Annotated in this window: 115 protein-coding genes and 2 pseudogenes (1 of these 117 running past the window's edge); 70 read left to right on the forward strand and 47 right to left on the reverse strand. The window is 35.0% G+C overall.

The window, feature by feature from the left end; genetic code table 11:
- A pseudogene (locus ACFTQ7_RS06200) lies at window positions 1–347 on the reverse strand (hypothetical protein); the annotation flags it as partial.
- Window positions 348–420: 73 nt separating this feature from the next.
- On the opposite strand from ACFTQ7_RS06200, the gene ACFTQ7_RS06205 reads away from it, so the two are divergent.
- On the forward strand, window positions 421–1,260 hold the full coding sequence (locus ACFTQ7_RS06205) for a hypothetical protein (protein ID WP_386827758.1): 840 nt from the start codon (window positions 421–423) through the stop codon (window positions 1,258–1,260).
- Window positions 1,261–1,322: 62 nt separating this feature from the next.
- On the opposite strand, the gene ACFTQ7_RS06210 is transcribed toward ACFTQ7_RS06205, so the two are convergent.
- Together ACFTQ7_RS06210 and ACFTQ7_RS06215 are read right to left on the reverse strand one after the other, a co-directional pair.
- Entirely contained in the window at window positions 1,323–2,183 is an 861-nt protein-coding gene (locus ACFTQ7_RS06210) for a YitT family protein (RefSeq protein ID WP_386827759.1), read from the reverse strand.
- A gap of 33 nt (window positions 2,184–2,216) precedes the next feature.
- Window positions 2,217–2,762: a helix-turn-helix domain-containing protein gene (locus ACFTQ7_RS06215; RefSeq protein WP_386827760.1), complete on the reverse strand. Its 546-nt coding sequence runs from the start codon at window positions 2,760–2,762 to the stop codon at window positions 2,217–2,219.
- A 176-nt stretch (window positions 2,763–2,938) separates the two neighbouring features.
- Between ACFTQ7_RS06215 and ACFTQ7_RS06220 the strand changes: the two genes are divergently transcribed.
- The 6 genes from ACFTQ7_RS06220 (at window position 2,939) to ACFTQ7_RS06245 (ending at window position 7,659) form a co-directional block, all read left to right on the forward strand.
- Window positions 2,939–3,190 carry a PLD nuclease N-terminal domain-containing protein gene (locus ACFTQ7_RS06220; RefSeq protein ID WP_349659527.1) on the forward strand — a complete coding sequence of 84 codons (252 nt, stop codon included), beginning with the start codon at window positions 2,939–2,941 and terminating at the stop codon, window positions 3,188–3,190.
- Window positions 3,174–4,076, forward strand: a complete 903-nt coding sequence (locus ACFTQ7_RS06225) for an ABC transporter ATP-binding protein (RefSeq protein WP_386827761.1) — start codon at window positions 3,174–3,176, stop codon at window positions 4,074–4,076. The genes ACFTQ7_RS06220 and ACFTQ7_RS06225 overlap by 17 nt, the downstream gene beginning before the upstream one ends.
- A 4-nt stretch (window positions 4,077–4,080) precedes the next feature.
- Window positions 4,081–4,860 carry an ABC transporter permease gene (locus tag ACFTQ7_RS06230; RefSeq protein ID WP_386827762.1) on the forward strand — a complete coding sequence of 260 codons (780 nt, stop codon included), beginning with the start codon at window positions 4,081–4,083 and terminating at the stop codon, window positions 4,858–4,860.
- Between the two features lie 20 nt (window positions 4,861–4,880).
- The gene (locus ACFTQ7_RS06235; RefSeq protein WP_349659524.1) at window positions 4,881–5,582 is read left to right on the forward strand and encodes an ABC transporter ATP-binding protein; all 702 of its coding nucleotides are present in this window, start codon (window positions 4,881–4,883) and stop codon (window positions 5,580–5,582) included.
- Entirely contained in the window at window positions 5,572–7,158 is a 1,587-nt protein-coding gene (locus ACFTQ7_RS06240) for a hypothetical protein (protein WP_386827763.1), read from the forward strand. Before ACFTQ7_RS06235 ends, ACFTQ7_RS06240 begins: the two co-directional genes overlap by 11 nt.
- Before the next feature lie 162 nt (window positions 7,159–7,320).
- Window positions 7,321–7,659 (forward strand): GntR family transcriptional regulator, encoded by a 339-nt coding sequence (locus ACFTQ7_RS06245; protein ID WP_386827764.1) that lies wholly within the window; start codon window positions 7,321–7,323, stop codon window positions 7,657–7,659.
- A gap of 44 nt (window positions 7,660–7,703) precedes the next feature.
- On the opposite strand, the gene ACFTQ7_RS06250 is transcribed toward ACFTQ7_RS06245, so the two are convergent.
- The 6 genes from ACFTQ7_RS06250 to ACFTQ7_RS06275 all read right to left on the reverse strand — a co-directional run bounded on the left by ACFTQ7_RS06250 (window position 7,704) and on the right by ACFTQ7_RS06275 (window position 14,879).
- Window positions 7,704–8,258, reverse strand: a complete 555-nt coding sequence (locus ACFTQ7_RS06250) for a GNAT family N-acetyltransferase (protein WP_349659521.1) — start codon at window positions 8,256–8,258, stop codon at window positions 7,704–7,706.
- 104 nt (window positions 8,259–8,362) lie between these two features.
- Window positions 8,363–9,760 carry a hypothetical protein gene (locus ACFTQ7_RS06255; RefSeq protein ID WP_386827765.1) on the reverse strand — a complete coding sequence of 466 codons (1,398 nt, stop codon included), beginning with the start codon at window positions 9,758–9,760 and terminating at the stop codon, window positions 8,363–8,365.
- A gap of 520 nt (window positions 9,761–10,280) precedes the next feature.
- A complete protein-coding gene (gene rsiV, locus ACFTQ7_RS06260; RefSeq protein ID WP_386827766.1) occupies window positions 10,281–11,174 on the reverse strand; it encodes an anti-sigma-V factor RsiV in 894 nt (297 codons plus the stop codon).
- Window positions 11,167–11,685, reverse strand: coding sequence for an RNA polymerase sigma factor SigV (locus ACFTQ7_RS06265; protein WP_386827767.1), 519 nt, complete (start codon window positions 11,683–11,685; stop codon window positions 11,167–11,169). The genes rsiV and ACFTQ7_RS06265 overlap by 8 nt, the downstream gene beginning before the upstream one ends.
- Before the next feature lie 742 nt (window positions 11,686–12,427).
- Window positions 12,428–13,351, reverse strand: coding sequence for a peptidylprolyl isomerase (locus ACFTQ7_RS06270; RefSeq protein WP_386827768.1), 924 nt, complete (start codon window positions 13,349–13,351; stop codon window positions 12,428–12,430).
- 373 nt (window positions 13,352–13,724) lie between these two features.
- Window positions 13,725–14,879 carry a hypothetical protein gene (locus ACFTQ7_RS06275; RefSeq protein WP_386827769.1) on the reverse strand — a complete coding sequence of 385 codons (1,155 nt, stop codon included), beginning with the start codon at window positions 14,877–14,879 and terminating at the stop codon, window positions 13,725–13,727.
- 476 nt (window positions 14,880–15,355) lie between these two features.
- Here ACFTQ7_RS06275 and ACFTQ7_RS06280 point away from each other — a divergent pair, with 476 nt between their 5' ends.
- The 5 genes from ACFTQ7_RS06280 (at window position 15,356) to ACFTQ7_RS06300 (ending at window position 20,903) form a co-directional block, all read left to right on the forward strand.
- Entirely contained in the window at window positions 15,356–15,511 is a 156-nt protein-coding gene (locus tag ACFTQ7_RS06280) for a VOC family protein (protein WP_386827770.1), read from the forward strand.
- 285 nt (window positions 15,512–15,796) lie between these two features.
- Entirely contained in the window at window positions 15,797–17,071 is a 1,275-nt protein-coding gene (locus ACFTQ7_RS06285) for a cation:dicarboxylate symporter family transporter (RefSeq protein ID WP_386827771.1), read from the forward strand.
- A 514-nt stretch (window positions 17,072–17,585) separates the two neighbouring features.
- Window positions 17,586–17,711: a hypothetical protein gene (locus ACFTQ7_RS06290; protein ID WP_386827772.1), complete on the forward strand. Its 126-nt coding sequence runs from the start codon at window positions 17,586–17,588 to the stop codon at window positions 17,709–17,711.
- A 27-nt stretch (window positions 17,712–17,738) separates the two neighbouring features.
- Window positions 17,739–19,448, forward strand: coding sequence for a methyl-accepting chemotaxis protein (locus tag ACFTQ7_RS06295; RefSeq protein ID WP_386827773.1), 1,710 nt, complete (start codon window positions 17,739–17,741; stop codon window positions 19,446–19,448).
- Window positions 19,449–19,817: 369 nt separating this feature from the next.
- A complete protein-coding gene (locus ACFTQ7_RS06300) occupies window positions 19,818–20,903 on the forward strand; it encodes an EAL domain-containing protein (protein ID WP_386827774.1) in 1,086 nt (361 codons plus the stop codon).
- A gap of 281 nt (window positions 20,904–21,184) precedes the next feature.
- Here ACFTQ7_RS06300 and ACFTQ7_RS06305 read toward each other — a convergent pair whose 3' ends face one another.
- Together ACFTQ7_RS06305 and ACFTQ7_RS06310 are read right to left on the reverse strand one after the other, a co-directional pair.
- Window positions 21,185–21,724 (reverse strand): PadR family transcriptional regulator, encoded by a 540-nt coding sequence (locus tag ACFTQ7_RS06305; RefSeq protein WP_386827775.1) that lies wholly within the window; start codon window positions 21,722–21,724, stop codon window positions 21,185–21,187.
- Window positions 21,721–22,563: a sialate O-acetylesterase gene (locus ACFTQ7_RS06310; RefSeq protein WP_386827776.1), complete on the reverse strand. Its 843-nt coding sequence runs from the start codon at window positions 22,561–22,563 to the stop codon at window positions 21,721–21,723. The genes ACFTQ7_RS06305 and ACFTQ7_RS06310 overlap by 4 nt, the downstream gene beginning before the upstream one ends.
- A 286-nt stretch (window positions 22,564–22,849) precedes the next feature.
- On the opposite strand from ACFTQ7_RS06310, the gene ACFTQ7_RS06315 reads away from it, so the two are divergent.
- From ACFTQ7_RS06315 to ACFTQ7_RS06350, 8 genes are all read left to right on the forward strand, one after another.
- Window positions 22,850–23,794 (forward strand): DNA/RNA non-specific endonuclease, encoded by a 945-nt coding sequence (locus ACFTQ7_RS06315; RefSeq protein ID WP_386827777.1) that lies wholly within the window; start codon window positions 22,850–22,852, stop codon window positions 23,792–23,794.
- A 1,157-nt stretch (window positions 23,795–24,951) separates the two neighbouring features.
- Window positions 24,952–25,629 carry a response regulator transcription factor gene (locus ACFTQ7_RS06320; protein WP_386827778.1) on the forward strand — a complete coding sequence of 226 codons (678 nt, stop codon included), beginning with the start codon at window positions 24,952–24,954 and terminating at the stop codon, window positions 25,627–25,629.
- 385 nt (window positions 25,630–26,014) lie between these two features.
- Complete coding sequence (locus ACFTQ7_RS06325) at window positions 26,015–27,046, forward strand: siderophore ABC transporter substrate-binding protein (RefSeq protein WP_349662299.1); 1,032 nt, start codon at window positions 26,015–26,017, stop codon at window positions 27,044–27,046.
- A gap of 18 nt (window positions 27,047–27,064) precedes the next feature.
- Entirely contained in the window at window positions 27,065–28,081 is a 1,017-nt protein-coding gene (locus tag ACFTQ7_RS06330) for an ABC transporter permease (RefSeq protein WP_386827779.1), read from the forward strand.
- A complete protein-coding gene (locus ACFTQ7_RS06335) occupies window positions 28,078–29,142 on the forward strand; it encodes an iron chelate uptake ABC transporter family permease subunit (protein ID WP_386827780.1) in 1,065 nt (354 codons plus the stop codon). The genes ACFTQ7_RS06330 and ACFTQ7_RS06335 overlap by 4 nt, the downstream gene beginning before the upstream one ends.
- Window positions 29,139–29,891, forward strand: coding sequence for an iron ABC transporter ATP-binding protein (locus ACFTQ7_RS06340; protein WP_386827781.1), 753 nt, complete (start codon window positions 29,139–29,141; stop codon window positions 29,889–29,891). The genes ACFTQ7_RS06335 and ACFTQ7_RS06340 overlap by 4 nt, the downstream gene beginning before the upstream one ends.
- A gap of 414 nt (window positions 29,892–30,305) precedes the next feature.
- Window positions 30,306–30,659, forward strand: coding sequence for a hypothetical protein (locus tag ACFTQ7_RS06345; protein ID WP_386827782.1), 354 nt, complete (start codon window positions 30,306–30,308; stop codon window positions 30,657–30,659).
- 11 nt (window positions 30,660–30,670) lie between these two features.
- Window positions 30,671–31,006 (forward strand): hypothetical protein, encoded by a 336-nt coding sequence (locus ACFTQ7_RS06350; protein WP_386827783.1) that lies wholly within the window; start codon window positions 30,671–30,673, stop codon window positions 31,004–31,006.
- A gap of 201 nt (window positions 31,007–31,207) precedes the next feature.
- Here the strand turns inward: ACFTQ7_RS06350 and ACFTQ7_RS06355 are convergent, their stop codons facing one another.
- Entirely contained in the window at window positions 31,208–31,402 is a 195-nt protein-coding gene (locus ACFTQ7_RS06355) for a hypothetical protein (RefSeq protein WP_386827784.1), read from the reverse strand.
- 360 nt (window positions 31,403–31,762) lie between these two features.
- On the opposite strand from ACFTQ7_RS06355, the gene ACFTQ7_RS06360 reads away from it, so the two are divergent.
- The 4 genes from ACFTQ7_RS06360 (at window position 31,763) to ACFTQ7_RS06375 (ending at window position 35,647) form a co-directional block, all read left to right on the forward strand.
- Window positions 31,763–32,284 carry a hypothetical protein gene (locus ACFTQ7_RS06360; protein ID WP_386827785.1) on the forward strand — a complete coding sequence of 174 codons (522 nt, stop codon included), beginning with the start codon at window positions 31,763–31,765 and terminating at the stop codon, window positions 32,282–32,284.
- A 160-nt stretch (window positions 32,285–32,444) separates the two neighbouring features.
- Window positions 32,445–33,074, forward strand: coding sequence for a hypothetical protein (locus ACFTQ7_RS06365; RefSeq protein ID WP_386827786.1), 630 nt, complete (start codon window positions 32,445–32,447; stop codon window positions 33,072–33,074).
- Between the two features lie 433 nt (window positions 33,075–33,507).
- Window positions 33,508–34,044 (forward strand): RNA polymerase sigma factor, encoded by a 537-nt coding sequence (locus tag ACFTQ7_RS06370; RefSeq protein WP_386827787.1) that lies wholly within the window; start codon window positions 33,508–33,510, stop codon window positions 34,042–34,044.
- A 1-nt stretch (window position 34,045) separates the two neighbouring features.
- Window positions 34,046–35,647 (forward strand): DUF4179 domain-containing protein, encoded by a 1,602-nt coding sequence (locus ACFTQ7_RS06375; protein ID WP_386828006.1) that lies wholly within the window; start codon window positions 34,046–34,048, stop codon window positions 35,645–35,647.
- A 410-nt stretch (window positions 35,648–36,057) separates the two neighbouring features.
- Here the strand turns inward: ACFTQ7_RS06375 and ACFTQ7_RS06380 are convergent, their stop codons facing one another.
- From ACFTQ7_RS06380 to ACFTQ7_RS06390, 3 genes and pseudogenes are all read right to left on the reverse strand, one after another.
- Window positions 36,058–36,264, reverse strand: a complete 207-nt coding sequence (locus ACFTQ7_RS06380) for a hypothetical protein (RefSeq protein ID WP_386827788.1) — start codon at window positions 36,262–36,264, stop codon at window positions 36,058–36,060.
- A gap of 466 nt (window positions 36,265–36,730) precedes the next feature.
- Window positions 36,731–38,290: pseudogene (locus tag ACFTQ7_RS06385) on the reverse strand (IS1182 family transposase); the annotation flags it as partial.
- 366 nt (window positions 38,291–38,656) lie between these two features.
- The gene (locus ACFTQ7_RS06390) at window positions 38,657–38,965 is read right to left on the reverse strand and encodes a DUF2628 domain-containing protein (RefSeq protein ID WP_386827790.1); all 309 of its coding nucleotides are present in this window, start codon (window positions 38,963–38,965) and stop codon (window positions 38,657–38,659) included.
- A 734-nt stretch (window positions 38,966–39,699) separates the two neighbouring features.
- Here ACFTQ7_RS06390 and ACFTQ7_RS06395 point away from each other — a divergent pair.
- From ACFTQ7_RS06395 to hblA, 5 genes are all read left to right on the forward strand, one after another.
- Window positions 39,700–39,921: a M23 family metallopeptidase gene (locus ACFTQ7_RS06395; RefSeq protein WP_386828007.1), complete on the forward strand. Its 222-nt coding sequence runs from the start codon at window positions 39,700–39,702 to the stop codon at window positions 39,919–39,921.
- A 777-nt stretch (window positions 39,922–40,698) separates the two neighbouring features.
- Window positions 40,699–41,742, forward strand: a complete 1,044-nt coding sequence (locus tag ACFTQ7_RS06400) for a Fic family protein (RefSeq protein ID WP_386827791.1) — start codon at window positions 40,699–40,701, stop codon at window positions 41,740–41,742.
- Between the two features lie 738 nt (window positions 41,743–42,480).
- A complete protein-coding gene (gene hblC, locus ACFTQ7_RS06405) occupies window positions 42,481–43,800 on the forward strand; it encodes a hemolysin BL lytic component L2 (protein ID WP_386827792.1) in 1,320 nt (439 codons plus the stop codon).
- Window positions 43,801–43,831: 31 nt separating this feature from the next.
- A complete protein-coding gene (hblD, locus tag ACFTQ7_RS06410) occupies window positions 43,832–45,064 on the forward strand; it encodes a hemolysin BL lytic component L1 (protein ID WP_386827793.1) in 1,233 nt (410 codons plus the stop codon).
- A 29-nt stretch (window positions 45,065–45,093) separates the two neighbouring features.
- A complete protein-coding gene (gene hblA, locus ACFTQ7_RS06415; protein WP_386827794.1) occupies window positions 45,094–46,206 on the forward strand; it encodes a hemolysin BL binding component B in 1,113 nt (370 codons plus the stop codon).
- 102 nt (window positions 46,207–46,308) lie between these two features.
- On the opposite strand, the gene ACFTQ7_RS06420 is transcribed toward hblA, so the two are convergent.
- A complete protein-coding gene (locus ACFTQ7_RS06420; protein WP_386827795.1) occupies window positions 46,309–47,076 on the reverse strand; it encodes a sulfite exporter TauE/SafE family protein in 768 nt (255 codons plus the stop codon).
- A gap of 104 nt (window positions 47,077–47,180) precedes the next feature.
- Here ACFTQ7_RS06420 and ACFTQ7_RS06425 point away from each other — a divergent pair, with 104 nt between their 5' ends.
- Complete coding sequence (locus ACFTQ7_RS06425; RefSeq protein ID WP_386827796.1) at window positions 47,181–48,065, forward strand: LysR substrate-binding domain-containing protein; 885 nt, start codon at window positions 47,181–47,183, stop codon at window positions 48,063–48,065.
- Window positions 48,066–48,238: 173 nt separating this feature from the next.
- A complete protein-coding gene (locus ACFTQ7_RS06430) occupies window positions 48,239–48,634 on the forward strand; it encodes a VOC family protein (RefSeq protein WP_349661122.1) in 396 nt (131 codons plus the stop codon).
- Between the two features lie 173 nt (window positions 48,635–48,807).
- On the opposite strand, the gene ACFTQ7_RS06435 is transcribed toward ACFTQ7_RS06430, so the two are convergent.
- Window positions 48,808–49,665, reverse strand: coding sequence for a LysR family transcriptional regulator (locus ACFTQ7_RS06435; protein ID WP_386827797.1), 858 nt, complete (start codon window positions 49,663–49,665; stop codon window positions 48,808–48,810).
- Window positions 49,666–49,908: 243 nt separating this feature from the next.
- On the opposite strand from ACFTQ7_RS06435, the gene ACFTQ7_RS06440 reads away from it, so the two are divergent.
- Window positions 49,909–50,880, forward strand: a complete 972-nt coding sequence (locus ACFTQ7_RS06440; protein WP_386827798.1) for a DMT family transporter — start codon at window positions 49,909–49,911, stop codon at window positions 50,878–50,880.
- Window positions 50,881–51,084: 204 nt separating this feature from the next.
- Here ACFTQ7_RS06440 and ACFTQ7_RS06445 read toward each other — a convergent pair whose 3' ends face one another.
- Genes ACFTQ7_RS06445 through ACFTQ7_RS06465 form a run of 5 tightly spaced genes read right to left on the reverse strand, consistent with a single transcriptional unit; the run spans window position 51,085 to window position 55,610 of the window.
- A complete protein-coding gene (locus ACFTQ7_RS06445) occupies window positions 51,085–51,738 on the reverse strand; it encodes an IucA/IucC family C-terminal-domain containing protein (protein WP_386827799.1) in 654 nt (217 codons plus the stop codon).
- Window positions 51,735–52,529 (reverse strand): ABC transporter ATP-binding protein, encoded by a 795-nt coding sequence (locus ACFTQ7_RS06450; protein WP_386827800.1) that lies wholly within the window; start codon window positions 52,527–52,529, stop codon window positions 51,735–51,737. The genes ACFTQ7_RS06445 and ACFTQ7_RS06450 overlap by 4 nt, the downstream gene beginning before the upstream one ends.
- A gap of 11 nt (window positions 52,530–52,540) precedes the next feature.
- Window positions 52,541–53,575 carry a FecCD family ABC transporter permease gene (locus ACFTQ7_RS06455; RefSeq protein ID WP_386827801.1) on the reverse strand — a complete coding sequence of 345 codons (1,035 nt, stop codon included), beginning with the start codon at window positions 53,573–53,575 and terminating at the stop codon, window positions 52,541–52,543.
- A complete protein-coding gene (locus ACFTQ7_RS06460; protein ID WP_386827802.1) occupies window positions 53,572–54,576 on the reverse strand; it encodes a FecCD family ABC transporter permease in 1,005 nt (334 codons plus the stop codon). Before ACFTQ7_RS06460 ends, ACFTQ7_RS06455 begins: the two co-directional genes overlap by 4 nt.
- Before the next feature lie 59 nt (window positions 54,577–54,635).
- Entirely contained in the window at window positions 54,636–55,610 is a 975-nt protein-coding gene (locus tag ACFTQ7_RS06465) for an ABC transporter substrate-binding protein (protein ID WP_386827803.1), read from the reverse strand.
- Window positions 55,611–55,813: 203 nt separating this feature from the next.
- On the opposite strand from ACFTQ7_RS06465, the gene ACFTQ7_RS06470 reads away from it, so the two are divergent.
- The 10 genes from ACFTQ7_RS06470 to ACFTQ7_RS06515 all read left to right on the forward strand — a co-directional run bounded on the left by ACFTQ7_RS06470 (window position 55,814) and on the right by ACFTQ7_RS06515 (window position 64,982).
- Window positions 55,814–57,085, forward strand: coding sequence for an NtaA/DmoA family FMN-dependent monooxygenase (locus ACFTQ7_RS06470; protein WP_386827804.1), 1,272 nt, complete (start codon window positions 55,814–55,816; stop codon window positions 57,083–57,085).
- Between the two features lie 180 nt (window positions 57,086–57,265).
- On the forward strand, window positions 57,266–58,348 hold the full coding sequence (locus ACFTQ7_RS06475) for a sensor histidine kinase (RefSeq protein ID WP_386827805.1): 1,083 nt from the start codon (window positions 57,266–57,268) through the stop codon (window positions 58,346–58,348).
- A 206-nt stretch (window positions 58,349–58,554) separates the two neighbouring features.
- Window positions 58,555–59,916, forward strand: a complete 1,362-nt coding sequence (locus tag ACFTQ7_RS06480) for an ethanolamine ammonia-lyase subunit EutB (protein ID WP_386828008.1) — start codon at window positions 58,555–58,557, stop codon at window positions 59,914–59,916.
- Between the two features lie 15 nt (window positions 59,917–59,931).
- Window positions 59,932–60,798, forward strand: a complete 867-nt coding sequence (gene eutC, locus ACFTQ7_RS06485) for an ethanolamine ammonia-lyase subunit EutC (RefSeq protein WP_386827806.1) — start codon at window positions 59,932–59,934, stop codon at window positions 60,796–60,798.
- A gap of 30 nt (window positions 60,799–60,828) precedes the next feature.
- On the forward strand, window positions 60,829–61,290 hold the full coding sequence (locus ACFTQ7_RS06490) for an ANTAR domain-containing response regulator (protein ID WP_386827807.1): 462 nt from the start codon (window positions 60,829–60,831) through the stop codon (window positions 61,288–61,290).
- 347 nt (window positions 61,291–61,637) lie between these two features.
- The gene (locus tag ACFTQ7_RS06495; protein ID WP_386827808.1) at window positions 61,638–62,099 is read left to right on the forward strand and encodes a hypothetical protein; all 462 of its coding nucleotides are present in this window, start codon (window positions 61,638–61,640) and stop codon (window positions 62,097–62,099) included.
- Between the two features lie 17 nt (window positions 62,100–62,116).
- Window positions 62,117–62,425: a hypothetical protein gene (locus ACFTQ7_RS06500; protein ID WP_386827809.1), complete on the forward strand. Its 309-nt coding sequence runs from the start codon at window positions 62,117–62,119 to the stop codon at window positions 62,423–62,425.
- A gap of 2 nt (window positions 62,426–62,427) precedes the next feature.
- A complete protein-coding gene (locus ACFTQ7_RS06505) occupies window positions 62,428–63,693 on the forward strand; it encodes a glutathionylspermidine synthase family protein (RefSeq protein ID WP_386827810.1) in 1,266 nt (421 codons plus the stop codon).
- Window positions 63,694–63,761: 68 nt separating this feature from the next.
- Window positions 63,762–64,175 carry a DUF350 domain-containing protein gene (locus ACFTQ7_RS06510; protein WP_386827811.1) on the forward strand — a complete coding sequence of 138 codons (414 nt, stop codon included), beginning with the start codon at window positions 63,762–63,764 and terminating at the stop codon, window positions 64,173–64,175.
- Window positions 64,176–64,541: 366 nt separating this feature from the next.
- Complete coding sequence (locus ACFTQ7_RS06515; RefSeq protein WP_386827812.1) at window positions 64,542–64,982, forward strand: GNAT family N-acetyltransferase; 441 nt, start codon at window positions 64,542–64,544, stop codon at window positions 64,980–64,982.
- 529 nt (window positions 64,983–65,511) lie between these two features.
- Here the strand turns inward: ACFTQ7_RS06515 and ACFTQ7_RS06520 are convergent.
- The gene (locus ACFTQ7_RS06520; protein WP_386827813.1) at window positions 65,512–66,453 is read right to left on the reverse strand and encodes a DMT family transporter; all 942 of its coding nucleotides are present in this window, start codon (window positions 66,451–66,453) and stop codon (window positions 65,512–65,514) included.
- 84 nt (window positions 66,454–66,537) lie between these two features.
- Here ACFTQ7_RS06520 and ACFTQ7_RS06525 point away from each other — a divergent pair, with 84 nt between their 5' ends.
- Entirely contained in the window at window positions 66,538–67,110 is a 573-nt protein-coding gene (locus ACFTQ7_RS06525) for a helix-turn-helix domain-containing protein (protein ID WP_386827814.1), read from the forward strand.
- 153 nt (window positions 67,111–67,263) lie between these two features.
- Here ACFTQ7_RS06525 and ACFTQ7_RS06530 read toward each other — a convergent pair whose 3' ends face one another.
- The 6 genes from ACFTQ7_RS06530 to ACFTQ7_RS06555 form a co-directional block, all read right to left on the reverse strand.
- A complete protein-coding gene (locus ACFTQ7_RS06530) occupies window positions 67,264–68,925 on the reverse strand; it encodes a methyl-accepting chemotaxis protein (protein ID WP_349661138.1) in 1,662 nt (553 codons plus the stop codon).
- A complete protein-coding gene (locus tag ACFTQ7_RS06535) occupies window positions 68,922–69,911 on the reverse strand; it encodes a BMP family lipoprotein (protein ID WP_386827815.1) in 990 nt (329 codons plus the stop codon). The genes ACFTQ7_RS06530 and ACFTQ7_RS06535 overlap by 4 nt, the downstream gene beginning before the upstream one ends.
- 324 nt (window positions 69,912–70,235) lie before the next feature.
- Window positions 70,236–71,504, reverse strand: a complete 1,269-nt coding sequence (locus ACFTQ7_RS06540; RefSeq protein WP_386827816.1) for a PTS ascorbate transporter subunit IIC — start codon at window positions 71,502–71,504, stop codon at window positions 70,236–70,238.
- 136 nt (window positions 71,505–71,640) lie between these two features.
- Complete coding sequence (locus tag ACFTQ7_RS06545) at window positions 71,641–71,904, reverse strand: PTS sugar transporter subunit IIB (protein WP_386827817.1); 264 nt, start codon at window positions 71,902–71,904, stop codon at window positions 71,641–71,643.
- Window positions 71,905–71,909: 5 nt separating this feature from the next.
- Window positions 71,910–72,359 carry a PTS sugar transporter subunit IIA gene (locus tag ACFTQ7_RS06550; RefSeq protein ID WP_386827818.1) on the reverse strand — a complete coding sequence of 150 codons (450 nt, stop codon included), beginning with the start codon at window positions 72,357–72,359 and terminating at the stop codon, window positions 71,910–71,912.
- 174 nt (window positions 72,360–72,533) lie between these two features.
- Window positions 72,534–72,722, reverse strand: coding sequence for a hypothetical protein (locus ACFTQ7_RS06555; RefSeq protein ID WP_386827819.1), 189 nt, complete (start codon window positions 72,720–72,722; stop codon window positions 72,534–72,536).
- Between the two features lie 127 nt (window positions 72,723–72,849).
- On the opposite strand from ACFTQ7_RS06555, the gene ACFTQ7_RS06560 reads away from it, so the two are divergent.
- The 3 genes from ACFTQ7_RS06560 (at window position 72,850) to ACFTQ7_RS06570 (ending at window position 75,588) form a co-directional block, all read left to right on the forward strand.
- Complete coding sequence (locus ACFTQ7_RS06560; RefSeq protein WP_386828009.1) at window positions 72,850–74,175, forward strand: M48 family metallopeptidase; 1,326 nt, start codon at window positions 72,850–72,852, stop codon at window positions 74,173–74,175.
- A 96-nt stretch (window positions 74,176–74,271) separates the two neighbouring features.
- A complete protein-coding gene (locus tag ACFTQ7_RS06565) occupies window positions 74,272–75,087 on the forward strand; it encodes a YitT family protein (protein WP_386827820.1) in 816 nt (271 codons plus the stop codon).
- A 132-nt stretch (window positions 75,088–75,219) separates the two neighbouring features.
- On the forward strand, window positions 75,220–75,588 hold the full coding sequence (locus ACFTQ7_RS06570; protein WP_349661147.1) for an MmcQ/YjbR family DNA-binding protein: 369 nt from the start codon (window positions 75,220–75,222) through the stop codon (window positions 75,586–75,588).
- A 220-nt stretch (window positions 75,589–75,808) separates the two neighbouring features.
- Here ACFTQ7_RS06570 and ACFTQ7_RS06575 read toward each other — a convergent pair whose 3' ends face one another.
- The 6 genes from ACFTQ7_RS06575 to ACFTQ7_RS06600 all read right to left on the reverse strand — a co-directional run bounded on the left by ACFTQ7_RS06575 (window position 75,809) and on the right by ACFTQ7_RS06600 (window position 79,702).
- Window positions 75,809–76,150: a GIY-YIG nuclease family protein gene (locus ACFTQ7_RS06575; RefSeq protein WP_386827821.1), complete on the reverse strand. Its 342-nt coding sequence runs from the start codon at window positions 76,148–76,150 to the stop codon at window positions 75,809–75,811.
- 16 nt (window positions 76,151–76,166) lie between these two features.
- Window positions 76,167–76,922, reverse strand: a complete 756-nt coding sequence (locus ACFTQ7_RS06580; RefSeq protein ID WP_386827822.1) for a DUF2087 domain-containing protein — start codon at window positions 76,920–76,922, stop codon at window positions 76,167–76,169.
- Between the two features lie 123 nt (window positions 76,923–77,045).
- On the reverse strand, window positions 77,046–77,921 hold the full coding sequence (locus ACFTQ7_RS06585) for an ABC transporter permease (protein WP_386827823.1): 876 nt from the start codon (window positions 77,919–77,921) through the stop codon (window positions 77,046–77,048).
- Window positions 77,921–78,841, reverse strand: coding sequence for an ABC transporter ATP-binding protein (locus ACFTQ7_RS06590; protein WP_386827824.1), 921 nt, complete (start codon window positions 78,839–78,841; stop codon window positions 77,921–77,923). The genes ACFTQ7_RS06585 and ACFTQ7_RS06590 overlap by 1 nt, the downstream gene beginning before the upstream one ends.
- 5 nt (window positions 78,842–78,846) lie before the next feature.
- Complete coding sequence (locus ACFTQ7_RS06595) at window positions 78,847–79,251, reverse strand: DUF3021 domain-containing protein (protein WP_386827825.1); 405 nt, start codon at window positions 79,249–79,251, stop codon at window positions 78,847–78,849.
- 1 nt (window position 79,252) lies between these two features.
- Window positions 79,253–79,702: a LytTR family DNA-binding domain-containing protein gene (locus tag ACFTQ7_RS06600; RefSeq protein WP_049666943.1), complete on the reverse strand. Its 450-nt coding sequence runs from the start codon at window positions 79,700–79,702 to the stop codon at window positions 79,253–79,255.
- Window positions 79,703–79,926: 224 nt separating this feature from the next.
- On the opposite strand from ACFTQ7_RS06600, the gene ACFTQ7_RS06605 reads away from it, so the two are divergent.
- Both ACFTQ7_RS06605 and ACFTQ7_RS06610 read left to right on the forward strand, forming a co-directional pair.
- Entirely contained in the window at window positions 79,927–80,955 is a 1,029-nt protein-coding gene (locus ACFTQ7_RS06605) for an AbrB family transcriptional regulator (protein ID WP_386827826.1), read from the forward strand.
- Between the two features lie 170 nt (window positions 80,956–81,125).
- Entirely contained in the window at window positions 81,126–81,611 is a 486-nt protein-coding gene (locus ACFTQ7_RS06610) for a YjdJ family protein (RefSeq protein ID WP_386827827.1), read from the forward strand.
- A gap of 910 nt (window positions 81,612–82,521) precedes the next feature.
- Here ACFTQ7_RS06610 and ACFTQ7_RS06615 read toward each other — a convergent pair.
- A complete protein-coding gene (locus ACFTQ7_RS06615) occupies window positions 82,522–82,788 on the reverse strand; it encodes a hypothetical protein (protein ID WP_386827828.1) in 267 nt (88 codons plus the stop codon).
- A 282-nt stretch (window positions 82,789–83,070) separates the two neighbouring features.
- Here ACFTQ7_RS06615 and ACFTQ7_RS06620 point away from each other — a divergent pair, with 282 nt between their 5' ends.
- The 5 genes from ACFTQ7_RS06620 to ACFTQ7_RS06640 all read left to right on the forward strand — a co-directional run bounded on the left by ACFTQ7_RS06620 (window position 83,071) and on the right by ACFTQ7_RS06640 (window position 86,962).
- Window positions 83,071–83,211: an RAxF-45 family protein gene (locus ACFTQ7_RS06620; protein ID WP_166672191.1), complete on the forward strand. Its 141-nt coding sequence runs from the start codon at window positions 83,071–83,073 to the stop codon at window positions 83,209–83,211.
- 103 nt (window positions 83,212–83,314) lie between these two features.
- Complete coding sequence (gene abc-f / locus ACFTQ7_RS06625; RefSeq protein ID WP_386827829.1) at window positions 83,315–85,117, forward strand: ribosomal protection-like ABC-F family protein; 1,803 nt, start codon at window positions 83,315–83,317, stop codon at window positions 85,115–85,117.
- Window positions 85,110–85,901, forward strand: a complete 792-nt coding sequence (locus tag ACFTQ7_RS06630) for a GNAT family N-acetyltransferase (RefSeq protein ID WP_386827830.1) — start codon at window positions 85,110–85,112, stop codon at window positions 85,899–85,901. The genes abc-f and ACFTQ7_RS06630 overlap by 8 nt, the downstream gene beginning before the upstream one ends.
- A gap of 47 nt (window positions 85,902–85,948) precedes the next feature.
- Window positions 85,949–86,194, forward strand: a complete 246-nt coding sequence (locus ACFTQ7_RS06635; RefSeq protein ID WP_386827831.1) for a hypothetical protein — start codon at window positions 85,949–85,951, stop codon at window positions 86,192–86,194.
- Between the two features lie 33 nt (window positions 86,195–86,227).
- Window positions 86,228–86,962 carry a hypothetical protein gene (locus ACFTQ7_RS06640; RefSeq protein WP_386827832.1) on the forward strand — a complete coding sequence of 245 codons (735 nt, stop codon included), beginning with the start codon at window positions 86,228–86,230 and terminating at the stop codon, window positions 86,960–86,962.
- Window positions 86,963–87,471: 509 nt separating this feature from the next.
- On the opposite strand, the gene ACFTQ7_RS06645 is transcribed toward ACFTQ7_RS06640, so the two are convergent.
- Window positions 87,472–88,551, reverse strand: coding sequence for a beta-propeller fold lactonase family protein (locus tag ACFTQ7_RS06645; protein WP_386827833.1), 1,080 nt, complete (start codon window positions 88,549–88,551; stop codon window positions 87,472–87,474).
- Window positions 88,552–89,115: 564 nt separating this feature from the next.
- On the opposite strand from ACFTQ7_RS06645, the gene ACFTQ7_RS06650 reads away from it, so the two are divergent.
- Both ACFTQ7_RS06650 and ACFTQ7_RS06655 read left to right on the forward strand, forming a co-directional pair.
- Window positions 89,116–89,646, forward strand: a complete 531-nt coding sequence (locus tag ACFTQ7_RS06650) for an NfeD family membrane protein (protein WP_079559881.1) — start codon at window positions 89,116–89,118, stop codon at window positions 89,644–89,646.
- Between the two features lie 15 nt (window positions 89,647–89,661).
- On the forward strand, window positions 89,662–91,227 hold the full coding sequence (locus ACFTQ7_RS06655) for a flotillin lipid rafts scaffold protein FloT (protein WP_386827834.1): 1,566 nt from the start codon (window positions 89,662–89,664) through the stop codon (window positions 91,225–91,227).
- 52 nt (window positions 91,228–91,279) lie between these two features.
- Here the strand turns inward: ACFTQ7_RS06655 and ACFTQ7_RS06660 are convergent, their stop codons facing one another.
- Complete coding sequence (locus ACFTQ7_RS06660; RefSeq protein ID WP_386827835.1) at window positions 91,280–91,831, reverse strand: GNAT family N-acetyltransferase; 552 nt, start codon at window positions 91,829–91,831, stop codon at window positions 91,280–91,282.
- 96 nt (window positions 91,832–91,927) lie between these two features.
- Here ACFTQ7_RS06660 and ACFTQ7_RS06665 point away from each other — a divergent pair, with 96 nt between their 5' ends.
- Together ACFTQ7_RS06665 and ACFTQ7_RS06670 are read left to right on the forward strand one after the other, a co-directional pair.
- The gene (locus ACFTQ7_RS06665; RefSeq protein ID WP_386827836.1) at window positions 91,928–92,107 is read left to right on the forward strand and encodes a hypothetical protein; all 180 of its coding nucleotides are present in this window, start codon (window positions 91,928–91,930) and stop codon (window positions 92,105–92,107) included.
- A gap of 1,005 nt (window positions 92,108–93,112) precedes the next feature.
- Window positions 93,113–93,664 carry a hypothetical protein gene (locus ACFTQ7_RS06670; RefSeq protein WP_386827837.1) on the forward strand — a complete coding sequence of 184 codons (552 nt, stop codon included), beginning with the start codon at window positions 93,113–93,115 and terminating at the stop codon, window positions 93,662–93,664.
- Window positions 93,665–93,890: 226 nt separating this feature from the next.
- On the opposite strand, the gene ACFTQ7_RS06675 is transcribed toward ACFTQ7_RS06670, so the two are convergent.
- The 5 genes from ACFTQ7_RS06675 to ACFTQ7_RS06695 all read right to left on the reverse strand — a co-directional run bounded on the left by ACFTQ7_RS06675 (window position 93,891) and on the right by ACFTQ7_RS06695 (window position 100,152).
- Window positions 93,891–94,739 (reverse strand): hypothetical protein, encoded by an 849-nt coding sequence (locus ACFTQ7_RS06675; RefSeq protein WP_386827838.1) that lies wholly within the window; start codon window positions 94,737–94,739, stop codon window positions 93,891–93,893.
- Between the two features lie 391 nt (window positions 94,740–95,130).
- Window positions 95,131–96,255, reverse strand: coding sequence for a Ger(x)C family spore germination protein (locus ACFTQ7_RS06680; protein WP_386827839.1), 1,125 nt, complete (start codon window positions 96,253–96,255; stop codon window positions 95,131–95,133).
- Window positions 96,256–96,280: 25 nt separating this feature from the next.
- Window positions 96,281–97,684 (reverse strand): spore germination protein, encoded by a 1,404-nt coding sequence (locus tag ACFTQ7_RS06685; RefSeq protein WP_386827840.1) that lies wholly within the window; start codon window positions 97,682–97,684, stop codon window positions 96,281–96,283.
- Window positions 97,677–98,747 carry a GerAB/ArcD/ProY family transporter gene (locus ACFTQ7_RS06690; protein ID WP_386827841.1) on the reverse strand — a complete coding sequence of 357 codons (1,071 nt, stop codon included), beginning with the start codon at window positions 98,745–98,747 and terminating at the stop codon, window positions 97,677–97,679. The genes ACFTQ7_RS06685 and ACFTQ7_RS06690 overlap by 8 nt, the downstream gene beginning before the upstream one ends.
- Window positions 98,748–99,132: 385 nt before the next feature.
- Window positions 99,133–100,152: an alpha/beta hydrolase gene (locus ACFTQ7_RS06695; RefSeq protein WP_386827842.1), complete on the reverse strand. Its 1,020-nt coding sequence runs from the start codon at window positions 100,150–100,152 to the stop codon at window positions 99,133–99,135.
- 753 nt (window positions 100,153–100,905) lie between these two features.
- On the opposite strand from ACFTQ7_RS06695, the gene ACFTQ7_RS06700 reads away from it, so the two are divergent.
- Window positions 100,906–102,405, forward strand: a complete 1,500-nt coding sequence (locus tag ACFTQ7_RS06700; protein WP_386827843.1) for a methyl-accepting chemotaxis protein — start codon at window positions 100,906–100,908, stop codon at window positions 102,403–102,405.
- Between the two features lie 133 nt (window positions 102,406–102,538).
- Here the strand turns inward: ACFTQ7_RS06700 and ACFTQ7_RS06705 are convergent, their stop codons facing one another.
- Entirely contained in the window at window positions 102,539–102,895 is a 357-nt protein-coding gene (locus tag ACFTQ7_RS06705) for a hypothetical protein (protein ID WP_386827844.1), read from the reverse strand.
- 286 nt (window positions 102,896–103,181) lie between these two features.
- Here ACFTQ7_RS06705 and ACFTQ7_RS06710 point away from each other — a divergent pair, with 286 nt between their 5' ends.
- On the forward strand, window positions 103,182–104,387 hold the full coding sequence (locus ACFTQ7_RS06710) for an MFS transporter (RefSeq protein WP_386827845.1): 1,206 nt from the start codon (window positions 103,182–103,184) through the stop codon (window positions 104,385–104,387).
- A gap of 130 nt (window positions 104,388–104,517) precedes the next feature.
- Window positions 104,518–105,159, forward strand: coding sequence for a peptidylprolyl isomerase (locus ACFTQ7_RS06715; RefSeq protein ID WP_386827846.1), 642 nt, complete (start codon window positions 104,518–104,520; stop codon window positions 105,157–105,159).
- Window positions 105,160–105,225: 66 nt separating this feature from the next.
- On the opposite strand, the gene ACFTQ7_RS06720 is transcribed toward ACFTQ7_RS06715, so the two are convergent.
- A complete protein-coding gene (locus ACFTQ7_RS06720; protein WP_337991027.1) occupies window positions 105,226–106,008 on the reverse strand; it encodes an enoyl-ACP reductase FabI in 783 nt (260 codons plus the stop codon).
- 524 nt (window positions 106,009–106,532) lie between these two features.
- Window positions 106,533–106,781: a ferredoxin gene (locus tag ACFTQ7_RS06725; RefSeq protein ID WP_053584054.1), complete on the reverse strand. Its 249-nt coding sequence runs from the start codon at window positions 106,779–106,781 to the stop codon at window positions 106,533–106,535.
- A 109-nt stretch (window positions 106,782–106,890) separates the two neighbouring features.
- On the opposite strand from ACFTQ7_RS06725, the gene ACFTQ7_RS06730 reads away from it, so the two are divergent.
- From ACFTQ7_RS06730 to ACFTQ7_RS06770, 9 genes are all read left to right on the forward strand, one after another.
- Entirely contained in the window at window positions 106,891–107,919 is a 1,029-nt protein-coding gene (locus tag ACFTQ7_RS06730) for a YpbB family protein (RefSeq protein ID WP_386827847.1), read from the forward strand.
- Window positions 107,920–109,368, forward strand: coding sequence for a RecQ family ATP-dependent DNA helicase (locus ACFTQ7_RS06735; RefSeq protein WP_386827848.1), 1,449 nt, complete (start codon window positions 107,920–107,922; stop codon window positions 109,366–109,368).
- Between the two features lie 364 nt (window positions 109,369–109,732).
- Window positions 109,733–110,482, forward strand: a complete 750-nt coding sequence (locus ACFTQ7_RS06740) for a LysM peptidoglycan-binding domain-containing protein (protein WP_386827849.1) — start codon at window positions 109,733–109,735, stop codon at window positions 110,480–110,482.
- A 160-nt stretch (window positions 110,483–110,642) separates the two neighbouring features.
- Window positions 110,643–111,398, forward strand: coding sequence for a metallophosphoesterase (locus ACFTQ7_RS06745; RefSeq protein ID WP_386827850.1), 756 nt, complete (start codon window positions 110,643–110,645; stop codon window positions 111,396–111,398).
- A 112-nt stretch (window positions 111,399–111,510) separates the two neighbouring features.
- A complete protein-coding gene (locus tag ACFTQ7_RS06750) occupies window positions 111,511–111,699 on the forward strand; it encodes a hypothetical protein (RefSeq protein WP_386827851.1) in 189 nt (62 codons plus the stop codon).
- A 181-nt stretch (window positions 111,700–111,880) separates the two neighbouring features.
- Entirely contained in the window at window positions 111,881–112,846 is a 966-nt protein-coding gene (locus ACFTQ7_RS06755; protein WP_386827852.1) for a YpdA family putative bacillithiol disulfide reductase, read from the forward strand.
- Between the two features lie 68 nt (window positions 112,847–112,914).
- The gene (locus ACFTQ7_RS06760) at window positions 112,915–113,106 is read left to right on the forward strand and encodes a hypothetical protein (protein ID WP_386827853.1); all 192 of its coding nucleotides are present in this window, start codon (window positions 112,915–112,917) and stop codon (window positions 113,104–113,106) included.
- A 166-nt stretch (window positions 113,107–113,272) separates the two neighbouring features.
- Entirely contained in the window at window positions 113,273–113,515 is a 243-nt protein-coding gene (locus tag ACFTQ7_RS06765; protein ID WP_386827854.1) for a hypothetical protein, read from the forward strand.
- A gap of 186 nt (window positions 113,516–113,701) precedes the next feature.
- Window positions 113,702–113,905: a hypothetical protein gene (locus tag ACFTQ7_RS06770; protein ID WP_386827855.1), complete on the forward strand. Its 204-nt coding sequence runs from the start codon at window positions 113,702–113,704 to the stop codon at window positions 113,903–113,905.
- A gap of 28 nt (window positions 113,906–113,933) precedes the next feature.
- On the opposite strand, the gene ACFTQ7_RS06775 is transcribed toward ACFTQ7_RS06770, so the two are convergent.
- Window positions 113,934–114,902, reverse strand: a complete 969-nt coding sequence (locus ACFTQ7_RS06775; protein ID WP_386827856.1) for an asparaginase — start codon at window positions 114,900–114,902, stop codon at window positions 113,934–113,936.
- Between the two features lie 338 nt (window positions 114,903–115,240).
- Here ACFTQ7_RS06775 and prsW point away from each other — a divergent pair, with 338 nt between their 5' ends.
- Window positions 115,241–115,343, forward strand: partial view of a glutamic-type intramembrane protease PrsW gene (gene prsW / locus ACFTQ7_RS06780; RefSeq protein WP_079559895.1) — the beginning only. Its footprint extends 572 nt past the window's final position; the window shows 103 of its 675 coding nt (coding positions 1–103); the start codon lies at window positions 115,241–115,243; its stop codon lies off the right edge, out of view.

The raw sequence follows: 115,343 nt of genomic DNA on the forward strand, positions 1-115,343 counted from the left end.
TGACGGATAGAATCGTCAAAATGACGGATAGAATCGTCAAAATGACGGATAGAATCGTCAAAATGACGGATAGAATCGTCAAAATGACGGATAGAATCGTCAAAATGACGGATAGAACCGTCAAAATGACGGATAGAATCGTCAAAATGACGGATAGAACCATCAAAATGATGGATAGAATCGTCAAAGTGACGGATAGAATCGTCAAAATGATGGATAGAAGCATCAAAATGATGGATAGAACCGTCAAAATGATGGATAGAGAACCCTTTAAAGACAGATACGTATACATCAATCGTCTTTAGAAAATATTTTAACGCAATTGATTGTACTTCGTCATCTTGCAAGTTTATTGAAGAATTTCTTTTCTAATTACGTCAATACTATATGTTATATTTGGCTGTAAAAGGGGACATTTTGATGAAGAAAATGATAGTATTTACTTTATTGCTACTTTTTGCAGTTTGTTTTACTCCAATATTTGTTCACGCTAAGGAGAACCAGGAAGAAGACTTAGTTAGTAGATTTATGCCATCGAATGCGTCACTTATAAGCCCTGAAAATCCTTTCTCCACACGGCCAATTCAATTTTATGACTTAGACCACGATGGACAGAAAGAAATAATATTCACTTATAACATTAAAGCAAAGGGTTACCCTTTTCAGTTTGGATCAATAGTGCTAAAAAAACACAATACAGATTGGCGAAAGATTTGGGAAACTAAAATGCAAGGAGTCGATTTGGATTTTTCTGGTTTGGTAGATATTACTGGTGATGGCACAAAAGAATATTTATTTGGTGTGACGATTGGGGCGGCAATGGGAAGCAATCTGGAAGTGTTCCAATGGATTAATAACTCATTCAAAAAGATTGCTGAAGTTCCTTATCACAAAATGGACTTTGTAAATAGTGTACAAAAAGTTGGTCTAGCAGTTTGGCAAATGTATATTGGTGATAGTTATTTAGTGGATGTACTAAAATGGAATGGTGAAAAGTTGGTCTATAACGAAGAATTATATTCTAATTACTATCCGATCATCGAAAAGTTTTATAAAGAAAAAATTTTAAATATGGATGCCTGGTTTTATTGGTATTTCCTTGCAGATGCCCAAATCAAAGCAAATAAATTTGAAGAAGCATCGAAATCTATTCAAAAGGGGATTGCATTAGCTAAAAAATTATCAATGGAAGATGTAATCGAAGACTTTAATGATTTAAAAGAAAGACTAGAAAATAAACAAAAGCATTCGCCAAAATAAAAACGCACATTACTAAAATCATTTAGCAATGTGCGTTTTTTTATTTGGATAGTGAGTAGACTTTAATGAATATCACGTTTTTTGAAGTTCCCACCACGTACCTCTGAAACATCAGAAATAACTATGAAGGCACCTTCATCAATATCTTTAATAATCGATACAAGTTTATTTTCTTCCATACGGTTAATAACACAGTTTAATATATCAGTTGGTTCATTGGAAAAACCGCCACGCCCTTTTGTATATGTAACACCACGACCTAAACGAGCTTGAATCGCATCACCAATTTCCTCTGATTTTGCACTGACAACACGAACATCTTTTGATTTTTCTAAACCATCTTGGATAATATCGATAACGTTTTTCGCAATAAAGTATGTTAAAGCTGAGTATAGTGCGCTCTCTAAGCCAAAAATAAAGCTTGCCCCTAAGAAAATAAAGGCATTAATAAATAATATAATATCCCCGACTGAAAACGGAACCTTACGTGAAAGTAACACGGCTAAAATTTCTGAGCCATCCAAAGCGCCACCGTTACGTAAGACAATCCCAATCCCAACACCAAGTAACATACCACCAGATAAAACAATTAATAGTGGATCATTCGGACCTAAAATTGTTTTAACATCATGCATAAGCACTGTGGAAATAGATAGAGCGGCAATCCCAGCAGTACTCATCAATGCAAATGTTTTACCTACTTGTTTGTAGCCAATAAAAATAAACGGAATGTTTAATACAAAGAGCAGTACGCCTAATGGAATACCAAAGAGGGTTGCGCCCATAATACTAAGCCCCGTCACGCCACCATCAATGACATCATTCGGAATTAAAACCGCTTCTAGTCCATATGCCGCGATGATGGCGCCAATTATAATCATGATAAATTTTCTTGTGTTTTCAACTGACTTACTTTTTTTCATAAATCTTCTCCATTTCTTTATGTAAAATACTACTTAAGGTTTTGGAATAATATTTATTGCTATTGTTTTTGTCTCAGAATCAGTCTCTTTACTTGAGTCGGCCATATTATAGTATCTATTAATTAAACCATTTAATTCATTTTCAAATTTATTGAATTGATCATTCGTTAACGTTAAATCAATAAATGAAAAAGTTGCACAATCTGCAAGACTTTCTTCTTCATCAAGTGAATGTAAATAATTTTGATATTGAGATAGTAAAGTTAATTGATAGTAGGAAACATAGTTTAATTTTTGTTTGATCGTTAGTTGTGCCCAATCATCCTCATTAAGTTTTTCTGCTCCTTCATTTACTGCATAAAATTTTTCTGTAACAGAACGTACTTTTCGCTCTTTCACAATTTTTATGATGTTTTCATCCACTAAAATTTGAATGTGCCGATACAAAGTAGCTTGAGGTACATCCTTTATGATAGAAATCATCTCCAAAGTGCTTAAGCCATCTTCTTTCTCGTGCATGAGAGCTTGTAAAATTTTCATTCTCACAGGGTGCATTAATACCTCTGCTTTATTCCGCATAAAACGATCCTCCTATCATATGGAATCAAGGGAAGCAATCAAATGTTATCAATATGAGAACATTACCAAAAAATATACTATAGGTTTTTTAAAAGGATGTACAGTAAAAAGGTAATGAAATTTTTTACATCTTCTGTTATCATTATCGATAATGATAATGAATAGGGGTTTTAGAAATGAAATTACACTATGGTTTTGATGATTTACAGCAAATAGATTGGGCAAGCATACTTCCAATCATTTTGCCATTTATATTCGTAGGATTTGTTCTAATCATTGTTGCTTTATTCGACTTATACCGGCACCGCGATACGAGAGAAAACATACTAATGTGGACCATTATTATTTTGTTCTGTAATTCAATTGGTTCTGTTCTATACTTCATTATTGGTAGAAAGGATGTAAATAAACGTGCGCTTAGAAATTAAAAATATTACGAAAAAGTTTAAACAAAAAACAGCCGTAAATGATTTTTCAATGGTCATTGATGTTAATGAGTGTGTCGGATTAATTGGACCAAATGGAGCGGGGAAATCCACGTTAATTCAAATCATTGCCGATATTCTGAATGCAGACAAAGGAGAAATTCTTCTTGATGGTCAAAAGATTTCATCTATGAGAAATCAAATTGGTTACTTACCTCAGTATCCTAATTTTTTTTCATGGATGACAGCATTTGAAACATTGTCCTTTATGGGGACACTTTCTGGCGTAGCAAAGAATGAATTGAAGAAAGAAATCCCATTGCTTTTAGAAAAGGTCGGCTTAGGGAAGGAAGCACATAGTCATGTCGGGACATTTTCTGGTGGTATGAAGCAACGCCTTGGCATCGCACAAGCATTATTGCATAAGCCAGCTTTAATGATTATGGATGAACCGGTATCAGCGCTAGATCCAATAGGTAGAAGAGAAGTGTTAAATCTATTAAAAGAGATCAAACAAGAAACGACAGTTTTAATATCAACGCACATATTGAGCGACGCAGAGGAAATTTGTGAGCGCTTTGTGATGATTAAAAATGGTTACAAAATAGAAGATGCTACAAAGTCAGAGCTGCTAAAACGCCATCAAGAATCAGCTATCTTTTTAGTGATCAGAAAGGCAGATTTTCAATGGTTAACAATGATTGAACATTTACCATATGTGAAGAAAATCGAAAACTGTGGAGATGGCTTCAAAATACACGTTGAAAATTTGCAAACAGATGCTAATCGACTAATACAGCATGGATTAGATTCAAAAGTGATGTTTACTAAATTTGAAGTAGGTATTCAAGACAATCTAGAAGAAATATTTTTGGAATTGGTGGTGTAATAAAATGAGTGCTTTTATTGCATTAAGCAAAAAAGAAGTACAGCAAATGGCAAGGGAATATAAAATATTTTGGCTCCCAATCGTATTTATTTTACTAGGGCTAACTCAGCCGATTATGATGTATTATTTACCTGTTATTTTACAATCAGCGGGTGGTATTGAGGGTATAATAATTGATCCTACGATGGCAAAGCCTGTGGGACAGGAGGTACTAGCCTCAACATTAAATTCACAGTTTGATCAGCTAGGCATTATTATTTTGGTCGTTGCCACTATGAGCATTATTCAAGGAGAAAAAGCGAATGGCATGATGGCATTTATCTTAACAAGGCCAGTATCGATATCTTCTTATTTAAATAGTAAAATCATCATCCATTATATATTGGCGGTTATATGTATAGCTCTTGGCTATGCAGTGTCCTATGGCTATTCAGCGTATTTATTTACTTCGGTTCCTATGACGCAAGCTATGTGGGCTTTAGCATTTTATTGTGTTTGGCTATTATTCATCATAACGTTTGTTGCAATGATGAGTACATTTTTTAATAGTCCTGCATTTATTGCACTAATAAGTATTGTTAGCCTATTTATTTGTCGTTTTATCGCTGGCCTACATCCATTAATAGATGTTGTGAATCCTGCTAGTAATAGTATGTATGCAACAAATATTTTAATGTCGGGTGATGTGGGATCTTGGGTTGGCATCAATATTGTAGTAACGCTGCTGTTAGTTGTATTGATGATCATTACTATGCAAAGTTTCATTGCGAAAAAGAAATTTTAAATGAAATTAGGTGAAAAAATTTGTTATCGATACAAGATTTACAGAAGTCGTATGGCCAGCAGGAGGTTTTAAAAGGAGTAGAGTTAAAAATAGAAAAGGGAGAAATACTGGCGTTTGTTGGTGGGAATGGTGCAGGTAAAACAACGACATTAAATTGTATTGCTGGATTAGTAGAACAAAATTGCGGGAAAATAATAATTAATAATGTTTCGAAATCGCAATCGCTAGAATATAAAAAGCAATTTTATTTTATACCCGATACGATTCATGTATTTCCAAATATAGCTGCATATGATTGGATACATTTTGTTTTGAAGCTATATGAAAAGACTGATGATGAAAAACTACAAAGCTTTATTAGCATCTTTGGTATGGAAAAAAGTATTTATAAACCTATGGGAACGTATTCTTATGGAATGCTTCATAAGATTGCGTTGATTACTGCTTTTACAATTAGTCCACCTATCCTAATTATGGATGAGCCGTTAAATGGATTAGATCCACTTGCTGTCGTTGCTTTTAAAAATTGTATGAAAGAGTATGTTGAAAAAGGGGGGACCGTGCTCTTTTCAACTCATTTGTTAGATGTTGCTGAGAAAATTTGTCAATCCATTTCGTTTTTAAAAGATGGGAAAATCGTCTTACATGAGCGTGTTGAGAAATTGCTAGTCGATGGGAGCTTAGAGACTATTTTTATGGAGAAACAAGCTAATGAAGGATAATATGCAATTAATCAAATTCTTTTTAACATCCTTTTATGCAAAGCCAAAGCAGCCAGTAATTCAAGCCCTCCTAATTATTGCATTTATTTATGTAGCCATGCAGTATTTTGTAGTTACCTTCATTATCTATTTCATAGCGACCCCAGAGGAGTATTTATTTTACAATGTTCTTCTTTCAAATGGTGTGACATTTTTATTGATTTCGTATTTTGCCATTTCGGTAGTGTTTAGTCAAAGTGATTTTGCTATATTTGCTCATTTACCGATTTCTGCGAAAAAGGTTGTCATGTCGAAAATTATAAGTGGAGTAACTCTACCGATAATGGCGGTAAGTATTTTATCAATACCTACATTTTCCATATTCCTGATAGAGTTTAGTCTAGGTGTTGCTATAAAATCAATAGTATTTTTACTTGTCATGAACGTTTTAATTGTATTAATCCTTCTATTAGTGTTGTCCATTTTGAATCATTTTCGCAGAGTGTTTATTAATGCATCCGTATATCTACTGGTTAGGATGACGCTTATAGTAGGTATTGGTATAAGCCCAATACTGTACTTTCTAATAAAAAATAATTATGCAATCAGCACTGTTTTAGTGAAATTAGATGTTTCAACAATATCATCCTTAAGTGCTTCAATTTCTGATTTTCTAGAAATAGGTTATCGTTTTGCAATGCAACAGTCATTGGTGGAGACGCTTTTGTCATTTAATACGGCAATAAGTTTTATCTTATTATTCGCACTATGTTATGTATTGTTTAAAGCAACTATAAAAATAATAGCGTCTAAGTATTATGAACATGGCTTGCTTGTAAGCAGAATAGAAAAAACGACTAAAGTTTGGGGGAGAGATATTCAAAGCAGCTGGATCAATTATTTGCAGCGTGAATATTGGATTATTCAGTCTGAACCGTATTTTAAAATGCAAGCTATTTTAGGGATGATTTTAATGCCAATTTGTACAATCATTTATTTAATTCTCGGACAGACGACTATTTTAAAGGTTGAATGGATGTTGGACAACGAATCTTTTCTATTTGTCTATATGGTTTTGTTGATGAGTTGTATGAACAATATTAGTGGGACTCCCTATTCAAGAGAGGGGAAATACTATGCATCTAGCATGACATTGCCATTTGATTCACAAAAGGTTTATCTAGCAAAAGTCATGACTTCATCATGTATCGGCATGATATCGGTGGTAATAAGCTATATTATTTATATGCTATTTGCTAGAGCTGATTTTATAACAGTACTGCATTTACTGATTACTTTACTATTAGTCATGACTTATAATTTATTGTCTCCGCTTTATGATAGAAGGCATCCATTACTTGAATGGTCTAATCCATCGGAGGCAATAAAATCAAATCCTACAGTTTTAATAAGCTTGCTTTATGGATTACCGATATTGATTGTCATTGGGCTTCTCCATTTTAGCTTGCTTACTTTCAATGTTTCTCCATCGATGACAGCCCTAATTATTTTGGTAATTGTAACTTTATGTACAATTACAGTAATCTATAAAATGTTTTTTGAAGGAAAGAATATGAAAGGATACTTAAACAATTGAATGTAAAATTAGATTTAAAGAGTAACATTCCTTTGTATCTTCATTCAGTGGGTGTCCAAACACCTACTGAATGAAGATACAGCCTCCAGCGGATGTCACGGATTTTGAATTATGCAGGCATAATTCAAAATCCGGACGCAATTACGCCAAGGCGAAATTGATGTGAAGTTAACCCAGCAACTTCTTTTTGAAATAGCAAAAGGGAACTTGCAAAATGGTGACCAATTACCTTCCATTCGTAATTTAGCGGCTGAAACAAATCTCAATCTTCATACCGTTCATAAAAGCTACAAGGAGCTACAAAAGAAGGGGATAATTGATATAAAACCTAACTCAAAAGCAATTGTTATTAAGTCTGCTGAAGCAAAGAGTCTTGACCTTCAACAAATTTCTATAAAGGTTGAACAAATAATGTGTGAAGCTTATGTTTTAAGTATTAACGAACATCAACTACAGCAGATGTTACATGAAAATTTGCATAAATATTATAGTGAGTGTTAAGAGAGACAGAGATGGCTGCTGCAATATACAGAAGCCATCTCTTATTAATTAGCATGTATTTTAGTAAACTCATCCTTGGTCATTCCGAAATAGACCTCGTCGTAAAAGGTACCATTTGTATATATCATATTTCTTAAGCGGCCTTCCTCCACAAATCGTAGTTTTTTATGTAAAGCTATAGAAGATGCGTTAAAGGAGTAAACACAAATGGTTGCTTTCTGATAGCGAAGTTCTAAGAAATAATGCTTTAAAATGGTTAAAATCATATCTTTTGCATATCCTTTTCCTCTATATGGAGGAAATATCGATATAGCATAATCAAAGGTCCCGTTCTTTGCATCACATCCAGAAACTTCAATGGTCCCCACGGCATTGTTCGAAGCATCCTCCGCAATCCAGTAAAAATCATCACTCACTGTAGATGCCCCTTGTGATGATATTTCATTGATCCATTCTTCAATTTGCTGATTTGTCCGAGGAAAAGCGATGGAGTCAAGGTTTTTTAGTATATCATCATCTAAATTTTCAAACATACGAATGTCCTCAGACTTAGGCGCTCTTAAACGTATTTTATCTCCACACCAATAGGATACTTTCATTGAATTACCTACCTTTCTAATTTGTAAAGTTAAATTATACCATCGTAATTGTATGGAAGAGAAAAAGCAAGAAACTACTAAAAGAGTTTCCTGCTTTTTCAATGTTATATTAAAAATACTGCCACAATGGTTGTAATCACAAGACCAATCGCCACAGGCAATAAATTACGCCTCGCAAGCTCGAAGGGGCTAACGTTACAAATCGCAGCTGCCGGGATTAGTGCCCAAGGAATAAGCGTTCCTCCACCAACCCAAATCGCTGTTATTTGTCCTAAAGCTGTTAAAGTTGCAGTACCTCCATCAATAGCATTACCGAACAAACTACCGACGGAACCTGCTAAGGAAATACCTGAGAAACCAGAGCCATCTAAGCCTGTGATGGCACCAACGACTGCTAAAGTGACGACTGCAATTTCCTTCGTTAATGGAACTACTGCAGCTAGACCCACACCGAGATCGTTGACGATACCATGTGAAGCTACTGGTAAGTATTCACCTATAATTTTTGTAAATCCGGAATCTCCTAGATAGAAAAAAGCTGCAATGGGAATAACCGGTCCAAACACTTTAAAACCGAATTGGAATCCTTGAATTAAATAGCTTGTTGTCTTTTCTAGCCCTTGTTTTTTGTGGGCTACAACGCAAAGTAACAGTAGGATAAAGACAGAGGTTCCTCCTATTAAAGCTGTTGCATCACCACCTTGTAATTTTAAAATAGACATTGCAATGACATCGAGTATAAAGGCGATTGGAATAAGTACTGCAAAAAAGCGTTTTTGCCCGAGTGTCAGCAGGTTTTCAGCAGTTACTTGTTCTACCTCTTCACTTGTATCGTTTGTAGCAAATAAATTCGCTGATCCACGCTTCATATCCCGTCGTAATAAGATATAGGCTACTACTGTAGTAACAACACCCATTGTAATAACAAGGGGGATACTAGCAGTCATCACCTCACTAACTGGAATTCCAGCAGCATCAGCAGTTAACTTTGGAGCTCCTTGTATAACAAAATCACTCGAGAGAGCAATTCCGTGACCAAATAAATTCATCGCCATCGCCACCCCAAGTGCTGGTAAGCCTGCACGTAGAGCAACAGGTAGCAAAACTGCCCCTAAAAGCGCCACAGCTGGTGATGGCCAAAAGAACCACGAAATAAACATCATTAACAGACCAATCGTCCAATAAGCTAATGCAGGTGTTTTAATGATTTTTGTAAAAGGAGCAATCATTACTTCATTAATACCTGAGGCCATCAACACTCGACTCATCGCAACAATAATAGAAATAATGAGGATGGTCGACAACAGCTCTGTAATGGCATATATAAAACTGTTAAAAATACCACTAATGGACGCAGTTAAATCGCCTGTAGCAAAGATTGCTAGCATGAAGATGCCTAGTACACAAATGAGGGTGGTATCGCGACGTTTAACCATAAAGCCAATGATAAGGATAATAAAAACAACGTAAATCCAATGGAGAGCAGAAAATTCAATCCCCATACGTTTCCCCCTCAATATTCGATCTGATTCTATAGAATATGAAGGGGAAAAAAGTTGGTGATGGTTTTGAAAAATTTCTCCTTAAGTAGAATGATAATATGGACTGGCAGAAAAACTTTTCCATCCAAGTTCTCAAATGTTTTAGTATTTCTGTACCGTTTCAATAGAAAACAAACAAATTGCTCAATTAGTACTTATAGCATTTGGGGGTAACCTAAAGTTTTTAAATAATGGGATGAAAATAACGAAAGTTCAGTAGATATTCTTTTATCTAAAGACATTAAATTTGGAGATGATATAATGTCATTCTCTACAATTAGTCTTTCTGCAACTGGAGTTTTCTTATTACCACATTGCTTAAACGGTTCTATGATAAATATATTAAGTAAGAACAAAGCCCAGGTAATCAATTAACTTTAAACCCGGGACTTTTTTTATTTTATTTGAATGTTCACTAATTTTAAGTATACTCTTATTAAAGAATGTTTTTTATTTAAAAATTGCAATTCTCTACTCCAATTTAATGAACATATTTAGTATTTACAAGATCATTTTTTATGACATCGGTTGGGATTTCGAATTCCACTACACCCATATAGCCAGGCGCTACTTCATATTCATCGAAGGAGATTACAAGTTTACCTTTATCAGTAATATAAAATTGCTGTTCTGCGTTAATGGCTGTAAAGTCATAGTCCATAAATTCTTCATCTGATAGACCTGCGCCTTTTACCCAGTACACTTTTCTTGGGTTAGGTATAGCCATTTGTTCCCGCATTTGTTCCTTAATGTTTTCACTGATAGTTTTAATATAATTGTCATCTTTAAATAGCATTGGTAATGTAATTAGAATTTCATTTTTTTTATCTATTGTGTCATAGTGCATAACTGTAGAAGACGATGCAATTGTAGTGGTCGTATAGCGACCGACTGATAAGATTTGGTCATTATCTGTTTTCACTTCATAACCGCTATCAACACCTAAAACACCACCTCCATTTGCTTTTATATTAGCAACATTAGGAATAAAGTTATCATATAGAGCCTTACCTTCTGAACGATATTTTTCATTTAAAGCATTTGAAAGTTTTTTATTTTCTAGGTTTTCAATAGAAGGTACTTTAATGTTTGCATCGTATGTGTCTTCAGCTACTTCATATTCAGTCCATGTTAATACCGTGATAATACTACCAACTACTGGAATTTCAGAAAGTGTACGTGCCATTGCAGGACTGACATTTAAACCAGCTGTAAGAAGCATAGCAGCTGCAGCAGATCCAAGTAACCATTGAGGTGCTCGATTTTTTTTCTTCTTTTTACCTTGCTTAAGTGCATTTTCAACCACAAAATCAAGCTCTTTTGGGATAGGTATTTCATTATATTGCTTTTCTAATTCTTCTAATTTTTCATCCATGTGCTGTTTCCCCCTTCACATCTTGCAGTTGTATTTTCAAGAGTTTTAACGATTTATAAAGACGAGCTTTAGCAGTACTCAGCTTAATATTCAGGATATTAGCAACATCAGCGAGCTTTAAATCTTCGAAATAGTGTAAAATGACAACTTCGCGATATATTTGGGGTAACTCGTCCAACGCATGTTCTAAATCAACATTTTCATAGACATCCTCTTGTGCAGGTATTAAATATTGCAATGTATCATCGTCTGTCACCTGTAAACGTTTATGCTTACGTAAAAAATCAATGGCTGTACGTACCAAGGTTTTATAAAAAAAGCTTTTCAGATACTCGACATTTTCTAGTCGATCTAGAGAAAGCATTGCTTTTTGAATACTGTCTTGTACAACATCTAGTGCGTCCTGTTCATTTTTCGTATAGTTATACGCGAGCAAATAAAATCGTTCTTTCTGTTCACGAATAAACTGAACAAACACCTCTTCATGTTGAAATGTATTTCTTGTTTTCATGTATAAAGAAACTCCTTTTTAACATTTTTAAATTGTATACTACTATTAGACGGGTGAAAGGGGGGTGAGTTGATAATTTGTGAATAAAATGGAATACCAATATCCTTATAGGAACTATTGTGATGTAAATCCCTATTATGTAATAATTTTGTATAATGTTAGAGTGCCGTCCTATTGGAATAGTTAGAGCTTTCACTTATACAAAAGTCTAAGTTTGTATTTATGCAGCAAAATATACCTTTTGATAAGTAAGTAAACTAGTTCAATTTTATCTCGAAACAAACTTTTTTAGTCTATGCTCTAAACAAAACCTATTTTTTAGGTGTGTAGTTGGGAAATTTAGAGAAAATTTATTCAGACTTTTTATTTCAAAAGAAAAATTGGATGTATATGCTGATTTAATAATTAGATTACTTAGGAAAAAGGAGAAGATACGTACTGTTCGGACAAGGATTAAAGATCCAGATTGCATTAGACAAAACAAATACTGGATAGTTTACTGAACGTTTATTCTCATTAGAAAACCGTTCGTTTTATAAACCTACATTTGAAAAACATCAAAAGCAAGGAGGCAGCTCCTCAGCCACCACAAGCGATTTTGTTAGAGCTTACGAAGAAGCAAGGCGGTGGAGTCTGGAAGAAGAATCACTTGTAGAGTAATCCACATGTAATAGATTTTTTTATTTCTTAAAGCATACAAAAAGTGTAAAGGCTTATGCCCTTACGCTTTTTGTATGAATAATTATTTACTTTCTTCTGTTGATGTATCTGCATCTTCAGTCGTTGTACCTGTTTTAGCAGCAGCTAAAAACTCATCTAACGCAGTTTTTAAATCTTCATCTTTAATCTTGATATCAGCATCTTTCATCATTTTCGCTACTTTTGTTAATAGCGTTGAAGGTTCCGCTTTTGCTAGCTTTAATTGCTTTTCAAGCTCGGCTTTTTTATCTTCGTATGATTCTTTAATCTCACGCTTGTCCGTCACTTCGATGATATGATAGCCAAAGCTAGATTGAATTGGATCGCTGATAACATTTTTTTTCAATGCGAAAGCACCTTCTAAAAACTGTTGATCCATATTAGTTGCTTTGTTAAACCAACCTAAATCCCCACCAGTTGTTTGTACTGCTTGTTCAATAGAATACTCTTTTGCAACTTCTGCAAAATCTTTTCCAGATACAAGTTCCGCTTTCACCTTTTTAGCAGTCTCTTCATTTTCTACTACTATATGACGAGCTTGGATTTCATTTTTGATATTTTCGTATTTAGCTTTAATTTCATCTTCTGTTACTTCCACATTTTCAACTAATGCCTTTTCATACATCAATTTAAGTTCTAGGGATTTTTTGTACGAAGATTCTGTGTGTCTTTGTTGTGCAATGAAGGTTTGGAAATTATCGCCATATTGCTTTTTGTCAGCTTCTAATTGAGCGTTTACTTCATCTTCTGTCACTTCATATTTCACTGATAGTACTTTTTTAATCATTAGAAGTTGAAATGCTTGATTTCCCGAAGATGTTTTCATTTCTTCATATAAATCATTTTGAGTGACATCTCCAACTTTAGAAGTAGCGATTACTTCGTCATTAGTTGCTGAATCATAACTACAAGCGCCTAATGCAAGAACTGATACTGCAAGTGTAAATTTTAATGCTGTTTTTTTCATGGAATTCTCTCCTAATTTCTTGTTGTTGCAGTTGTAAAACAAAAACCTAGCTAATTATATTTCAGGACAATCATTAGATCATTTATTTTTTTTCAGCAATGAAAAGCGCGATTTGTATATAAGGTGTGAGTAATTAAATAGATTAATCTCTCATAAGTGCTATCCATATAGGCTGCGATAGTCTGTGTTGCACCGAAGTATTTTAGCCAAAATAACAGATGAATCTATAGCACTGTAGTGTGCTGACTTTTTTCGCCCAGGCGAAGAAAACAGTATAAACAGGAGTATCCATTTTCATTCTTTGTGGTGAAGCGTTAGTTTTTAAATTTCATGGATAGCTTACCTTTAGCTGATAACTTGAAAGACGAATTGGTTAATGTTGTGGAAAATAGTCTTGGCCGTTTATCGTTAATTTAGAAGCTGAGATAAGAATTTCTTCATTTGCTTTAAAATATGGGTCTAAAATATTGAAAAACTCTTCCCATTTTTCGGCATTTTTTTGTTCTTCTTTTTTATCAAGAGTTAAGATTTCTTCATAAAGCTGTTTTAATTGTTTGCTATCTGCTTCACTAACTTCAAATTCAAAGTCAGCCATGTATTCTTCAAATGTTGGAGGATTATAGAATTGACCCAGGATTTCATAGAATTCATTCCATAGCTTTTCAGACAATTCTTCGTTTTCATCTTTATCTGCTTTTCGAGCATCCTCAAAAATTGTTTTTAGTTTTGATAAAGTTTCAGCAGGGATTACTGATTCTAGGCCATCTAAAGTTTCTTCAAAAGTTTGTGGTGGGTATAGCTCATCTAAATATGGTGCAAGGATTTTATCAAACTCTTCATATTTTTTGTTAGCCTTTTCTTCATCACCGCTTTTTTCAAGCTTTACCCATTCTTCATAAATAGCTTTAAGCTGTTTTTTATCGTTTTCTTTAATAACTATGTTACTTTCATTAAAACCGTATTCTTTTTCTATAAATTCATCAAATGATTTTGGCTGCCAATTAGCTAATATATATGGCTTTTGTATTTTATACATTTCGTCATAAAATTTCTCTATTTGTTCAAGTTTCTTATCTATCTCTTCAATTGAATAATCACCTTTATTTGTTTCCTTTTCTAACTGCTTCATTTCGTTAAACATTTTTTCTAATTTTGCTAAATCTTCTTTTGTTACCTCTTTAGGTAGGTCTTTTTTATAAGCTTCAAATGTATTGAAGTCATTATAATCTTCTACAACATTACCTTCTACAGAGATTTCTTGTCCTTCTACTAAGCTCATTTTTTCTAGTTGTTCAGTAGAAAAATTACTGAAACTAATAAAATAATTTTTACCATCTTGTCCTTTAAGGTTCATTCCATAATGGGGAAAGAAATCTTTAATAGCTCCTTTAATTTGTTGTTCTTTTTGAACTGCTGCTTCGATTGTTTTTTCAGCAGATGTAGCTCCTACTTGCAGTGGAGTTAGAACAGCCATTCCTATAGTAAGTGCAGAAGCAATCATCCAAGTTTTTTTAATCGGTTTTTTCATTTTTATTTCTCCTTGCATTTTAAAAATTAATTGGTACCAATAATTAGACGATTTACCATTGAAAAAAGTTAATTATTTTAAAAAAGTTTTAAAAATAAAAGAAGAGAACATAAGATCAATTCGTGATAGATGGTCCAATTTTCCCCACGATATAAAGAAATAAGGGTAGATAGAATGAAAATATGGCAAAATTCTTTTGTGAATCTGTCTTTTTTGATGACAAATGATCATGAGGCACAGCATGTAAATGCGTTTACCAGCAAGAAGGCTGTTGAGCGTTTAGATTAGAAGTCGATTAATTAATCATCTATAGAAGAAGCAGCAAATAGAGAGCGTCCAGTACCGTTTTATAACTGGCTAAACGAGCGTGATAGTTTTACTGGATGGAATGGATTGTTTTGTAAAACTACTTCAAAAAGGAAATTTTTCTATCTGGGTGATTTTGCAAAATAACAGAAACAATGGAGGTATGAAATTTGAAGGTTCAAAGAATATATAATGTGGGTGTAATCGTAAATGATCTCTCTGCCGCTGAAGAGTTTTTTCTCGATTTTGGACTTGATGTGAAAGGGGAATGGGAAATGGAAGGAGGGATAGGCAGTAGGGTTTGTGTTGCAGCTTGTTGTTTATAATCCTAGTAATCTAAAACTACACTTCTTTCAACTTGTATCTAAGTAGCACCCGAATTTACTCGAAAATAGGACCAATTAATAAAGTACCAGTCACTATTCGAAATTATGCATTCGATACTCATGAAAATCGGCAAATAAAGATGATATGAAGAAATCTGTCGGGTGTTATATTCAGATATTTCTTAAAAATAAATTAATTTTTCATCGGATTTTGTCGGATTTTATAAGTAACTTGTACTATAAGGCACGACCCCAAAAAAATTAATACTAGGAGGTACGAAATTTTTGAAGAAGAAATTTAGAATCAGTTTAGCGACTCAAATTTTAGTTGGTTTGATTTTAGGGATTATTGTTGGTGGTATCTTTTACGGAAGCCCCAAAATCGAAACATATTTACAACCTTTAGGCGATATTTTCCTTCATCTAATTAAGATGATTGTTGTGCCGATTATTATTTCGACTTTAATCGTTGGTGTAGCTGGAACTGGAGACATGAAACAGCTTGGACGTTTGGGCGGGAAATCAATTATTTACTTTGAAATTATTACAACAGTAGCAATTGTAGTTGGTTTACTTTCCGCAAACATATTCCAACCTGGCGCAGGTCTGAACATGAACGAGCTATCTCAAGGAGATATTTCGAAATACGTTACAACTACTGAAGAAGTACAGCATGAAGGACCGTTTGATATTATTGTAGGCATTGTACCGACAAATATCATACAGTCAATGGGTGAAGGCGACATGCTTGCTATCATCTTCTTCTCAGTTATTTTTGGTTTAGGGGTTGCTGCCATTGGCGAACGAGGAAAACCAGTATTAGACTTCTTCCAAGGGGTAGCAGATGCTATGTTCTGGGTAACGAACCTCGTAATGAAATTCGCTCCACTTGGGGTATTTGGTTTAATCGGTGTAACCGTTTCTAAATACGGATTCGCTTCTCTGATACCACTGGCTAAACTTGCTATACTTGTTTACGCAACAATGCTATTCTTTATATTTGTCGTTCTTGCGCTTGTTGCAAAATTCGCAGGTGTCAGTATCCTCTTCTTAATTAAAGTACTAAAAGATGAGCTGATTTTAGCGTTCTCAACGGCAAGTTCTGAAGCTGTGTTACCACGAATTATGTTGAAAATGGAGAAATTAGGTGCTCCAAAGGATATTGTATCCTTTGTTATCCCAACAGGTTACTCCTTTAACTTAGATGGTTCAACACTGTACCAAGCAATTGCTGCATTATTTATTGCTCAAATGTACGGTATTCACTTAAGCATTGGTGAACAAATTACGTTAATGCTTGTATTAATGGTTACATCTAAAGGGATTGCAGGTGTTCCAGGAGTATCCTTCGTTGTACTTCTAGCAACTTTAGGAACTGTTGGTATTCCACTTGAAGGTTTAGCATTTATCGCAGGTATCGATCGTATCCTTGATATGGGACGTACAGTCGTTAACGTAATTGGTAACTCACTTGCGTCATTAGTTATGGCGAAATGGGAAGGCCGTTTCGATACAGACAAAATGAAAAATTACTTTAAAGAAAATGAAAATTTAGCATAAAATCCATCACAATGGATTGCATTACATGGGCCTAAAAACAACAAAAAAAACACCTTTCGTTGAAAAATGGTTATATTGCACCTTATTAGATCAACGTGGAGGTGTTTTTTCTATGGGGATAGAGTTAGTTATGATGTTAAAGCAAGGAAAGGAAAATCGTTAATATTATTTAATTGAAATGCTTAAAATAAAGCGTCATCTCTAACTGCTTAATGTATCTTGAGAGGAAACATATGCATCTGAAGTGTTTTTTTAGATATATATAGCTCACTATCCAGAAGAAGTTATATAAAGACTAGGCTATAAACAACAGCTAAAATATGAAATTTAGTTTTAATAGTTTTATTAAAAGTGGTTATTAATGTAATACTTAATTGTGATTTTGATGTGCTTAAAGAGAAAAAGAAGTGATTATATATAGTAAATTTACTTGAATTGTATTATTATAGGTAAATTTTTTGTAGATTTGTGTAAAGATGTGTCATATGATAACTTGATAAAGAGGGGGAATATTATGAAAAAACTGAAAAGTGAGAATTTTATATCGGTAGCCATTACTTTTATAGGTATTTCGTTTACGATGACATCACCAATTACACAAAACACTGGCGAAAAAATCCATGCAATGCAAACTAAATGATTGAATTCAAAAAGGGGGGTATGAACCTTGCTTCGTAATCTATCCATTTTTAATAAGCTAGTTTTATTAATGTCTATAGCAATTTTAACGGTTGCTCTTATCCAAGTAAGTGGATATATTACTATGAAAAAATTGGAGAATACAACAGAGAATATTTTTATAAATCGTCTTGAACCAAGTATTGTTTTGTCGGATTATAGACTTAATAATCGAATTATTGTATCAGATATGTATCGTTCTTTACTTCTTACAGATGAAACAACTATTACTCAAATTAAAAATGAAGTAACTGATGCGTTTCAAAATAATGAAAAGAATCTTAAAATACTTGAAGCAGCCAAAATGCAATCGGATGAGGATAAAATAATAAGTGAATTAATTCAGCTATATCCAAGTTTTAAAGAAAGCATGGAGCAAGTCTTTCAGTTAAGTCTTGCTAATAAGAATGATGAAGCAATAAACCTCTTTAATTCAAGTGCTGAGCCTGTACTTGACGAAATTATGTCAAAAGGTTTAGAGCTGACAGAATTGAATAAAAAAAATGCAAGTATTTTGAATATGGAAAGTAAGGCTGAGGCAAATGAAGGGATTACAAACTCTCTAATTATTTCAATTGTATTAGGAATCTTGTTTGTGGCAATCGGTTTTATCGGTGTACGAAAATATCTAATTTCTCCAATTGAAAAATTAAAATATGCTGTTCAACGAGCAGAGGCTGGGGAATTAAATTTTAGTGTAGACTATGATTCAAAGGATGAGCTAGGCGTCTTAACGTCTACTTTCAGCCACATGATTGCTCAATTACGGGATCTAATTGGTCAGGTGCAACAATCGTCCGAACAGATGGCAGCATTTTCGGTTGAGCTTTCGGCAAGTGCGGAACAAACGAGTGAGGCAAGTGAACATATTGCATCTGTTACGTTAGAGGTAGCAAGCGGCTCAGATAACCAGGTTAGAACGATTATAGAAACATCGGATGTTGTCGATCATATGGTAGAAAATGTCCGAACAATAGCTAAAAATTCTACTAACGTATCAGAGGCAGCAACACAAGCAAAACAACTTTCTGTAGATGGAAATGATATTATTCAAAATGCAGTTCTACAAATGAACTCGATTCAAACATCTATTGGTAGTCTAAGTGATGTTATTAGTGATCTAGGTGAGCGTTCAGCTGAGATTGGAGATATCGTTGAAGTTATTACAAGTATTGCAGCACAAACCAATCTACTGGCATTAAATGCAGCGATAGAAGCAGCAAGAGCAGGCGAACATGGGAAAGGCTTTGCGGTAGTTTCGGAAGAAGTGCGAAAATTGGCAGAAGAATCATCGGGATCGGCGCTGAGAATTTCTGAGCTTATTATAAGAATTCAAGGCGAAACGAGTAAAGCGGTAGACTCCATGCAGTTCACTACGAATGAAGTGAAAACGGGTATTAATAATGTGAACAGCGCAGGTGAATCATTTGAGAAAATTCAACATGCCATTAACGAGGTCTCAGTTCAAATTCATGAAGTGTCTAGTTCTGTAGAGCAGATGGTTGCAGGTGCAGATCAAATGTCCAAATCCATGGGGCAAATTAATGGAATCGCCCAAAGCGCCGCAGAAGGGACACAAAATATTTCAGCGGCTACGGAAGAACAATTAGCCTCTATGCAGGAAATTACTGCATCTACTTCGGCACTTTCTAAAATGGCGGAAGACTTACAAGAAAAAACGAATATGTTTAAAGTATAAAGATGACGAATTATAATCTCAAAGGACAAAAATCTGCTAATAGTTGTTGAAAAAGTAAATTTGTTTGTTTAAATTTAGGTTTTTTCGAAGGAGATGTGAAAATGGAATTATTTATTGGGAAGATGACAAAAGAGTTATCGACCAGTCTTCAAGTTATTCACAACTTGTTTTAAAATCGGCAGAAGAACAATCTGCTACTATTGCAAGCATAAATTCTGTATTTTGTATTTTAAAACATTAATTGATACTACAGGTAAACTTCACATTAAATTCATGCTAACTACAGATTAGCTTTATAAAATATTTAAAAAAGATCGTAAATTTTTGATAGAAAATGGAGGAGTAAGCTGCCCTATTGGAGGAATTAGGATGGAGACTGGGATAACAAAATTTGAATCAAATCGAAAGTCTGTGTTAAAAAGTATTGAAGATAAAAAATCTTTCACTTTAGTATATATTACTATTTCAAGTTGGCATAACTTGAATACTTCTAAATGTATAGATGTGGTTAAGATGAAATTATCTATGTATCAAACAGAAGTTGAATGTTATAGAGTATTTGATAAGGAATATATATTAGTCTGTAATGTTCAGTCGCAAGCTCATTTGATTATTCAAGATTTATCAAATATTGAATATTTGAAGATACATTATCTATCTGTTCAAGATAGAAGACTTCCAGCCTTAAATTATGTTAGACAAGTCTATTTGCAAAACACGAATAGTAATGCGATAAAAGAGTACATTTCACATAAAGGTTTATTAACGGATGAGTTTGAAATCGTTTTTCAACCGATATTACACAATAATAGACAAGTATCCTTTGAAGCACTAAGTAGATGGAAGTGCGAAGAACTCAGTTCAATATCACCAGGTATATTTATTCCGATTTTAGATATAGAGAGTTTGATAAAATTAACCAAAAATATTATAAATAAAGCTGTTGATTTGTTGAAAAGGTATAATGATATAGTTTATGTCTCTATTAATCTAACAGCTTCATTAATAAAAGATATATCTTGGCTAATCGAACATCTTAATGAAATTAATTTTAATAACAATAGCCGAATTGCTTTTGAATTAACTGAGGAAACCCTAAATGGGATAGAAGCAAAAGCAATAGAAAATTTAAAAATTATTCGTGATCGTGGTCATAGTATATTTATTGATGATTTTGGTTCAGGAAATTTGAATTTTCAATATATCTCTTTGTTCCCACTTGATGGGGTGAAGCTCGATAGGTTGTTTATTAGTGGGCAATCAAATAAAAAGGTAATTGAAATGCTAACAAAGTTTATCAAAGCTTTAAATCTAAAGGTTATCATAGAAGGCGTAGAAAGTGTTGAACAGCTTAATTCCTTATCAGAAGCAGAATATGATTCTATACAAGGTTTTTACATATCTAAACCACTAACTATGAATGATTTGTCAATATTTATGAATGAGATTAGATAAACTATCATTATCTATTTTTTAGTTTAAGTATAGGAATTACATCTGATTTTATAAAACAAAAAGAAATTAAATACACAGGTCAATAGTTTTGAAGTAATTCTCCAAAACTATTTTTTCCTCAAAAATTAGGTACAACATTGAATGGTGGAAAATAATAAAAAGGTCACCGGAGCATTGTGACCCATAGTAAAGGTTTTAAAGTGTAAGGTAAATAAAAGATTACATTAAAAATCCCGTATCAATTTTACTAAGTAATATTGATATGGGATTTTAGTTTTTATTTACACAGTAGCTTCTTCTATGTCTGCCTTCAATTCTTTAAACCATTTTAAGTTCACTAAATGGTGTGAACGAGAATTTTCGTTCATGCGACGAAAATAATCAATTTTACCAGGTAATTCTTTAGTAATAGCTAGGTATTCATCGAGAAGAGCAATTCTGGCTTCAGTTTGATCAATTTGTGATTGGATTAATTCTAATAATTTATGTTTATCGAATTCATCTGCAAAGAGTAATGCCCCATAGAATTGTAAGTTTACATACTCGGATTTAGTCCCATATTTGGCCATTAATTTTTGGAATTCTTCTATTCCTAAAGACGTGATTTTAAAGGTGTGAATTTCACGACCATTGTTTGGACGTATTTGATGTGTTTGTTCAATCAAACCTTTTTCTTCAAGTTGTTGCAAATTGTAATAAAATGATCCTTTAGTGAAGTTAACGATATATTTATATTGTCGTTTTTCCATTAAACTTAATAGTTCGTATCCATGAGCGCCAGGGTTTTGAATAAGTAAGCCAAGGATAAGTAAGGGAATCAAGGGTGCATCACCTTCTCCATTTGTGCTTCAAATTCAGCGTATGTGATTTTACCTAGAGCCAAATTCATACTATGAATATAAATTTGTTCAGTTTTCGAATAGTTATTGTTTATTTTTAGTGATTGATTTTCATCCGAAAGAGGCTCTAAGATATGACACTTTTTCGAAAATGCTTCGAAGTAGCGATAACCGAATTTTCGTTGGGAAACGGCGTTCAAATGAATACCATCCGGATTGGCAGTTAGACCTTTTGCCGATACAAAATAACAATTTTGCTGCTCATGAGCGAATCGACGTAATTGGTCGTTGATTTCTTGAAACTCTGATGAGTACTTTCCGAAACCTGATTTTCCTAGAAAATCACCAAGCTCACCAATGATTAATGGGACATTTTGAAGGTTTAATTCTTTACGTAAATTTTCAATGATAAGAGATAACTTTTCATAATACGTTTCATGTAGAGAATTATTGCTATCACTTTCACCTTGATGCCAAAGTATGCCACAAATTTCACTAGTTTCTAAAGCAAATCGAGCTTCAGATAAAGCATGTTGAAAAAGAGTACCCTGCGGATGCCAATCGTTCAAGGAACTGCCACCTTCCGCACAAGGAATCAAACCAATTTCTTCATCCGGGTTGGCATTCGACCAGGCCTCTGCAAAAGATGCTGCTAGACTTACACCAGCAACAGGGCGGTCATAATTAATCGGCTCTGTCATCATTTGCCACTGACCGTTGCGAAGCATTTTTATTTTTTCATTATAGATAGGTTCTACCTCATGCAAGAATCCACGACCTGCCATATTTGATTGCCCTAACATTAAAAAAGATTTTATCATTTAATTTTCAACCCCTTAAATAATAGTCTAATTAGACTTCAATAGTATAGAGTCTAATTAGACTATCGTCAACTCGCTATAGCTAAATTTTATATTTGAAAAATATAATGCGATGGACTCTATTATTCTTTATTGGAATTTAACACTACATACTTCGAACTAAGTATCTAATGTAATAAACTTAATATTGTAATATACTATTTTTAATAGGTTAACAATGTTAATTTATGTTTTATTCAAAGATCTCTAGAATGTTCAGTAAAAAAATATTATAAGGAGTCCTAAAATGAAAAAGAAAATAAACTATTTAATCTTACTTTTAACTGCCATCTTTATAGTTGGTTGTACTAACGTAGAAGATGTATCGAATACTGATGGGAAAGCTGATTCACAAGAAGTAACTACAAAAAATAGTGAAAAAGAAAAAACTACGACTGAAAAACAAGCAGTAGAGGAAACATCAACTCAATCAAAAGATCAACTGTTCAAAGATTACAAACTAATTGAAGTTGATGGTGGTGATTTGTCTGGACATCGCGAACCTAACGTCGTCGTTGACATAGGTTTTGGGGACCGAGAGTATTGGTCCTTTACGAATGAACACGGGCAAATAGTCCGTGTCATTGCTAACGAAATCGTTCTACAAGATGATCGTACCGAACCTGTAACAACGTCTGGCAGATACTACGCTGATGAAGCAAAAGTTCCTGGTGTCGAAAGAGCAGATTTAGATGAAGGACATATTATTGCAGATTCTCTTGGTGGGGTATCAAATGCTTATAATATTACGCCACAAGATAGTACGCTTAACCGACATGGTGATCAAGCATATATGGAAGACGCTATTCGTAAAGCTGGTGGAGCGACTAATTTTGAAGCAATAATCACATATCCTAATACGAAAACGCAGATTCCTTCTCATTACAAGTACACTTACACTTTAAAAGGGAATAAAATTGTAGATGAGTTCGATAACGGCAACCCTGATGAAATAAATAAATCTCTAGGATTAACTGAAAATAAATCAACTAACTCAAATAAGTCAACAAGTTCTAATAAGTCCAATGCTTTGAATGGCACTGAAGATATTTCTAGCGTTGATACAGATGGAAATGGTCAAGTAACGATTAAAGAAGCAAAAGCAGCAGGTTATAGCATGCCAATAACGAGTGATCACTGGTTATACCCATATATGAAAGACAATGATAACGACGGTATGGTAGGGGAATAAGCACCTAGAACTCAAGGCAAAGTAAATGAATGAAATAAACGGATGACTTTACCGAAACAATCGGGCGCGTTTGTGGAATAAGTATCTCTTTTCCTATTCAACTAACGGGGTGCTTTCGTATTATATAGTTCAGCCAGAACTTTCTGGTTGAACTTTTTTTATTTAGATTTAATCTAACGGTAGCCAGGGTAGAACGTACGGGTGCGTGAGACATTGATCCCGTCAACTAAACTGTTCACCCCTACTTGTAGAAATATGTTTGAGGCTGGTTGGGTGGTGAATACGTTGTAGGAGGAAAGAAAATGAACCCAGTAGTGGGTATTGATGTAGCTAAAGATGAATGTGAAGTACAAGCTTTTTTAGAAAAAGGAAAGCCATATGTATGAATGATTTTTGTAAAAGGAGCAATCATTACTTCATCAATACCTGATGCCATCAACACTCGACTCATCGCAATAATAAAAATAATGAGAATGGTCGACAACAGCTCTGTAATGGCATATATAAAACTATAAAAAACGACCTAGTCAGAGCGACGGATAGCAGTCAAAGTGAGGGAAAGTATGGTCAGAGCGACGGATAGCATAGTCGAAGTGACGAAAAGAAGAGCCAAGGTGACAGATAGAGAAGCCAAAGTCGTGGATAGCCCCGCCCAATTCGTGGATAGAACCATCAAAGTCGTGAATAGCCCGCCAAAATCGTGATAGAACCATCATAGCAAAAAAAGTATTAATAAAATAAAAGCGGTGGGAAATGAAAATCGTTATTCTCGTGAAAATACTTTTCGATAAAGGCGCAAGCAGACTTCTTGGTACTTACAGATTAAGCCCTCAGTTATACAGTTGGTTCTGGTTTTTATTGACAATGATAATCATTATCGATATTGTGAAAGTAGGATAGAATCCGAATGTTCACCTATTCACATTTCAGCTGTTATTTGATTAATTTATACTAGCATGAAGATGCTTAATACACAAATGAGTGTGGTGTCGCAACGTTTAACCATATCTAATGCATTTAATACATATTTGTTGTAAATTGTCCCAAATTTATCCTTATAAGTTGTTATAATATATTTTTAGAAATTTAATATTTATAGATCCGATATTCTTTTTTGTGATAAATAATTTTATGAATGAAGCAGAGGTGAACTATGGGTGAAGCAGGTGTTGGTAATTAAGAATGAACGGTCATTAGCAAAGAAGATCGTAAGCGGTCTAAAGCAAGAAGGCTATTTCATTTTAACACTTCACAATGAAAAAAAAGGATTAAATATAGTATATGAGCAAGATTGGGATATTATCGTATTGGATTGGGATTCGTTAAGTGTATCTGGACCGGAAATTTGCAGACAAATACGGGCTGTTAAAACGACCCCAATAATCATAGTGACTGACAATGTGTCCAGCAAGGACTGCATAGCAGGATTACAAGCAGGAGCAGATGATTATATAAGAAAACCATTTGTGAAAGAAGAATTAGTAGCAAGGATAGAAGTTGTTTTAAGAAGGGGAGACTGTATCCAGCCAATCGAGAATGATTACTTTCGATTTAAAGATCTCTTCGTTGATGCATCCAGCAATATTATGACAAAAGGTGGCGAAAATCTTCCGCTTACTAAGCGCGAGTATGACTTACTTGTATTTTTAATCAAAAATAAAAATTCAATATTGAGCCGTGAAATGCTTTTGAACCAGGTTTGGGGATATGACGTAGCAGTAAATCCAAATGTAGTGGATTTATATATTGGGTATTTAAGAAAAAAGCTAAAGTGCGAGAAGAAAGACAGATATATTCAAACAATACATGGCAGAGGCTATTCAATGATTGAATAGTGTACAGTTTGTCCCAGTAATCAATTTTAAACATAATCGAAACCTAAAACGAGTAAAAACAGTTTCAATCAGTTTTGCTCGTTTTTTGTTCTATTAAATTTGATAACCAAGAAGTTTCTGGAAGATATTGAAGAGAAGGAAACGATAAAAAGAATATTTCACGCACTCCTTTCTTGTATCCGATACTTAATGTGAAAAATTAACTTTATTTATCATCTTACATTTTTCACAAGATTTTCACAGAATTAAAGACTATACTGTTTCACAGAACGGTTAAATGAAAATGATTATCAATAGCAATTGGAATGGCTAGCAAATACTATCCCATTCAATCTATAGACTTCATCATTTTCGAAATAAATTACATAATAAGGAGTATGTGTATATGAAGAAATCTATGTTTTTAAAATTTGTTGGTATTATCGCAGTTTTGACATTGATGTTAGTAGCTTGTTCAGATTCAAGCAATAAATCTAATCAAGAGTCAAAGTCTAATGAAGATAATGGAAGTAAAGAAGTTGCTAAACCTGCTACAGTTGAAATCACTGATGCCCACGGAACTGTTTCTGTTCCTGTAAACCCAAAGAATGTAGTTGCTTTGGATAATAGAACTTTTGAAACTTTAGCTGATTGGAAAATTGAACTAGCAGCTGTTCCAAAGGATGTAATGCCTGCGGATTCACCATATGTAAGTGATGAATCAGTTCAAAATATTGGAAATCACCGTGAACCAAACCTTGAAATTATAGCGGCTGCAAACCCTGAACTTGTAATCGTCGGTCAAAGATTTGCAGACTATTACGAAGAAATCAAAAAATTAGTACCAAATGCAGTTGTTATTGATCTTAATGTAGATGTTTCTGAGGAAACTGCTACACCTGGGGAAAACTTAGTAAATGGACTTAAAAATTCTACAATTGCTTTAGGGCAAATTTTCGATAAAAATGAAGAAGCTAAACAAGTGGTAGCTGATTTTGATAAAGTTATCGAAAATGCTAAATCTGCTTATAATGGAACAGATAAAGTGATGAGTGTTATCGTTGGTGGTGGGGATATTGGTTTTGCAGCTCCTCATTCTGGACGTGTTTGGGGACCGATGTATGAAATTTTCGGTTGGGCACCAGCATTAGAAGTTGCCGATTCAACATCAGATCATAAAGGTGATGAAGTTTCTGTTGAAGCTATTGCACAAAGTAATCCTGATTGGCTTTTCGTATTAGATCGTGATGCTGCAATATCTGGTGAAAAAGATTCAGTTCCTGCTCAGGATGTTATTGCTAACGCACCTGCTCTTCAAAAAACAACTGCTGTTTCTAAAAAACATATTATTTATGCACCAGCAGATACTTACACAAACGAATCAATTCAGACGTATATAGAGTTGTTTGAAAACCTTGCAAATACTTTAGCTAAGTAGTGTAAAGGAGTATGAAATGTGCTGAAAAATGTAACTTCTAGGGTTGAGATAAATTCTCAACCCCAGTTTTATAACTACAATAAAATATGGACAAGACCTTTTATATTAGCGATTATAGTTGTTATTATTTTAGGCATTATATCACTGTTTACTGGAGTTTATGATATACGTGGACAAGAGGATGGAATGGAGATGTTTTTCATAACTCGTGTTCCGAGAACAGTTGCATTAATGCTTACTGGAGCTGCAATGTCAATGGCAGGACTCGTAATGCAACTGATTACACAGAATCGTTTTGTTGAACCTACTACAACAGGGACTATTGAATGGTCAGGTTTAGGGCTGCTTTTTGTTTATTTATTATTTCCTGCCCCGACTTTAGTTTTAAGAATGACTGGTGCAATCATTTTTTCTTTTATAGGAACTATGATTTTCTTTTTATTTTTAAGAAGAGTTAAACTTCGTTCGTCTTTAATTGTCCCGATTATTGGATTGATGCTTGGAGCAGTCATTTCTGCAGTGTCCACTTTTATGGGACTCCTTTTTCAAATGACACAAAGTATTGAAACTTGGTTTGTAGGTTCTTTTGCGCCTGTTCAGGTGGGAAGATATGAATATTTATGGCTAATTGTTATCGTTACTTTGTTTATTTTTCTTTATGCGAATAGATTGACTTTAGCTGGACTAGGAGAAGATGTCGCAACAAGCCTTGGCGTTAATTACAATAGGATTGTTCTTATGGGGACTGCCCTTATTTCTCTTGCAGTTGGAATTGTTGCAGCTGTTATTGGAAACTTACCTTTCTTGGGCTTAATTGTCCCAAACATTGTTTCAATGTATAGAGGCGATGATCTTAGGAGTAATTTACCTTGGGTATGTTTGATAGGGATGGGAACTGTAACTGCCTGTGACATAATTTCTCGAACAATTATAATGCCTTTTGAAGTACCCGTTTCTTTAATACTTGGAACAGTGGGTGCAGTCGTGTTTATTATTATCTTATTGAGACAAAGAAAACCAAGGAGGCTACGATGAGCACATTGGAATATAGAAATAAAGAAAATGTCGAAATCGATTCTAGCCTTCATAATAAAAATAGATCAGCTAGGGCTTTTCGTTCTAAGAAGGAAGAAAGGCGTTATTGGATTTTGCTGATAACATTGATTGCTTTGGGCATCCTTTCTTCATATGGACTTTTAGTTTATAACAATCCAGTTCCGATTGATTCACCTTCTTTTATCCCAGTTGTTAAGAGAAGGATAGTAGCTATTGTTGCAATGATTATTGCAGCAGTTTGTCAGAGCTTGTCGACTGTTGCTTTCCAATCCATTACGCATAATAGGATTATAACTCCTTCGCTTTTAGGTTTCGAATCACTTTACTCAACAATTCAAACTAGTACTATATTTTTCTTTGGTGCTAGTGCATTGATAAATTTTACTGGGGTTGGATCATTTTTATTTCAAGTTGTTGTTATGGTTTTAATGAGCTTGATACTTTATGGATGGCTCCTTTCTGGTAAATACGGGAATTTACAACTTATGCTTTTAGTTGGAATTATTATTGGCACTGGGCTAAATTCAGTGGGAACTTTCATGAGAAGACTACTTGCGCCTTCTGAATTTGATATTTTACAGGCAAGATTGTTTGGTTCTGTTAATAATGCAGATTCTGCATATTTTCCTATTGTAATTCCTATGGTAATAATTGTAGCAATATTACTTCTTGCTCATTCTAAGAATCTAAATATATTGTCACTAGGGAAGGATGTTGCTACTTCTTTTGGAGTTAAATATCAATCTAATGTAATTTATACGCTTGTATTAGTAGCTATTTTGATGTCAATTTCAACAGCTTTGATTGGACCACTTACTTTCTATGGTTTTTTAGTAGCAACTTTGAGCTATCAGGCGGCGTCAACTTATGATCATAGATATATTTTTCCAATGGCTCTTGCTATAGGATTTTTGATAATAACGAGTGCTTACTTTTTGATGTATCATGTATTCCATGCTCAAGGTGTAGTTTCAGTTATTATCGAATTATTTGGTGGAATAATATTTTTAACTGTAGTTTTAAGGAAGAGGGCTTTATGATAAAAATTGATAATGTTAAAAAGTTCTATACTGATAAGGTAAAAATAGGACCTTTGAATATTGAAATACCAAAAGCGGGTTTTACTTCTTTGATTGGACCAAATGGCGCTGGAAAGTCTACTACACTTTTGATGATTGGAAGACTCTTGGATATGGAGGAAGGTCAAATTCAGGTGGCAAATATGGATGTTTCTCAAACCAAATCAAAAGACTTATCAAAAATTCTGACTATATTGCGTCAAGAAAATCATTTTGTAACTAGGCTTACTATTAGACAACTAGTTGGATTTGGACGATTTCCTTATTCAAAGGGAAGATTAACTATAGAAGATGAGGTTATTATTTCTAAATATATCGATTTTTTAGACTTAACTGATTTAGAGAATAGATATTTAGATGAGCTTTCTGGTGGTCAAAGACAAAGGGCATATGTAGCAATGGTTTTGTGCCAAGAGACTGAATACGTACTTTTGGACGAGCCTCTGAACAACCTTGATGTTGCTCGTTCTGTTCAAATGATGGAGCATTTAAGACGTGCAGCTAATGAATTTGGAAGAACAATTCTGACTGTTATGCATGATATAAATTTTGCAGCCAAATACTCTGATAGAATTTGTGCTATGAAAGATGGACAAATTGCCGCTTTTGGAACAGTAGAAGAGGTTATGGACTCGAAAATTTTGACAGATATTTTCGAAACAAAAATAGAAATTATCGAAGGTCCTTATGGGCCACTCGCTGTTTATTAGTGACAAAGTTTTAAAAAAAGAAGCAGCTTAAAAAATGAGTGTGCCAAGAATTAAATTATTTACTGTAGCTTGCATAGATCTTAACTGTTACCCTAGTTGAAGTTGCTGTCTGTATTTTACAGGCGGCAGCTTTTTTTAATGTCATTGCCCACGAGAATGATTGAAGTATGTCATAACGAGAAATTTAGTGAAATTCGCCATTAAAAAAATCTGATTTCTAATCAACTTACTCAATAATAGAAAGGCTTAGGAGATATTTCTAAGCCTTTTTCGAAGTTTTTAATGTAAGAAAATTTATGAAAATAGCTTTGATTTTTTATGTGTTCAAAAAGATTTGGTTTTTCTAATACTAACGGAGCGGTTTAGTGGAATAAATAGTCAGTTATAGAGAACACTAATATGAGGTGTTTTCTTATGAAAAAAGTTATTTTTTTAATTATTGCCATTTCTCTTTTTGGCAATTTATCAAAAACTAAAGCAATGATAATTGAATATGATGAAATTACTAAATCTGATAAAGCAGATGTTACCCTTTATGCAAAAAAGATGAATGGTGTATATACAGATTTTAAAATTGTATTTCAAGGCGGTGTCATTACACGACCTTATTGGATAAATACAACAAGTCCTACTTGGTCCCCTCAAATTCTCTATGAGGACATTAATAAAGATGGAAAAAATGAGTTAATCATAATTTTGACCAAGGGTACTGGTATTGGAATATTAGAAAAAAAGTTCACGTTTTCCAAGTCAAAATTCAAAGAATAAATAAGGAGCTTGTGGAAGTACCAGCTGAAGTGCTTGTTGATGACCCAATTGGAATAGTGTTAAAAAACGTAAAGACCAAGTTGCTTTCTAATAAAGCAATTATTAGTATGGGTGAAAAGAAATATGTAATTGATACCAAACCTTTAAAAATTGAGTCTAATCATTTATTTCCTGATATATATTTTGGCAATCTTATCAGCTTTGAAATAAACGATAATCACCTTATTGTGAAAATAGGGGGGCAAATTTCTCAAGCAGGTGGAAGTATAGGTGATATTCAAATTACTTATATTTTTAAGGATAAAATGTATCAAGCAAAATCAATCAAATTTAAACCAAATGAATAAAGTATTCTTTAACTAACGGAGAGCTTTAATTAAAGATTACTGAGTTGCATAGGCAGCTCTTTTTTCTATATTGAACTAACGAAACATTTAAATAGACAAGTTATAAAATGAAAAGAAAAAAAGCATTCAGGTGAATGCTTTTTCACTTTACAATATCAACAGCTTTGCCTGGTAATATGTCTCTCCAATATTGTCGGTAGATTAGACACCCATTTTTCTACGGGTATTGCTTGTTTTTTTCGTTTGCTGGCTTTTCATTTTTTTTGTTGAAAGGTCGGCATGCTTTTTTCCTTTATTAGCAGTGGAATGGTTCTTTTTGTTTTCAAGTTGCTGTTTTACTGCCTCTTGCAGGCTGATTTTCTTTTTTGGTACATCAGTTTGATTATTCTCGGTCATAGGAAATGCTCCTTTTCGAATATGATAGTTAGTCCAGTATAATCTATTTTTTATTATTTGTGAAACTTTCTACTTTAACTTACAACAAGTGAAGACTCTTTTTTATTAACAGGGCATAATAGTTCAACAATGTTTTTAGTTTTAATGGTAAATATGTTCATGCAGGAGGGGTTAATGTAAGAGAGGTTGACATGTGAATTAGATTACTTAAACAAACGGAGTGGGTTAATTTAAGATCATTGAGTTGCATAGCCAGCTCTTTTTTATTGAACTAACGGTGTAGTTTAGTTAAGCAACAGTAGTGAGTTTTTGTTAAAATGAAGTTAGTCAAAATTTACAAAAAAAACTAAAGGAGGGTTAATGTTGAAAATTAATTTGAACAAATCTCTTGCTTGGAAAATGGGGGAGATGATTGAAGCTGGCTTATTAACATATAAGCATTATTTATTATTTTGTGACGAAATTATTGATAAATCCGAATGCCCTCCTTATTGGATTATAGAACTTTCATTAACAAAACTTCAAAACAATGCAGTAAGAATTGTAAATAACTATGCAAATTCGGAGCCCTTTGAAAATTTTTCTGAATTAAACGATTTCTATTTGGCTTGTTTATTTTTAAAATATAAACAACGTCAAATATCTTGGGCAAGTTTTCTTTTTAGTGCTGGATGGTATTGTGACGGTTCTCATTGTTCAATCCATTGTGAATTTTTTTATGACCTGCTTAATGCTTATGAAAATTCCAAATACAGTCAAGGTTTAGAAGAAATCCAAGTAATAGATGTTGAAAATCTTCTTAAGATAAATATCAGTGAAGCACAAGCTATTTATAAGATATTTGAATATTACTTTGACAAATATGTATCTAGTTCACTATGAATACTAAAATTAATACTCTTATAGGAGCCTCAAATCAGGTGGATTTTCTTATTCAATTAAGGAGTGCTTTAGTGAAATAAGGAGTACATTAAGGGGCAGGTTAATTCAACAAGAATATAAGATATTATTGAGTTATATAAACTACAAAGGAAGTGTAGAAGTGTTTTATTACTCAAAAAAGAAGAAAATACGAGGTTGGAAAAGACATAAGAGAAAAATTGAAAGATGGAAGCTAAACGCAATAAATTTAGATATGGACTTATTAAGGGATTACCAAAGAGAATACGAAAAATTATGGATTCATCCCTTTTATGCATGGGTACGAATAAACCCTCCCAATTGGTATAATCGACTTTTACTTGATGCAATGATAGAAGTTTACCTGGATTGGCATCAAAAAATGATAGATGAAAATGAAGAATTTTATTTAAAAATCTGGCTGTATGACCCTAATTTTATCAATTCACAAATTGTCGTTGCATATAGAGATTGTCTTGATTTCTATAATAAAACCTTCAAAATAAGGGGAGAAAACAAGGAATTCCCTTTCTATAAATATCATTCTTTGAGGGACAAGCTAGAACAATTCCAATGGGATTTGCACATAGAGCTTGATTATTACGATGAAAACGACTTGAATGAATCGTTAGAAGAAGGAAGTTTAACTGAAAAAGAAGTATCAAAAATTAAGGAAAAAGCCTATGAAACCATAAAATTTGAAAATGAATTTGGGAGTTTCCTGCAATATAGTCTAGACGAAGGAGATGTTTGGATAGGGACTTTAAAGTGAGAAAGATAGTATGTATATGCATTACAGCAAACTGATTGGGAAAATCGACTTTAATACGTAACGTCTGTGTGTAAATAAGCATAACAAAGGTTTTATTTTTTATAATGGAATTGCAACTCAAAAGTCTAAATTATTTCAAACTATTTTAAGAAGAGAAAGGCTTGGGAATTATTCCTAAGCCTTTTTGGAGTTTTTCAATAAAAGAAAATAACATTGATTTTATGTACTTAGTAAGTTCTTTGTTGGCTTTTTGCTACTCCAACTTCTGTTGTAATCAATCTTCTATTTACAATATTCCATAGAAGTATGCTCATACATAAATTTGAATTATGAACATCTTTTAACGAAATTCTATAAAAGTTTTTTTGAAAAAATGAACTATTTATGATGCTAAATTGTTACTTGTGTAGAAATCGGAAAAGGAGGTGGGATTGTGAAACAGATTAGCGATGAGAGGGTATTGTTTCAAACATATTATAAAGAGGTTTTCAGAGCTTGCTATTACATGCTTCAAAATAAATACGATGCAGAGGATCTTTGTCAGGATGTATTTGCAAAAGCTTTGAGTGAAGATTTTCAAGCTATACAAAATCAAAAATCTTGGTTACTTAGTATTGCTATGAATATGTCTCGAAATTATTTAAAGAAAAAGAACAGGCTCCTATTAAAAGAAAATTTTGATTTCCTATCATTTATACGAGTTGACAATACCCAAAATATTGAGCGAACAATACAGCTCAATGAAAATAAAAGTGAGTTAGTCGATTTAATGAACAAACTGCCTGTTCGTATACGGAAGGTAATGATATTGAAATATGTCCATGATTGTAAAGATAGAGAAATCGCTGAAGTTCTAAAAATCCCAGAGGGGACGGTTAAATCGAGGCTTTTTAAAGGTAAAAAATTAATGAAAAAGTTTATCCAAGTAGATGGAAATTATTTATTCGAATGGAGGGATCATCGTGAGTAATATGGACGATTTAATAAAAGAAAAAGTGAAGTACGATCAAGTAGATTATCCTAATGAGAATGAAATGTGGAGTAAAATCATCCGTAAACAAGAAAATCATAAGTATAAAACTAAAAAACATAGCTATAAACCCAAAATTATATTAACTGCCATAATGTTTACAATTGTTTTATCAGCCACACCTGTATTTGCCAAATATTCAACAGAAATCTTGGACTGGATGCGAAATATGAATAGAACAGGCGTTATTACTTCTTTAGAAAATGGCTTTGGGCAGGAAGTCAATAAAACTGTAGAAAACGAAGCGGGTGTATTAAATATTCATAATGTAATTTCAGATCAAAATGGGACTACTATTAACTTTAGCTTAGACATTGATCACGATTATCCAATAGATTATGCAGACTTCGAAAAAGCATTACTCAAAATAAGTGACGGCAAAGAAATAAAGATGGAGGCTAACGCAGTATATAATCAGGAAACAGATCAATTAGTAGGGATTCTAAAAACAGATGAGGAAATCCCACACAACAGCAATGTTACACTTCAATTTGGTGGTGTAAAGGAGATACAGCAGAAAAGTGTAGAGTTAAAAAATATAGTTCAATCGAAAGCGTTCCCTGAAAAGATTACTATAAATCAAGATGGAATATCACAAATAGAATTCACTTCAAACGGATATCAAAACGGACAATATACATTGGATTATCTTATCGACCTGGAAGAGTCCAATAACATAGAAGACGCATATGTATCTTATAAAATTCAAGATGAAACCATTGCGAGTTTTGGCGTCACTCATAAACGTCCTCAAGCAAATGTCATTAAAAGAAGTGATTCACTAGAGATACAAAAAGAAGAGATAGAAAAATTAGGAGTATTTTTAAGTTATACTGATACAGTAAGTTATAAACCAGAAACGTGGAACCTAGATTTCCAATACAATCAGGATCTTGCTAAAAAGTCTACTTTTGTTATGGGTATAGACGAAAAAATTGAGATAGGCTCTCAGCAACTTCAATTTAATGAGCTTGTCATTACACCGAGTAATGTGAAGCTTTATATTGAAGAAAAATATATAGATTCTAATTCTAATATAGCTCATTTCAATTATCGTCAGTTTAAATTACGAATTGGTGAGCAAGAATTATCGGGAGAGTATTATAAAGATTATATTTCCTTTGAAACACAGGGGCTGATAAAGGATATTACGAATAAAGAAATTTCACTTATATTAAATGATGCGAAGGTTTCTTATGAAGCTGAAAAGCAAGACAAAGTAGAGCTAACAAATATTTCTGATGTGCCAAAGACTATAAAAACAGAATTAAACGGGTATCCAATTGATATTACCTATTATACGAAAGGTAATGATTTAATTGTTGAATCAGAAAGTAAGAACGAGCAATTTGGTGGTATCACACAAAATGTTATATATCAGAATGGCAAAAAAATCTTTGCAGAAACTCGTTCTAATGATGGCGTGTTAAGAACACATAAACAAGTAGAAACATTTAAAAATATAAAGGAAAAAGATATTACATTAAACTTCTTCCTTTATACTGTCAATGAAGATCGAGCTAAAACTATTGTTTTACAGTAAATCGTTTTAACTTCTTTATGTAACGAAAGTGAAACGGCAGTGACAAGTGTTTTATTATTTTTAGTAATTATGGGTATTTTGATGTCAGGTCTAGTTAATATTGATTAAAGAAAATCGCTAATATTTTAAAAGTGTCTTTTTCAATTAACAGGTGGTTTGTTAAATTTTGAAAAAAGAGATATAAAAACATCTGCCTTTTTTAGAAAAGCCAAAATAAAAACAGAGTTTGATCTACAAAACGTAATAGAATCAACCCTGTTTTTATCGAAGAATATTATTGATTATTTGTATTTATATGAACCGATTACATCGCCTTTTTTCCCTATATCAAAACGCATCACTAATTTTCCGTTTTCGCGATAATACCAGATTTCTTTTCCCTCCACTCTATCTTCCGGTATACCGCCAGCTTAAACTGGTTCTATTTCAGAAGTGGGACCGAAATCACGAGATACATTTTCCTTTGATAAACCTATATAGAATTCGGTCTCTTTAATTTGGATAATATTTTCTCTCATCATACCAGTAATATCCATCATTGTATCTTTACTTCGTTGTACAGCTTTAGGTACTACTTTTTCTATCGCTAGTCTTGTTTCCGAACTTAATTGTTCCATTTTAACGTCTTCATAAAAATCTATATAATCACTTAATACGTTATATTTGATATCGTCAAAATAATCAGCTTATGTTACCGAAACATACTGCTTAAAGAACAAACCATATATGATTTCATCGTATAAAGCTCTATACTTATTTATTAATTCTGAATCTAAAGTTTGGCTTCCTAAATTTCAGCTTCGTTTTTCGAGTATTCTTGCAATGCTATTCCGTATCGGTTTTCGTTCATCAAGTTTTTAATCGAGTTAATTTGTTCAATTGTATCGTTTTTTTTCCGTTCGATAACTGTTGCTTTATACGCTTCATCTCTTGCAATATGCTCTTTTTCAAATACATTAGCAAAATGAATGCCAATGAGGCTGGGACATAACTAGCTTCAATTAGTGAGAAATCCGAATTTGAATGCATTCAAATTCGGATTTCTCTATTTTTTATGTTGCCTTTATATATATTTTAGCTAATGGCTGTGAATTTTCTTAAATTCACAGCCATTAATGCGAGGCCCATCTCGTTTTCAACCTTCGATTTTCCTCGTACAGAAAATCGAGTGAAACGTAAATTAGCCTTCAAGAATCCAAAAACTGGTTCCACGTCAATTTTGCGTTGACGATAAATGGTACTTGTTTTTTCTTCTGAAAGCTTTGCTCGCACATATTCTTTTTGTTCTTCCCACTTCTCATTCACCATTAACTTACGATTATTTCCTTCTTTTGCTTTTGTACATAATGAACGTAAGGGGCATCCGGAACAGTCTTCACATTCGTATACCTTAAACTCACGCGTGAAATCATACTTATCCGTTTTCGTGGTACGATATTTAAATACAAGCTGTTGTTGATTTGGGCAAGTGTATCGATCATTTTCTTTATCATAATCCCAGTTCGCTGTATTGAATTCGTTTTGTTTATGCTTTTTCTTCTGTTCTTTTAAATACATATTGTACGTGATTAAGGCTTCTCTCTTACGATTCGAAAAGATATCATCATAATTTTGTTCACTGCCATATCCGGCATCTGCGACAATGTGTTTTGGTAACTTAAAATAACGTTGTTCGATTTCATCTAAAAATGGGATTAATGTACGTGTATCTGTTGGGTTCGGAAAAATGCTGTAGGCAAGCGCATACTGACCTTCTGTTGCCACTTGTATGTTATAACCTGCCTTCAATTGACCATTTTTCATATAGTCATCTTTCATACGCATAAATGTCGCATCCGGGTCTGTTTTCGAATAACTATTTCGTTCGTCAAAGATTCCGAAGTCTCTTTGATATTTTAGTTTGCGTTCAATATAGTCGATTAATTGTTTACGCGCTTGCTTTGGGAATTTCCGTTCTGTTCTTAAAGCCTTTCGCTCTGCTACATCCGATGAGTCCTCAATTTTTCGATCATATTCAGAAATCACTTCATCTACTTTTTCGACCATTCGAGCGAGGTCTTCCAATGCTAATTCCTTTTCATTTTCCCGTTCAATTTCTGGCATGATTTCTTTTTCAAGCAGCTCATCATATAGCTGGTTTGACTTTTCAATTAGTCCGTTATGATATTTCTCAATCGACTTTTTCCACACGAATGTAAATTTGTTCGCATTCGCTTCAATCTTTGTTCCATCAATAAAAATAGCTTCCTGGTCAATTAATTCATCCTGTACCAGCTGGCAGCGGAATTGAACGAAGCATTGACGAATCAACTCTTTCACCTCTGGTTGGACATGGAATCGGTTGATTGTGCGATAGGTTGGTTCATGCCCTTGAGCTAACCACATCATCCGAAGACTATCTTTTAAAAGCGCTTCAATTTTGCGCCCTGAGAAGACAGATTGCGTGTAGGCACATAAGATAATTTTAAGCATCATGCGTGGATGGTAGGCAGGACAGCCCTCATTTCGAAGGAATGGTTCAAACGCTTCAGGCGGGATACTTTCGACTAAATGGTGGACATGGAAGGCAATATCATTCTTTTGTAACTTCACTTCTAAATTAAAAGGCAAAACTAATTGATTCATGTTATAATCTTTAAACATAAGAACCCTTCTTTCTGAGATTTGGTATGTGGTGTACTTTTATCTTATCAGAGGTGGTTCTTATTTTAATGTAAAAACAATCAAAGCCGTTGAAATTTTACTTGTCGTAAAATTTCAACGGCTTATTATTTTTAAGAGGAGGGTTATGTCTCAGCCTCTATTAATCCAGTTATCGTCAACGCCATAGTTTTGTTCAATATCCAACGCTCACTATCAATTTCGTTTTCTATATCGGTAAAATATATAATGAAAAAATCAAGACCACTAATATATCTTTAATATAATAGCAGTCTTGATTTTTATCTCTTACATAAGATAAGAACACTAGTATTCTTATCTGTTTTGGAAAGCTTGACCGAAAAATTTTTAAGCTGCAATAATTTGTTTTTGTTGCAGCATCGAAGCGTCTTCATCTGAAGCAGGAGCATAACCTTTTTCAATTAATTCTTTAATATATATTTTATTATAGATAAACGAGAAAACTATTCCCGTTATCCAAGCGCCAAGGCCAAATGTGAATGTTCCAAAAACCATTTCTAAAATGAGCATAATTATTGCCCACTTTAAATCTCCTCTAAATAGTGCAGGTATGAAACCAAAAAAGAAAGTCGTCCAACTAAAGCCGACCTTAACTTCCTTAATTAACCCTCCAGAATTTCTTAATCTTACCTTCATTCCTTAAAAACTCCCTTTTAATACAAAATTGTAAAGACAAGGATAAATAATACACTATTATGTAATTCGAATCAATAGTATTTATGATATTTTCGTCCCTAGCAAAACCTTATTTTTCCGCAATTTATAGGAGATAAGTCATGGAATTTAAAATAGGGGCATTTCAGCAACAATCTTTTCTTTCGGTCAATTGAATATATCACCGCAAAAAAATTACTACTTTCCTTGAAATACGTTTTCCCATCTTTATAAGGGAGAGCACGGTACTTCCTTTCAATTAAAAAATAGGGGTTTTAAATTTGAAAAACATTAAATTATAAGCTTCAGGCATTTTACTAACTGCATTCGCGGCACCAACTATTGCGTCAGCAAAAACGAACCGAAATCATTAAATAACCTTACAATCTATAATATTTTGTGGGTCAAATTAATCGTTAAAAAGAGCAGAGGTAGTCAGGATAACGGTAATAACGGATCTTCTAGTTCTAACAACGCTGATAAACTTTCAGAATCAAAAGGATCTTATACAGTAGTAAAAGGGGATACATTGTCATGAAGCGCATCGAAATTCAAAGTATCTGTTGAACATATGATGTCAGTCAATACCTTACTAGTACAATAATCTACATTGGCCAAGTTCTGAATTTCGAAAAGACACAGACTTTAGGCATTTTAGATTGGCCATCTCAAGGAGTTATTACATCTGAGTTCGGAACTAGGGTACAACTATATCAATCAAAGCTGCTGCTGCTGGTTTTGTAACTCAATCCTATTATTCTAGTTCTTTCGGAGAAGTAATTTTTATTTCTCACAATATTAACGGCCTAACTTACGAAGCTCTATATATGCGTTCAGGTTCTCGAGCAGTCAAAGTAGGGGATAAAGTAAACGCAGGACAGTTCATAGGATATATAGGCACTACAGGAAATTCAACGGACCAACATTTACATTTCTAAGTACATAAAGGCGGATATCATTAGGTGCATTTGTAATGGTTATTAATATTTCTTTTTTTGAGCACAATGAATGGTACGATACAGTTTGATGGATTTCATCGGGTGTACTATGTATAGGGCTATTACTTATTCCTACATACTCTGAACCCAAAAGTAATAATTGATAATTTTTGCATTTTAAAATATTTAAATACAACAATTAATACGAAAACAGCCTTTGATTAAGATCGGTGTTATATTTTAACAGGTAATATTGTTTGATTACAGAATATTTCAATGGATTAAAAACAAGCGGATACCATGTCTAATTAAGATATGGTATCCGCTTGTTTCTTTCATTATAAAAAAGGACGAACAAACTGCTGGAATCTATTGGTTAAATTAACAAAAAAATGTTGGTTATAATTTTGTGAATTTTATTCAATGAATGGGATTTAAATTGAATGATATAAGTATATAAAGCTCCAAAATGGTTATTCTATTCGGAAATAAAGCAATATTAACAAAAATAACATAATTAACAAATGTAATAAAAATATTGGAAAGTTACACAAAAATGTCACAAAAATATTAAAAATATCAGTACATTTAAAAGATAATATTCCGATATTTAATAATGTCTAATGTCTATAATTACGATCCTCTTTCTTTAAAAAGTAAACCTCTATTAAACCGGATGTTATTTGAATAGTAATACTAGGATAACATTAGGAATTCCCCAAAAAACAAAAAAATTATTGTAATAGAGCATTGAGAGATAGTAATAGGAGGAACAAAATGAGAAATTTTTTCGAAGATCCGTACATAAATATTGATCAGCAACTAATAACCTTAGTCAGTGAAATTAGTGAATATAAAGGTATGTTGACCGCTTATAAAGAGCAAAGACCTGATATATTCACTAGCCTTGAAAAAGCTATACCCCTACAATACATAAAAAACTATATCTCAGTTTATGAGGACATAAAAGTTTCAAATAAGCGATTAAAAGAAATTATTTTAGATGATATGATGCCTCAATCAATTTCGGAAGATGCGATTTTTTGTTATTATGAAACTTTGACTCTTGTACATAAAAAATCTCGTACTTTTTCTATAAGTCCAGATACTATACAAGAATTGCATTTTCAATTAATTCATTATAATACCTCTGACAGTGCAAAATGGCGCCAAAAGCCATTTTCTATTCCAGGAATTCCTGAAAAAGGGATGCACACGATTTGTTATCGTCCTCTTCCACCTGAAAATGTTCCGCAAGCTGTAGAACAATTATGCAACCAGTACGATTTATTAAACCGCAAAAAAGAGATGCCTACACTTATATTGATCGCTCGTTTTATATTTAATTTTTATTGCATAATCCCATTTAGTCAAGGTAATGGTAGATTAACATTAATGTTCTTGCAATTACTATTAGTAAAAAGTGGACATACATTTGTGAAATATGTTTGTTTAGATGAATATATAAAGAAAAGAGAATCAGAATACTATGAGGCCATATTTAAATCATCGGTTAATTGGTACTGTAATGGACATAATATGAACTTCTGGTTAAAAGAGTTCTTAATGATTATTTTAGAGGCTTATAAAGATTTACATAGCAGAGTACTGGATTCTATATGTAAACATACTAAGGTAGAGCGAATTCAGAATTTCATTCATAATCAACAACAACCTTTTACAAAAGATTGCATTCGAAGCATTTATCCAGATATAGCCGAAAGTACAATTAGTAAAGCTTTAACTGATTTGCAATTATTAGGTGAAATTAAGCTTATCTCAAAAGGAAGAAATGCCCGATGGATGACAGTCCAATCTTAGTCTATACCTTTTTAGGTGAGCTACTAAGTTTTTTAAAACAAAATAAAAATCTAATTTAAGAACCAATTGCCAATCTTCAATAAGCAATTGGTTCTTTACATTTCAATCTAGAAATATGAAAAATCTCAAAAGTGCCTTGTAACTACAAAGTCAAGGATACCCCTCAATAATGAAAAGTTAGTAGGTACCATCTCACAGCTAATATCTATTCCAGAAGAGTCTTATTGGGAATCAATATATTTAAACTTCAGCTTATTTCGGCAGGTGTCCAAACACCTTCTGAAATATAGGAACTAAGTCTAAGAACGCCACGGTATTCCGAAATGACTGACATTGTGCTGGCCCATGCCTAGCCTAAGCACAATGCCGATTCCGGACTTAACTATGCCAAGGGAAAGTTGATAGAATTATTCCAATTCGTTTAATTACCTAATTATTAACAAAAATATGTCATTATTTAGTGGTCAGACGACTGAACTTCGCTGTATTGTGACACATTCAGATGAATATTGTTAATATTAATCAATTTTTAGACTCGAAATTACAGTGAAATAACCTATTTTAGCTTGAAATAGGTTAATTTCGTAGTTATTTGCTAAAAAATGTGTACATGACTAAAATTTACATCATAGGAAATAGAAAGAATTTTTCCTAAACTTAAGTAAATGGGGGGTGCTCAAAATATATATAAAACCGTATGAATTATTATGAAAAATATCAAATAGGGAGGTAAATAGAATGAAAAGGAAATTAATTAAAGGATTAATGATAACATCCATTGTTGCAACAGGAGTTATTCCTGTACATACTTTTGCAACACCTATTGCTCAAGCAGAACTTCAAGAAGAGAACATGACTCTTTCTTCATCTTTAAGAAAATTAGGTGCACAATCTAAATTAATCCAAATGTATATAGACCAATCTTTAATGAACCCGAATGTACAGCTAGATGAAGTACCAGCTTTACATACAGATCAATTTCTAATAAAACAAGATATGAAAGAATGGACATCGGAACTCTACCCAAAGTTAATTTTAATTAATTCAAAAAGTAAAGGATTTGCTACTAAATTTAATAGCTATTATCCAACATTAAAAGATTATGTAGATAATAAGGAAGATAAGGAAGGTTTCCTTGATAGGCTGGAAGTCCTTCAAGAAATGGTTATGACAAACCAAGAAAATATTCAATATCAAATTAATGAATTAACAGATCTTCAATTACAGCTTGATAAAAAACTTAAAAATCTCGATACTGATGTGGCAAAAGCTCAGGAAGTACTTAGTTTAGAAGGTACAGGGAAAATAGACAAGCTAAAAGGCGAATTACTTGATACTAAAAAATCCATTCAAAATAATTTGCAAGAAATAGCGTTTCTACCAGGGGCTTTAAATGAACAAGGACTAAAAATATTCCAAGAAATCTATAGTCTATCAAAAGATATTATTGAACCAGCTGCTCAAACAGCGGCAGCAGCGTATAACAAAGGAAAAGAAATTAACAACGCTATTTTAGAAGCAGAGAAAAAAGCAGAGCAAGAAGCAAAAGATAAGGGTAAATCTGCTTTAGAGATTGAAGCTGCTAAAAAAGAAGCGCGGGAAGCAATTGAAAAAAATAATAAAGGTGAAATTGCAGCTGCAGCAGCTACAAAAGCGAAAGAGCATGACCTTATGAAAGTAATTGACTCAGAAAGAATCAAGAAAACATATAGTACCTTCGCTGAAGTAAATAATCTAAAGGCAGAACAACGAGCATATTTAGATGATTTAGAGCAGCAAAACCAAAAATTATATGATTTAACAACGAAACTATCGATAGCAGATTTACAAAAATCAATGCTTCTTCTTATGCAACATGATTTACATACATTTGCTAGTCAAGTGGATGTAGAACTTGACCAATTGAAACGCTATAAAGAAGATTTGAATTTAATAAAAAACAGTATCGCAAAATTAAGTACTGATGCTGAAACTGCTAACAATCTATCTCAAAAAGATACATTAAGACGATTAAAAAATGGTATTGGTCAACTTGAAGAACAAGTTCATAAATTTTGATAGTTTATCGAAAAATTAGGAGGGATTAGATTTGAAGAAATTTTCATATAAGGTGTTAACCGTGGCCACTTTGGCAACGGTTATAACTGCAACTAACAGTGGTCCTATTCAGGCGTTTGCGCAAGAACAGAGCTTTCAAGAACATAAAATTGGTAATTATTACACATTAGGACCTGAAGGACTGAAGAAAGCGTTAGCTGAAACTGGTTCTCATATTCTTGTAATGGATTTGTACGCAAAAACAATGATTAAACAACCAAATGTAAATCTATCAAATATTGATTTAGGTTCTGAAGGGGGAGAGTTAATCAAAAATATTCACCTTAATCAGGAACTGTCTCGAATCAATGCGAATTATTGGCTAGATACAGCGAAGCCAAAAATTCAAAAGACAGCACGTAATATTGTAAATTACGATGAACAATTTAATAATTACTACGACACATTAATAGACACTGTAAAAAAGAAAGATAAGGAAGGGCTAAAAGAAGGTATTGGTGATTTAATCAGTTCGATTGATACAAATTCAAAAGAAGTTACAGAAGTCATAAAGATGTTAGAAGCCTTCAAAACAAAGCTATATACAAATACTATAGATTTTAAAAATAATATTGGTGGTCCAGATGGGAAGGGTGGATTAACGGCAATATTAGCGGGCAAACAGGCATTGGTTCCACAACTTCAAGCTGAAATTGAGAATCTACGTTCCACTCAAAAAGCACATTTTGACAATGTACTAGCATGGTCAATTGGTGGTGGATTGGGAGCAGCAGTTTTAATTATTGGAACTATTGCAGGGGGGGTAGTAATTGTTGTGACTGGCGGAACAGCAACGCCACTTGTTGTCGGTGGCCTTACAGCTCTCGGTGCGGCTGGTATTGGTTTAGGAACAGCAGCTGGTGTTACAGCATCTAATCATATGAACTCCTACAACGAAATTTCCAATAAAATCGGGGAATTAACGATGAAAGCCGATTTCGCTAACCAAGCAGTTATTTCACTTACTAACGCCAAAGACACTTTGACATACCTATATCAAACAGTGGATCAAGCGATCATGTCTTTAACGAATATTCAACAACAATGGAATACAATGGGGGCAAATTATAAAGACTTATATGATAATATCGATCAAATGCAAGATCATAAGCTCTCTTTAATACCGGATGATTTAAAAGCGGCTAAACAAAGTTGGAATGATATTCATAAAGATGCGGAATTTATTGCAAAAGACATTGCTTTTAAACAAGAAGATAAAAATTGAAAATAAATTACATATAGGAGGAATATGAAATGAATAAAAAATCTCTTTACAAAGTACTCGCTGTATCAACGTTTTTAACTTTGACAACAACTTCTGTAGTCTCTCCAGTAGCAGCATTTGCAGAGACAAGTAAAATTGAGCAAACAAGCAATAGTGATACGTCTCTTTCAGCAAATGAAGTGAAGATGAAAGAAACTTTGCAAAAGGCGGGGCTTTTTGCAAAATCTATGAATGCTTATTCGTATATGTTAATTAAAAATCCAGATGTGAACTTTGAAGGGATTAAAATTAATGGATATCCGGATTTACCAGGTAAAATTGTACAAGATCAAAAGGATGCTAGAGCACACGCCCTTACATGGGATACAAAGGTAAAAAAACAGCTTATAGATACATTAACAGGTATTATTGAATACGATACAAAGTTTGAAAATTATTATGACATAATTGTAGATGCAATAAATACAGGAGATGGAGAGACGTTAATAGAAGGGATTACAGATTTACGAGAAGAGATTCAACTAAATCAAAAGTATGCTCAACAATTAATAGAAGAATTAACTAAATTAAGAAATGATATTGGACAAGATGTTAGAGCATTTGGCAGTAACAAAGAGCTTTTGCAGTCGATTTTAAAAAATCAAGGGGTTGCAGTTGAGGACGATCAAAAGCGCCTAAATGAAATTTTAGAATCAGTAAACTACTATAAGAAACTAGAGTCTGATGGAATAATAACAATATCTGTGCCTTCTATTCCTACGTGGATTGCTGGTGGTGTTATGCTGGGGATAGCGAGAGATCAATTAGGTCAATTAGAACCGTTATTAGCACAATTAAGACAGACAGTTGATTATAAAACAACATTAAATCGTGTAGTTGGTATTGCACATAGTAATATTAGTGAAATGTACAATGCACTTGATGATGCTATTAATGCCCTTACTTTTATGTCTACACAATGGAATGATTTAGACTCTCAATATTCAGGAGTATTGAGACATATCGAGAATGCATCTGATAAAGCAGAACAAAATAAATTCAAATTTTTACTACCTAATTTGAAATCAGCTAAAGACAGCTGGAAGACATTAAAAGTAGATGCAGACACATTAAAAGCAGGGATAAAAGAGTTGAAAATATAACCCGTTGTTACTCCTGCTAAATAATAAAATAAGAGGAAACAAAGGAGCGAGAAGTTAGTCACTTCTCGCTTGTTTTGCGTACTCACTTAAACATAACGTGATCTATATTAATAAATCTGATACTACCTGAACAATCAGCAAGAAAAAAATGATTGGTAATAAAATTTGAATCCATCTTGTTTTGATATAAGGGATGATCTTTAAACCTAAGAACGAGCCAACGATAGAGCCAATTGAAACAGGAATGGCGATTCCCCAGTTAACTATGCCCATAAAGTAGTAAAAGAGAAAGGCACCTGTACAACTTGAAAACGTAATCATTCTTGTTAACTCAACTGCTTTTATATACGTATATTGCTTTTTAAGGTGATAGGTTACATTCATTAGAGCTGAGCCTGGTCCAAAACCACCATCATATATTGAAACCGCAAATGGAATAAGTTTATTAATTGGTTGTTCCTCTGTCTCTTTAATATCCTTTACCATAAATTTATTACTGCAAAGCACGATGAAAAATGCGAAAATTAAGAAAATGCAAGCTACAATATTCATGATTTGTTCTGATAATCGAGTGGCTAAAAATGCGCCCAATACACCTCCCAAACTAGATATAATCATTAAAGATGCAAATTTTTTTATCGATAAATGACCTTTAATTATAAACGATACGACATTTGATAGAGCTGAAAGTCCTGTCGCGAATTTATTAACAGCTACGGTTGTATGAATCGGAATACCAATAAGTAACATTGCGGGTAACAAAACGAAGCCTGCAGCGCCGAAAAGAACACCAATGACTGCTGCGAGTAAGCCAATTGTAAATAAAATAAATCCATTTACTGAAAACCATTCCTGTAGTAAAATTTCCATCAAATCACCTCTACACCTAAATTACTGCTAAATAATACATAAAACAAATATATATAAATTGCTTACTCATAAAATAATTTTATGGATAGAGAGGAGTGAATAAAATGAATTTGCATGCATTAAGGATTTTTACGAATGTCGCAAAGCTTGGTGGAATTACTGCAGCGGCTAACAAAATGCTGCTTAGCCAACCAGCTGTCACAATTCAAATACGGAAATTAGAGAGCGAAATAGGGGCAAAATTAATTGAAGGAAAAGGACGTGGCATTCAATTAACGCCTGAGGGGAAGTTTTTGTATGAGCAGGGAATGCGTTTATTTTATTTAGAAGCACAAATTGATGAAAGACTCGGTAAATTTTTAGCGAAAGAAGAAAAAATACATATTGCTTCTTCCTATATACCAATAAACTATATACTCCCGTCGATTATAGCAGCGTATAAGCTTACTAATCCTCACATTGAATTTTTTGTGTCGCTAGGTAATGTAAAATCTGTGGAAGAGCAAGTTCTTAATTATGAAGTAGATTTTGGTTTTGTCGTGCAAAATAAAATGGGTCACCCTGATTTACAGTTTGAAAAAATAGTAGATATCCCGTTTTGGTTTGTTGTGCACCCATCACATTCTTTGGCAAATCAAACTGTCTCCATTTATGAATTATCGAATGAGGACTTTATTTATCGGGAACGTGGTAGCTCGACGCTTGATTTATTGGAGTCAGTTTTTTATACGTATAACTGTCCTTTACCTAAATTAGGACTTCAAATGCAAGGCTTACATGAATCGATTAAAGTAGTGGAAGCAGGGTACGGTATGACTTTAGCACCGTCCTACAGTGTAACTGAAAGTATATCAAATGGAAAACTGGCTAGGGTGTATATAGAACGTGCAAATATTCAGCAAAGTTTATTTATATGTACACGTAAATCAGATATAGAAGGGCATCCATTTATTCAGTATTTAAAAGAGAATTTAAACGCTGTAAATTAACCTATTTAAAAGAAATAGAACCAAAATCGGGAACTAGTATTAGAATGCGTATTCCCGATTTTTTTTCATAGAATTTCTCTTCTTTTTAATTTCCATTCCTTGTCATAATAATATATAGTAATTGTACTCAAACACAGTGAGTAAATTAATTCTTTAATAATAAGGAGGATAATATGGGGAGATTAGTTCATTTTGAAATTCATGTAAGTGACATGGAACGAGCAAAGAAATTTTATGGAGAGGTATTCGGATGGTCATTTCAAGATTGGAGTGATTATGCAGGAATGCCTTACTTTGGAGCGGTGACTGGTAATGCGGACGAACCAGGAATCGATGGGGCTTTAATGCAACGTCAAAGTGCTTCTCCGGAATCCAATCAAGCTTTAAATGGATTTGCTTGTACAATGGGTGTGGAAAATTACGATGTAACGGAAGCTAAAATTATTGAGAATGGCGGCACAGTTGCAATGCCGAAATATGCTCTTCCTGGAATGGCATGGCAGGGATACTATATTGATACTGAGGGCAATATATTCGGTATTCATCAGCCTGACAAAAATGCGAAATAGAACCATTATAATTTAAAATTATGTTTTTAAATATAGGTTCTCTGCATCTTTATTATCCAAATATAATTAACACAGAACGCTTGGTACTAGAAACCAAGCGTTTTTTTGTTACTTCCCAGGTATTTTTAATGATGATTGGCAGAAAAACAGACGCGGAAATGATAGAAGTAACCTTATATATGCTGATGCTCAGCAATTGTTTTTAAAAAACATTCCATTGAATTTGTCATATATGCATCTTTTCGTCGAATAAAGACGGTTGAAATAGTACCGTATTTTTTAGGAATAGGATGACAATAAACCTTGCCTGTAGTAGAAAGATGTTCAGCGGCTGATTGTGGTACAAGTGTAACGCCAAGACCGATGGCAACACTGTTTAAAATTGTCTCTAAAATATTAAATTCCATAATTCTCTTTGGCAATAAACCCTCATCTTTGAGCCAGAGTTCTAGCTTGGATCGATAGCCGCAACCTTGATTAGAAACAAGGATAGGTGTAGTCATAAATTCTTCTATGCGAAAGGATTTGTTTTGTGAGATGAGAACGAGATTCTCGGTAAATACATCATATTGTTCTAAAGCTGGATGTTTAATCGGCCCGGTTATAAATGCACCATCTAATTGATGATCCGCTACTTCTTTAATAAGTTCCTCAGTTAAACCAGCTTGTAGTGTTAAGTCGACATTCGGATATCCTTTATAGTAGGACGCTAGAATGGTAGGTAATATACTTACTGTTTCGACTGTACCGATTTTTAAAGTACCAGTCGGTGTATCACTATCTAAAAATACTTGTTTCATTTCCTCGACATCCTGCAAAATTTTATTAACGTAAGCAAGCATTTTTCGCCCTTCTGGATTTAATGTCATCCCTTTTTTATGGCGATAAAATAGCGGCGTATTGAGCTCCTTTTCTAATAGCTTAATACGTGCAGTTACATTGGATTGTACATAATTTAATTCTTTTGCAGCATGGCTAACACTCCCGTTATTTGCGACGCTTTTGAAAATCTGTAAATCTCGTAGTTCCATCGAGCTTTCCCCCTTAAAAACTATCATTATAAATGATAGTTAATATCACTTTCAATCATTTTACGTGATGTAATTTCTTTTTTATAATTCTCATTGTGCAATAGAAGAACTCAGTCTAAAAGCGCCACGTCCTGTGGCATTTACTGAGTGACAAACATTGTGAGGACCAAAGCATAAAGCCGATTCCGGACGCAATGATGACGACGCATAATTGATAGGGTTATATAGAAATGAGGAAAAACAGTGAGAAGAAATCAAATAATAGTAGGCGTGATCGCATGTTTAATTGCCAGTATTTCATGGGGAGCCATGTTTCCAGTAGCCGATCATGCACTTGAATATATAAATCCGCTCTATTTTTCAACTATTCGATATGGAGCGGTATCGATAGTATTAGTCTTTTTATTATGGATGAAAGAAGGGAAGAAAGCATTTCGTTTAGAGGGGAAAGGTAAATTACTCGTCTTTTTTGGGACGATGGCATTTACAGTTTACAACGTGCTTGTTTTCTTAGGACAAATGTTAATGGGGAAATCCGGTGTTATGGTAGCGTCGATTATGGAAGCACTCATGCCGATGATTTCGATTGCTATTCTATGGGGCTATAAACATGTGAAACCGAAGAAGTATATGATTAGTAGTATGATCATTGCTTTTGTTGGGGCTATTTTTGTTATTACAAAAGGCGATATGGGTTTCTTTATTACACTAAAACATAATCTAGTTTCGCTCGCATTCATTTTAATTGGTGTTATAGGGTGGGTCATCTATACAATGGGCGGTCAAACATTTAATGATTGGTCTACGCTGCGCTATTCTACATTAACATGTGTATTTGGCACAGCTGTAACAGGTATCATCACAATGATTATGACGATACAAGGGGTTGTATCAGTCCCAAGTACGGAAACGATTTTTGCTATTAAATATGATTTATTGTTTATGATGACACTACCAGGCATTGTGGCATTGCTTAGTTGGAATTACGGTGTGAAAATTCTATCATCCATAAATGGGATTTTATTTATTAATTTCGTTCCAATAACTACATTGGTCATTATGATGATACAAGGATACAATGTAACAATCTTTGATATAGTAGGGACCTTACTTGTTATTTCTGCTCTTATTTGGAATAACATCTGTCAGCGTAGAGAAGAAAACACGAGTCCGCAGGTTATGCATGAGGAAGAAGAATTACGGCAGGCTGTTTAATATTCAATGTGAAGGATTTTTTATTTTCTTTGTTTGTACGTAATTTTTTATTTGCACAAGTCTAGTAAAACAATTTATTTAAGAGAGCATGTTTTTATTAATTGAAAAAACATGCTCTCTCTTTATTAGATCTGTACATAGAATCTCTAAAATGCAGATATACGATATAGGCTTATTTCTGATTAATTTCTTAACAACAATATATTATTTCCTCAATGGACAGTTTTTACAATATGGAATATCAGCTTTTGTATTTACTTGATAGTATCGGCAACACGTTTTTCGAACAGTTACTTCACTCCATGTCTCTTTTCGCTGAAGAAAAGTTTGTAAAGGATTTTGTTTCATCCCTAACCAATTCGTTTCAGCACAAGTAAGTTCATTAAAAAGCTCATTTAATTCATTTAAAGAATATTCATCTTCATTTTTGCGAAGAGTGGCAAGTAGCCTTACAGCGATATTTTCCCATAAAATCTTTGAGGAAATTCTACATTCCTTGCTAATAATAGTAATCATTGGTGTTAAATTTTGAGCAAAAAGGCGTTTTTTCCAACAGTCTTCAAAAAGTTCTGTTGAGTTTTCTTCAATTAGCAATTTAAAGGATGTTACATCAAATCGAGCTGTAGACCACCAATCAATTCTTTTCTTTTGCAGTCCATAATAGTCAAGACTCGAAGCTGCTACTAACACTGCATAACGTTTTAAAAATAAAGAACCTGCTACAGGTAAGGAAGAAGTATTTAAGTAATTTCCATACTGTTTAATGATTGGTAGTAAAGTATCTTTATTCAATAATTGATGTAAAGGAACACCTTGAGGTGAGGGGTGCTTTTCCACGCCATAAGGCTCTAAATTCATTTTATATACCTTCCTTTTCCTTTCGGGATACATAATGGAGTTCCAAAAAAAGGATCCTCCGATACAGCTACTTCCATACCGAATACTTCTTGAACCATTTCTGCTGTTACAATATCCTCTGGAGGGCCTTGTACAGCCACTGTTTGACGATGAACTGCAACTAAATGGTCTGCATAGCGGCAAGCAAGATTTAAATCATGCAGAACCATAACAATTGTTCGGTGTTCTAAGCGATTTAATTCAAACAAAAAATCTAATACTTCAATTTGATGAGTCATATCTAAATAAGTAGTAGGTTCATCTAATAATAAAATAGGTGTTTCTTGTGCTAATGTCATGGCAATCCATGCACGCTGGCGTTGCCCCCCAGATAACGAATCTACTGCACGGTCCTTATGTAGTTGGAGCTGTGTAGCGACTATTGCTCTTTCCACAATATTTTCATCGTCTTCTGACCACTGTTGAAACCAACGCTGGTGAGGATAACGCCCTTGTTTGACTAATTGATGTACTGTGATACCTTCAGGTGCTAAGGGACCTTGAGGTAATATCGCTAATTGCTTTGCTATTTCTTTAGAAGATAAAGATTGAATCTTTTGTTCATCTATTAATATATCGCCTTCGTGTGGTTTCAATAAACGAGCAAGGGAGCGTAAAAGTGTTGATTTTCCGCTCCCATTCGAACCGACAAGAACAGTAATTTTACCTGCTGGAATTTGAAAGCTTAAATCTTGAATTACTTGATAGTCACCGTACTGTAATGATAAATTTTGAGTCTGTAATCCGAGCATGTTTTTTCCTCCTATCGATGCCGATTCTGAAATAATAAATAGATAAAGAAGGGAGCTCCTATTGCAGCAGTAAATACACCTGCTGGAATATCAAGTGGTAAGAATAAGGATCGTGCCACTAAATCTGCTAACATAACAATAAATGCTCCAATAAGTGCCGTTATCGGAACAAGCCCAATAAAGGATTTACCAACTAATCTTCTTGCAATATGAGGCGCCATGAGTCCAACAAATTCAATACCACCTGCAAATGCTGCTGCTGTTCCCGCAAATACTACACTGCACATTAAAAATAAAAAGCGTTGCCTTTGGACATTAATCCCCATACTAGTAGAAATATCATCGCCTAACTCTGTTACATTTAAACTTCTTCCCCAGATTAATAGAACTGGTAAAGGGATGAGAAGCCATAGACTCATCGCCAATACATCGCTCATATTTGCCCCATATAAACTACCTGTTAACCATATATAAGCTTTAGTTGTAGTAGCTGTTTCACTTAAGACAAGAAAAAATGTAACGCTAGCTTTCAAAATAGCAGATATACCAATACCAATTAATACAAGTCGAATAGGGGTAACTCCGTTATTCCAAGAAATGATGTAAATCACTATTGCTGCACAAAGCCCTCCGATAATTGCAGCAAGCGGCAAGAACTTCATACTGACTATACCGGTTCCTAAAATAATAAATAATACAGCACCTAACGAAGCTCCACTTGTGATCCCAATAATGTCTGGAGAAGCTAATGGATTACGCACTAGATTTTGCAAAATAAGACCCGCTATACCTAATGAAGCACCTACTAACATTGCTAATAACACTCGTGGTAATCGCAGCGTCTCTACTACATAACTATGTTGGTCAATATATCCTGTCAATTGTAAAAATACATCTGTAATGGGAATCCAGTTACTTCCTATTGATAAACTTAATACAAATAATGTTCCGATCGTCAAAAAACAGACTAACAAAATAAGTAACCATCTAAGTGACAATCGAAAAGATACTTTTCCATTCAATAGTCGAAATGTCCAATGACTCATTGTTTAGACACCCCTTTTCTAGCTAAATAAATAAAGAATGGACCACCAATGAATGCTGTCATTACACCAATAGGAACTTCTTGAGGAGCAATTACAAATCGTGCCACTACATCTGCTGTTAAGAGAAGTGCTGCACCAATAAGTGCTCCATATGGTATCATCCAACGATAATCCATACCAACAAGACCTTTTGCTATATGAGGCACAATAAGTCCGATAAATCCAACAGATCCGGCAATTGCAACAGAGCCACCTGCTAGAATAATAATGAGTACGCCCATTACCACTTTAAGTAAACCTACATTTTGCCCAAGACTTTTCGCAACATCATCTCCGGTACTAAAAATGTTCATCGCTTTTCCTATAAGTAAGCTAATTATTAATGCTAGAAGGAAATATGGTAATACTGGTAATAACATGTCCAAATCTCTTCCAGCAACAGAACCTGCTATCCAAAATAGAACTGTTTGAATAGATTGCTCATCTATGACAAGTAACCCCTGTGTTAAAGATATAAATAATGCTGATAAAGCAGTACCTGCTAAAATTACTTTTATAGGTGTCATACCGTCTCTACCCATACTGCTTAAGAAGAATACAATTACACCAGCAATGGTAGCCCCTAAAAATGCAAACCACATATAGTGCATTAACGATTGAACATTAAGCCAAGTAATAGCTAGTACAATGAAAAAAATAGCTCCTGCATTGACACCAACTAAGTCTGGAGCGGCTAAAGGATTACGGGTTAACGTTTGGACAAATATACCGGCAATTGCTAGATTCATACCAATTACTAAAGCAATAATTGCTCTTGTTAAACGTGACGTACCTATAATCATATGATTCGTATTGTCCGGGTTATAATTCGTAATCGCTTCCCATGTTGTCGAGAATGGGATGGTCGTTTGTCCAAGTGCAAGGCTAGCGAAAAACAAAGCTACTACTATTCCTAAGAGTACAATCAATCCTAGTGTTCTTGAGAAAGTTGCTTGTAACATCATGACTCCTCTTCTTTCAAAGAAAAAAGGGAAGCTAATTGCGTTCCCTTTGTTTCATACTATTTTTTAAGCTTAAAATGCTCATAAAGGTTATCTAACATTAGGTTAGCTGCTTGTAAACCACCACCAAAATTCCAAATGATTTCATCGACTGTATACACTTGATTATTTTTCACAGCGTCTAAGTTTTTGTATAAAGGATGTGCTGTCCATTCTTCATTTGTCTTTTTAACTGCTGCATTATCCTCCATGAATTGGAAAATAACATCAGCGTTCATTTGAGGAATACCTTCTTTATCTGTTAATTTTACAATTTCTAAATTCTCACCTTTTAAATCTTTTGGCCCTTTAAAGCCTAATTCATTTAAAACTGAACCAGCAAAGCCTGTCACATAAATACGAGCGTGGTCTTCACGGTAGTTTAATACAGCTGTACTTAATGGCCAGTTCTCAGTAGAGGCTACTTTAGTTTTAAAGTCTGCCACGCGTGCCTCCCAATCTCCAATCAATGATTTTGCTTGTTCTTCTTGACCTAAAGCTTGACCAATTACTGTAGCTGTTTCTTTGAAATCATAAAGAGTAGTATTTACAACAGTTGGCGCAATTTGTGATAGCTGCTCATAAATTTCCTCATGACGGATTTGAGTCGCAATAATTAAATCTGGCTTTAGCGCTGCAATTTCCTCTAAATTTGGTTGTGTTTCTTGACCAACAAATTTTACATCCTTTAAGTCATCTTTTATGTAATCATACATTGGTGTTTGAGCCCAAGATTCTACTACTCCAACTGGTGTAACACCGAATTCTAAAATTGTATCTGTTGCACCTTGATAAAGAGTCACAATACGCTTTGGTGTTCCTTCAATTGTCGTTGTACCAAGTGCGTGTTTAATTTCACGGCTCGTTGACTGTTCTTCGGTTTTTTTCTTCGTTGACTCTTTCTCTTTGTTGTCCGATGCTTTATCTCCACAAGCTGCTAATACAAATAGAGCTGCAAATATAGTGAAGAATAGTAGTAAATTCTTTTTATTCATCATGTCGACTCCTTGTAATTAAGAATGATTTTCAATTTCAATTAGGATTGTAATATATTTAATATTTAAAAACAAGGAAAATTTTCACTACTATAATTATTTTTATTTATACATGGATACACTCGTTAATTCATTGCATTATTAGAAAATGAACTTTAAGATATTATTGATAATCATTTTCAATTAAAAAAGGAGAGTGTAAATTGACAACAAAAAGACATCTTATAATTGGGATGCATTTAGCGGTGAATGGTGAAGGCAAAAAAGGTGCGTTAATTGATGAACATATTGCATTTGCAAAGCGTGCTGAGGCAGCGAAGTTAGATTTTGTATTTAAGGCAGATTATTTAATAGCGCATCCAGAATTAATAGCTAAAATGAAAGGAACAGTAGGGCTAGATCCAAGTTTTTTAATGGCGACGGTGGCAAGAGAAACTAAACAAATTGGTTTGGTAACAACAGTTTCAACATCATTTAATCCACCTTATATTATTGCGCGCCAATTACAATCCTTGAATTGGATTAGTGAAGGGCGTTTAGGTTGGAACCTAGTAACATCAATTGATGGAGCATCTAATTTTAGCAACGAGTTGATGCCTTCGTCAGAGGAGCGTTATGCAAAGGCAACAGAATGTAAGGATGTTGTCCAGCGACTATGGCATAGCAACCCTTATGAAATATTAGAGGTAGATGGAGATTTAGAGAAAATTAAAGAGCTTGTGAAGCCAATTAACCATGATGGTGAGTATTTTCATGTAAAGGGACCATTAAATATACCTATGCAGCCAGCAGGTGATATTCCTCTATTCCAAGCAGGGGCATCGGATACAGGCCGTCAATTTGCGGCAGCAGTTTCAAATGCTATTTTTGCTGCCACTCCAGATATAGAAGTAGGTATTGAATTACGCAATGACTTGCGCAAGCGAGCTGTTGAGTTAGGGCGTTCAGCAGATGACATACGTTTATTACCAGGATTGTATTTCTTTATTGGTGATACATATGAGGAGGCATTAGAAATGCACCGTAAAGCACATGAGCATTTAACAATTGAGCGTCGCTATATTGCCCTAGAATCCGTAATTGGAATGGATATTCGTCATTTAGCTCTAATGGATTGCGTAACAGCAAATATGTTGCCGCCTGAAAATCAAAAAGTACGTAGTAAAACGCATGCACATCTCGTGCGCCGATATATTATAGAAAATGAGCCGACTGTTGAAGAATTATTAGAACGCCCAGAGGTAATTGGCTCTGCACATCTTGTAGCAATTGGTACGCCACAAGATATTGTGAATCAAATTGTGAATTTTTATGAAAAAGGAGCAATGGATGGCTTTATAGCTGTGCCAGGTGGTCCTGCAAAATCTTTAGATTTATTCTTTAGCGATGTTATTCCGAACTTAGTAGAACGTGGTTTATTCCGAGCTGATTATGAAGGTAGCACATTGCGTTCACACTTAGGATTAGATGTATAATGAACGATCGAAACAACCGAAAATAGAAAAGAAAAGGGCAAGGTGGTGTGAATAAACACGTTTTGTCCTTTTCTATTATTTTTACCAAATTTCGTTTGATACTCTCTAATAGATGTATCGCATTGAACACAATTTTTGTTATAGTGTTTGAAAAACTAGAGAAAGGGGAAGTGCGTTATTATGATGGGAATTTTAGATTTAGAACGATTAACAAATTTATCAAATGAACAGTGTGAAATTATTTTAGGTGTGGCCAAAAACCTTCAAATAATAGCTGACCTTTCTCAAGCGGATATTTTTATCAACTGTCTTTTAGAAGAAGATAACGCTTCTTTAATTGTAGCTGAGGTAAAGCCTACTACTATCGCATCTTTATATAAAAAAAGTTTGCTAGGGAAAATAGCATTTGAAGAAATGGAGCCAGGTGTATTATTTAGTTTGAAAACCGGGAAACCAGTATTTGGATCAAGAGGAATTACGGAAGAGCGTGGAGTCATGCAACAAGATATTGTTCCTATAAAAGACCTGTATGGGGAGACCATCGCGGTATTAATAAAAGAAAGAGATATTTCACAGGTAGTGCAGAACGAAAGAAATATAGAGCAGCTTATGAAAGCGACTAATAGCGAAGACAAGCAAGGTGTCTTTCAAGCTATTGTCGTTCAGGAAATTCATCATCGCGTTAAAAATAATTTACAGGTTATTTCTAGTTTATTGAGATTACAAATGCAACGCACTCACTCGGAAGAAATAGCTGAGGTATTTCACGATAGTATATCTCGTATATCTAGTATGGCTTTAGTGCATGATTATTTGGCCCAGCGTGGAATTGAGGAAGTAGATATTAAACTTTTAATACAACAAATTTCTACTTTGTTAGTGTCCTCGTCTATTATTCCAGATCAACATATTGCTGTGTCTGTAGAAGGAGAGTCGATATTCTGTCCTTCAGATAAAGCAACAGCTGTAGCACTGATTGTTAATGAGTTAGTTCAAAATAGCATTAAGCATGCTTTTCCTTCAAGAAATTACGGGGAAATTGTTATTAATTTGAGACAACGAAAGCAAATGGCTACGATTACAGTAATGGATGATGGATGTGGAATTGGTAATCCTTTTTCGATAGGCAATCTGTCATCTTTAGGATTACAACTTGTAGAAATGTTAGTTGAAGAGAAGCTACAAGGCGTTTTTTCATTCCCTATTTCTGAGAAAGGGACAAAAGTTTCAATAACCTTTCCGATTGTATCTAACGAGGTTTAATAAAACTAAATGTCACTAAGATCACAGAAGTTGATATTGTTTTCGAACTATTTACAAAATATTTGCTAGTAGTGTAGAATGAACTAAAATAATAGCTAAGGCAAAGGCGCCTTTCACGCCCGAAGAAAATTTTCTTCAGGGATATGTGGAAGCGCTTTTTTTTGTTTGATTGCAATCTTTAACATAATAAAAAGGGGTGTTAAATGATGAAATTGTCTTGCGTAGTAAAGGGAACTCATTATACATTTTCGTCGGTAAAGGAGGTACTTGCAAAAGCTAGTGAAGCAAAATCCGGGGATGTGATGGCTCGTGTAGCAGCAGAATCATCACTTGAGCGTATGGCAGCAAAAGTAGTACTTAGCGAGATGCAGCTGAAAGAAATTTATGAGAATCCGGTTATTCCATATGAAATCGATGAAGTAACACGCTTGATTTATGATGATATTAGCGACACGATTTACAAAGATATTCAAAATTGGACAGTCGGTGAACTAAGAAATTATATTCTGGCATCCGATACAGGTATAGATCAGTTATTGAAACTTTCAAGAGGACTAACAAGTGAAATGATTTCAGCAGTTGCTAAACTAATGTCAAGCATTGATCTTATTCTTGCTTCACAGAAAATGAAATATCAAGCACATTGTAATACGACAATTGGAGAGCCTGGTCGCTTAGCTTTTCGTTGTCAGCCCAACCATCCAAATGATGTCCCGGAAGGCATTTTGTATTCAATAAAAGAAGGATTATCCTATGGAGCAGGTGATGCAGTCATTGGTATCAATCCGAATGTGGATACAATTGAATCCGTCAAAAAACTTTTGACACTTTCGCATGAATTTATTGAGAAATGGCAAATTCCAACTCAAAATTGTGTATTAGCCCATATAACAACACAAATGGAGGCTTTAAAACAGGGGGCGCCTATCGCACTAATGTTTCAAAGTTTAGCAGGTACACAAAAAGGGAATGAAGCGTTCGGTATATCTACAAAAATTCTTGATGAGGGCTATGAGATGATGGCTCGATATGGTACATCTGCTGGCCCAAACTTTATGTATTTTGAAACAGGACAAGGTTCGGAAGTATCTTTAAATGCTGATTTTGGGGTAGATATGCAGACGCTTGAATCAAGAAGTTACGGTTATGCACGTCACTGGAAGCCTTTCATGGTGAATACTGTTTCAGGCTTTATTGGACCGGAGACACTTTATGATGGCCGCCAATTAATTAGAGCGGATCTCGAAGATGGATTTATGGGGAAATTGCATGGCTTGCCAATGGGTATTGCTCCAACTTACACAAATCATATGGATGCCGATCAAAATGATCAGGAAGTTGCCGGTATCATAACGGCAGTTGCAGGTGCAAATTTTTATATGGGAGTACCAGGTGGAGATGATGTCATGCTGAATTATCAAGATACAAGCTATCACGATGATGCTAGTTTGCGTGAGATTCTAGGATTACGACCACTTCGAGAATTCGAAAAATGGTTGGAGAATATGGGCCTAATGGAAAATGGAAAGTTGACAAAACGAGCAGGAGACTTATCAATTTTTGATTGAGGAGGGGAGATCAAAATGGATATTCAAGAAATTCAAGATATTGTTCAAAGAGTAGTAGAAGAAGTACAGAAAAATATGAATTCGCCCAAAAACGATACCGCTCAAAATAAAGAAGAAGTCATACATTTTCCAGAAGGACGTATAAAAGGGATTGACAACCCGCATAACGCCGCATCTATTGAACGAGCACAGAGCATTACACCTGCTCGTATAGGTATTGGTCGAACTGGCACTCGAATGTTGACGACAAGTTATTTGAAATTTTTAATTGACCATGCAGCCGCACAGGATGCTGTATTAAGAGATGTCAGTGATGATTTTCTTCAAAAGATGGGTTTACACAAGCTGGAAACAAAAGCTAATGATATGAAATCTTACTTAATGGATTTAGATGCTGGCCGAAAGCTATCAGATGAATCTATAAAGTATCTTGAACAAAATGGGGATAAAGGAAAAAATGTTCAAATTATTGTTTGTGATGGATTGAGCTCCTCGGCAGTAGAAGCCAATGTAGCTGATTTACTACCTGCTTTAATACAAGGATTAAAATTAAAAAATATAAGCGTCGCAAAACCATTTTTTATTAAGCGAGGGCGTGTGTGGGTGCAAGACGAAGTGGCTGCTATTGTTAATTGTGACCTTGTTATTTCGTTAATTGGCGAAAGGCCAGGTCTAAATACAGATGAAAGCCTGAGTGCTTACATGATTTATCGGCCGACTGAAAAAACAGTTGAAGCCGATCGGACGGTCATTTCAAATATTCATAAAGATGGACTAACTTCACTTGAAGCGGGTGCTTATTTATCAGATTTAATCGAACAAATGCTTTTAGCTAAGTGCACAGGCGTTTCTTTTGCGCAACAAAGGAATATCAACATATAGAAAACTTCCTGCAAGAAAGGTTGTGGTGTGATGAAAAAACGGATTCTAATTGCTGAGGACGAACCAATTATCAGGATGGACTTAAAAATGTTGCTTCGGAAAAACGGTTATGAGGTAGTCGGGGAAGCAGGAAATGGTGATCGAGCGATCGAGCTCGCTTTTAAATTGAAGCCGGATCTTGTGTTAATGGATATAGAAATGCCAAAATTAAATGGGTTAAAAGCAAGCGAAGTTATAGGCCGGCAGTTAGATATACCAGTGTTGTTGATTACTGCATATAGTCAAAAAGAATTTATAGAGAAGTCTAGGCAAGATAATATTATGGGCTATTTAGTGAAACCCGTTACTGAAGGTAGCTTAATTCCCGCAATGATGATTGCACTTCAACAAGCTAAGAGGACACAAACATTAAAACAATCTTTACACCTAACACAAGCAAAAATTCAAAAGCGAAAGATGATTGAACGAACAAAAGGGCAACTTGAAGGATAAGGTTTTTAATAAAACGCTGAAGTAAAGCAAGTAGTAACAAACTTAATCTCACTTTAACTAGAATGGTTAAATCTTTCTAGTTAAAGTGAGATTTTTATATTCAAAAATAAATACATGTCATTGTGGGAGAGTACTCGAATGTATGAAGTTTCTCTCTACAAAAAATTACATAACTTTATGGGAATTAATAATGCAGGTAGGTACAAACCCTAATGATACCTAAGTTGAAGTTTAGTAGAATAATATGAAACTAATTATAAATCTCAGTCGTATAAAAAAATAAGGAGCTTCTGGATAGAAAAATCTACGATGAATATAAAAACAATATTTATAAAGGGAAGTGTGTTATGCAATTCGAAGGTGCAATGTTAGAATATCGTTTGCAAAAAGGTAAAGACAAGTTTGAACCAATCTATTATTATACTAATATTGACTTGCCGCAAATCTTAACAAGAAGAGAATGTGAATTTTTTATTAAAGAAGGTAAGACTTATAAACAATTGTCTTCTGCTATTGAAGGTGAGTTATTCGTGATTTATGTAGAGTTGTATGAAGAAACACCAATGGAAATGCAAGAGCTCTTATGTGAAGGTATTAAACTTGAAATTCGTGAATTAAATACCTATAAAAATCATCCGCTTATCACATTTGAATATATGGCGAATCATTTAGATATTTTAAGCATGATCGGCAGTATATATACATATATCGAAGACAAGGAGTGGGAGCGTGACTCAGCTGAAATTGATGAAGATCGAGGTGTGTATGTTTTATATGTTACGCCAACAGGATATACGCTTGCAACATAGGAAGGTGGATTTTTAACATGAAGAAAACAAAGAAGATGATGACAGGAGCATTAGCAGCTGCGGCTTTGGTAACGTTAACTGCTTGTGGAGAGGAAAGGGGATATGCAGAGCCAACAGGGACGGATTGTGATGATTGGGATTGGGATAAGGAAACGGGTACGTATTATTGCGATGATAATGATTCAACTTATGCGCGTAGTTACTACCATGGTGGGAAATATTATGGAACAAAAACATCATTACAAAAAAGTGCTGACTATAAAACATATGTATCGAAGTACAAATCAGGAATAGGCAGTGGTTCAAAAGGCGGTTTTGGAGGGTAAAGATGAACCGATTTCGAGAAAATCGACAACAATTTTTTAGCCAAATAAAGGATTTTTGGCATGACATCTATGGGATGGAATATGCTCTATTTGATATTAAGAGAGAAAGTTCAGAAACGATTAATAGGATTCGCCAAGCAACTGACCAGATAGGCCATATTTTTTATAAGTCGGCTACTTTGTTGCGTATGGTAGATGATGAGACACTTTTGCGTCTTGGATTTCCCACTGAAACTCACTCTTTCATTCGTTTGCAAACACTTCCAGTAGAAAGTGTCATTGCTCGTTTAGATTTAGTAGTGACCGATGAACAAGTAAAATTGCTTGAAATAAACGCAGATACACCTACATTTATAAAGGAATCTTTTTTTGTGAATGGAAAAGTGTGTGAACAATTTAAGATGCAAAATCCAAACGAAGGCTGCGAAGACCAGTTAAAACAAGCAATTTTGAAAGCTGTAACGTTGTCGTTTCGTACGAGGAGAAAATATGAAGGTAGCAATATTGTTTTCGCAGCACACTCGGAACATGAAGAAGATAAATTGACAACAATGTATTTAAAGGAACTCTCTGGATTAAAAAGTCAGTATATGGACTTTAATCACTTACAACTTGTCGATGAGCCAATTTTAGAAAATGAAGAAGTTGTCCTACCACAAGGTCTTTATGATAGAAGCGGAGAAAAAATCCATGTTTTATATCGACAGACGTATCCTATTGAACATTTGATATATGATGAAGATCCAATAACGAAGGAAAAAGTTGGTCAATCGTTAATGAAGCTAGTGGAACAAAAAGACTTAGCCATTGTGAATCCTCCTTCTGCTTTTTTACTACAATCTAAGGCAATAATGGCGCTCATTTGGGGGCTACATGAGGAAGAACATTCATTTTTTACACCTGAAGAGCATAACGCAATACATAAATATTTTTTACCAACTTATCTAGATCCAGATGTTTTTTTGCAACAAGGACAAAGTTTTGTAAAAAAGCCTTCATTTGGTCGCGAAGGAGACACTGTCGAGATTTTTTCAAATACAGGTAAAAAAATTGCGGAAGATATTCATAAAACATATAAAGATGAACTTCCTGTTTATCAACAATTTATAGAGCTACCACAAACTATGATTCAAACAGAACAAGGTCCAAAACGAGCGCATTATATGTATGGTTGCTTTTATATTAATGGTAAAGCAAGTGCAATAGGTATTCGCGCAGGGGGACAAATTACAGATAACGGATCTTATTTTCTACCAATAGGATATTAGAAAATTGTAAGATTTTAAGAGAGTAAAGTGAAACAAACTGAAGCACGATAAAAGGAGTGTGTATTGGAATGGGATATTTCTCATTAGATAGTTTTTTTAATTTTTTATTATATACAGGGACAGGGTTAATTCTCATTTTGATTGGTATTGTTGCATTTGCTTTTACAACAAAATTTTCAGAGTGGAACTTAATTAAAGAAGGCAATATAGCCGTTGCATTAAAGCTATGGGGAAAAGTGATTGGATTAGGCATCACATTATATACAGTATGGTCTTCAAGTGTTCATATACTTGATGCTTTTATTTGGGGGTTAATCGGAATTGCTACACAAGTGGTTGTGTATTTGATTATTGAATACGTGTTAACACCAAAAACAAGCTTGGAGAAAAAAGTGGAAGAAGGAAATACTGCAGTAGGCTTCAGCTTATTTGCAGTGGGTATTACGGTAGGATTAATTATAGCAGGAAGTTTATCGTATTAATAAAGTATAGTTGATAACACTATAATAATACATTAAAGGGAGCATGTTTTTTTATGAATGAAAAGACATGCTCTCTTTATATTTAATGTTCACATCTGACGGGCCTAGTCGGACGGAAATCAACGACACGTTATGGTGATGAGTAGAAATATAGAAGGGATAATTCCCTGTATGCCGAAATAAACAAAAGTACAAATAGAGAGCAATAATTCTATATAATTGTACAATTTAACGATGACTACCATCTTATGAGGAGTGATGTAGTATGTATATAAAAAACAGGTTGTTTTATCAGTAGGGGAATACTTATTTAGTAGAGAGTTCGTGATCATGGATTTCTCTACTACTAGAGGAGGAATCTGAAGGTTGATTAGTTTAAGATCAATTGATCAAAGTAATTGGGAAGCTTGTATTCAACTGAAGCCTAAGCAAGAACAGGAAGGGTTTATTGCCTCGAATCTGTATTCAATTGCGGAAAGTAAATTTTCACCATACATGAAGATTAATGCAATCTATTTTGAAGAAATACTTATCGGTTTTGCAATGTACGGGATTGATTCGGATGATAGAAACTATTGGGTGTATAGATTTATGATTGATGAGCAATTTCAAGGGCGTGGATATGGCAAGAGCGCAATGAAATTGATTATTGAAGACATCCGGAGTAGAAATGATCGCACTGACGTCATCTGGCTCGGGTATCAGCCGGACAACGAGCAAGCAAGAAAACTATATGCCAGTGTGGGTTTTAAAGAGTCAGGAATGGCACCTTGGGGAGAAATGCTAGCAAAATATAGTTTTCATTAGAATGACTAAATGAATATAAATATTGCGTATCTAATGTTTATGTGGGATGTTCTTAAAGTCTATAAATGGCTTTAAGAACATCCTTTTTGCTCCCATGTCGCAATAGCTTGAATTATAACTATAAATCTATGTCATCAGAAAAAAAGCAGCATTTTACACAAACTAAAATGCTACTTGAAGAAAGGAAAACTATTCTGTTTTCTTTTGTTTGGATACAGGAACAGAGCGATTTAACTTCTTTCAGCGGGTGTCCAAACATCCGCTGAAATAGAGGAACTCAGGCTAAGAACTTCACATCCTGTGAAAATGCCTGAGTGACCGACATCGTGTCGGCCTAAAGCCTCCGGCGGATGTCAAGGAATCGGAAAGGAGTTCAATATAGGATGTTAGCCTAAGATCATCGCATCCATGCGATAACGGCTAACTGACCTGCATCGGTAAAAACGCCACGTCCTGTGGCATTACCGAAATGACCGACATCGTGTCGGCCCTCGTGCAGGCCTAAGCACAAAGCCGATTCTGGACGCAATTATGCCGAGGCATAATTGATAATACTATTGGCTACCATGCCCATCATGATAATGATCATACCGATTAAAGATACTCCAACAGGCCAAGAACCGTTTAAAAAAAGCATTTCACCAAGAACAGTAAATACCATTGTTCCAGCTTGTGTTGCCTCCACAGCCCCTAACAAAGAAAGGTTATTTTTCGCTAAGTCAGTAGCGAAGAAAAATGTCATTGTGGCGATAACACCCGAACATAATGCTAATAAGAATCCTTGCATGATTTGCCCAGATGTTGGTATGCCAGTTGCAGTCCAACCATAAATCGCTAATATAATACTGACAGGAAGACTACCAATTGCCATGCCTAACACGCGTTGAAATGTATCTAAGCGACCATCAACGATTTCCATCATTTTTCGATTACCGAAAGGATATAAGAATGCTGCGATGACGACAGGGAGGAAGCCGGTTAAAAATTGAGAAACAGAAATATCCCCAGCTTCTGTTAATTGCATACAAATGACACCTGTTAAAATAAATAAGGAAACGAGTAAGCTTCGCATAGGAATTTTACCGCGAACTCGTTTAACTCCTGACTTTGTCTCCAATGTAATAAAAAATAATGGAGATAATAACAAACCAGCTAAAATGGTTATTTGCCATGTACCTGCTACGAGCCATGCGGGACTAAATACAGCAGCATAGCTTAATAATGAATAAAATCCAACCCCTGCTATTGTGCCATAGCCAATCCATGCTAAAGGATGTTTACGCATTTCTACCCATAGTGGACGAAGGTTTTTGCGAAATAGGACGATAAAGAATAAAATGGGTAAAGCGAATAAAAATCGGAAGGAAGCAGTCCAAGCCCAGCTTGTTCCTGATACGTTCATAACTCGATTTATAATAAATGTAGCTGAAAAAAACGCAGATGATAAAATACCTAATAAGATAGCACGCATTTCGTTCGCTCCTTTCTAAATATATATTATAATATAATTATTTAGATGAAAAGTAAATTATGATATACCGAAAGTGGGGTTTGTATGAAAGAACAAGAGGATATGCAAACAAAAGAAGTAATTCTGCAAGTTGGTCAACTGTTACGACAAATAAGGAATGAACAGAAATTAAGTTTAGAAGAGTTAGCGAAAAAAACGGGTGTTAGTAAATTAACATTAGGAAAAATCGAAAGAGGAGAAACGAATCCTACATTAGGCGTCATTTGGAAGATTACAAAAGGATTATCTATTCCGTTATCACGGCTTATGGTTATTGAAGATATAGTAAATGTCGTACGCTTCGGAGAAGGATTTATTATAGAAGAAAATCAAATGTGGCGATTAGAGACTATATTTCGTTACAAAAAAGAAACAGGATTGGAAATGCATCGTGCTTGTTTGCAACCGAATAGCATATATGAGGCAGAACCTCATCATGAAGGAGCTATCGAATATGTAACAGTAATGAAAGGGGAAATTTCGATTCAAGTTGGACAAGAAATATATGCATTAAACGAATTTGATTCGATCCAATTTGAAGCAAATAGAAAGCATAGCTATGAAAACACAGGAGATGAAATTGCCGTTCTCCATTTAACAATGAAATATTTATCTTGAAATAAGAGCTGGCAGAGGTAGAATCAATAATTGTAGTTGATGGTAGTTTAACTTTATAATATTTCAATAAGCAAAATCCCGAATATTGAACGTTATTCGGGATTTTGCTTTTCTTATTATGTGTCTTTCATTTTTCCTAAAGTGCATTCATCATTATAATGTGAATTTTTTAAGCTCTACAGACAATGTATTTGTCATGTCTTGAAGTTCTGAAACCTTTTCACTAATTTTCTGGAAGGAGTGTAGCTGCTCTTGGGTAGAAGCGGATATTTCCTCTGTTCCTGCAGCAGTTTCTTCCGTAATAGCTGAAATGTTTTCAATGGCACTGTTCATTTGCTGGCTCATTTCACTTGTTTGTTCCATATCTTCGGTAAGCTGCTGTAACTGATCATTAATGTCTAACACATGAGTTGCAATTGCTTCAAATGACTTCTCTGTATCGGTCATCGATTGTAATTGTTCTTTTGACAGCTGATGTCCCTGCTCTGCCGTAGAAAGAATGAGCGTAATGCCATCTTGTATATGTGTCACCATAGAAGAGATGAAAGCCGTTGCTTTTTCAGTTTCATGAGATAGTTTTTTGACTTCCTCTGCTACAATTGCGAATCCTTTTCCGGCTTCTCCAGCACGTGCTGCTTCGATGGCAGCATTTAATGCTAATAGATTTGTTTGATCAGCAATAGCATGGACTGCATTAGCGGCACCTTCAATTTCTGTTGTAAATTGAGAGAATTGAGTAACAGCCTCTTTGATGTTAATCGAAGTGGATGAAATATCCTTCGCAATAGAGGACTGCTTTTCAAGTGAACTACGACCGTTTTGGACAGCAGTAAGTGCCTGGTTGCCGTTTATGGCTGATTGTTCACTTGTCTGCTGAACAGTAGTAAATTGATCTGCCATCGTATTCATAAGGATCGCAGTTGACTGGATATCTTCTGAAATAGTGAGGCTTCCCTTCGCCAATTCGTCCGTTGATGTTGCAATTTGTAGACTGCCTTCATTAATCGTTTCAATATAGCTTGTGACATCCTTTGTGAAGAGACCAACATTTTTTCCTACAATATCAATGGATTGTACGGTGCTTTTTAAGCTAACAATCATTGTGGAAAAGTTCTCAGTTAATTGATCAACTTCATTTCGACTGCCTTTTTTAAAGGAGAGGGCAGAGGTGTCAATTGTCAAATTCCCTGCAGCCACCGATTGTGCATAATCCACAATTCGGTTAATCGGATTTGTAATTTTTTTCGTTGCGACATACGAAAAAATGATGGTAGCAATAATTAAAAGGATACTTCCGATAATTGTTGTTGTAGTAATGAACGAAATTTTTTGCTTTGCTAATTCATTCGTTTCTTTATACCATTCATTTGTGTCTTTTTTTAGTAGAAACATATCATTCAAAATACCAGATATTCTTATTGCTTGTTTTTTTATTTCAGGACGATTGTGAGCAAGAAACCCTGCTTCAGAAGCTTTTGCTAACTCGTCGTATTTACCCTCGATTTTTTTGATGATAGCCTTGTGATCAGCTACTTTTGCAATCGTTGAGAGTTTTTCTAAATTTACTTTTGTTTCTTTTAAAATGGAAAGAGCTTCATTTTTATTGGCCTCACTAGCTAAATATGTGTAATTATTTAGTGATTGGCTCGCTACAACTAAACTTTGCTCAAGTTCTTTCACTGCCAGTAATAGCTCTGTATCATCTTCTGCGGTTGTTTGTATATCAAATGTTTGTACGATAATAAAGCCAATCATTGCCATGGCGAGGACAATGGGTATAAGTATGTTCATAAATAATTTTTTTCGAAGTGTCACTGGCTGTTCCCCTTTTCTGCAGTAACTTTTATTTTACCTGAGACAATACCTTCTTTTGCTTTTTCAATGGCAGTCTGTTGCTCAGGTGTAAGTTTAATAATACGTATATCCGCAAGCCCGACGCCGTTATCAGCTAAACCAAATAAAAAAGATTTTTCAGAAATTTCCCCGTCATCAACTAATGTTTTAGCCATTTTAAAAACAGCTTGGTCGACATTTTTTAACATCGATGTTACGACCGTCTTTTCGGCTATGTAAAATTGATCAGTATCAACTCCCGCCGCATATACGCCCATTTCTTCAGCTTTTTTAATAGAGCCAAAGCCTGTGAATCCCGCTGCATGATAAATAAAATCTACGCCGTTCTTTATGTAACGTTCTGCTATTGCGGCACCTGCATTGGTATCATCAAATGTGCCAGCATACTCACTAACAATTTCGATGTTTGGATTAAAATATCTAGCTCCCTCAATAAAGCCGTTTTCAAAATGATGGATAACTGGAACATCTGCACCACCAATAAATCCTATTTTTCCAGTTTTACTCGTCATTGATGCAACCATTCCAAGTAAAAAGCTGCCTTCCTGCTCTTTAAAGGTTATGGAAGTGATATTTGCAACATCTGATTGACCATCAATAAGGATAAATTGCTGATCAGGATATTTCTTCGCCGTCTTTTCTAAAGCTTCCTGTACAGAGAATCCAAGACCGATAATGACGTTATACTTTTCTGCTACTAGTTCTTCTAGCTTCTGTTCGTAATTGCCATCAGGAGCTTCTTTATAATCGAACAAAATACCTAGCTCATCTCGTGCTTTCTCAAGCCCTTTAAAAGCCGAATCATTAAATGATTCGTCTCCAAGCCCTGCATCTGAGAGTAAGATCCCAATTTTATAGTCATCTTGCGTTTTTTTAGACGGAGTTGTTGAACAGCCTGCTACTAGTAACAAAACTATTAAACAAAAGCCAATCAATAATTTTTTCAAAATGAGTACCTCCAATTGTATGTATGATATATATCGGCGAAAAGTTGTTCTAAGTCAGATGTCAGACAATGGATTTTTATTTTACCATTAAATACTATCAGATTTTTTGTAATTTACTAGAGGGAAAAGGGTTTAAATCATTCTCGATATTTTCAAAGCACTGAGTAATTAGTTCGTTTTTTAATGAATTTTCTCTATGTGTATAGTGAAAAAGGTAGGAGGATATTGCGAAATATTTATATATTTTGCAAAAATAACCCTTTTATTTGTCAATTAAACTAGCCTCGCAAACATTTAAAGCGTTTGCGAGGCCAATTGTTTATATTAAACTGCACCAAATAATTTTAATACATTAATAATTATGATTCCCACAATGCCAAAATCTGAATCTCCAAATGTAGTGCCTTCGTAGCCGATATCACCCATAAAGATCAATAGAATCGCAGGGATAAAGCTAATAATTAAGCCGTTGGCAAATGCTCCTACCATAGAACCGACTCTACCACCAGTTGCATTGCCGAATACTCCTGCAGCCGCACCTGTGAAGAAATGTGGTACAAGTCCAGGTACAATCACTTTTAGCCCTATGAGAGGAAGTATAAACATCGATACTAGGCCCGCTACAAAGCTAAACAGGAAGCCGATAATAACAGCATTTGGTGCGAACGGGAAAATCGTAGGGCAGTCTAATGCAGGCTTTGTGTTTGGTACAAGTTTATCTGCTAACCCTTTAAAAGCAGGGATTATTTCGGCAATTAGCATCCGTACGCCTGCCAAAATGATATAGACACCAGCGGCAAAGGTAATAGCTTGAATAATGGCAAAGACGATAAAGTTTGAACCGCCAGATAATTGTCCCTCAATATAAGTTTGACCTGCGAATAGGGCAACGATTATGAAAAATAGACTCATAGTTAACGAAACAGCTACAGATGTATCTCTTAAAAAACCTAGAGATTTTGGGACATTTATATCTTCTGTTGATTTGGCTTTGTTGCCAAAGATCTTTCCAATTTTAGCGGATACATAATAGCCAATGCTTCCAAAATGACCAACAGCAAAATCATCACTACCTGTTATTTGACGAACTGTTGGTTGTAAAATGGCAGGGAATACGACCATGCAAATACCTAGTAGAATAGAGCCAACAATAATAAGCGGGGTGCCACTCATACCGCCGACTGAAAGCGATGCTGCAATTAAACACGCCATAAATAATGTATGATGACCAGTTAAAAATATATATTTTAAAGGCGTAAATCGCGCAAATAAAATGTTCATGATCATACCGAAAACCATGATCATGGCAGTGGATGTTCCGAAATTAGTTTGTGCGGCTGCTACAATCGCTTCATTATTTGGGATGACTCCTTGGACATTAAATGCATGATCAAACATATTACTAAAGTGATTTAAAGAACCAATTAAAACGGTTGCACCCGCGCCAAGTATAACAAAGCCCATAATCGTTTTTAACGTACCAGAAAGAACGGTTGAAGCTGACTTTTTTTGGATTAATAAACCGACAAAAGCGAATAGGCCGACTAATATAGCTGGTGTTCCTAAAATGTCATTCATTATAACATCTAACATATTAACACCTCATCCTATCCAATTTTTAACTTATTTCAGCGTGTGTCCAAACATCCGCTGAAATAGAGTAACTCAGTCTAAGAACGCCACGTTCTGTGGCAACGACTATCATTTCAAAAAGTTCAAATTCACTTCATCATAACAGCGGTTTCAGCTTTACTTTAATTTCTGAAATACTCATCATATTAACAATACTAACAATGTGACCTCTCTCTTCAGGCAATTGATTGACAATATCGTCCGCACCAATATAAATATCCGCTTTCTCTCCCTTGGCAGATGCTAAATCTGTATGAGTTACTTCTGCAACTTTTCCCAGTTCGATCAATGCTTTTTTTACATTCAGCTCCATAATAAAGCTACTGCCTAAGCCGTTCCCACACACTACTAAAATTTTCATCAAGTTTACTCCTTTGCGACAATTTGTTGAATTTCTTTAATAATCTCTTCTTTATACTGGCAGGCGGTGATGCTATCAATTTGATTTGGCTCTTGCAAAATCTTTGTTAAATCAACTAATGCTTGTAGATGTGACGCATGATCGGTCGCAGCTAAGACAATAATTAAGAAAACAGGTTTTTTTGGTCCAAACAAGACAGGTTTTTGTAAGCTTAATAGGCTCATGGCTAGCGCGTTAACTCCTTCCGTGGGCCGTGCATGTGGAATCGCTACTTTTGGTGTAATGACTACATAAGGACCGTGTTTTTCAATGGAATGAATCATTGCCTCAATATAGCGTTCTTCGATTTTATTCTGCTTTAATAGTGGACTAGCAGCTAAATGAATAGCTTCCTGCCAAGTATTTACAAAATTTGCGAGTTGTATAGTATCCTTTGTCAGTAACTCAGTTAGCAAGTACAACCCTCCTTTCATAGGGATAAACAATCCCCATTCCATGTTATTATTGTTGATTACGGAATTATGCCATAAGAGGATATATTTTTATTTGGTAAAACATAAAGTGAATCTTTTACATTAAATTTCGTTTAGCTGTATAGGGAAGATTTATGATTAATAAGTCGAATCTTTCTATTTTAAATAGCCCGCGAAAGCAAAGTGAATACCCGCGGAAGCAAGGAGGATACCCGCGGAAGCAAGGAGGATACCCGCGGAAGCAGGGAGAATATCCGCGAAGGAAGGAGAATACCCGCGGAAGCAGGGTAAATACCCGCGGAAGCAAGGTAAATACCCGCGGAAGCAAGGTAAATCCTCACGCAAAGAGGATCTTTTGGTGTGAATTATAATAGAAGGTAAATAAAAACAAAGAAAATTTTGTTCTAACTTTTTCAATTTAGCTTACACTTACTATAGGACGAACTTAGTGTTGAACAAGGGAGGAAATGACATAGCGAAAAAAATGGGAATTGTCGCGCTACTTATATTCGGTGTTTATGTGCTGTGTATGTATTGGTATATATTCCATAGCGGTGGTGGTACTATACCACGAGCGATGCAGGGGACAGCCGCCGATCCAGTGATGTTTATGTCTGAAAAAGAATTATATTTAAGTGGTGAATATTCGAAAATACGGAACTTCCTATTCTTTGTTGCTACACCTTTGGAATGGTTAGTCTTTTTCATGATATTAATAATGGGCGTATCACGTTATTTCGAAAAGGTAGCGACGTCACAAGCAAAATGGAAGCTGTTACAAAATGCAAGTTACTTATTTTTGTTATCACTTTTACTATATGTTGTACTATTTCCACTCAATTATTATCGTTACAATTTAAGTAAAGCCTACGGAATAAGTACACAAGGATTTTCATCATGGATGCGGGATGGCATTATTGAATTTTGGGTCAACTTTGGCATGAGCTTAATTATCGTGTCTGTCCTTTATTGGCTCATCCAAAAAAGTGCCAAAAGATGGTGGCTCTATGCATGGTTTCTAACGATTCCGTTTACAATTTTTGTGATGTTTATTCAACCTGTAGTTATTGATCCTTTATATAACGATTTTTATCCGCTCAAAAATAAAGAGCTAGAGGCAAAAATTTTGTCTATTGCTGCACAGGCAAATATACCAGCAGAGCATGTGTATGAAGTCAATATGGCAGAAAAAACAAATGCCTTAAATGCTTATGTAACGGGTATTGGGAGTAATTCGAGAATTGTGCTTTGGGATACAACGTTAAATCGTTTAACAGATAATGAAATATTATATATTATGGCTCATGAAATGGGACATTACGTTGAGAAGCATATTTATTTTGGTATTGCGGGATATCTTTTGCTGACATTGCTTGGGTTATGGCTATCAGCAAAATGTTTAAGTTGGATGATTGGACGTTACGGACAGGTATTAAAAATTAAAAAAATCGGTGATATAAGCTCTTATCCATTATTTTTACTCATAACATCCGTTTTATTATTTGCTTCAAGCCCTCTGTCCAATTATATTTCGCGGTATCAGGAAACGAGAGCTGATCAATATGCGATTTCATTAACGGGTGATCGAGAGTCCGCAGTTACTGCATTCCAAAAGCTAACGATATCTGGTTTAAGTGAAGTAAATCCACAGTTACTCGTAAAGTGGTTCCGCTATACACATCCGCCAATGCTTGAACGTATTTATGAGGTAGCAGAGAATGTAGAAGAGAATAAAGAGGAGCCTTTAAAAGAAGTGCCGATAAAAGAGGAGCAGAAAAAAGAATATCAGAATAAATAAATGTCGTTTTTTTTAACTGCGATACTCCAGGTTTTTTGAACGAATAAGTTGGGTATTCTAAGATTAAAACTGTTCGTTAATGATAGGGGAATTGTTATGCGTAATATTGTCGTAATTACACTTTCATCGATATTAGTCGCCTTTGCCTATAATTTTTTGTTAATTCCACATGAGATTTTAAGTGGGGGATTAAGCGGGATTGCTATCATGCTTGGTATTATTACGCCTTTAAATACAGGGGTAATAAATTTACTATTGAACTTGCCTTTACTTATTATAGGGGTCTTAAAGCTAGGGAAACGATTCATAGGATATACCATTCTTTCAGTCGTTGTTTTGTCAGCGAGTTTGTATATTATTCCAATCCATAAAGCTACCCAAGACCCAATTCTCGCCTCATTATTCGGGGGGGTTATTGTGGGCTTAGGGATGGGTATGATTTTTCGTGCGGCAGGTTCCTCGGGAGGTTTTGATATTATAGCGATGCTGCTAAGTCGCAAACGGGATTTTCCACTAGGTACATTAATCTCTGCGATGAACGGTATCGTTGTAGCTATCTCCGGTTTCGTTTTTAGCTGGGATGCGGCATTGCTGACGCTTGTATCGATTTATGCCACAGGGAAGGTTGTCGACACAATTCATACGAGTCATATTAAATTGACACTGATGATTATTACGAGCAAGGGTGAGGAAGTCAAACAGCAACTACTGGAAAAGCTCCATCGAGGTGTAACTATTATGGATGCGAAAGGTGCTTATTCAGGAGAAGGGCGAAAAGTATTAATTACCGTCATTACACGCTATCAGCTTGCTGAAGTAAAAGGGTTGATAAAGGAAGCAGACGCCAGAGCCTTCGTCAACATATTGCAAACTACCGAGGTCATCGGCGTGTTTGATAGGGGGATAAAGTAAAGGATAACCTGGATTCGCGTAAAAAACGGATGTCTTGCTAGAAACAAATAAATATGTATTCCTTCTACACACGTTGTGGATTATAATTAATATAATCGAACGTATGTTTTTGTATTTAGGAGGGGTTAAATCATGAACAAAGAAACAATTCACGCATATTGCTTAAAGCTTCACGGAACAACGTATGATTACAAAGAAGAATGGCAGGCGGATCGCTATCATATTGGGGGTAAAATGTATGGGATGATGGGCGGCGATGCTACTGGTAGACCGGTACTTACGTTGAAATGTGAACCGATTCGAGCTGAAGAGTTGAGAGAAGCCTATGAAGGTATTATTCCAGGCTACTATATGAATAAAACACATTGGAATTCAATCTATATGGATGTAGATGATGTACCTATGGATTTAGTTGAAAATTTAATCCAACATTCTTATGAGCTAGTTTTAGGAAAGTTAACAAAAAAAGCTCAACAGGAAATTCATTTATTGAAGAAATGAAGTATAAATACCGGTGCGTCAAATTAATGCCCTAGGCAAAGAAATGGGTGTAGAATCAGCGAAGAGATACTCCGATCCAGCCGATATTTACTCCACCGCCTAAAGGGAATATATGAATACCCGCGCGAAATAACACAATATATGAAATAAAAAGAATCTGCAAGTTTCCCCAGCTTAACCGCGGAGAAAGCAGATTCTTTTTTTTAGCTCCCATGCATACCTAGTTATACCCAAGTTCACCAAATGGCTGAAGCTTGTCGAGCCATTTTTGTTCTAGTTTTTCTAGCTCCTTTTTGGCATCGAAATAGCCCTCTTCTTTTTTCTTCAAATATTCCACAACTTCAATATCAAAAGCATCGTTGCCGAAAGTGTTGTAGTCGGCTTGTAGCTCTTTATTAGTATGTGTATTTGTTTTTAACATAAACTGAAAGCCGTTTAAGCGTTTTAAATTATTGAAGCTACCTACAAACACTTTACCATTTTGTTTATTGGTCATTGTGAAAACACCAGCTTCGATTTTTATTTCTTTATACTGTTCCTTTAATTCTTTTTTATGGTCCATTAGTAACCCTGCTTTCTTATTTTTTGATCCAGTAAGCACTGCCATCCTCTTTTCGATCCATGAAGCCGTATTCGATTAAATAGCGACGAATTTGCACATAGTCTTCATATATCGGTTGGATTATTTCGTTTAATTCTTTTTCTGAATACTGTGTTGTTTCATCGAAAATCTTTGTGATTGCACGTAGTATTACAATTTTATGCTTTTCACGTTTTGGAAAGCGGATAAGCTCCTTGCCGATGCCGTTTGGAAAGTACTTTTCAAGTAATTGCTGTTCTTCAGAAATTGTAATATTATAACGATCGTCGACCATCGTTGCCGTTTTGTGAATAGGTACAAAGCTATCTTCCTTTTCATTCTGTTCTTTTAATAGCTCCATCATTGCAAGAAACGTTTTCGCTTGACGTTCCTTTTCTTTAAGAGTAAAGCGATGGTGACGTATCGTTGTTGCACTACCAATTTCTAGTTCTTCTTTAATTTCTTGATCGGTTTTTCCTTCATAAAATAAGCGTAAAATATGACTTTGATGATCAGTGAGTCCTGTCATTTTTTTATGAAGGCCATTTAAATAATGAAATACAGATCGATGTGCAGCGGTAATATGATGTTGCATAAATTTTTCTGCATCGAATAGAACGCCTTCATGTGGATAAATAATACCTTTTTCAATTTTTTCGCCGCAAAGTAAACAAGTGAAGTGTGTTGCTTCATCGTTGTAGCCTTTTTTTATGTCATGGATTGAAGCTTGCCAAAATAATTCATTTACATCCATTGGGAACCCTCCTGAAAAACAAACGATTAATAGTTTTGTTTGTTTATTTATTATTAAAATAACAAATTGTTTGAATAAAATCAATAAAAAACACATCGTTTTATAAACGATGTGCGAAAATGTTTATTTATTTTTCTTTTTAAAAATAATGATAGATAAAATAGCTAGCACAATAATAGTGACGAAAATAATAATAATGCTTGTTGAGGTACTTAGTATATTTCCGTGAAGGTCATAGACAATACCATACATTATTTTATAGTCCTCTACCTGTGAAGCAGGAGCACCTTCAAAAACCTTAGAAATTGAGTTGTCCATAAAGGCATTGCGTAGTAGGAGCGTAGTATGGCTGATAGGAAAATACATAATAAGATTTTGAGCAAAGGATGGAAGTGCACCAACAGGTACATAAACACCACAAAAGAAACCGAGTGCTGTACCGACGATTGTACTAAGTGTTGAAAATGAATGTTGGGTATTAGCAAGTAATACAAGGAACAGGTTAAAAACACTGGCCAGTAACACGGATATAAATAGTAATCCTACTACTTTGATGAAAGCCTCTAAGCTCAATAGCTGACCGCCAGTTGTTGCGATAAAAATTTCACAGCCAATAAGGGCGATAAAGGAAAAGATACAGCCAATGATAAAGGCATTTAATACATAGCTAAATTGAATGGTTGCTCGCGAAATCGGAGCAGTAAGAAAATCAGCTTGTGCTTTTGATTCAAGATCCTTCACAGCAATTCCATACGCGGCAAGTGTAGTCGAAACAGCAGTCATAGAGAGTAAACCAGCGACAATCCATTCATTGACCATCGTTACCAATTCGGGAGTAGACTTTGTCATTTGTTCTATTGCATTTACTTGCGTTTTTTGAAGAAATACTGCGTAAAGGATAATGACGATAATGACGGAAAGCAGCGAGTAAAAGACTTGTGTTTTATCACGTCTAAAAACCTTGTTATTTCGTTGTACTAAGCTAAATAATGCTTCCATTAAGCTGCACCTCCCTCGGCCATAATATGAAGAAAGACATCATCCATCGTACCTTTGATGACTTCAAACGAAGCAATAAGCGACTCCGCTTGTTTTAATAGTGTTAAAGCATGGAGTGTCGAGTCGACTCGGATGGAGAAAATACCTAGCTTTTCTGTATAAGAGATGGCATTGTCTTCGAGCCACTGTATCCCTTCTGAACTATTATGAAAAACAAGCGCCATTGAATCATAGGCGTATTTTGTTTTTAGAGCATCTGGTGTTCCTTCTGCAACAATTTCTCCTTCCTTTAAGACGATGACGTGATGTGCGACAGCTGCTTCTTCCATGTAATGTGTTGTTAAAAAAACAGTCATATTTGTTTCGAGTTGAAGCTGTTTAATGGCTTGCCAAACGAATTGACGCGTTTGTGGATCAAGTCCAGTTGTTGGTTCATCTAAAAACAATATTTTTGGTCGATGGATAAGGGCTCGAGCGATATCAGCACGCCTTTTTTGACCACCTGATAAAGTCCCGTATTTGCGCTTTTCAATATCAGCTAAATGCAAATATGTTGAAACGAATTGATAGTTTTCGGTTAATTGTTTTTTCGATAAGCCATATGTTTTACCGCGGTGAAGTATATTTTCCTGCACCGTTAAACGTTCATCTAGTAAACTTTGCTGGAATACGACACCTATAGATTTTCGAATTTCGGCATTGTCATTGCTTGCATCAAGTGTGTAGCCATTAATGTTTACTGTACCGTTTGATTTTTTTAATAATGTACAGAGTATTTCAATGGTCGTTGATTTCCCCGCACCATTTGCACCTAAAAAGGCGAAGAGGGAACCTTGCTCAACCGTAAATGAAATACCTTTTACGGCCTGATGATTGCCATATTGCTTACATAGATTTTCAACTTGTATAGCAAAGGTCATATTGTTTATTCCTTTCTTTTTTGAATTACTTGATTGATTTTTGCAATATCACTTTTTTGAAGCACATAAATGATGCACCAAGCGATAAAGAAAATAATAGCTTCACTTATAAAAATATACGGAATGCCGGAATGTTCAAACCAACCCCCGAAATAGCCTGCAATCAACACACACAGCGTAACTGCAATTACATGTAAAATAAACTGAGCAATAAAAGGTAAACGCTCAATATCAAAGATGGTAGACAGCAGACCTATTACAGCTCCAAGGATAGCGGCGATGATAATTTGTTCAAGTAATTCCGGCCCTGACATCATAGCGTTATTAGATATGACACTTAATGTTACTAAGACGTAGGAAGAGCTAAGTGATATGAGTATTCCAATAATCATCATGCGAATAAATTTCATATTATGAGTCCCTCCCAATACCTAAGTGGTGTTTTAGTTCTTTTAAATATTTACGACTAACATGGACGGACACATCGTTTTCTAAAATCAGTTCTGTTGTACCGATTTTACCCATTTGAATAGAGGCAATTTTATTAATGTTGACGAGTGTCGATTTGCTAACACGGGCAAAGTCTTTCGCTAATTGTGCTTCTAGCTCATATAATTTCCGCTTCGTTTCGAATTCTTGTTCCTCCGTCTGCAAAAAAACTTTTGCACCCTCTGCGTAAATGGAGTAAATATCCGAAATTTTCAGCATATGAATTTCCTGTTGAAAGTAGCCATCTAGCATTGTTGTTTGTGAAGCTTGAAGCTGCTTCATTAGGCGTTCAATTTGCTCGGTGTATTCCTTTGCATGTATATGAATCTCAGTTTCTTCTAGCTCACTATTGATTGTTAAATGAATTTTCATGGGAGGCCTCCTTTACATATCCCCGCTATGGAGAAACACTGAATCAGGTAATAATAATGTAGCATAGAAAATTTTGGCTTGGAGAAAATCTTGGATAAGAGGTTAAATTTTATCGATAACAGGTTCAATTTGAACGATATATGACTTTGCAAAAAAGTGATGAAGTAGAAAAGTAGGCAAGTTCACGGCATAATAGAATTATACAGTCACGAGGGGTTGCTTCTATGTTTATTTTTGACAAGCACATGTTTATTACTTTATGTATTGGATTAACAGGTGCGATTTTATTTAATTTATTACATATTCCAATGCCGTGGTTACTTGGAGCAATAGCAGCAGTGCTAACTATACAGTTATCGACGAAAGTACAGTTAAAATGGCATAAATATTTCCGTAATTTTGGCTTAATTGTTGCGGGCTATTCCATTGGTTTTTCGTTTACTCCAGAAGCCGTGCAGGATATTAAACAATTTATAGGAAGTATGATTGTTTTAAACGTATTATTTATCGCACTGTTTTTTGTTGTTAGTTATATAGTGGCCAAACGTGCGGATTTAGATTTTGCGACCGCGTTGACTTGCTGTGTACCTGGTGGCATGTCCCAGGTTGTTGCCTTTGCCGAGGAGCAAGGGGACATGGATATGGTCGTGATTACGTTTTTCCAAATATTAAGGGTTCTTATAATCGTCGGCTTTGTGCCATTAATGGTGTCAGGCGCTGGGGGAACTGCTGTAGTTGTCAACGGAGCGTATTCATGGAGCTTAATAGGATTACTTGCTGTCTGTGGAGTAGCAGGTTGGCTAGCGCAAAACGCAAAAATTCCGACAGGCTATATGCTTGGCCCGGTGTTTTTATTAATGGGTATCAATATAGCAGGGATCGACGTGCCGAAATTGCCATTGTCACTACTTCATATTGCTCAACTAATGCTTGGTATTTACATCGGACTTTTATTGAAAAAAGACGATTTACATTTATCGAAGAAGCATGTATTTTACGCATTTGTATCGGCAGGTATCTTTATTGGCGCAGCCTATGGCTTAACATTTATTATGAAAAGTATATACAGCCTTGATTTTAAGACAGGCTTTTTAAGTATCGTACCAGGCGGGCTTGATCAAATGGGGATTATCGCGGCTTCTGTGCATGCAAATGTCACGATCGTCACCGCATTTCAGCTGTTCCGAGTGCTGGTCGTATCCGTTTTCCTCGTACCGTTTGTGAAAATGTTTGTAAAAAAAGTAAAAACCTAGAAATGTAGGTGGACTTCACCGATTTTTTAAGTGAAAAATTAAAAATATTACATACTGTAGATTGTCTGGATTTCATAGTTCGGTTATTGTGAAAAAATTCCTTAGTTTGATGTTTTTGAACTTCAAAACTTATCGTAACGTCTTAACTCCAAAGGGGGGAATGGGGAAAATTGTTTAAATATGTTATACAACTAATTCTTGGGTTTTTGACTTTATTGATGTCAACAGCTATTTCTTGGTATGAGGGAAGTGAGATCATAGACGATTCACTGGAATGGAAGTATTCAACACCATTTTCTCAGTTGTTTAATATTGAGATAAACACTGGTCGGGATATTAGCCAGCTTGATTATTTTGTCTATGCGGCTAAATTTCAACCATTTTTCCCGACTATTATGACCGTAAGTGTTATTTATATTTTTGCAGTTCTTATTTTTTTCATTTTCCAACTATATCGTCAATTAGCCATTATCTTGTCAGGAATAATAAGTTGTGTAGGTATTGTTAGTAGTGGTATATTTCTTAACTCTACAACCAGTGGAGGGGATATATTCTTTTGGATTACAGCTGTCGGTGCATTAATTTTTATATGTAATACAATAAGTTTATGGTACAAGAAAAAAATACAATGTTTGCGTGCGAGCACTAGTACATAAGTATTTGTACTAGTGCTCGCATTTGTTCAATCTTATAGCTACTCAATTTAATATTGAACAAAATGAGGATATGATCGTGTTAAAAGCATTTTGTGTAAGTAATGAGGCATAGCAGTATCGATAGCCTTAAAAGAAATACCGTCATAAGGGGTATGACGGATAAAAAAAGATTGCCCATTAGATATTACCTAATGAACAATCTTTCTAGCTGGAAAGCCTTTACCTTCACTTCAGCACGTGTTATTTTGTTTGATCAGCTAGCATGAATACTAATCTGCATAGTTTCCGCATTTCACTAGCACTATGTTTTAGTGTACTTACGCTACTCGCTTATTCTTGTATTTTAGCAGTGAAAATCGCTATTCATCCAAACTTATTTAGAAGTTTTTTGCTTTACATATCGTTTTATTATAAAACTTACTAAAACACTTATAAAAAGTATTAGTAATGGTTTGGATTGAATAAATAAAAAGCCTTTAATAAATGCAAGGAACCCTCCATTGGGGTCATCTGTTGCCATAAGGCCAATAAAAAATGAAAGTGGAGCAACAACTACATTAATTGCTAAAGCGATACCGATGAAGAAAAATGAGAAACTCTTCTTTCCAACCGATATAATAATTACAACTACAATTAAAAATGCCAATCCGAATACGAGAATTTCTGAAATATCTAAACACCTCTGCTGTTAAAATATGTATATTTAAATTAATAATTCAAAGAATTTTCATTATATATCATTTATCTATTATTATGATATGAAAATTACTATTTATTAGGCAACGCTATATAATAGTATGAATACTATCCTGGCATAGCTTCTGTGTTTTTTACTGATAATAAGTTTCGTGTGCTTGCGCTACTCGCTAATTCTTGCGTAGTAGCTGTGAGAATCGCTTTTATTTCAAACTCATTTATAAATGGTTTGATTGACACCTTTCATTATAAAAGTTACTACAACACATATAAAAAGTATTAGTAATGGAATGGATTGAATAAATAAAAAGCCTAGAATTAAATCAAGTAATCCCGCGCTGGGGTCATCTGTTGCCATAACGCCAAAAGCGAATGAAATTGGAGCAATAAATGCATTAATTGCTAAACCGATGAAGAGAACTAAATACCCCTTTTTTCTAACCGGTTGGATACATCCTAATACAATGAATAAAGATGCCAATACTCCTCCTAAGAGAAAATAAATTATAACTAAACACCTCTTTCCTTATCTGAACTAATAATTTAATTCAAAGTATGTTTTATTAAAGTTACTATCGTTTTTTGTTTTCATTGTTATAAAAATGATAATAATTTCATCTTTATTAAATGATGATTTTTTATGTGTTTTTTTATAAAGAACACATTTGAAACAACTGTCTTAACCTCTGAAAATTTTTTCTTTTCCAATTTATCGGAATTATGGTATTATAAAGTTAACTATTATGAACGGAGGTGAAAAGGAATGAATAAAAACGCTACGAAGACATGTGTAAAAGTAGATACAGCTATGTATTTTGCACGTGTGATTACTTTCGATTTTGCGAACAACGGGATAGGTCTGTCCATTTTTAAGCAAAATCAAATATCAAACGTAGCGAATTAACCATTCTTTTTCACAAACTAATGAGAAAAAGACTGCTTGTTAATCGAGCAGTCTTTTTTGTGTCTAGAGATGTTTTTCGCACGTTTCTTTGGAGGAGAAAACGATGCAAATTAAGGCTGAACAAATACAAAAAATTATTGGTGGAAATGTTTTATTTGAAGGACTTCAAGTAGAAGTTAATACAGGGGAGCATGTTGCCGTTGTTGGCGTGAATGGCAGTGGAAAAACGACTTTATTACAGTTACTAGCTGGTTCGGATACACCGGATAAGGGTCGAATCATAAAAAGCAAGGAAGCAACAGTTGGGTATTTACATCAAATTCCACATTATCCTACGTACTCAGTAAGAGCAGTACTGGAGGAGGCATTTGCGGAAATATATGCATTGAAGGCACACATGACAAAACTGGAGCAAGAGATGCTGTCAGCGGTAACAGATAAGGTACTCCAGCAATATGGTCATGTGCAGGAACAGTTTATGCTGCAGGGTGGCTATGAAATGGATGCGCAATTAGCCATGATTGCAAATGGCCTAGGTATTACACCATTACTTGAGCAGTCTTTTAGTAGGTTAAGCGGTGGGGAGAAAACAAAGGTGATGCTTGGGCAAATCTTGTTAAGCAATCCTTCTATTTTGCTATTAGATGAACCGACTAACCATTTAGATATGCAGGCAATTGAATGGCTAGAAAATTATGTCCGAAACTTTGTGGGAATAGTTATTGTAGTATCACATGATCGTCAATTTATGAATCAGATGGCTCACAAAATAATTGAGATTGAGGATGGAGAGGCATTTACGTATATCGGTAATTACGATGCATTTGTAGCGCAAAAAGAAGCAAAGGTTGAACAGCAGTTTGCTGAATACGAAGAACAGCAAAAGAAAATTAAAAAAATGCAGGAAACAATAAAGCGTTTAAAGCAATGGGCAAATGAAGCGAATCCGCCAAATGCAGGGCTGCATCGACGCGCCAAAAGTATGGAAAAAGCACTAGCCCGTATAGAGCGTGTGAAGAAGCCTACAACGAAAAAGAAAATGAATTTAGCTTTAACAATGGCTGAGCGTAGTGGTAAAGAGGTTGTACAAATGAAGGGCATTAGCCATGCATTTGAAAAACCATTATTTAAGGAAAGTGATTTATCGGTTTACTTCGAAGAACGACTGGCGATTGTGGGTGGCAATGGCAGTGGGAAATCAACGTTATTAAAAATGATGCTAGGTGAAGTAGAACCAAATGAAGGTGTTTGCCATGTCGGCAGTAGTGTTAAAATTGGCTACTTATCGCAACAGTTTGAGCATGAAAACCCTGCCATTCGTTTAATAGATGCCTTCCGTGAGAGCGTCTCTGTGTCAGAGGCTGAAGCACGCCATATTCTTGCTCAGTTTTTATTTTATGGTTATGACGTCTTTAAAAAAGTGAAGGATTTAAGTGGTGGAGAAAAAATGCGCTTACGTCTAGCGCAGTTAATGCATGAGGATATTAATTTATTAATACTGGATGAGCCGACCAACCATTTAGACATTGAAGCAAGAGAGGTATTGGAGGATACATTGGAATCCTTTGAAGGGACTATTATTGGAGTTTCGCATGACCGCTACTTTTTACAAAAGATTTTTACAAAAGTTGCATGGATTGAGCATGATACGATTCAAGTGTTTGAAGGGGATTATGAATGGGCAAGACAAAAACGCCGCTTAGAAATAGTAAATGAACCAGTTATAAAAGAAGCTCCTGAAAAGATCTACGCGACTAAAAAAGAAATACCCATTGAAGAACAAATTGAAAAGCTTGAAATGAAATTAAAGGAGCCGACACTAGCAAAGGAGCAACTTCAAAAGCTTGAACAGCAGTTAGAGGATTTATATGAAAGTTGGATTGAGGGAGGAACAGAGCATGCATAAAATTGAACACATCATGCAGCTAGATATTGATTATATTAAAAGTTTTAGTGAGATAGAAACATGTAATGAAGGAGTATTATTTTATAATAAGGAAATGCCAACCTATTACGACGCCAATCATGCACACATTTGGAGGAAGGTTGTCGAGCCAAATATACTTTTAAAGAACATAAAAGACTTCTATCAGTCAAAATCGCTTATCCCAAGATTGTATTTATACAACGTGGAGGAAAATCAGTCGTGTATAGAAGCATTAGAGAATTATGGCTTTCATTATGAAAGTTTTACAGATGATGTACAGTGTTGGAATGGTGAATACGTGCAATTATCTCATAATCCAGCCATTCAAATTGAACGTGTAACAGATGCCAATATGGAGGAAGCATTAGCCGTAGAAATGAGTATTGCTACATTTGGGGAGCCTGAATTAATCAAACAAGCTTTTGAGAAAACCTATCATTCTCCGCATTTTACGTATTATTTATTAAGAGTGGATGGTAAAGCTTGCTGTACTGCCAATATTTTTATCTCAGGGAATCAAGGAAGAATTGAGAGTGTGGCGACGATTGAAAGTTACCGAGGACGAGGATTGATTGTATATATTCTGCAACACATTCAGCAAGAGTCGGTAAAACAGGGATTAGAATATCTCTGGATCTTGCCAATCAATGAGCAGGTTGCAAAGGTCTATGACAAGGCAAATTTCAAATCAATAGGTAAATTAAAATCGATTCATGCCTTTACTGAAGGAAAAAGCATTCATCAAATACGACAAGATGCTTAATTAGGATGAAAAATAAAAATGCTAGCATCTATCTTGGGTGATTAGGAATGTCTATTTGTGGTGCAAGGCAAGAGCCACTTTTAGTTGTGCTTATTTTAGTCGTAGAATATGTCTCATACCGTGTAAGAACAGCTTGTAAAGGATATAGTGGGGAAATCGCCCGTTTAATAAATATTGAAATCCTGAACAGTAACGACTACTCGGAATTTTCTGGTAATTGTTCAAAAGACGGATTTTTAATCTTTAAAAGTTTTTTACTTGAAAAAATAGCGTATTCGATTTATTGTCTTTAGAGATACTTGTTTAATGGACTTGGAGGATATGGAATGCACGGAATTTATATACGCTATAATGTCTCAGAAGAAACCTCAGCAGTACAATGGCCCCAAAAAATGGATGCATTTGCGTATGTTCAACGAGGAAAGCCACAACAAGACAATGACAATTTGCTGTCGATGGAAGAGCTAAAAAGCCACGCCATTCGCTATATTAAAAGCTTAAAAGACAATGCAAGTGATCATTTAGTAGAGCAACGCAACGGTGAAATTGAGCACTTTGATCGACGCTATATAGAATCCTTAAAGCTAAAGGAAAGCATCGATTCGCAGCTTATTAATCTAGAAGAAATTCGTTTACTTTTACAGCTAATGAATGTTTTGAATTTATCACATGGTTTTGGAGAAAATGCTGGGAAGCTACTACGTCAAATTACCCCATATGCAAAAGAGGTAGAGCATCCAACATTCCAAACAACTCGTGTTGAGCGACATTTTTATTCAGAATTAATAGAACAAATTGAAGCTGTATATGCACGAATTATGCGTCAACACAACCCATCAACGACTGAAATGCAGCAATCAGAAAAGCTATGGACAACAGTTTGTGAGCAAGCTATAGAAAAGGTTGAATCACGAATTGAACGCTTGTCGTCTATCAAATTAAAGCATGAGAAAAATTTGCTAGAGTTTAATCAATTAAAACAGCAAAATATCGATGCAAAGGAACGCCTGGATATTGCTGTCAATGATCTTGATGCTATTTTAAATGTATTAGAATCTTAAAGGCTTTGTTAATGTCTATATAATGTGTTTTAAGTGGGGTTAGCTATGAGCTAGCCCCACTTTTAGCCCCAGTTCCAATAGTGAGGTCAAATATGTCGGGTTGATTCAGAAGAAATACCTATTTATTTAGAAGGCAGTGAACAGCAAGGAACTGATAATCACTAGGTGAAACACATAACAATATCAAAAAGACATACTTCAATTGCGCAAATGGCAATAGAAAGTATGTCTGCTTTTAAGCAGATGAACTAGGGATGCTTGTTTTAACTTCTTTCAGCAAATGTCTTTGGTAGCGCCAGCTACAGATGTCTTAGGTAGCGAAAGCAAAGCGTCAGCTACAAATGTCTTTTGTGCCGATCGTGAAGCTACAGGCAAAGAAGTCTACCGCCTCTATAAGTGGTGAGATGAATGTGGATTTAAGTTACTTTTCAGCGGGTGTTCAAACACCCGCTGAAAGAAGTTAAAATCTATTCCGGATGCAATTATGCCGAGGTATAATTGATAACACTCTAGAGCTCCGAAACTAGGCAGATTCTCCCTGTATCTATGCCAGTTGGACCATTAAACCCTGGAATTGTATCGATTACTGTATTTGTTTCAATATCTATGACAGACACAGTATTGTCAAGTTGATTTGTGACATAAGCAAGTGTTCCATCAGGCAAGATGGTTACTTGGTCAGGAGATACTCCTACAGGGATTGTAGCAATTACTAAATTTGTTATTGTATCTATGACAGATACAGTATTATTACCTTTATTTACAATGTAAACAAATGCTCCATCAGGCGTAATTGCTGTTCCAACAGGTCCTGTTCCAACAGTAATTGTACCAACTACCGTATTTGTTGCAGTACTAATGACAGATACTGAGGCACTATTTTCATTTGTAAGGTAAGCAAATTGTCCGTTCGGTGTAATAACGATTGATCTTGGACGAATACCAATTCCCATAGTGATAGTAGCAACCACGGCATTTGTAGCTGTATTTATAACGGATACTGAACTGGAGTTTTCGTTTGCAACGTAAGCGAACGCACTATCCGGAGTAAAAGCTATGCCCTGAGGTTGGAGCCCTACTGGAATAGTAGTAATTACGGCATTTGTAGCTGTACTAATGACAGATACTGAGTTAGCTCCAGCTCCATGATTTGATACATAAACAAGTGTTCCATCTGGTGAAACCGCTACACCAAGAGGTTGAGATCCTGGTGCCAATGGAATGGTAGTGACTACAGCATTTGTTGCAGTATTAAAAACCGTAACATTATTCGAGAAGAGAGCTGGGACATAACCAAATGCTCCATTTGGTGTAATCGCTATTTCAAGTGGAGCCGTTCCTACTGGAATGTCAGCGACTATCGTATTTGTACCTGTATCAACTACTGATACCATATTATCAGGAGTAGCTAACTGACCAGCGTCTGTAACGTACACTAAAAAATGACAAGGTGGAGGAATTGGTGGTTCTGGTATAAATGGTGGCTTACAACGACAAGGGCAACAAAAACCACAACAACGACAATGACAACTTGGATTTGATTTAAACTTGAACCTGAACGTTTTATTATTTTTATGTTCGTTTCTCACGATACACACCCTTCCTATTATATATTGACACTATATGCAAACAGATTTATATTGCTTGCACGTTTTACCTAAACCAAATATTTCTGTGTCGAATGGTTGGTCATATGAGTTGCCGAGCATTCTTAGAAGGGTTCTTTAACCACATTAAATGTACAAGAATATAAGAAAAGCATGTCTGCTGATTGGAGCTTCTAAATAAAGGTCAATCAGTGACATGCTTTTATTTTTGTAAATAGAAATCGGGAGATAGTACCATAACGTGGGTTCATTTTCGTTCCGCCAGCAACAACAGTACCGAGGTTGGGCACGAAGATCAACTAATATTATTGTAATGTTTTAGCAAAGGCATCCTAACTTTTGATGATGAGTAAGAATATGCGATATCACCTTAATTGCCATTATCTTTTTATGGTAACAGGGTTCTATTTCTAGAGAACATTAATACTATAAGAGGTTACCTATGTCGCAATCTACCATTCAAAATTAAGAAGATATAAAAAATTATGAAACCTTTTACAAGCTGCATCCGTATAGTAGGTAATACAATGAAAAGGGGTGAACAACTTGACGCTATTTGGCTATTCACTCGAGCAGATCTTTTTAGTGGTATTAATTTTCGGGGGTCTTGCAACTCTTTTAATTATGTTTTTTGGTGATGCTGTCGAGGGCATTGGAGAGGGGCTACCGATTTTTAATCCAAGTGTCATTCTATCTTTCATTACGTTGATGTCAGCAACTGGGTTTATTTTAGAAAAATTAGCCTTCTTCCCTAGCGTTTGGAACATTGTTGCTGCTTGTATCATCGGAGCTATTTTAAGTGCACTATTTTATTTATTCGTTCTTGTTCCGCTACGATCGGCCGATGTTTCTTTAGCTTATACGGAAGAATCGCTTGGTGGCCAGTTAGGAAAGGTCATTGTCCCAATCCCGACAGACGGTTTTGGAGAAGTAGTTATTGAAACGACTAGCGGTATGATTTCGAAGCGAGCAACAGGTTTTGACAATGAGGCTATCGATTACGATACGACAGTACTTGTTGTAGAAGTAAAGGAAGGAACACTTTTTGTGAGATCTTATGATAAGAAATTTTTATAAAGGAGCGATATTTATATGTCAATGGAGATTTTAATTGTATTAGGGATTGTAGCCTTTGTTTTAATCGCACTAGTTGCACTGTATGTGACAAAGTATCGTACAGCGGGTCCTGATGAAGCACTGATTGTGACAGGTAGCTATCTTGGCTCAAAAAATGTACATAAAGATGAGTCAGGAAATCGTATAAAAATTATTCGTGGTGGCGGTACATTCGTATTCCCGATTTTCCAACAAGCACAGCCGTTAAGCCTATTATCTAGTAAACTTGATGTGACTACACCTGAAGTGTATACGGAACAAGGCGTACCGGTTATGGCAGATGGAACAGCAATCATTAAAATTGGTGGTTCTATTTCTGAAATTGCTACGGCAGCAGAACAGTTTTTAGGGAAGCAAAAGGATGAGCGTGAAAATGAGGCACGTGAAGTGTTAGAAGGTCATTTACGTTCAATCTTAGGTTCAATGACGGTGGAGGAAATTTATAAAAACCGTGATAAATTCTCTCAAGAAGTACAACGTGTAGCATCTAATGACTTGGCGAAGATGGGTCTGACAATCGTTTCCTTTACGATTAAAGATGTACGCGATAAAAATGGCTACTTAGAATCGCTTGGTAAGCCACGTATTGCACAGGTTAAACGTGATGCGGATATTGCTACTGCAGATGCTGAAAAGGAAACACGTATTAAGCGTGCTGAAGCATCGAAAGAAGCACAAAAGGCAGAACTTGAACGTGCGACTGAAATTGCAGAAGCAGAAAAAGAAAATCAATTAAAGGTAGCAGAATTCCGTCGTGAGCAAGATATCGCTAAAGCACGTGCTGACCAAGCATATGAACTTGAAACGGCTCGTGCAAAACAGGAAGTAACAGAACAAGAAATGCAAATTCGCATTATTGAACGTCAAAAGCAAATTGAATTAGAGGAAAAAGAGATTTTACGTCGTGAAAAGCAATATGATTCAGAAGTTAAGAAAAAGGCTGACGCTGATCGTTACGCTGTCGAACAAAATGCAGTTGCGGCTAAAATGCGTGAACTAGCACAGGCAGATGCGGAGAAATACCGTATTGAATCATTAGCACAAGCCGAAGCAGAGAAAATTCGTTTGGATGGTCTTGCAAAAGCGGATGCTGAGCGTGCAAAAGGGGAAACAGATGCGGATATTATTCGTCTTCGCGGTCTAGCAGAAGCCGAGGCAAAACGTAAAATTGCGGAAGCCTTCGAATACTATGGTCAAGCAGCTGTTCTTGATATGATTGTACGTATGATGCCAGAATATGCGAAAGAGCTTGCGAGTCCACTTGGCAATATTGATAAGATTACTGTTGTTGATACTGGCGGTGGGGAAGGAAGTGGCGGTGCCAATAAAGTAACTGCCTACGCAACTAATTTAATGTCAACATTACAGGAATCGTTGAAGGAAACTTCAGGGATTGACGTTAAAGAACTAATTGAAAGCTACGCAGGGAAGCATTCATTACGTCCTGAATTAGAGCAAATAGCAGTAGGCTTAGGAAAGCAAGTGCAAACTACAGATCATGAAACGCAAGAAGAAATAAAAGAAACAGTTGAACAAAAATAAAATTTTAGCCGCCTGATAGTTGTAATATCGGGCGGCTATTTTTGAGAAGTTTTTATTTTTCTTTCATTTGTTTCCATTCACTAGCGAGCATACCGTAAGCAACATGGTCGACATAATGATCATAAAGCCATTCTGCCGCACGAATCGTTCCCTCTTTTGTAAAGCCTAAGCGCTCAGGGATGGCACGGCTTTTTGCGTTGCCCACAGCAGCACGGATTTCGATCTTATTGAGCTGTAAATCCTCAAAAGCATATTGTAATAATGCCAGTACGGTATGCGACATAATACCGTGCCCTTGAGCTCCTTCGCTGAGCCAATAGCCAATAGCAGCGATTTTATTGCTATGATTTATCGTGTTGAAGCCAGCGACGCCAACAATTTCACTTCGAAAAATGATAACAAGAGAGAGGCTACTTTTTGCTTCATGTCCTTTAATACAGCCCTCTATATATGCTGTTGTATTGGTTATTTCTTTTGTGAAATCTAACCATGGCAACCATTCACGTAAATATGCTCGTGATGCATCTGTTAAGGCAAAAACAGCATGAGCATCTTCTAATTCGATAGTACGTAAAGATAGTTCTGGATTAATAGTAATTTGCAATGTTATTCCCCCCTTCATTATTTTAAAGCATCATGCGATAAAATAATAGTATCTATTACAGAACAAACGGAACTTGATAGTGAGTCAATAGCAATAATGTTAGGTGGTAGTCTTGTTAAAGGAATTATTGATGTATCTGTAGGTTTACCGAAGGATGTGAAAGTTGATGTTACGATGATTCAACAAATAGTTGAAGATTCAATTAAGAATGTTTTGGAAACAGAAAACGTAGCAATTAGTGGAGAAAAAATAACAATAAAAATTGAGAAATACTAACGGAGAAGTTCTTAAAGGATACAATCAACGATCAAACTTTGTTTCAAAACAGTTGGTTTCTTGTATATAAATAAGCAAACTGCATGTGAATGGTGCGTACCTGTGCAAAAGTAGTATAGGATCAATTTGGTTTGAGGTACATTTGACGAGAAATTGAAGGGGTTAGGAGTTATTCCTAAGCCTTTTATTTGATTACTACATATTCTAGCTATATAGAGACCTCTCTATTACTATAAAGAGAAAAGGGAATTTTTTCGAGTGATGAATTAGATAATCAGATCCAACTCTTTCCCCCTTATCCCGTATCATCAACTGAACAAACACCATTATATAGTGCTAATACTCCAGTAATCGCTTCACCACTTTCCACTCCAATTATTAAAATACCGTTGGTTCTTGCAGAACAAACACTTTAAATAAAATGAAGACATTGATCTGGAGCGTACAAAAAATAATTATGACCTAGTAGAGTCAGAGGAAAATTTGTATAAGCAGCGATTGGACGAATTAAAAGAGGGTGGTTCGAGAGTACAAAAGAATTCGGTCGTGATATACTCCAATATTTTAACGGTCCCTCAAGAGCAAGCTGAAAAATGGGGCGAGAAAAAACAGATGATTATTTTAAGGTTGCTACGAATTTTTCTGTAAGGAGTTCGGAAAAGAGAATGACATGCATTTGCACTTTGGGCCAGTCAATAAAGAGAACTGAAAATTGCAGGCACGAGTGGCAATGAGCAAAGCAAAAATTAATTACATTCATGATGCTTTTGAAGAAATTTTTAGAAGAACGTAGCTTTGATGTTGTGCGTGCTAGTGGCAAAACGAAAGAGAACAATATCGAAAACATTCATGAAAATTGTGGTTCTTTACGAGCTTTCGAACGGCGTCCATGCTTGGCTGTTAAACTTTGAAAAATGTTATCGCGATTGTTATGGATAAACATACAGGAGAAAAAACTTATTCCTCATAAAATGTACTATTAAGATAAAGGAGTCTGACTTGTGTATGAGCCTAAATAACAAAAGAAAATACAAACTTCATGCAATTCCTTGTTCTATGTGTTGTCCAAAAAGAAATTTCAAACTTCATGCAATTCCTTGTTCTATGTGTTGTCCACCTCCTGAATCATTAGCTACTAACATCCATGCTTTTATAGTAAACTTCACTACAACTGGACTCATTCCTCAGGGTACAGGGATACCATTAGATACTAATCTAATATTGACACCAGGAATAACACATACACCAGGTTCTAGTGTTATAAATATAGAAGCTGGTACTTATTGGGTCGAATATACTACCAAATCATCAGCCCCAACAGCTAATTTTGTATCTACTAGAGCTCTCCTTAATGGTTCTCCTATTGTTGGAGCCACTGTTGTCAGTCCTCAAGTAGCATCTGGAACGTTTCAAACTTTAAGTTCGGGGTTTCTTGTTGTAGCACCTAATCTTGTTAATACTTTGGAAATTGCAGCGGATTCTCTAGGAGGAAATATTTATAACTCTCAGTTTGCAAGCATTCCAAATGTATCTGTAAGAATTGTTAAAGTAAGTTAATAATAAAAAGAACATGAACCACTATGTTCAAGAGATTGTGAAGTAGAAAGAAAACACGCCCCAAAAAGGCGTGTTTTCATTCTTTTTTTGGGAGTTTGAAGTTTTGCGTAGGCTTACACTTAACCGATTGGTTTATTACATTTCTATCTAACTGAATTTTTCGGACGCTCTAATTAGGCAATATTAAAGGAAACTTTCTTATGAAAAGGCATTTGATTATATAATATTAGTTTTTATCTCCTTGCTTACTTCGAATAAGCCAATTGATAGATATAAAGTAACCAATTATAGGGGAAATTCCGTATCCCATTAGGATAACAGGGAAGTTTCCAAAAAATGTTGTTACTAATAATGTGAAAAAGTATATACCTAGACTAATTGATGTTATTTTTCTCTTTTTAGGTGGGAAAAAAATGAAAGGTATTATAAGAATTAAAAGTGAAATTAAAGAAATGATAAACCAGATTATTCCTAAATCCTTTGCCATAAACAAGATATCTTCAACATATGGGACAGGTGCTAGATCATCTAAAAAAACCCAAGAAATAATAACGAAAGTTAAGGGAATAAGCAACATAACAAGGCGGATAATATGTCTATTAATGTTACATATGAGTAAAACTAAAGTCGATATTACAAATGCAGTAACAGCTGACGCATCTGGTTGTAAAACTAGTAAAAGTGATATAGTAAGAACAATTATATAAGAAAACCACCATTGATTTTGTGATGAAAATGTACCAAGTAGTATAAGTAGTAAAGGTAAAAAAACACTAGATATATTTATAATAATTGGACCTAATGTAATCCACCTGTGAATGCTCTCTATACCTGAGTCAAAAAAGGTCAATGACAGTAAAAGAACAATTGTAGTAATCGGCAAATAGAGTTTTGTTTTTGTATTAGAGTTTATTTTTTTCTTTCTAAACATTATGAAGGATAGTAGGGTGAAAAGTATTGTAACGATAATATTTTGTAACCAGATACTTTTTGGAATATCGTTTACTTGCATAATGATTGCACCTATTAAAACAGTAGGAAAAGTTATAAGTGATAAATATTTGATTTTTAACATTGCATTCTCCTTAGGAAGTATTGATAAAGTATAAATAAATATTTTAGCATAGGAAGCGTTCTGTATCCATTTTGATTTTTTGCAATAACGGGGGAGATTTAATGAGGCTGGGGCAAAAGGGGATTTTAGCCAATGAAAAGCCCGAACAATAATTACGAAACGCGCATTCTGTGTTTCGTAATAGTTCGGGTATCCCAGCACTGAAAGTACATAAAAAAACAGACAACCAATATTAGTTATCTGTTTCCTCATTAGTCTTTGATTGTATAGCATTATTAAACGCTTCATCAAAAGCTTCTTTAATTTCCTAAATTGTATAGCCTGCCTGAAGTAATTCATTTGTTGTTCTTATTAGAATTACACTATAAATAACTCTTTCAAGATGAACTTATTATTTTTTAGCTCCTTCATCCTTTATAAAAACATTTATATTAAATTTCTGAATAGAATTATCGGTAATGGAATTAAATTCATCTATAGTCCATGACTGTGACTTAAAACGATAAGCCTTTTCTGAAAAATTGAAGATATCGGAGTTTATGTCCAACCCTTTATTAAATGTACTTTGAAACTGTGATAAAATAATATTTTTAATATCATTTTCAATTGCTTCTTTTTCAATATTTTTTGGATTTTCTCTGATTGAAGCTTTTATTTCTAAATTTATAATATATTTAGGAATTTTATTACCCTCAATTTCTATATGATAATCTATATTGTCAATAAACATAGAAACAGACTTATCCTTTATTGATAATTTCATTTTATTAAAATCCTTATTAAACCAATCGAGCCCTGATAGTTCTTCTTCGTTTAGCCACCCATTTAAATTTTGTTGTGAAAGAAAATAGGCACCACTTATTTTTAATATATTCTTAGATTTATTATCCTCCATCCAATAATCTTCACTAATTTTTATGGAAGGAACCATAATTGATCCAACTGGCTCATAATATCTTTTAATCATGTCTTGTACAGTGCTGGTTGAGATGAATGAATTAAAGAATAATTGTTCATTTGGATCATAGGGAAATGTTAATATTGGTGGTTTATAAAAAAGACCATGTACATTCATTATCTCTTTAATATCATCTTCAAATCCATAAGCTAAAGTATTGTAACGTAAATAATAATCCCTACTAAAAAAATCAAAAAATTCATCCAAATGACCATCCAATACATTTTTGGAAATAAAGAAAGTTTGTATATGTCCATAATACAAAGGGTTCACAGAATTCTTTTCTATATCATCGATTGCTCCCTGAATTGTTTCACCTTCTCCATGGCCAACAACAATTGGAGCAGGCTCAGACGCAATGCTGGGATCTGAGCCCGCTACATTAGTAAATCCGAAAGCTTGAAAATATAAATGATACTTATCATTAGAATAATCTATACCAAGCGCGGTAATATAAACTTCACTTTGTATTTCCTTCGTACCTAAACAACCGCCTAGAACAAATAATAAAGGAAAAATTAATGTTATTTTAAATGTGGAAGTATAGTAATGGGACATTTATAATCTCCCTTCTAAAAAGCAGTCAGTCTTTTATTTTGATTCTAAATGGCATTTTAAAAAAACCTTTAATAAGATTGGGTATACTAACTTTATTTAATGTAGAAAGGTAAGGATGCCCGAAACTTTCTAATGAAGAGATATATGTTAAGAAAAATAAGACGCTTAAAACAAAGCCATACATTCCAAAAAAGGAGGCAATTATTAACGTAGCAACTCTTATTAAAAATACGTTCCCTAGTATATTTTGATTAATTAATGTATAGCTAGATATAACTGTAAGTGCTCCAATTACTAACGTCGATGGCGATGTAAATCCTGCCCTTATGGCAGCATCACCAACTATTAAACCTCCTAAGACTGCAACGGTTTGACCTACAGCTTTAGGTAAACGTATTCCAGCTTCTCGAAAGAGGTCAAAAAAGATGAGCATTATAAGAATTTCGAACGAAGAAGAGACGGGCAGTCCAATTTTAGATGCAGATATCGATATTAATAAGGGAAATGGTAACTGGTTAAGTTGATGGACAGTTAATGCAATCCAAAAACCAGGTAAAAATATACTTGTTAGTAAAGATGTAATCCTTAACATGCGTGAAAAACTCACAAATAAAAAATTAGTTTGATCATCTTCTGCTGCTTTCAAAATAAGTAATAAATTTACTGGTCCAATTAAACAGCTTGGACTTCCATCTACCAATATGACAAAACGACCTTTATTGAGAGAATTTACTACAAAGTCTGGTCTTCCTGAATAATCAAGGAGGGGAAAGAGGCTCAACTTATCATAAAGTAATTCTTCAATATGATAACTACTTGCAATATTATCTACTTTTATTTTATTTAGTTTGTTTTGTACATTTCTCAAAGTGTTTTGATCAATATAGTTATCAATGTAGAGTAATAAAACTTTTGTTTTACTCGCATCTCCAATTGTGAAATTTTCGCATGATAAATTTTTACTCTTTAATCTCATTCTTATTAAAGAAAAATTTGTATCTATATTTTCAACAAATCCATCTCGTGGTCCTCTTAATGAAACTTCCATATTTGATTCTTCAATTGATCGTTCAGGTAGTTTAGCTATATTGGTTGAATATAATTTATTTGATTGAACATGATAAAAATATAAAAATCCTGTGAAAATTTTGCTATTTATTTCATCTGTTGAGTACTCATTTATCTCTTTTACCTCTAAATAACGATTTATTATTTCTACATCATATAAATTTCCTTGTTCAGCCAGGAGTCTAATATTCGGTAATAAAGAATTAAAATAAAGAACACTATCAATTAAACTATGGCAATATATAAAAATCACTTCGTGTTTTTCGTTATTAAAAATAAAGTATTTATTACTTATCGTTACATTTGATTGATGACTAAATTCTTTATAAAAATAGTCCTTATTATTACTAACTTCAGTCAAAGTTTTTAACTCCCTTTTGCTTTTTTTCTAATACATAGATACCCGAAATGAAAAAGAATAAAAACACAAAAATAAAAAGAAGATAAAAGTTTTTTATAAATGACAAAAAATCAGAAACAGACCAGGGGATTAATAATCCTATTGTTAAACATAGATAGCAAATGAATAATATTAATTTTCGGTTTTTGAAAAAGGAAGAAACAAGATACATAAATAAACATATGCGAATAAAAGCCATTGATAATATTTGGAGAACAGATAAAGAATCCATTCTTGTAAAGTACTTACCAAATGACAAAACCCTCCATTGTTCGTTTATAGGAAAAACCATTTTTTGTGTTACATAAATGCCGAATTCTGAGATAGTAGTCACAATGGTAATAAAAACTAATAATACAAATAGTATAGAGAAAACGAATATTCCTTTACTGTTCATCCTCTCTTTTACATAACCATTTAAAACAATTAAAATAAATCCCACTTCTAAAATACCGATACATATGTATAATATTCCCCATAAAATGGACGGAGTATTACTTGTATTTACTGGTAATATTAGTTCGTATTCATTGTTTATTGAGTTCCCTAAATTGAGGAGAACAAACAAAAAAATGTATAGTGTACAAATAATCAATGATTGGATAGCTATGGTTTTGATACCTTTTAGAGAACAATAAAAGCATATTAATATAAATAAAATAACTGTTATAAAATATGGGTAATCAGAGTTAAAACTTTCATCAGCCCAAATAATTGTAAATTTGAGGGAGACGAAAGTTGATGAAATTAAATAAAATATACATGAAGTAATTATTAATAAATAGAGTGGTTTATTAATTTGGACTGAACTTAATTCAAGGAATGGAATATGATTTAATGAAGATGTAATTCTAGAGATAAATAATGCAAAAAGAAATATTGGAATTAAACTTGCCAAGGCGCTTATCCATGCTTCACGTTCAACTACTGTGAAAATTGTGGGAATTAAAATAAAATGTGCTAAAAAACTAATGGATAAGAATAGCAAACAATATACATGTATTGGTTGTATAACTTTGTTCATTTTATCTTAAACCTCCTCCTAACAATACTCTCCATGTTTGTTGCCATCTAATCTAAATGGACATGTTTTAGTTTTTATTATTATGCTCAAATAAACTTCCTTATATATCTAAAAAAATTTCACTCTCTCCATAGCTCCAGATAGATCTAAAAGGGATAATCATCAATGATGATTTTAATAAATACGGGTTTTAAAGAATAAGTGATTTTCTAAATAAAAAAAACCGATTCCCTGAATAGTATGGAAATCGGTTTTTGGTTATGAAATTGAGTCAAATTAAATGAGAAACAAAAGTAAAGTGAACTTTTATTCGAGGATAATGTATATTTTTTATAGCTAAATGTACCGTTAATTTCTTATAAACAAACATGGTGAACGTAATGGGCTATTTCCCACTATGTTTTTTTAAGAAGGTAAGCGTTTTTCCTAGTGTTTGTTCAGCATGTGTAGTAGTAAAATCAAATTGATACTCATGACCTAGGTCAGTATTTGTTCCGTCAAATAAAACACTATCTACTTCCACACTATTCTTTTTGAGAATATCAATAAGCTCTGTTGATTGTGGGGCTAGTGGATCAGCATCTCCAACTGTCAAAAAGGTTGGAGGGTAATTAGGTGTTATATGGTTGACTGTAGACATCTCTTCTAGTCTGGAGAAGGACTTGAAATCTTTTTTTCCTGTATATGCCCAAAATACTGATTGGATACCTTTTTTTATTATTGGAGATGACTGAGTCCCTATTTTCTCCATATTATAAACACCACAGAATAAAAGAGCACCTTTTAACTGTTCTTTATCAACAGAAGGTAGAATATCCATTGATTTTGCTAGAGCTTCATTAGTTATTATCGCAATTGTTTGACTGGCAATTTGAGCCCCTGCTGAATCGCCACCAATAAATAAATGATTCATATCGCCACCATATTTTGAGACATTTTCTTGTAAATATTTAAGAGCTTGGTTAGTTTGTATGATTGGTCCCGGATATTTTTGTCCCGGTGCAATAGCATAGTTTATATTTGCTACTACGTATCCTTCATTAGCTAATGCCATTCCATATTCTTGAGTTTGTTCCTTACTACCCGAAACAAATGCGCCACCATGTATCCACATGATAACAGGGAGTTCTTTCTTAATATTTTTCGGATAATAAATATCTAATAGACTATTTTCAATTCCATGTTTATCATAAATAATATCTTTTTTAACACGGACTTGTCTTTTTATTATTTCAATGTTTTTAGGGGATGCAAAAGAATCCGCTTCGAAAAGCTGCTTGATAATAAAGGTATTAAGTATAGGTGTAAACTGTCCAATTATAAATATAAGCAATATAGGAATGACAATAATATAGACAGGGATCTTCCATCGTTTTTTCTGATAAAACTTATTTTTTGTTTTCAAATTGATTAACCTTACCTCATTACTTATTAATATGAAATTCACTTTAATGAAAAAAGAATTGGATGCGATCTACACTTCAGCAAAAGAGAGACCAGAGTGATTTTTTAACCTCTTCTTCCTTTTTACCTCCCACCACAAGATTTATCCAATTAGATGTATACGGTTGGTAATTTTAGGCTTTATCGAACCTCATATAACTGTATTATATCAAAATTCAATCCTAAACAGTGTGAAAAAACAATATGCATCCAATCTTAGGACGATTACGAATCAAGCGTCACTCACTAATTCCCTTGCTAGAATTCGCGCATTAATGGGCACTACTTTTGTTGATTGTAGAAATTTTAGGCCAGAAAAAAACTAATGAACAATATGACCCTTGTAATTTTCAGAGTTATTGGATTTTAAAAGATTCTTTTACTCTTCACAGCTAATAATGTATTATAGCAACTTTAATTGTTCGAGCATGCGCATAGCTAGAGAGGATTAGCAATGGCGTAATAAAATATGAATTTGGATGTAGAATAATATAGTGAGTATTTGGATACAGATGCAACAAATTATATAGTGCTTTCAAGTAAATTAGGTAGCATTATAAGGTATATAGTACATCTAAAAAATATAACATTTTCGAGTGCTTTTTAACTATTTTGTCGGTTATAATGAGAAAAAGACGAAATATGATTCTAGTTTCATAACTAATGATTCTTGAATTAGTCGTGTAATCTATGCACTATCGAAGGGGAACTAAGAATGTTTTTAAAAAAAGAACGGAACATATCAATTGGCGATCTTATTAAGTTGAGTGAGGCTCAATTGCAAATGGCTAAACAGGGTCAATTTGATTATGAGTATACATTAGCTTCAACAAATGATGAGGAATTACAACAGTTAGTACATAATTTAAATCAAGTAAATAGGCTTCGGCAAGAATCTGAAGATCAATTGCAGAAAAAATTGGGTAATGTATTGAAAAGTAATGAAATTGGTCTTTGGGAATTACAAGTATTGAACGGACGCTTGGATGATCTAAACAATGTTTTTACAGCTTCGACAGAATTAAAAGAGCTCTTAGGATTCGATAGTTATGCTCTTAAAGACAGTTTTCAAGATTTTTTGAAGGTAATTGCAGTGGCGCATCGTTCTGATTTTAAAGAGATGCTAGAGGAGAGTTTAGAGACACAAACTCGATTTAATATGGAGCATTTGATATGCTCTCGTGACGGTCAAGAGCGCTGGATACAGACTACAGGAATAGCTTCTCATCTTGTAGATGATCAGTATCAAATAATAGGTTCGATTATGAATATTCATGATAAAAAAATAAACGTGGAAAAATTACAGGGATATGTAACACGTTATGATTTAATCAATAAAGCACTAGTAGAAGCGCCATGGGATATGATTGTAGATCAAGGTGATCCGTTAAATCCACAGAATTCCTTTTGGTGGAGTGAACAATTTCGAAGAACATTAGGCTTTAAGGATGAACACGATTTTCCAAATATTATGAGCTCTTGGAGTGATCGCTTGCATCCAGAGGACAAGCAGCTTGCATTAGATGCGTTTAGTGCACATTTATTAGATTTTTCTGGGCGTACTCCATTTAAAGTAGATTATCGCCTTCAGTTAAAATCTGGTGAATATCGCTGGTTTCATGCAAGCGGAACAACGCTTCGTGATAGTGAGGGAGCTCCTTTGCGAGTGGCAGGAACTATTCGAGATATTACACATGAAAAAATGAAAGAGCAAAATGTACAAGAAACTATGACACGTATGGAGGAGTTATCAGCTTCTATTAATGAAATGGTTGTAGGTATTAATTCTATTACAATGCAGGCACAGGAACTGGCGAACACACAGGAAAAAACAACAGAAGCTGCTAATGATGCGAAAGGGGTAGCAGATGAAACACAGCTTATATCAAATTTTATTCGAGAGATAGCAGATCAGACAAATTTACTAGGGTTAAATGCTGCAATAGAAGCCGCACGTGCAGGAGAACAAGGAAAAGGTTTTGGTGTAGTAGCTGAAGAGGTAAGAAAATTAGCAGTTAATTCGGCTAAGGCAACAGGTAATATTGAATCAAGTTTAATGCAAATAAAGGTTTCCATTGATACAATTATTGACTATATGGATAAAATTAGTGAGCTTGCGCAAATGCAAGCGGCTCTAACAGAACAATTGAATGCCTCAGCAGATGAAATTGGTACAATGTCACAGGATTTGGTGGAATTTTCAAAGCAACAATAAAATTAAAGAGTATTTCGCTAGTCGATTATTTAACGTCAAGTGACAATAAAAAAGCTTTCATGTAAAGGTTAAATAGAGGAAATCTCCATTAAAATAACCAGGAGCTCATAAAATTTTATATGAGTACCTGGTTTTATTTAATATTTATGAGTTTTAAAAAGATTCTTTTGTTGGCATTAGGTAGTCCAAACGCTAGAGCTCCTACGACTTTCCCGTTTTCACGGATTGGAAAAGAAAACGCATTTATGGCAACGCCGTATACATCCTCCGGTATAACAACATCAGCATTTTTCCCACTAAAGGCAATGAAAACATTTTGGTCATTAGCATTTACTTTTTGACCATCTTGATAGCCTGAATCTACACGTTTGCCAGCTAAGTATTTTATAACTGTTTCACTTTCCTTCTCAACGACAGCCACGATTGCTTCTTCCTTTAATGCAAGGTGGATATAGGGTACTGAAAGGGCTAAAGCTTCAATAATCTTCATGAAAATTCCTCCAAGTCTGTTCAACAAAAATAGTTTGGTCATCGGAGCCTAATTGCCAATGATTGCAAGATGATTACTTTCAATGTAACACAATATTTGCCAACTCTATATAGATAAAAACTAAATTTATATGAAGAAAATATGACTATAGTCATGGGTTGGGTGTTAAATGAAATCGTGCATACAAGAGATAAATTTGTCTATTTTATGACAAACAATCGTGAATTTTGAAGATTATTGTATTAGAATAATAGTAGCATTGGAAGTACGTTAAGGAGAGAGAGAAATGGATTACATTCAAAAAGGGACAAAGGCGTTTCATAAAGCAAACTGGGCTTTATTTTTAGCGGGCTTTATTACCTTCGCCAACTTATATGTGACACAGCCATTATTACCAACATTTGCGAAGGAGTTTCATGTATCACCAGCTATTGCGAGTTTAACGCTTTCTGTGACAACCTTTGCGTTATCCATCAGTATGATTATTGTTGGCTCATTATCAGAGGCATGGGGAAGGAAGTCTTTGATGACGGTTTCTATTTTTGCGGCATCTATAATTACGCTTGCCCTTGCCTTTTCTCCTAATTTTGAAACGATATTAGTGTTACGTGTTATACAGGGTATTGTTTTTGCAGGGTTGCCAGCAATTGCGATGGCTTATTTAGGGGAGGAAATGGATCCATCTAGTTTAGGTATTGCAATGGGCTTATACATAAGTGGTAATTCGGTAGGTGGGCTTAGTGGCCGAGTTATTATAGGGACATTAACGGATCTTTACAATTGGCAAGTGGGGATGGTTGTACTAGGTGTTATCAGTCTAATGATTAGTGTGTTATTTATCTGGATGCTTCCTAACTCCAAGCGTTTTACAGCTCGACCATTACAGATAAAATCATTGGCGACGTCTCTTTTACAACATTTAAAGGACCCATCCATGCTTTGTCTTTTTGGTATTGGCTTCGTATTAATGGGGGGCTTTGTGACTCTTTATAACTACATTGGTTTTAAATTGATGGCGCCCCCTTATAATCTAAGTGCTACGATTGTTGGTTGGATTTTTGTTATTTACTTAGTAGGTACTTTTAGCTCTGCTTGGTTCGGAAGTCTAGCTGATCAATATGGCCGTCAAAAGATGCTGTTATTGTCTATTGCGATCATGTTTACAGGGGCGATTTTAACATTAAATGGGCTACTTAGTTTAAAAATTTTAGGGATTACAATCTTTACATTTGGCTTCTTTGCAGCACATTCGATTGCTAGTGGCTGGGTAAGTAAACGAGCCACTCATGATAAAGCACAAGCTTCTTCTCTCTATTTATTTTTTTATTATTTCGGTTCAAGTGTTGGAGGAACGGTTGGGGGTGTGTTTTGGATGCACTTTGGCTGGGGAGGCGTTATATGTATGATTGCGGTATTTTTAGTCATAGCATGCTTACTTTCATTTTTATTAAAGAGGATCATTACTAAACAACGCATTGTAGCAGGGCACTAGGAATCTTTTTTATTTGTGGTGTGTTATTGAGTTTATTTCCTTCATTTACATGATCTTCATAAAAAATGATTTGTCCTAAACTATTTGATAGTATAATAAGTAGACTGGATATAAAGAGGAGTTGAAAGATATGTTTACACGTAGTAAAGGATTTTCTTTTGTCTTTGCTTTGATGGCGGCAGTTTTAGTTTTGACAGGTTGTGGAGCAGCTAAAGAAAAAGCGGAAGACAATGTAGATTATTCATCAAAGGTGAAGGAAAATCCAATTGTGACGATTACGATGAACAATGATGAAAAAATCGTCATCGAATTAGAGCCTTCTACAGCGCCGAATACGGTAGCAAATTTTATTTCCTTAGCTAAAAAAGGCTTTTATGATGGTCTTATATTCCATCGAGTTGTCCCTGATTTTATGATTCAAGGTGGAGATCCTTCAGGTAATGGTACAGGAGGACCGGACTATTCGATAGAAGGTGAGTTTACATCAAATGATTTTAAAAATGATTTAAAGCATGAACGTGGTGTCATTTCAATGGCTCGTTCAAATGATCCGAATTCTGCGGGATCTCAATTTTTCATTATGGTAAAGGATACTCCGCAACTTGATGGCGAATATGCTGCTTTTGGGAAAGTAATCGAGGGGATGGAAACAGTAGATGCTATCGCTGCTGTTGAACGAGAAGATGAAAAACCAATAAAAGACCAACAAATGAAAAAGGTCGAAGTAGATACAAAGGGCTTTGATTACCCTGCCCCAAAGGTAATAAAATAACAGATTTATAAATCCGAAACAAAAAAGCATGAGAGATCAGTTTTGATCTTCCATGCTTCTTTGTATTTAACCCATAATGTTGTAGCCTGCGTCAATGTAAATCGTTTCGCCTGTTACACCGCGAGATAAGTGAGAAAGCATCACGATGGTCATGTCTGCTACTTCATCTTGTTGAACATTACGTTTTAAAGGAGCTGTTTCTTCGATTTTGTGTAAAATTGTATTGAAAGAAGGAACCCCTTTTGCAGCAAGTGTGCGGATCGCTCCTGCTGAGATCGCATTAACGCGAATATTATCTTTACCAATATCTGCAGCAAGATAGCGCATAGATGCCTCTAATGCAGCTTTTGCTACACCCATAACATTGTAACCATCTAGTACACGCTCTGCTCCTAAGTAACTCATTGTTACGATAGAACCGCCCTCAGTCATATAAGGATGTGCGGCCTTTGCTGCTGAAATAAGAGAATAGGCGCTAGTGTCTTGTGCAAATGCATAGCCATCACGAGTTGTATTTAAGAAGCGATTGTGTAAATCTTCTGCATTAGCAAACGCTACTGAGTGGACAATCCCATGGATTACCCCTACTTTTGTACCGATTTCTTCGAAAGCTGCTTTTGTGCTCTCGTCGCTGTTGACATCACATTGTACGATCAGTGAATCGGATTGTCCGATTTTCTCTAATTGCATTTGTAATTTTTTTAATGAACGTTCTTGACGGTACGTGAAAATAACATTTGCACCTACATCAAATAAACGTTTTGCGATACCCCAAGCAATACTTCGATCGTTTGCCACGCCCATTACGACAATATTCTTATCTTTTAATTGTAATAAATTATCCATCATCTAATAAGAACCCCTTTATATTTATGAAATAATATCTGTTATTAGTACCAACTACTAAAATCTTATCATACATAAAAAATGGTTGCAATAATAAGTTGAAAAGAGTGACCAAATTTACATTAACAAGTACAAAAAAATCCATCTCCATTATGTTAGAGATGAATCGTGGTATAAGCATCTGTTACTAAGTGATTCGTTTGTAAAAAATGGCTCTTCACCATAACGTTTGGTTGATTTCCGTTCCGGCTGGGCGCTTTGTTGTTGCTGCCGCTTCGCTTTCGCACAGATAAAACATTTGTTGCTGCCGCTTCGCTTTCGCACAGAAAACATCCGCTGCGCTGCAGGGTCTCGGGCCAACACGATGTTGGTCACGAAGGCGGTATCACATGATGTGATGATTTTAGCCTTCGTTCCTCTATTGTTGATCCCTAAGGAGTCGCTCAGTCACCGCTTCAATCAACTAATACATGAGGAGATAAAATAAAGGCACCCAGTTAAGGATGCCTTTAAAGATACAGTTAAACCTATTCGAATTTTAATGAGTCGCCATCGAAAGTCTCATCTGCTACTTTGATTGAGTCAGTTGGGCAGCCTTCGAAAGCATCTTGCATGTCTTCTAGTAGATCTTCTGGAACTTCAGTTGTTCCCATGTTATCATCTAAAATAACGAAGGCGATACCTTCATCATCATAATCATAAATATCTGGTGCTGCGGCTCCGCAAGCGCCGCAAGCGATACATGTATCTTTATCAACAATTGTGTATTTAGCCATATTTTTTTTCTCTCCTTTTACATGTTCCTATCAAAGCTTCATACTCATTTTAAAGATGTTTATCTTACATTTCAACATAAATACTATTAAATTGGAGGAATTTGCGTCTATGTTTCATCAAATTTTATTGCAAATCTTTCAAAAACTAAATAACGAACGAACTATTTCTGCTGCTTATCATGTATTAAGAGGAAAGCGCTCAGGCCAGACTATTCAAGACATTGGCCTATTTAAGTTACATAATTATTTTGGGTTATTACCTAAGTTACCTCGGAAGACATTTGATGAAGCTGTATCATTATTTTTGCAGTATAGTTGGTTAACAATACAAGAATCTGGTCACTATTCCATGAAAAAGCTAGGTTTACAGCGAGCGGAGCAGACGCCTGACTTTTTATTTGACGGATGGCACTATAGGGGTAATGAGCATATATTTTTTGCAAGGCTCTCGTTAATTATACAAAGTTTATCTTATCAAAGTGCTGGGGTTCGTTCATTTTCTCCTATTAGTAGGGATACGAATATTCAATCCTGGGTACGATCTTTTTTAGTTGAGCATCACTATCAAGATGGTCATTTACAGCAACAATTATTGCAGGAATGTGAACAGGTACTGTCTATGTTACCCTTGTCAAATGCTAATAAGCAACTCGTCCTCTATCGGTTAAGTGGTCATAGATTACCAGGATGGACGTGGCAACAGCTCGCTAGTCAACGCCAGGAAACAGTTTTAGATTGTCAATTAGCGTTTATAGAATTGCTACATACGTATTTAAATGAAATTCATCAGACAAATGATTGTCCCTTGCTCAGTAAAATAACAGAGGGATTAAGAGTAAAAGCATTATTAACCGATTCAGCGCAGCAAACAGCACATTTATATGAGCAGGGCTATTCAATTGAACAGATTGTGCAAATAAGGAAATTAAAACAAAGTACTATAGAGGATCATTTGGTAGAATTAGCTATGAATGAACCGAACTTTTCGATTGGTCCGTTCGTCTCTTATGAAGAAGCGGAAAAAGTTTGGCAGGCATCGAAACATTATCAAACTAAAAAATTGAAAACATTGCATGAAGTAGTTGAAGGTATGAGTTATTTTCAGTTAAGGCTTGTCCTTGCGAAAGGAGAAGTATAAATGGAACTTGAACTTGAACAAACGTTAGCAAAGTATTTTGGCTATACAACATTTCGTCCAGGCCAAAAAGAGGTCATTGAAGCAATTTTAGAAAAAAAAGATGTTATTGCTTTATTACCAACAGGAATGGGGAAATCACTTTGTTACCAGTTGCCAGGATATATTTTGCAGAAGCCGGTTTTAATTGTTTCTCCTTTGCTTTCTCTTATGCAGGATCAAGTAGAAGAGCTAAAACGCTTTGGTGAAAAGAGGGTAGTTGCCTTAAATTCATTTTTAACCGTAAGTGAAAAACGATATGCGTTACATTTCTTAGAGCAGTTTCGTTTTATCTTTACTTCGCCAGAGATGCTTTTACAGCAACAGGTTCAAGATAAGCTTTCACAAATGCAGCTAGGTCTTATCGTAGTGGACGAGGCACACTGTATTTCACAGTGGGGCTTTGATTTTAGACCAGATTATTTACGAATTGGACAATGGTTTTCACAAGTGAATCGGCCACCAGTTTTAGCTTTATCAGCGACTGCGACGAATAAAGTAGTCAATGATATACGAGAAACATTGTCATTGGATACGCCATTTGAGTTTTTGTACAATGTGGATCGGCCTAATATTCACCTTGGGCGTGTTGTATTTGAGGATAGGGCAGATAAAGCACATTGGATTATGCAACATGTTAAAGAGACTGCAGGACCGGGTATATTATATATGTCCTCGCGGAAGCGTGCTGAACAATATAGTGAGGCGCTTATACAGGCAGGTATAAGAGCTGCAGCGTATCATGCAGGCTATATTGCTGAGGACCGTCAGTTTATTCAGCAACAGTTTATTGACGGAGAGCTTGACTGGATTGTGGCTACGAATGCTTTTGGAATGGGTATCAATAAGTCTGATATTCGTCAGGTCATCCATGAAACGATGCCTGCTAATGTAGAAAATTACATGCAGGAAATTGGCCGTGCAGGGCGTGATGGTCAACCAGCGCTCGCTATATTACTATATAGTGATGGCGACGAGGAACTTACGAAATTTGTTGTAACAGGCGATTTGCCAACAGTTGGTCATGTTGATCGTTATCAGGAACTACTAAATCAGCAAGTACACCCTTCTCAAATGTTGAAAAATGGAGAACTAAGTGAGACCGCTTTTCGTGTGCTTGATTACTGGCTGCAACAAGAAACGATGGAACAAGTTAAAGTGCGTTTAAATCATTTGGCACTAGAAAAATATCATGCTGTCGATAAAATGCATAAAATGACTCAGACAAAAGACTGTATACGCACAAAATTAGTCGGGTATTTTGGGCAAAAATTGCTGAAAAAACCGGAAAACTGTTGTGAAAATTGCGGAATCCATTATGATGAAATCAATAAGGTACGCTTGACGGAAGAGAAAAAAATAGAAATGATTCCATGGGAAAGTCGGTTAAAACAACTCTTAATGGGTTTATAGAGGCTTATCACCAAAAGTTGTGGATGACATTTGATAAACGTAGTTTCGACTGGCGACTCCTTGGGAATCAGCGATAGAGAAACAAAGGCTAAGACCTTCACATCCTTGATAACGCCTTCGTGACCAACATCGTGCTGTCGCTTCGCTTTCGCACAAAAAACATCTGTTGGCCAGAGACCCAGGGCAAGTCTTGCGAGAGAAGCGGCTTAGCGGATGCCTTCAGGAAAGTGTCCAGTCGGAACGGATAGACTCTAAGCTTTGGTGATATGCCCTTTTTAGACTATAATTTACGGTCATTTACTTTTTTCGCAAAATTCGTCATAATAGAATGATAGAAAGCGTAGTGAGGTTGGAGGAAAGACGAATGAGTAAAGAAGATTATCGCGATAAAATCGAAGAACATCGTCAATCTTTTGAAGAAGAACAAAAAGAACAGGAAGCTTTATCTAGAGTTGCAAGAATGAATAAAAATGGAAGTAATAATAAAAAGCCAAAAAATACAAAACGAAAAACGCCATTAATGACGATTCTTTTTGTGATTTTTATCTTAATTCCATTATCAATATTAGTCTATTTCTTAAAATTCTATGAACCTGGATCAACGATTGAAGAAGCTGAAAAAAATTCTTCGGAAGAAATTGTAGAAATTGACAAGTCAGGGGATAAAGCTGTACCTGTGTCAACTGACAAAAACAAAGATGGCGATAAAGCAAAGGAAACGTCTAAGAAAGACGCAGAGAAATTAGCGTCAGAACAGAAGGCAGCAGAGGAAGCGAAAAAAGCCGAAGCAGCCAAGAATGCAGAAGAAGCTAGAAAAGCCGAAGCAGCTAAGAATGCAGAGCAAGCTAGAAACGCAGAAGAAGCTAGAAGAGCACAAGCCGAAGCAGATAGAAAAGCTGAACAAGCACGTAAGGCTGAGGAAGCACGAAAAGCAGAAGAAGCAAAACAATCTGCAAATGCAAGTACACATACTGTAAAAGCAAGTGAAAACCTATATCGTATTGCATTGAATCACTACGGTGATGGCAGTGAAGCGACACTAGCGAAAATCCGTGCAGCCAACGGTATGTCTTCTAATAATATATCAGTTGGGCAAGTGATTAAGTTACCATAAGAAAGCAGATGTCATTCTTTGGCAATAATGTTTTTCGAGTATAAAATAATGGACAAACGTTAACACCAAATAGGGTTAAGGCGTACGTCTTATTTAGTGAAAAGGCGATTCTTTATTTTAAATGAATCGTCTTTTTGTTTTCGTAAGGAGAAGTGAAAGAATGATTTATTTTGGACTATTTATTTTAGTAGTCATCGCGTTCGTGCTTTATATGTTGAAGGTTGCACATGAAAATAATGTTTTACATCATCAATTGCAATTAAAGGGTGAACAGGAAAAGATCCGACTATTTTTTATTTCGGATACCCATTTACGCAAAATTAACCGCCAGATGATTGAGCAGTTAGATGGTCCATTTGATGCTGTTATTATTGGTGGAGATTTTGCAGATGGACGCACACCCATTCAACGTATTCATGACAACCTAAATTTATTAACGCCTTTAGGACCAACTTATTTTATATGGGGTAATAATGACAGAGAAGTAGGCGAAGAGCGATTTCGAAGTATTTTACAGGACCATGGTGTTCAGATTATTGCCAATGATGCTGTATTACTCCCTAAAAAAAACCGCTTTTGGCTTAATGCAATTGAAGACACATCTATAATGAAAAGTAGGTTTGATGAGGCATTTGCAAAGGTCGAAGAGAAAGACTTAGTTATTTTCATCGCACATAACCCTGGTGTTTTTGCAGAAGTCCGTGCAAAATTTAGAGCAGATTTAATGATGGGTGGGCATTTACATGGTGGTCAAATTAGAATTGGCCCATATGGGGTGCATCCTAAAGGCTCATATCGGGAGCGTGAAGGTGTGATGACGTTAGTAAGCAATGGTTACGGTACGACATTATTACCTTTCCGGCTTGGTGCGAGACCGCAGTGTCATATTATTGACATTGAAGTTTCGGGTAAATAAACAACCAAAACTCGTTAGAAGGCGTATAATGGAAGCGATAAGGATTTATTCGGTAAATGCCCAATTAATCAATTATGCCTTGGCATAATTGCGTTCGGAATCGGCTTTGTGCATGCACAAAGAACTCCTTTCCGATTTCCGTTCATCCGCCGGAGGCTTTAGGCCAACAAATGTTTTCTGTGCGAAAGCGAAGCGTCAGCAACAACATGAAGTTGGTCACTCAGTCATTGCCACAGGACGTGGCGTTCTTAGACTGAGTTCCTTTATTTCAGCGGATGTTTGGTCACCTGCTGAAAAGTAACAAACCCGCATTCATCTCACCATCTATAGAAGTGGGAGACTTCTGTACCTGTAGCCTCGCTATCGGTACAAAAGACATTTGTAGCTGACGTTTCACTTTCGCTACGAAAACATTTGCTGAAAGAAGTTAAAAGTAAAGTATTAGTATTTTGCTAATACAAAGTTGATAGGAGTGTCAAGAAATGCAGCAAGTAGATGCAATTATTGTTGGAGGAGGCCCATGTGGTTTAGCAGCAGCAATAGCCTTGCAAAATATTGGTTTAAAGCCAATTGTTATTGAAAAAGGAAATATCGTAAATGCGATTTACAATTACCCTACACATCAAACTTTTTTTAGTACGAGTGAACGACTAGCTATTGGTGATGTCCCTTTTATTATTGAAGGTCGTAAACCAAAGCGAAACCAAGCACTAGTTTATTATCGAGAAGTTGTGCGTTTGAAGGATATTCAAGTAAATCGCTTCGAAAAAGTAGATAGCGTTGTAAAAAATGGAGAGATGTTTACAGTAACGACAGATAAAGAGGTTTATACAACACCTTATGTTGTGATTGCAACAGGCTACTATGACCATCCAAATTATTTAAACATTCCAGGTGAGAAATTACAGAAAGTCTACCATTACTTTAAAGAGGGACATGAATTTTTTGATACTGATGTTCTTGTAATCGGTGGGAAAAATTCAGCAGTAGATGCAGCGCTTGAGTTGAATAAGGCCGGAGCTCGCGTTACTGTTGTCTACCGTGGTAGTGAGTATTCACCTAGCATCAAGCCATGGGTTTTACCAGAATTTGAAGGACTAGTACGAAATGATGAAGTCCAAATGCATTTCAATACAAATATACTGGAAATCCGTGAGCATGAGGTCGTTGTAGAAATGGATGGCAACGAAAAAACATTCAAAAATGATTTTGTTTTTGCGATGACAGGCTATCATCCTGACCATTCATTTATTCGAGCAATGGGTGTCTCTATTGATGATGAAACGGGTCGTCCTTTCTTTAATCCAGAAACTATGGAAACAAATGTAGAAGGATTATTCATTGCAGGAGTTATTGCAGCTGGAAATAATGCCAATGAAATTTTTATTGAAAATGGTCGTTTCCATGGCGATTGTATTGCGAAGACAATTGTAGAAAAAGAAAAATAGCAATAGGAGCTGTATAGGCAAGTAAGCTGCTTATACAGCTTTTTTTTTCGGAAAGAAGGGCTTAAGCGATGGATGAAAGAGTCCAAGCGAAGGAAAAAAGGGCTGAAGTGACGGATAGAGAGCAAGGTGGCTCATCAGATGCTCCCTATGAAAGGCCCACTCGAAACGGAAATCAACCCCGCGTTATAATGATGATAAGTAATTTCTCTAATCAAATCGAAGTTGATAAAAAAGGTGTGAAGGAATGCCTTGGTTACTGAGTTATTTTGCAGGGAGCTTTATGACGGCTTATTTTGTTAAAAAGTATATGGTGTTAATTTACAGGAAGAAAGAAGTAAAAACATAGGGGCTAGAAATGCAGGTAGTGTGATTGGAAAAGATGCTATATTTGGACCTTTTTAGGGGATACTTTAAAAGGTGCTCTCATTGTTTTACCAACAAAGTTCGATTCCGTTCACATTACCAGCAGTACTTGTTGATAATGTTGTTGCAGCATTACAAGCATATCCAGAAAGATATGGACAGCTACAGCAACGTTTTAACTTCTTTCAGCAGGTGTTCAAAAACCCGCTGAAAGAAGTTAAAGCCTCCGGCGGATGTCACGGAATCGGAAAGGAGTTCGCAAAGGATGTTAGCCTAAAATCATCGCATCCATGCGATAACGGCTAACTGACCTGCATCGGTAAAAACGCCACGTCCTGTGGCATTACCGAAATGACCGACATCGTGTCGGCCCTCGTGCAGGCCTAAGCACAAAGCCGATTAAGGACGCAATTATGCCGAGGCATAATTGATAACATAACATTGCAGCAGCTACCATTCAGGCACTATCAAGTTTCAACTAGACAGTATCCGATGCTCATCACTTTACAGCTTTCTAAGGATTTGGCAAATTTACAGAGAGATTTAAATTTAAATGGTTTTTATGTTCATGCGGATAGCCAATACTTACGTCGAAGAAATTTCGTACAGCTGTCTGTTATTAAGCCAGATTTTGATATAGCAATCGATCAGTTACATAATATTTTAGGTTATTATAAGCAAATTATAGATGCATAAGCCAACGTGAATATCGAATACATTAGCCTTACATGAAAAATTCTTTTAAATCAATAGGCGCTCCAACTTTATTGAGCCCAATTAATAATTTTAATCGAGCCTTTTGACCATTAATGCCGGTTGCAAATATAGCTCCTAGGTCTTCGAGCATTTTGCCACCACCATCATAGCCGTATACACCTTCTGCGATACCATTAAAACAACGGGATACGAGTATAACTGGAATGCCGCGTTCTATAAGACTTTCAATACCTTTCACTACTGATGGAGGGACGTTGCCTTGTCCAAGGCCCTCTAATACAACGCCATCATATTTACATGCGAGTACTACATCAAGTAAATCAACTTCCATGCCAGCGTACACTTTCAGCATGGCTACTCGTTTTGATAATCCATCTATATCTACATATTGACGGCGGATAGGAGCATGATGAAATAATATTCTTGATTTTGTAATAAGTCCGATCGGGCCATACTGAGGTGACTGGAAAGTATTTACTGAACTGGTGCTTGTTTTTGTAGTATTAACAGCAAGGTGGACTTCGTCATTCATGGCAACAAGAACGCCTTTCTCGCGAGCTTCTTCATCTACAGCTACACGAACGGCTTCTACTAAATTATAAACGCCGTCTGCACCAAGTTCGTTTGAGGAGCGCATGGCACCTGTTAAAACAATAGGAATTGATAAATCAGTCGTTAACTCTAAAAAGTATGCTGTTTCTTCTAATGTATCAGTACCATGGGTGATAACAACGCCATCAATTTTCTCCTCTGCAACTTTTTCGATAATAAGATTACGTAATTTAAGCATTTCTTTTTGAGTAATATGTGGTGATGGGAGGTTAAATGCCTCCATTTCAATAATTGTGGCAAGCGCATCAAGTTTACTACTTTCCTTCATAAGAGGATTTTCCTTGTTAGGCATAACGGCACCTTCATCGCTCATCGCCATAGATATTGTTCCACCTGTATGAATTAATAAAATTGTTTTTTTCATAAAAAATAATATCTCCTTTTAAAAAGTTTTGTGTCATAACATGGTATAATAATAGCAGTTTATCTTCATGTAATAGATGTTTTTTGTCGGAAAATGTCACAAAAGTTTTCCGCCTATGACATACGATATACTTTTTGTCCAATAACCGACAGAATAGATAAACATAGGCTATGAAATTTCACATCCTGCAAAAATGCTAAAGTTAACCAACATTGTGATCCGGACGCTTCACTTTCGTATAAAAAACATTGTTGGAAAAGTCAGAAGGATGTCACGAATTTTAAAATCTTAACATCATTATGTCAAGGTGAAATTGATTTTTGAAAGGGGCCGGCATCATGATCATCTTATTATCAGCTGCCATTGCTCCCGGTTTAGCGCTTTTTAGTTACTTTTATTTGCGCAATCAGATGGCAACGGAGCCAAGAAGAACCTTACTTC

The sequence above is a fragment of the Lysinibacillus sp. NPDC056959 genome (assembly GCF_042674095.1).
Lineage (GTDB): Bacteria > Bacillota > Bacilli > Bacillales_A > Planococcaceae > Lysinibacillus > Lysinibacillus zambalensis.

What these genes read in the sequence shown, in the direction of transcription:
- ACFTQ7_RS06205 (WP_386827758.1), top strand. Translation starts at nt 421, where the DNA reads ATGAAGAAAATGATAGTATTTACTTTATTGCTACTTTTTGCAGTTTGT.
- ACFTQ7_RS06210 (WP_386827759.1), bottom strand. Translation starts at nt 2,183, where the DNA reads ATGAAAAAAAGTAAGTCAGTTGAAAACACAAGAAAATTTATCATGATT.
- ACFTQ7_RS06215 (WP_386827760.1), bottom strand. Translation starts at nt 2,762, where the DNA reads ATGCGGAATAAAGCAGAGGTATTAATGCACCCTGTGAGAATGAAAATT.
- ACFTQ7_RS06220 (WP_349659527.1), top strand. Translation starts at nt 2,939, where the DNA reads ATGAAATTACACTATGGTTTTGATGATTTACAGCAAATAGATTGGGCA.
- ACFTQ7_RS06230 (WP_386827762.1), top strand. Translation starts at nt 4,081, where the DNA reads ATGAGTGCTTTTATTGCATTAAGCAAAAAAGAAGTACAGCAAATGGCA.
- ACFTQ7_RS06240 (WP_386827763.1), top strand. Translation starts at nt 5,572, where the DNA reads ATGAAGGATAATATGCAATTAATCAAATTCTTTTTAACATCCTTTTAT.
- ACFTQ7_RS06250 (WP_349659521.1), bottom strand. Translation starts at nt 8,258, where the DNA reads ATGAAAGTATCCTATTGGTGTGGAGATAAAATACGTTTAAGAGCGCCT.
- ACFTQ7_RS06255 (WP_386827765.1), bottom strand. Translation starts at nt 9,760, where the DNA reads ATGGGGATTGAATTTTCTGCTCTCCATTGGATTTACGTTGTTTTTATT.
- rsiV (WP_386827766.1), bottom strand. Translation starts at nt 11,174, where the DNA reads ATGGATGAAAAATTAGAAGAATTAGAAAAGCAATATAATGAAATACCT.
- ACFTQ7_RS06265 (WP_386827767.1), bottom strand. Translation starts at nt 11,685, where the DNA reads ATGAAAACAAGAAATACATTTCAACATGAAGAGGTGTTTGTTCAGTTT.
- ACFTQ7_RS06270 (WP_386827768.1), bottom strand. Translation starts at nt 13,351, where the DNA reads ATGAAAAAAACAGCATTAAAATTTACACTTGCAGTATCAGTTCTTGCA.
- ACFTQ7_RS06275 (WP_386827769.1), bottom strand. Translation starts at nt 14,879, where the DNA reads ATGAAAAAACCGATTAAAAAAACTTGGATGATTGCTTCTGCACTTACT.
- ACFTQ7_RS06290 (WP_386827772.1), top strand. Translation starts at nt 17,586, where the DNA reads ATGAAAAAACTGAAAAGTGAGAATTTTATATCGGTAGCCATTACTTTT.
- ACFTQ7_RS06300 (WP_386827774.1), top strand. Translation starts at nt 19,818, where the DNA reads ATGGAGACTGGGATAACAAAATTTGAATCAAATCGAAAGTCTGTGTTA.
- ACFTQ7_RS06310 (WP_386827776.1), bottom strand. Translation starts at nt 22,563, where the DNA reads ATGATAAAATCTTTTTTAATGTTAGGGCAATCAAATATGGCAGGTCGT.
- ACFTQ7_RS06315 (WP_386827777.1), top strand. Translation starts at nt 22,850, where the DNA reads ATGAAAAAGAAAATAAACTATTTAATCTTACTTTTAACTGCCATCTTT.
- ACFTQ7_RS06325 (WP_349662299.1), top strand. Translation starts at nt 26,015, where the DNA reads ATGAAGAAATCTATGTTTTTAAAATTTGTTGGTATTATCGCAGTTTTG.
- ACFTQ7_RS06335 (WP_386827780.1), top strand. Translation starts at nt 28,078, where the DNA reads ATGAGCACATTGGAATATAGAAATAAAGAAAATGTCGAAATCGATTCT.
- ACFTQ7_RS06340 (WP_386827781.1), top strand. Translation starts at nt 29,139, where the DNA reads ATGATAAAAATTGATAATGTTAAAAAGTTCTATACTGATAAGGTAAAA.
- ACFTQ7_RS06345 (WP_386827782.1), top strand. Translation starts at nt 30,306, where the DNA reads ATGAAAAAAGTTATTTTTTTAATTATTGCCATTTCTCTTTTTGGCAAT.
- ACFTQ7_RS06355 (WP_386827784.1), bottom strand. Translation starts at nt 31,402, where the DNA reads ATGACCGAGAATAATCAAACTGATGTACCAAAAAAGAAAATCAGCCTG.
- ACFTQ7_RS06360 (WP_386827785.1), top strand. Translation starts at nt 31,763, where the DNA reads ATGTTGAAAATTAATTTGAACAAATCTCTTGCTTGGAAAATGGGGGAG.
- ACFTQ7_RS06375 (WP_386828006.1), top strand. Translation starts at nt 34,046, where the DNA reads ATGGACGATTTAATAAAAGAAAAAGTGAAGTACGATCAAGTAGATTAT.
- ACFTQ7_RS06380 (WP_386827788.1), bottom strand. Translation starts at nt 36,264, where the DNA reads ATGGAACAATTAAGTTCGGAAACAAGACTAGCGATAGAAAAAGTAGTA.
- ACFTQ7_RS06390 (WP_386827790.1), bottom strand. Translation starts at nt 38,965, where the DNA reads ATGAAGGTAAGATTAAGAAATTCTGGAGGGTTAATTAAGGAAGTTAAG.
- ACFTQ7_RS06400 (WP_386827791.1), top strand. Translation starts at nt 40,699, where the DNA reads ATGAGAAATTTTTTCGAAGATCCGTACATAAATATTGATCAGCAACTA.
- hblC (WP_386827792.1), top strand. Translation starts at nt 42,481, where the DNA reads ATGAAAAGGAAATTAATTAAAGGATTAATGATAACATCCATTGTTGCA.
- hblA (WP_386827794.1), top strand. Translation starts at nt 45,094, where the DNA reads ATGAATAAAAAATCTCTTTACAAAGTACTCGCTGTATCAACGTTTTTA.
- ACFTQ7_RS06420 (WP_386827795.1), bottom strand. Translation starts at nt 47,076, where the DNA reads ATGGAAATTTTACTACAGGAATGGTTTTCAGTAAATGGATTTATTTTA.
- ACFTQ7_RS06425 (WP_386827796.1), top strand. Translation starts at nt 47,181, where the DNA reads ATGAATTTGCATGCATTAAGGATTTTTACGAATGTCGCAAAGCTTGGT.
- ACFTQ7_RS06430 (WP_349661122.1), top strand. Translation starts at nt 48,239, where the DNA reads ATGGGGAGATTAGTTCATTTTGAAATTCATGTAAGTGACATGGAACGA.
- ACFTQ7_RS06435 (WP_386827797.1), bottom strand. Translation starts at nt 49,665, where the DNA reads ATGGAACTACGAGATTTACAGATTTTCAAAAGCGTCGCAAATAACGGG.
- ACFTQ7_RS06445 (WP_386827799.1), bottom strand. Translation starts at nt 51,738, where the DNA reads ATGAATTTAGAGCCTTATGGCGTGGAAAAGCACCCCTCACCTCAAGGT.
- ACFTQ7_RS06450 (WP_386827800.1), bottom strand. Translation starts at nt 52,529, where the DNA reads ATGCTCGGATTACAGACTCAAAATTTATCATTACAGTACGGTGACTAT.
- ACFTQ7_RS06455 (WP_386827801.1), bottom strand. Translation starts at nt 53,575, where the DNA reads ATGAGTCATTGGACATTTCGACTATTGAATGGAAAAGTATCTTTTCGA.
- ACFTQ7_RS06460 (WP_386827802.1), bottom strand. Translation starts at nt 54,576, where the DNA reads ATGTTACAAGCAACTTTCTCAAGAACACTAGGATTGATTGTACTCTTA.
- ACFTQ7_RS06465 (WP_386827803.1), bottom strand. Translation starts at nt 55,610, where the DNA reads ATGAATAAAAAGAATTTACTACTATTCTTCACTATATTTGCAGCTCTA.
- ACFTQ7_RS06475 (WP_386827805.1), top strand. Translation starts at nt 57,266, where the DNA reads ATGATGGGAATTTTAGATTTAGAACGATTAACAAATTTATCAAATGAA.
- ACFTQ7_RS06480 (WP_386828008.1), top strand. Translation starts at nt 58,555, where the DNA reads ATGAAATTGTCTTGCGTAGTAAAGGGAACTCATTATACATTTTCGTCG.
- eutC (WP_386827806.1), top strand. Translation starts at nt 59,932, where the DNA reads ATGGATATTCAAGAAATTCAAGATATTGTTCAAAGAGTAGTAGAAGAA.
- ACFTQ7_RS06490 (WP_386827807.1), top strand. Translation starts at nt 60,829, where the DNA reads ATGAAAAAACGGATTCTAATTGCTGAGGACGAACCAATTATCAGGATG.
- ACFTQ7_RS06495 (WP_386827808.1), top strand. Translation starts at nt 61,638, where the DNA reads ATGCAATTCGAAGGTGCAATGTTAGAATATCGTTTGCAAAAAGGTAAA.
- ACFTQ7_RS06500 (WP_386827809.1), top strand. Translation starts at nt 62,117, where the DNA reads ATGAAGAAAACAAAGAAGATGATGACAGGAGCATTAGCAGCTGCGGCT.
- ACFTQ7_RS06505 (WP_386827810.1), top strand. Translation starts at nt 62,428, where the DNA reads ATGAACCGATTTCGAGAAAATCGACAACAATTTTTTAGCCAAATAAAG.
- ACFTQ7_RS06510 (WP_386827811.1), top strand. Translation starts at nt 63,762, where the DNA reads ATGGGATATTTCTCATTAGATAGTTTTTTTAATTTTTTATTATATACA.
- ACFTQ7_RS06520 (WP_386827813.1), bottom strand. Translation starts at nt 66,453, where the DNA reads ATGCGTGCTATCTTATTAGGTATTTTATCATCTGCGTTTTTTTCAGCT.
- ACFTQ7_RS06525 (WP_386827814.1), top strand. Translation starts at nt 66,538, where the DNA reads ATGAAAGAACAAGAGGATATGCAAACAAAAGAAGTAATTCTGCAAGTT.
- ACFTQ7_RS06540 (WP_386827816.1), bottom strand. Translation starts at nt 71,504, where the DNA reads ATGTTAGATGTTATAATGAATGACATTTTAGGAACACCAGCTATATTA.
- ACFTQ7_RS06545 (WP_386827817.1), bottom strand. Translation starts at nt 71,904, where the DNA reads ATGAAAATTTTAGTAGTGTGTGGGAACGGCTTAGGCAGTAGCTTTATT.
- ACFTQ7_RS06565 (WP_386827820.1), top strand. Translation starts at nt 74,272, where the DNA reads ATGCGTAATATTGTCGTAATTACACTTTCATCGATATTAGTCGCCTTT.
- ACFTQ7_RS06570 (WP_349661147.1), top strand. Translation starts at nt 75,220, where the DNA reads ATGAACAAAGAAACAATTCACGCATATTGCTTAAAGCTTCACGGAACA.
- ACFTQ7_RS06575 (WP_386827821.1), bottom strand. Translation starts at nt 76,150, where the DNA reads ATGGACCATAAAAAAGAATTAAAGGAACAGTATAAAGAAATAAAAATC.
- ACFTQ7_RS06580 (WP_386827822.1), bottom strand. Translation starts at nt 76,922, where the DNA reads ATGGATGTAAATGAATTATTTTGGCAAGCTTCAATCCATGACATAAAA.
- ACFTQ7_RS06585 (WP_386827823.1), bottom strand. Translation starts at nt 77,921, where the DNA reads ATGGAAGCATTATTTAGCTTAGTACAACGAAATAACAAGGTTTTTAGA.
- ACFTQ7_RS06590 (WP_386827824.1), bottom strand. Translation starts at nt 78,841, where the DNA reads ATGACCTTTGCTATACAAGTTGAAAATCTATGTAAGCAATATGGCAAT.
- ACFTQ7_RS06595 (WP_386827825.1), bottom strand. Translation starts at nt 79,251, where the DNA reads ATGAAATTTATTCGCATGATGATTATTGGAATACTCATATCACTTAGC.
- ACFTQ7_RS06600 (WP_049666943.1), bottom strand. Translation starts at nt 79,702, where the DNA reads ATGAAAATTCATTTAACAATCAATAGTGAGCTAGAAGAAACTGAGATT.
- ACFTQ7_RS06605 (WP_386827826.1), top strand. Translation starts at nt 79,927, where the DNA reads ATGTTTATTTTTGACAAGCACATGTTTATTACTTTATGTATTGGATTA.
- ACFTQ7_RS06620 (WP_166672191.1), top strand. Translation starts at nt 83,071, where the DNA reads ATGAATAAAAACGCTACGAAGACATGTGTAAAAGTAGATACAGCTATG.
- abc-f (WP_386827829.1), top strand. Translation starts at nt 83,315, where the DNA reads ATGCAAATTAAGGCTGAACAAATACAAAAAATTATTGGTGGAAATGTT.
- ACFTQ7_RS06630 (WP_386827830.1), top strand. Translation starts at nt 85,110, where the DNA reads ATGCATAAAATTGAACACATCATGCAGCTAGATATTGATTATATTAAA.
- ACFTQ7_RS06635 (WP_386827831.1), top strand. Translation starts at nt 85,949, where the DNA reads ATGTCTATTTGTGGTGCAAGGCAAGAGCCACTTTTAGTTGTGCTTATT.
- ACFTQ7_RS06640 (WP_386827832.1), top strand. Translation starts at nt 86,228, where the DNA reads ATGCACGGAATTTATATACGCTATAATGTCTCAGAAGAAACCTCAGCA.
- ACFTQ7_RS06655 (WP_386827834.1), top strand. Translation starts at nt 89,662, where the DNA reads ATGTCAATGGAGATTTTAATTGTATTAGGGATTGTAGCCTTTGTTTTA.
- ACFTQ7_RS06665 (WP_386827836.1), top strand. Translation starts at nt 91,928, where the DNA reads ATGTTAGGTGGTAGTCTTGTTAAAGGAATTATTGATGTATCTGTAGGT.
- ACFTQ7_RS06670 (WP_386827837.1), top strand. Translation starts at nt 93,113, where the DNA reads ATGAGCCTAAATAACAAAAGAAAATACAAACTTCATGCAATTCCTTGT.
- ACFTQ7_RS06675 (WP_386827838.1), bottom strand. Translation starts at nt 94,739, where the DNA reads ATGTTAAAAATCAAATATTTATCACTTATAACTTTTCCTACTGTTTTA.
- ACFTQ7_RS06680 (WP_386827839.1), bottom strand. Translation starts at nt 96,255, where the DNA reads ATGTCCCATTACTATACTTCCACATTTAAAATAACATTAATTTTTCCT.
- ACFTQ7_RS06690 (WP_386827841.1), bottom strand. Translation starts at nt 98,747, where the DNA reads ATGAACAAAGTTATACAACCAATACATGTATATTGTTTGCTATTCTTA.
- ACFTQ7_RS06700 (WP_386827843.1), top strand. Translation starts at nt 100,906, where the DNA reads ATGTTTTTAAAAAAAGAACGGAACATATCAATTGGCGATCTTATTAAG.
- ACFTQ7_RS06705 (WP_386827844.1), bottom strand. Translation starts at nt 102,895, where the DNA reads ATGAAGATTATTGAAGCTTTAGCCCTTTCAGTACCCTATATCCACCTT.
- ACFTQ7_RS06710 (WP_386827845.1), top strand. Translation starts at nt 103,182, where the DNA reads ATGGATTACATTCAAAAAGGGACAAAGGCGTTTCATAAAGCAAACTGG.
- ACFTQ7_RS06715 (WP_386827846.1), top strand. Translation starts at nt 104,518, where the DNA reads ATGTTTACACGTAGTAAAGGATTTTCTTTTGTCTTTGCTTTGATGGCG.
- ACFTQ7_RS06720 (WP_337991027.1), bottom strand. Translation starts at nt 106,008, where the DNA reads ATGATGGATAATTTATTACAATTAAAAGATAAGAATATTGTCGTAATG.
- ACFTQ7_RS06725 (WP_053584054.1), bottom strand. Translation starts at nt 106,781, where the DNA reads ATGGCTAAATACACAATTGTTGATAAAGATACATGTATCGCTTGCGGC.
- ACFTQ7_RS06730 (WP_386827847.1), top strand. Translation starts at nt 106,891, where the DNA reads ATGTTTCATCAAATTTTATTGCAAATCTTTCAAAAACTAAATAACGAA.
- ACFTQ7_RS06735 (WP_386827848.1), top strand. Translation starts at nt 107,920, where the DNA reads ATGGAACTTGAACTTGAACAAACGTTAGCAAAGTATTTTGGCTATACA.
- ACFTQ7_RS06740 (WP_386827849.1), top strand. Translation starts at nt 109,733, where the DNA reads ATGAGTAAAGAAGATTATCGCGATAAAATCGAAGAACATCGTCAATCT.
- ACFTQ7_RS06745 (WP_386827850.1), top strand. Translation starts at nt 110,643, where the DNA reads ATGATTTATTTTGGACTATTTATTTTAGTAGTCATCGCGTTCGTGCTT.
- ACFTQ7_RS06750 (WP_386827851.1), top strand. Translation starts at nt 111,511, where the DNA reads ATGCACAAAGAACTCCTTTCCGATTTCCGTTCATCCGCCGGAGGCTTT.
- ACFTQ7_RS06755 (WP_386827852.1), top strand. Translation starts at nt 111,881, where the DNA reads ATGCAGCAAGTAGATGCAATTATTGTTGGAGGAGGCCCATGTGGTTTA.
- ACFTQ7_RS06760 (WP_386827853.1), top strand. Translation starts at nt 112,915, where the DNA reads ATGGATGAAAGAGTCCAAGCGAAGGAAAAAAGGGCTGAAGTGACGGAT.
- ACFTQ7_RS06770 (WP_386827855.1), top strand. Translation starts at nt 113,702, where the DNA reads ATGCTCATCACTTTACAGCTTTCTAAGGATTTGGCAAATTTACAGAGA.
- ACFTQ7_RS06775 (WP_386827856.1), bottom strand. Translation starts at nt 114,902, where the DNA reads ATGAAAAAAACAATTTTATTAATTCATACAGGTGGAACAATATCTATG.